111 protein-coding genes and 3 pseudogenes (1 of these 114 only partly in view) are annotated in these 112,401 nt (G+C 66.5%); 60 read left to right on the top strand and 54 right to left on the bottom strand.

Features of this window, described 5'->3' with window-relative positions:
• Positions 1–143 carry the 3' end of a nuclear transport factor 2 family protein gene (locus P8R42_00570; GenBank protein ID MDG2303139.1) on the top strand. Its footprint begins 295 nt before the window's first position, so the window shows 143 of its 438 coding nt (coding positions 296–438); its start codon lies beyond the left edge, outside the window; the stop codon is at positions 141–143.
• Between the two features lie 3 nt (positions 144–146).
• On the top strand, positions 147–1,325 hold the full coding sequence (locus P8R42_00565; protein MDG2303138.1) for an FIST N-terminal domain-containing protein: 1,179 nt from the start codon (positions 147–149) through the stop codon (positions 1,323–1,325).
• A gap of 78 nt (positions 1,326–1,403) precedes the next feature.
• On the opposite strand, the gene P8R42_00560 is transcribed toward P8R42_00565, so the two are convergent.
• Positions 1,404–3,530 (bottom strand): sulfatase, encoded by a 2,127-nt coding sequence (locus P8R42_00560; protein ID MDG2303137.1) that lies wholly within the window; start codon positions 3,528–3,530, stop codon positions 1,404–1,406.
• A gap of 139 nt (positions 3,531–3,669) precedes the next feature.
• Here P8R42_00560 and P8R42_00555 point away from each other — a divergent pair, with 139 nt between their 5' ends.
• Together P8R42_00555 and ltaE are read left to right on the top strand one after the other, a co-directional pair.
• Complete coding sequence (locus tag P8R42_00555; GenBank protein MDG2303136.1) at positions 3,670–5,175, top strand: hypothetical protein; 1,506 nt, start codon at positions 3,670–3,672, stop codon at positions 5,173–5,175.
• A gap of 9 nt (positions 5,176–5,184) precedes the next feature.
• Complete coding sequence (ltaE, locus tag P8R42_00550; protein MDG2303135.1) at positions 5,185–6,189, top strand: low-specificity L-threonine aldolase; 1,005 nt, start codon at positions 5,185–5,187, stop codon at positions 6,187–6,189.
• Here ltaE and P8R42_00545 read toward each other — a convergent pair whose 3' ends face one another.
• Positions 6,190–7,020 (bottom strand): hypothetical protein, encoded by an 831-nt coding sequence (locus tag P8R42_00545; protein ID MDG2303134.1) that lies wholly within the window; start codon positions 7,018–7,020, stop codon positions 6,190–6,192.
• Positions 7,021–7,160: 140 nt separating this feature from the next.
• Between P8R42_00545 and P8R42_00540 the strand changes: the two genes are divergently transcribed.
• Positions 7,161–9,182 carry a S8 family serine peptidase gene (locus P8R42_00540; protein ID MDG2303133.1) on the top strand — a complete coding sequence of 674 codons (2,022 nt, stop codon included), beginning with the start codon at positions 7,161–7,163 and terminating at the stop codon, positions 9,180–9,182.
• Between the two features lie 6 nt (positions 9,183–9,188).
• On the opposite strand, the gene P8R42_00535 is transcribed toward P8R42_00540, so the two are convergent.
• From P8R42_00535 to P8R42_00510, 6 genes are read right to left on the bottom strand one after another with little or no spacing between them, the layout of a single operon-like run.
• A complete protein-coding gene (locus P8R42_00535; GenBank protein MDG2303132.1) occupies positions 9,189–10,013 on the bottom strand; it encodes an outer membrane lipoprotein-sorting protein in 825 nt (274 codons plus the stop codon).
• 20 nt (positions 10,014–10,033) lie between these two features.
• A complete protein-coding gene (rfbD, locus tag P8R42_00530) occupies positions 10,034–10,867 on the bottom strand; it encodes a dTDP-4-dehydrorhamnose reductase (GenBank protein ID MDG2303131.1) in 834 nt (277 codons plus the stop codon).
• On the bottom strand, positions 10,864–11,427 hold the full coding sequence (rfbC, locus tag P8R42_00525; protein MDG2303130.1) for a dTDP-4-dehydrorhamnose 3,5-epimerase: 564 nt from the start codon (positions 11,425–11,427) through the stop codon (positions 10,864–10,866). Before rfbC ends, rfbD begins: the two co-directional genes overlap by 4 nt.
• A gap of 3 nt (positions 11,428–11,430) precedes the next feature.
• On the bottom strand, positions 11,431–12,303 hold the full coding sequence (gene rfbA / locus P8R42_00520) for a glucose-1-phosphate thymidylyltransferase RfbA (GenBank protein MDG2303129.1): 873 nt from the start codon (positions 12,301–12,303) through the stop codon (positions 11,431–11,433).
• A 5-nt stretch (positions 12,304–12,308) separates the two neighbouring features.
• Positions 12,309–13,406, bottom strand: coding sequence for a dTDP-glucose 4,6-dehydratase (gene rfbB, locus P8R42_00515; protein ID MDG2303128.1), 1,098 nt, complete (start codon positions 13,404–13,406; stop codon positions 12,309–12,311).
• 42 nt (positions 13,407–13,448) lie between these two features.
• Complete coding sequence (locus tag P8R42_00510; protein ID MDG2303127.1) at positions 13,449–15,029, bottom strand: DUF4301 family protein; 1,581 nt, start codon at positions 15,027–15,029, stop codon at positions 13,449–13,451.
• A gap of 92 nt (positions 15,030–15,121) precedes the next feature.
• Between P8R42_00510 and P8R42_00505 the strand changes: the two genes are divergently transcribed.
• On the top strand, positions 15,122–15,769 hold the full coding sequence (locus P8R42_00505; protein ID MDG2303126.1) for a helix-turn-helix domain containing protein: 648 nt from the start codon (positions 15,122–15,124) through the stop codon (positions 15,767–15,769).
• Here the strand turns inward: P8R42_00505 and P8R42_00500 are convergent.
• Positions 15,752–16,738, bottom strand: coding sequence for a prolyl oligopeptidase family serine peptidase (locus tag P8R42_00500; GenBank protein MDG2303125.1), 987 nt, complete (start codon positions 16,736–16,738; stop codon positions 15,752–15,754). The genes P8R42_00505 and P8R42_00500 overlap by 18 nt on opposite strands.
• A 6-nt stretch (positions 16,739–16,744) precedes the next feature.
• Between P8R42_00500 and P8R42_00495 the strand changes: the two genes are divergently transcribed.
• Complete coding sequence (locus P8R42_00495) at positions 16,745–17,464, top strand: hypothetical protein (protein MDG2303124.1); 720 nt, start codon at positions 16,745–16,747, stop codon at positions 17,462–17,464.
• Here the strand turns inward: P8R42_00495 and P8R42_00490 are convergent.
• A complete protein-coding gene (locus tag P8R42_00490; GenBank protein MDG2303123.1) occupies positions 17,458–18,783 on the bottom strand; it encodes a citrate synthase in 1,326 nt (441 codons plus the stop codon). The genes P8R42_00495 and P8R42_00490 overlap by 7 nt on opposite strands.
• Positions 18,784–18,790: 7 nt before the next feature.
• Positions 18,791–19,351, bottom strand: coding sequence for a putative Fe-S cluster assembly protein SufT (gene sufT / locus P8R42_00485; GenBank protein MDG2303122.1), 561 nt, complete (start codon positions 19,349–19,351; stop codon positions 18,791–18,793).
• Positions 19,352–19,533: 182 nt separating this feature from the next.
• On the opposite strand from sufT, the gene P8R42_00480 reads away from it, so the two are divergent.
• Positions 19,534–20,661 (top strand): MaoC family dehydratase N-terminal domain-containing protein, encoded by a 1,128-nt coding sequence (locus P8R42_00480; GenBank protein MDG2303121.1) that lies wholly within the window; start codon positions 19,534–19,536, stop codon positions 20,659–20,661.
• A gap of 202 nt (positions 20,662–20,863) precedes the next feature.
• Positions 20,864–23,920, top strand: a complete 3,057-nt coding sequence (locus P8R42_00475; GenBank protein ID MDG2303120.1) for a sulfatase-like hydrolase/transferase — start codon at positions 20,864–20,866, stop codon at positions 23,918–23,920.
• Positions 23,921–23,926: 6 nt separating this feature from the next.
• Here the strand turns inward: P8R42_00475 and P8R42_00470 are convergent, their stop codons facing one another.
• Positions 23,927–24,562: a DNA-3-methyladenine glycosylase I gene (locus P8R42_00470; GenBank protein ID MDG2303119.1), complete on the bottom strand. Its 636-nt coding sequence runs from the start codon at positions 24,560–24,562 to the stop codon at positions 23,927–23,929.
• A gap of 52 nt (positions 24,563–24,614) precedes the next feature.
• On the opposite strand from P8R42_00470, the gene P8R42_00465 reads away from it, so the two are divergent.
• On the top strand, positions 24,615–25,535 hold the full coding sequence (locus P8R42_00465) for an LLM class flavin-dependent oxidoreductase (protein MDG2303118.1): 921 nt from the start codon (positions 24,615–24,617) through the stop codon (positions 25,533–25,535).
• On the opposite strand, the gene P8R42_00460 is transcribed toward P8R42_00465, so the two are convergent.
• Genes P8R42_00460 through P8R42_00445 form a run of 4 tightly spaced genes read right to left on the bottom strand, consistent with a single transcriptional unit; the run spans position 25,536 to position 29,458 of the window.
• Positions 25,536–25,799 (bottom strand): MoaD/ThiS family protein, encoded by a 264-nt coding sequence (locus P8R42_00460; protein MDG2303117.1) that lies wholly within the window; start codon positions 25,797–25,799, stop codon positions 25,536–25,538. It lies immediately after the preceding gene.
• Positions 25,796–28,099 carry a xanthine dehydrogenase family protein molybdopterin-binding subunit gene (locus tag P8R42_00455; protein ID MDG2303116.1) on the bottom strand — a complete coding sequence of 768 codons (2,304 nt, stop codon included), beginning with the start codon at positions 28,097–28,099 and terminating at the stop codon, positions 25,796–25,798. Before P8R42_00455 ends, P8R42_00460 begins: the two co-directional genes overlap by 4 nt.
• Before the next feature lie 7 nt (positions 28,100–28,106).
• Complete coding sequence (locus P8R42_00450; protein ID MDG2303115.1) at positions 28,107–28,583, bottom strand: (2Fe-2S)-binding protein; 477 nt, start codon at positions 28,581–28,583, stop codon at positions 28,107–28,109.
• Positions 28,583–29,458, bottom strand: coding sequence for a xanthine dehydrogenase family protein subunit M (locus tag P8R42_00445; GenBank protein MDG2303114.1), 876 nt, complete (start codon positions 29,456–29,458; stop codon positions 28,583–28,585). The genes P8R42_00450 and P8R42_00445 overlap by 1 nt, the downstream gene beginning before the upstream one ends.
• Positions 29,459–29,514: 56 nt before the next feature.
• On the opposite strand from P8R42_00445, the gene P8R42_00440 reads away from it, so the two are divergent.
• A complete protein-coding gene (locus P8R42_00440) occupies positions 29,515–30,582 on the top strand; it encodes an XdhC family protein (GenBank protein MDG2303113.1) in 1,068 nt (355 codons plus the stop codon).
• On the opposite strand, the gene P8R42_00435 is transcribed toward P8R42_00440, so the two are convergent.
• The 8 genes from P8R42_00435 to ggt all read right to left on the bottom strand — a co-directional run bounded on the left by P8R42_00435 (position 30,579) and on the right by ggt (position 39,929).
• Positions 30,579–31,193: a nucleotidyltransferase family protein gene (locus P8R42_00435; GenBank protein MDG2303112.1), complete on the bottom strand. Its 615-nt coding sequence runs from the start codon at positions 31,191–31,193 to the stop codon at positions 30,579–30,581. The genes P8R42_00440 and P8R42_00435 overlap by 4 nt on opposite strands.
• Positions 31,194–31,216: 23 nt before the next feature.
• A complete protein-coding gene (locus P8R42_00430; GenBank protein MDG2303111.1) occupies positions 31,217–32,893 on the bottom strand; it encodes a hypothetical protein in 1,677 nt (558 codons plus the stop codon).
• 156 nt (positions 32,894–33,049) lie between these two features.
• The gene (locus P8R42_00425; GenBank protein ID MDG2303110.1) at positions 33,050–33,652 is read right to left on the bottom strand and encodes a ferritin-like domain-containing protein; all 603 of its coding nucleotides are present in this window, start codon (positions 33,650–33,652) and stop codon (positions 33,050–33,052) included.
• Positions 33,653–33,868: 216 nt separating this feature from the next.
• Positions 33,869–34,504, bottom strand: coding sequence for a hypothetical protein (locus tag P8R42_00420; GenBank protein MDG2303109.1), 636 nt, complete (start codon positions 34,502–34,504; stop codon positions 33,869–33,871).
• A 31-nt stretch (positions 34,505–34,535) separates the two neighbouring features.
• Entirely contained in the window at positions 34,536–35,348 is an 813-nt protein-coding gene (locus P8R42_00415; GenBank protein MDG2303108.1) for an SDR family NAD(P)-dependent oxidoreductase, read from the bottom strand.
• Between the two features lie 11 nt (positions 35,349–35,359).
• The gene (locus P8R42_00410) at positions 35,360–37,090 is read right to left on the bottom strand and encodes an FAD-dependent oxidoreductase (GenBank protein MDG2303107.1); all 1,731 of its coding nucleotides are present in this window, start codon (positions 37,088–37,090) and stop codon (positions 35,360–35,362) included.
• A 183-nt stretch (positions 37,091–37,273) separates the two neighbouring features.
• Positions 37,274–38,179, bottom strand: coding sequence for a glycosyltransferase (locus P8R42_00405; protein ID MDG2303106.1), 906 nt, complete (start codon positions 38,177–38,179; stop codon positions 37,274–37,276).
• Between the two features lie 7 nt (positions 38,180–38,186).
• Entirely contained in the window at positions 38,187–39,929 is a 1,743-nt protein-coding gene (gene ggt / locus P8R42_00400) for a gamma-glutamyltransferase (GenBank protein ID MDG2303105.1), read from the bottom strand.
• A 55-nt stretch (positions 39,930–39,984) separates the two neighbouring features.
• Between ggt and P8R42_00395 the strand changes: the two genes are divergently transcribed.
• Positions 39,985–41,211 (top strand): hypothetical protein, encoded by a 1,227-nt coding sequence (locus P8R42_00395; GenBank protein ID MDG2303104.1) that lies wholly within the window; start codon positions 39,985–39,987, stop codon positions 41,209–41,211.
• On the opposite strand, the gene P8R42_00390 is transcribed toward P8R42_00395, so the two are convergent.
• Positions 41,212–41,541 (bottom strand): SCP2 sterol-binding domain-containing protein, encoded by a 330-nt coding sequence (locus P8R42_00390; GenBank protein MDG2303103.1) that lies wholly within the window; start codon positions 41,539–41,541, stop codon positions 41,212–41,214.
• A gap of 117 nt (positions 41,542–41,658) precedes the next feature.
• Here P8R42_00390 and dprA point away from each other — a divergent pair, with 117 nt between their 5' ends.
• The 12 genes from dprA to P8R42_00330 all read left to right on the top strand — a co-directional run bounded on the left by dprA (position 41,659) and on the right by P8R42_00330 (position 52,501).
• A complete protein-coding gene (gene dprA, locus P8R42_00385) occupies positions 41,659–42,549 on the top strand; it encodes a DNA-processing protein DprA (protein MDG2303102.1) in 891 nt (296 codons plus the stop codon).
• A gap of 274 nt (positions 42,550–42,823) precedes the next feature.
• Complete coding sequence (gene trmFO, locus P8R42_00380; protein MDG2303101.1) at positions 42,824–44,152, top strand: methylenetetrahydrofolate--tRNA-(uracil(54)-C(5))-methyltransferase (FADH(2)-oxidizing) TrmFO; 1,329 nt, start codon at positions 42,824–42,826, stop codon at positions 44,150–44,152.
• 42 nt (positions 44,153–44,194) lie between these two features.
• The gene (locus tag P8R42_00375; GenBank protein ID MDG2303100.1) at positions 44,195–45,106 is read left to right on the top strand and encodes a branched-chain amino acid transaminase; all 912 of its coding nucleotides are present in this window, start codon (positions 44,195–44,197) and stop codon (positions 45,104–45,106) included.
• 13 nt (positions 45,107–45,119) lie between these two features.
• Complete coding sequence (locus tag P8R42_00370) at positions 45,120–45,842, top strand: glutathione S-transferase N-terminal domain-containing protein (protein ID MDG2303099.1); 723 nt, start codon at positions 45,120–45,122, stop codon at positions 45,840–45,842.
• A complete protein-coding gene (locus tag P8R42_00365; GenBank protein ID MDG2303098.1) occupies positions 45,839–46,666 on the top strand; it encodes an aldolase in 828 nt (275 codons plus the stop codon). Before P8R42_00370 ends, P8R42_00365 begins: the two co-directional genes overlap by 4 nt.
• A gap of 34 nt (positions 46,667–46,700) precedes the next feature.
• Complete coding sequence (locus P8R42_00360) at positions 46,701–47,684, top strand: glycine cleavage T C-terminal barrel domain-containing protein (GenBank protein ID MDG2303097.1); 984 nt, start codon at positions 46,701–46,703, stop codon at positions 47,682–47,684.
• A gap of 12 nt (positions 47,685–47,696) precedes the next feature.
• The gene (locus P8R42_00355; protein ID MDG2303096.1) at positions 47,697–47,840 is read left to right on the top strand and encodes a hypothetical protein; all 144 of its coding nucleotides are present in this window, start codon (positions 47,697–47,699) and stop codon (positions 47,838–47,840) included.
• 5 nt (positions 47,841–47,845) lie between these two features.
• Positions 47,846–49,324 (top strand): amidohydrolase family protein, encoded by a 1,479-nt coding sequence (locus tag P8R42_00350; protein ID MDG2303095.1) that lies wholly within the window; start codon positions 47,846–47,848, stop codon positions 49,322–49,324.
• Complete coding sequence (locus P8R42_00345) at positions 49,321–50,061, top strand: enoyl-CoA hydratase/isomerase family protein (GenBank protein MDG2303094.1); 741 nt, start codon at positions 49,321–49,323, stop codon at positions 50,059–50,061. The genes P8R42_00350 and P8R42_00345 overlap by 4 nt, the downstream gene beginning before the upstream one ends.
• The gene (locus tag P8R42_00340; GenBank protein MDG2303093.1) at positions 50,058–51,614 is read left to right on the top strand and encodes an AMP-binding protein; all 1,557 of its coding nucleotides are present in this window, start codon (positions 50,058–50,060) and stop codon (positions 51,612–51,614) included. The genes P8R42_00345 and P8R42_00340 overlap by 4 nt, the downstream gene beginning before the upstream one ends.
• Before the next feature lie 9 nt (positions 51,615–51,623).
• On the top strand, positions 51,624–52,361 hold the full coding sequence (locus P8R42_00335) for an enoyl-CoA hydratase-related protein (GenBank protein ID MDG2303092.1): 738 nt from the start codon (positions 51,624–51,626) through the stop codon (positions 52,359–52,361).
• Positions 52,362–52,381: 20 nt separating this feature from the next.
• A complete protein-coding gene (locus tag P8R42_00330; protein ID MDG2303091.1) occupies positions 52,382–52,501 on the top strand; it encodes a desulfoferrodoxin in 120 nt (39 codons plus the stop codon).
• Between the two features lie 7 nt (positions 52,502–52,508).
• On the opposite strand, the gene cofC is transcribed toward P8R42_00330, so the two are convergent.
• Positions 52,509–53,168, bottom strand: a complete 660-nt coding sequence (gene cofC / locus P8R42_00325; GenBank protein MDG2303090.1) for a 2-phospho-L-lactate guanylyltransferase — start codon at positions 53,166–53,168, stop codon at positions 52,509–52,511.
• A gap of 73 nt (positions 53,169–53,241) precedes the next feature.
• Here cofC and rsmD point away from each other — a divergent pair, with 73 nt between their 5' ends.
• Both rsmD and coaD read left to right on the top strand, forming a co-directional pair.
• Positions 53,242–53,808, top strand: a complete 567-nt coding sequence (gene rsmD, locus P8R42_00320; GenBank protein MDG2303089.1) for a 16S rRNA (guanine(966)-N(2))-methyltransferase RsmD — start codon at positions 53,242–53,244, stop codon at positions 53,806–53,808.
• Positions 53,809–53,935: 127 nt separating this feature from the next.
• Positions 53,936–54,424, top strand: coding sequence for a pantetheine-phosphate adenylyltransferase (coaD, locus tag P8R42_00315; GenBank protein ID MDG2303088.1), 489 nt, complete (start codon positions 53,936–53,938; stop codon positions 54,422–54,424).
• Between the two features lie 127 nt (positions 54,425–54,551).
• Here coaD and P8R42_00310 read toward each other — a convergent pair whose 3' ends face one another.
• Positions 54,552–54,785, bottom strand: a complete 234-nt coding sequence (locus tag P8R42_00310) for an alanine-zipper protein (protein ID MDG2303087.1) — start codon at positions 54,783–54,785, stop codon at positions 54,552–54,554.
• A 276-nt stretch (positions 54,786–55,061) separates the two neighbouring features.
• Here P8R42_00310 and P8R42_00305 point away from each other — a divergent pair.
• From P8R42_00305 to P8R42_00285, 5 genes and pseudogenes are all read left to right on the top strand, one after another.
• Positions 55,062–55,334, top strand: a pseudogene (locus P8R42_00305) (YfhL family 4Fe-4S dicluster ferredoxin).
• A gap of 1,126 nt (positions 55,335–56,460) precedes the next feature.
• Positions 56,461–57,480, top strand: a complete 1,020-nt coding sequence (locus tag P8R42_00300; protein ID MDG2303086.1) for a 3-oxoacyl-[acyl-carrier-protein] synthase III C-terminal domain-containing protein — start codon at positions 56,461–56,463, stop codon at positions 57,478–57,480.
• 8 nt (positions 57,481–57,488) lie between these two features.
• Positions 57,489–58,493: a ketoacyl-ACP synthase III gene (locus P8R42_00295; GenBank protein ID MDG2303085.1), complete on the top strand. Its 1,005-nt coding sequence runs from the start codon at positions 57,489–57,491 to the stop codon at positions 58,491–58,493.
• Entirely contained in the window at positions 58,490–58,975 is a 486-nt protein-coding gene (rimI, locus tag P8R42_00290; GenBank protein MDG2303084.1) for a ribosomal protein S18-alanine N-acetyltransferase, read from the top strand. The genes P8R42_00295 and rimI overlap by 4 nt, the downstream gene beginning before the upstream one ends.
• A gap of 108 nt (positions 58,976–59,083) precedes the next feature.
• Positions 59,084–59,566, top strand: a complete 483-nt coding sequence (locus P8R42_00285) for a CarD family transcriptional regulator (GenBank protein ID MDG2303083.1) — start codon at positions 59,084–59,086, stop codon at positions 59,564–59,566.
• Positions 59,567–59,614: 48 nt separating this feature from the next.
• Here the strand turns inward: P8R42_00285 and larE are convergent, their stop codons facing one another.
• Entirely contained in the window at positions 59,615–60,460 is an 846-nt protein-coding gene (gene larE / locus P8R42_00280; protein ID MDG2303082.1) for an ATP-dependent sacrificial sulfur transferase LarE, read from the bottom strand.
• Positions 60,457–61,401 carry a cysteine synthase A gene (gene cysK / locus P8R42_00275; protein ID MDG2303081.1) on the bottom strand — a complete coding sequence of 315 codons (945 nt, stop codon included), beginning with the start codon at positions 61,399–61,401 and terminating at the stop codon, positions 60,457–60,459. The genes larE and cysK overlap by 4 nt, the downstream gene beginning before the upstream one ends.
• 25 nt (positions 61,402–61,426) lie before the next feature.
• Here cysK and P8R42_00270 point away from each other — a divergent pair, with 25 nt between their 5' ends.
• The 13 genes from P8R42_00270 to hemC all read left to right on the top strand — a co-directional run bounded on the left by P8R42_00270 (position 61,427) and on the right by hemC (position 75,818).
• A complete protein-coding gene (locus P8R42_00270) occupies positions 61,427–62,308 on the top strand; it encodes a glycosyltransferase family 9 protein (protein ID MDG2303080.1) in 882 nt (293 codons plus the stop codon).
• Between the two features lie 265 nt (positions 62,309–62,573).
• Entirely contained in the window at positions 62,574–63,101 is a 528-nt protein-coding gene (locus tag P8R42_00265; protein ID MDG2303079.1) for a DUF1844 domain-containing protein, read from the top strand.
• Positions 63,102–63,128: 27 nt separating this feature from the next.
• Positions 63,129–64,736 (top strand): DegQ family serine endoprotease, encoded by a 1,608-nt coding sequence (locus P8R42_00260; protein ID MDG2303078.1) that lies wholly within the window; start codon positions 63,129–63,131, stop codon positions 64,734–64,736.
• Positions 64,737–64,761: 25 nt separating this feature from the next.
• The gene (locus P8R42_00255; protein ID MDG2303077.1) at positions 64,762–67,137 is read left to right on the top strand and encodes a PBP1A family penicillin-binding protein; all 2,376 of its coding nucleotides are present in this window, start codon (positions 64,762–64,764) and stop codon (positions 67,135–67,137) included.
• A gap of 60 nt (positions 67,138–67,197) precedes the next feature.
• Entirely contained in the window at positions 67,198–67,800 is a 603-nt protein-coding gene (locus P8R42_00250; protein MDG2303076.1) for a hypothetical protein, read from the top strand.
• Complete coding sequence (gene tsaD / locus P8R42_00245) at positions 67,797–68,804, top strand: tRNA (adenosine(37)-N6)-threonylcarbamoyltransferase complex transferase subunit TsaD (GenBank protein ID MDG2303075.1); 1,008 nt, start codon at positions 67,797–67,799, stop codon at positions 68,802–68,804. The genes P8R42_00250 and tsaD overlap by 4 nt, the downstream gene beginning before the upstream one ends.
• Before the next feature lie 6 nt (positions 68,805–68,810).
• Entirely contained in the window at positions 68,811–69,614 is an 804-nt protein-coding gene (gene rsmA, locus P8R42_00240; protein MDG2303074.1) for a 16S rRNA (adenine(1518)-N(6)/adenine(1519)-N(6))-dimethyltransferase RsmA, read from the top strand.
• Positions 69,607–70,413, top strand: coding sequence for a bifunctional DNA-formamidopyrimidine glycosylase/DNA-(apurinic or apyrimidinic site) lyase (mutM, locus tag P8R42_00235; GenBank protein ID MDG2303073.1), 807 nt, complete (start codon positions 69,607–69,609; stop codon positions 70,411–70,413). Before rsmA ends, mutM begins: the two co-directional genes overlap by 8 nt.
• Positions 70,414–70,549: 136 nt before the next feature.
• Positions 70,550–71,914, top strand: coding sequence for a transglycosylase SLT domain-containing protein (locus tag P8R42_00230; protein MDG2303072.1), 1,365 nt, complete (start codon positions 70,550–70,552; stop codon positions 71,912–71,914).
• A gap of 71 nt (positions 71,915–71,985) precedes the next feature.
• A complete protein-coding gene (locus tag P8R42_00225; GenBank protein ID MDG2303071.1) occupies positions 71,986–72,645 on the top strand; it encodes a bifunctional precorrin-2 dehydrogenase/sirohydrochlorin ferrochelatase in 660 nt (219 codons plus the stop codon).
• Positions 72,645–73,466, top strand: coding sequence for a cytochrome c biogenesis protein (locus P8R42_00220; GenBank protein MDG2303070.1), 822 nt, complete (start codon positions 72,645–72,647; stop codon positions 73,464–73,466). The genes P8R42_00225 and P8R42_00220 overlap by 1 nt, the downstream gene beginning before the upstream one ends.
• Positions 73,463–74,827: a glutamyl-tRNA reductase gene (gene hemA / locus P8R42_00215; GenBank protein ID MDG2303069.1), complete on the top strand. Its 1,365-nt coding sequence runs from the start codon at positions 73,463–73,465 to the stop codon at positions 74,825–74,827. Before P8R42_00220 ends, hemA begins: the two co-directional genes overlap by 4 nt.
• The gene (hemC, locus tag P8R42_00210) at positions 74,814–75,818 is read left to right on the top strand and encodes a hydroxymethylbilane synthase (GenBank protein MDG2303068.1); all 1,005 of its coding nucleotides are present in this window, start codon (positions 74,814–74,816) and stop codon (positions 75,816–75,818) included. Before hemA ends, hemC begins: the two co-directional genes overlap by 14 nt.
• A gap of 6 nt (positions 75,819–75,824) precedes the next feature.
• On the opposite strand, the gene P8R42_00205 is transcribed toward hemC, so the two are convergent.
• A complete protein-coding gene (locus tag P8R42_00205) occupies positions 75,825–76,223 on the bottom strand; it encodes a hypothetical protein (GenBank protein ID MDG2303067.1) in 399 nt (132 codons plus the stop codon).
• Between the two features lie 99 nt (positions 76,224–76,322).
• On the opposite strand from P8R42_00205, the gene cobA reads away from it, so the two are divergent.
• Positions 76,323–77,864, top strand: a complete 1,542-nt coding sequence (gene cobA / locus P8R42_00200) for a uroporphyrinogen-III C-methyltransferase (protein ID MDG2303066.1) — start codon at positions 76,323–76,325, stop codon at positions 77,862–77,864.
• Complete coding sequence (hemB, locus tag P8R42_00195; GenBank protein ID MDG2303065.1) at positions 77,864–78,847, top strand: porphobilinogen synthase; 984 nt, start codon at positions 77,864–77,866, stop codon at positions 78,845–78,847. The genes cobA and hemB overlap by 1 nt, the downstream gene beginning before the upstream one ends.
• Positions 78,848–78,868: 21 nt before the next feature.
• Here hemB and P8R42_00190 read toward each other — a convergent pair whose 3' ends face one another.
• The 4 genes from P8R42_00190 to P8R42_00175 all read right to left on the bottom strand — a co-directional run bounded on the left by P8R42_00190 (position 78,869) and on the right by P8R42_00175 (position 81,670).
• Positions 78,869–79,420 (bottom strand): hypothetical protein, encoded by a 552-nt coding sequence (locus P8R42_00190; protein MDG2303064.1) that lies wholly within the window; start codon positions 79,418–79,420, stop codon positions 78,869–78,871.
• Complete coding sequence (locus tag P8R42_00185) at positions 79,417–80,508, bottom strand: hypothetical protein (GenBank protein MDG2303063.1); 1,092 nt, start codon at positions 80,506–80,508, stop codon at positions 79,417–79,419. The genes P8R42_00190 and P8R42_00185 overlap by 4 nt, the downstream gene beginning before the upstream one ends.
• Positions 80,509–80,803: 295 nt before the next feature.
• A complete protein-coding gene (locus tag P8R42_00180) occupies positions 80,804–81,100 on the bottom strand; it encodes a hypothetical protein (GenBank protein MDG2303062.1) in 297 nt (98 codons plus the stop codon).
• Between the two features lie 30 nt (positions 81,101–81,130).
• Complete coding sequence (locus P8R42_00175; protein ID MDG2303061.1) at positions 81,131–81,670, bottom strand: hypothetical protein; 540 nt, start codon at positions 81,668–81,670, stop codon at positions 81,131–81,133.
• 343 nt (positions 81,671–82,013) lie between these two features.
• Here P8R42_00175 and P8R42_00170 point away from each other — a divergent pair, with 343 nt between their 5' ends.
• Complete coding sequence (locus P8R42_00170; GenBank protein ID MDG2303060.1) at positions 82,014–82,667, top strand: lytic transglycosylase domain-containing protein; 654 nt, start codon at positions 82,014–82,016, stop codon at positions 82,665–82,667.
• A gap of 25 nt (positions 82,668–82,692) precedes the next feature.
• On the opposite strand, the gene P8R42_00165 is transcribed toward P8R42_00170, so the two are convergent.
• Entirely contained in the window at positions 82,693–82,971 is a 279-nt protein-coding gene (locus P8R42_00165) for a type II toxin-antitoxin system RelE/ParE family toxin (GenBank protein ID MDG2303059.1), read from the bottom strand.
• A 62-nt stretch (positions 82,972–83,033) separates the two neighbouring features.
• On the opposite strand from P8R42_00165, the gene hisC reads away from it, so the two are divergent.
• A complete protein-coding gene (gene hisC, locus P8R42_00160; GenBank protein ID MDG2303058.1) occupies positions 83,034–84,119 on the top strand; it encodes a histidinol-phosphate transaminase in 1,086 nt (361 codons plus the stop codon).
• A gap of 5 nt (positions 84,120–84,124) precedes the next feature.
• Here the strand turns inward: hisC and P8R42_00155 are convergent, their stop codons facing one another.
• The 4 genes from P8R42_00155 to P8R42_00140 are packed head-to-tail and all read right to left on the bottom strand — an operon-like array spanning position 84,125 to position 88,605.
• Positions 84,125–85,507 (bottom strand): DUF4340 domain-containing protein, encoded by a 1,383-nt coding sequence (locus tag P8R42_00155; protein ID MDG2303057.1) that lies wholly within the window; start codon positions 85,505–85,507, stop codon positions 84,125–84,127.
• A 3-nt stretch (positions 85,508–85,510) separates the two neighbouring features.
• Positions 85,511–87,046, bottom strand: coding sequence for a Gldg family protein (locus P8R42_00150; protein ID MDG2303056.1), 1,536 nt, complete (start codon positions 87,044–87,046; stop codon positions 85,511–85,513).
• Between the two features lie 11 nt (positions 87,047–87,057).
• Positions 87,058–87,834: an ABC transporter permease subunit gene (locus P8R42_00145; protein MDG2303055.1), complete on the bottom strand. Its 777-nt coding sequence runs from the start codon at positions 87,832–87,834 to the stop codon at positions 87,058–87,060.
• A gap of 9 nt (positions 87,835–87,843) precedes the next feature.
• Positions 87,844–88,605, bottom strand: a complete 762-nt coding sequence (locus P8R42_00140) for an ABC transporter ATP-binding protein (GenBank protein MDG2303054.1) — start codon at positions 88,603–88,605, stop codon at positions 87,844–87,846.
• 115 nt (positions 88,606–88,720) lie between these two features.
• Here P8R42_00140 and polA point away from each other — a divergent pair, with 115 nt between their 5' ends.
• The 4 genes from polA to P8R42_00120 are packed head-to-tail and all read left to right on the top strand — an operon-like array spanning position 88,721 to position 93,033.
• On the top strand, positions 88,721–91,351 hold the full coding sequence (gene polA / locus P8R42_00135) for a DNA polymerase I (protein ID MDG2303053.1): 2,631 nt from the start codon (positions 88,721–88,723) through the stop codon (positions 91,349–91,351).
• A 25-nt stretch (positions 91,352–91,376) separates the two neighbouring features.
• Positions 91,377–91,970 carry a sigma-70 family RNA polymerase sigma factor gene (locus P8R42_00130; protein MDG2303052.1) on the top strand — a complete coding sequence of 198 codons (594 nt, stop codon included), beginning with the start codon at positions 91,377–91,379 and terminating at the stop codon, positions 91,968–91,970.
• On the top strand, positions 91,967–92,680 hold the full coding sequence (locus tag P8R42_00125; protein MDG2303051.1) for a zf-HC2 domain-containing protein: 714 nt from the start codon (positions 91,967–91,969) through the stop codon (positions 92,678–92,680). Before P8R42_00130 ends, P8R42_00125 begins: the two co-directional genes overlap by 4 nt.
• Positions 92,681–92,703: 23 nt before the next feature.
• On the top strand, positions 92,704–93,033 hold the full coding sequence (locus P8R42_00120) for a hypothetical protein (GenBank protein MDG2303050.1): 330 nt from the start codon (positions 92,704–92,706) through the stop codon (positions 93,031–93,033).
• A 3-nt stretch (positions 93,034–93,036) separates the two neighbouring features.
• Here P8R42_00120 and P8R42_00115 read toward each other — a convergent pair whose 3' ends face one another.
• The 6 genes from P8R42_00115 to bamD form a co-directional block, all read right to left on the bottom strand.
• Positions 93,037–94,293, bottom strand: a complete 1,257-nt coding sequence (locus tag P8R42_00115; GenBank protein ID MDG2303049.1) for a sulfate adenylyltransferase — start codon at positions 94,291–94,293, stop codon at positions 93,037–93,039.
• A 69-nt stretch (positions 94,294–94,362) separates the two neighbouring features.
• Positions 94,363–94,989: a hypothetical protein gene (locus tag P8R42_00110; protein ID MDG2303048.1), complete on the bottom strand. Its 627-nt coding sequence runs from the start codon at positions 94,987–94,989 to the stop codon at positions 94,363–94,365.
• A gap of 22 nt (positions 94,990–95,011) precedes the next feature.
• On the bottom strand, positions 95,012–95,938 hold the full coding sequence (locus P8R42_00105) for a cysteine synthase family protein (protein MDG2303047.1): 927 nt from the start codon (positions 95,936–95,938) through the stop codon (positions 95,012–95,014).
• Positions 95,939–95,997: 59 nt separating this feature from the next.
• A complete protein-coding gene (locus tag P8R42_00100; GenBank protein MDG2303046.1) occupies positions 95,998–96,279 on the bottom strand; it encodes a MoaD/ThiS family protein in 282 nt (93 codons plus the stop codon).
• A gap of 67 nt (positions 96,280–96,346) precedes the next feature.
• Positions 96,347–97,006 carry a HesA/MoeB/ThiF family protein gene (locus P8R42_00095; protein MDG2303045.1) on the bottom strand — a complete coding sequence of 220 codons (660 nt, stop codon included), beginning with the start codon at positions 97,004–97,006 and terminating at the stop codon, positions 96,347–96,349.
• Positions 97,003–97,836 (bottom strand): outer membrane protein assembly factor BamD, encoded by an 834-nt coding sequence (gene bamD, locus P8R42_00090; GenBank protein ID MDG2303044.1) that lies wholly within the window; start codon positions 97,834–97,836, stop codon positions 97,003–97,005. Before bamD ends, P8R42_00095 begins: the two co-directional genes overlap by 4 nt.
• 161 nt (positions 97,837–97,997) lie before the next feature.
• Between bamD and fabF the strand changes: the two genes are divergently transcribed.
• From fabF to P8R42_00075, 3 genes are read left to right on the top strand one after another with little or no spacing between them, the layout of a single operon-like run.
• Positions 97,998–99,278: a beta-ketoacyl-ACP synthase II gene (gene fabF / locus P8R42_00085; GenBank protein MDG2303043.1), complete on the top strand. Its 1,281-nt coding sequence runs from the start codon at positions 97,998–98,000 to the stop codon at positions 99,276–99,278.
• A complete protein-coding gene (locus tag P8R42_00080; protein ID MDG2303042.1) occupies positions 99,275–100,234 on the top strand; it encodes an ArsA family ATPase in 960 nt (319 codons plus the stop codon). The genes fabF and P8R42_00080 overlap by 4 nt, the downstream gene beginning before the upstream one ends.
• Entirely contained in the window at positions 100,231–101,421 is a 1,191-nt protein-coding gene (locus P8R42_00075) for an ArsA-related P-loop ATPase (GenBank protein ID MDG2303041.1), read from the top strand. The genes P8R42_00080 and P8R42_00075 overlap by 4 nt, the downstream gene beginning before the upstream one ends.
• Here P8R42_00075 and P8R42_00070 read toward each other — a convergent pair.
• Genes P8R42_00070 through rplU form a run of 7 tightly spaced genes read right to left on the bottom strand, consistent with a single transcriptional unit; the run spans position 101,371 to position 106,775 of the window.
• Positions 101,371–102,720: a tetratricopeptide repeat protein gene (locus P8R42_00070; protein MDG2303040.1), complete on the bottom strand. Its 1,350-nt coding sequence runs from the start codon at positions 102,718–102,720 to the stop codon at positions 101,371–101,373. The genes P8R42_00075 and P8R42_00070 overlap by 51 nt on opposite strands.
• 3 nt (positions 102,721–102,723) lie before the next feature.
• Complete coding sequence (gene rsfS / locus P8R42_00065; protein ID MDG2303039.1) at positions 102,724–103,155, bottom strand: ribosome silencing factor; 432 nt, start codon at positions 103,153–103,155, stop codon at positions 102,724–102,726.
• A 16-nt stretch (positions 103,156–103,171) separates the two neighbouring features.
• On the bottom strand, positions 103,172–103,840 hold the full coding sequence (gene nadD / locus P8R42_00060) for a nicotinate (nicotinamide) nucleotide adenylyltransferase (GenBank protein MDG2303038.1): 669 nt from the start codon (positions 103,838–103,840) through the stop codon (positions 103,172–103,174).
• Positions 103,840–105,012 carry a glutamate 5-kinase gene (gene proB, locus P8R42_00055; protein MDG2303037.1) on the bottom strand — a complete coding sequence of 391 codons (1,173 nt, stop codon included), beginning with the start codon at positions 105,010–105,012 and terminating at the stop codon, positions 103,840–103,842. The genes nadD and proB overlap by 1 nt, the downstream gene beginning before the upstream one ends.
• Positions 105,005–106,144 (bottom strand): GTPase ObgE, encoded by a 1,140-nt coding sequence (gene obgE, locus P8R42_00050; GenBank protein MDG2303036.1) that lies wholly within the window; start codon positions 106,142–106,144, stop codon positions 105,005–105,007. The genes proB and obgE overlap by 8 nt, the downstream gene beginning before the upstream one ends.
• A 25-nt stretch (positions 106,145–106,169) precedes the next feature.
• Positions 106,170–106,454: a 50S ribosomal protein L27 gene (rpmA, locus tag P8R42_00045; protein ID MDG2303035.1), complete on the bottom strand. Its 285-nt coding sequence runs from the start codon at positions 106,452–106,454 to the stop codon at positions 106,170–106,172.
• Between the two features lie 9 nt (positions 106,455–106,463).
• Positions 106,464–106,775: a 50S ribosomal protein L21 gene (gene rplU / locus P8R42_00040; protein ID MDG2303034.1), complete on the bottom strand. Its 312-nt coding sequence runs from the start codon at positions 106,773–106,775 to the stop codon at positions 106,464–106,466.
• Between the two features lie 76 nt (positions 106,776–106,851).
• Here rplU and P8R42_00035 point away from each other — a divergent pair, with 76 nt between their 5' ends.
• From P8R42_00035 to P8R42_00020, 4 genes are all read left to right on the top strand, one after another.
• The gene (locus P8R42_00035) at positions 106,852–107,109 is read left to right on the top strand and encodes a glutaredoxin family protein (GenBank protein MDG2303033.1); all 258 of its coding nucleotides are present in this window, start codon (positions 106,852–106,854) and stop codon (positions 107,107–107,109) included.
• A gap of 45 nt (positions 107,110–107,154) precedes the next feature.
• A complete protein-coding gene (gene plsX, locus P8R42_00030) occupies positions 107,155–108,171 on the top strand; it encodes a phosphate acyltransferase PlsX (GenBank protein ID MDG2303032.1) in 1,017 nt (338 codons plus the stop codon).
• Entirely contained in the window at positions 108,168–109,202 is a 1,035-nt protein-coding gene (locus P8R42_00025; protein MDG2303031.1) for a hypothetical protein, read from the top strand. The genes plsX and P8R42_00025 overlap by 4 nt, the downstream gene beginning before the upstream one ends.
• A gap of 508 nt (positions 109,203–109,710) precedes the next feature.
• Complete coding sequence (locus P8R42_00020; protein MDG2303030.1) at positions 109,711–109,995, top strand: alkyl sulfatase dimerization domain-containing protein; 285 nt, start codon at positions 109,711–109,713, stop codon at positions 109,993–109,995.
• On the opposite strand, the gene P8R42_00015 is transcribed toward P8R42_00020, so the two are convergent.
• Positions 109,978–110,940 (bottom strand): alpha/beta hydrolase, encoded by a 963-nt coding sequence (locus tag P8R42_00015; protein MDG2303029.1) that lies wholly within the window; start codon positions 110,938–110,940, stop codon positions 109,978–109,980. The genes P8R42_00020 and P8R42_00015 overlap by 18 nt on opposite strands.
• Before the next feature lie 255 nt (positions 110,941–111,195).
• Here P8R42_00015 and P8R42_00010 point away from each other — a divergent pair.
• A pseudogene (locus P8R42_00010) lies at positions 111,196–111,402 on the top strand (transposase).
• Positions 111,403–111,438: 36 nt separating this feature from the next.
• Here P8R42_00010 and P8R42_00005 read toward each other — a convergent pair.
• Positions 111,439–112,401: pseudogene (locus tag P8R42_00005) on the bottom strand (IS3 family transposase).

Raw genomic sequence — 112,401 nt, 5'->3', positions numbered from 1 at the left:
CCAACGTGTTGGTTCGTGAGCTGGGAGGTTGGAAGCTCGTTCATCACCAGGCCGGTCCGATCGCCGCCGCGTTCGGGTTCGACGACGATGATGACGATGATGACGATGATGACGACGAGCCGCCGGCCGGATTGCTGAACTGATCCATGAAGTGGTGTTCGGCATTGTCGCAGTTGCCCGACCTCGTGGCGGCCATTCGCGAGGCAGCGTCCTGCCTGCGGGCAGACCTCGGCGACGCAGAGCCGAATCTGATTCTGCTCTTCCTGTCGGAGCATCACGGGGAGAACTTCCGCGAGGCGTCGGCGCTGGTCGGGAGCGAGTTCGGGTCGGGGCTCGTGGTGGGTTGCACCGCGCGCAGCGTGATCGGGGGGGGGCAGGAAGTCGAGCATGGGCCGGCCGTGTCGTTGGCGGCGGCGATCCTCCCCGGCGTGACCCTGCGTCCGTTCCACTACGAGATGGGTGATCTGCCGGATCCCGAGTCGGCGGCGGACGTGTGGCGGAAGCGATTCGGCGGAGAAGACGCGACGCCGCACTTTCTGATCCTCTCCGACCCGTTCTCCTTCGATGTCGAGCCGCTGATCTGCGGCCTCGACCGAGCGTTCCCCGGGGGGCGGAAGGTCGGTGGTGTGGCGAGCAGCGGAAGCGCGCCCGGTGACAACGCTCTGTATGTCGGCAGCGACGTGCATCGCGAAGGGGTCGTCGGCGTCGCCCTTTCCGGGGCGATCGAGGTGGATACCGTCGTCGCCCAAGGCTGCCGTCCGGTCGGCGCGCCGATGTTCGTCACACGGGCCCGTGAGAACCTGCTCTACGAGATCGATGGTCGGTCGGCTCTGCAGGTGCTGCAGGAGCTGTATCGGAGCCTGTCGCCGGAGGATCAGAACCTGGCCCGCGGCTCGCTCTTCCTCGGCATCGAGATGAAGGAGGCGCAGGCGGAGTATCAGCAGGGGGACTTCCTGATTCGAAACCTCCTGGGTTCTGAGGAAGAGAGCGGCGCTCTGGTCGTCGGCGCGCTCCTGCAGGAGCCGATGGTCGTGCAGTTCCATCTCCGCGACTCCCGGACCTCCGCCGACGACCTCAACCTGCGATTGCAGCGCCACGTGGCCCATGCGCCTACCGGCGCGGAAGGAGCGATCCTGTTCTCGTGCCTGGGTCGCGGCGCCGGGCTCTACGGCGAACCCAATCACGACAGCGATCGACTGCGCGAGCATCTGGGCGCGGTGCCGATCGCCGGCTTCTTCTGCAACGGCGAGATCGGCCCGGTGCAGGGCAAGACTTTCCTCCACGGGTATACGAGCGCTTTCGCGCTGTTCCGCCCGCGGCGGTAGGACGCTGGCCGCAGTTCGACGAGGAGCCCCGGCGCAGACCGCCGTCGGCTCGCGCCGGAACTCATTGTAGTATCGGGGCTAGAGGTAGCCGAGCGCTTCGAGGGACTTCTCGAGGCGTTCGTCGATCGCGGGCGCACTGCGTGGACCGTCGTCATTCTGGGCCGGGCCAAGCGCTTTGCGGAGGCGGGCGTTTTCCTCTTCGTGTGCCGCGAGGAGCTTCTCGCCGGTCGTGCGAGCGTCTTCGCTGCGGTCGGGCTTCCACTCGAACGGATCGGCGGCTAGGTCGAACTGCTCGTGTCCCTGCTTCGTACGGTGGTACTTCCGGTTCTTCGTGCGCACGCCGTAGGCGTTCGGTCGTAGCCATGAGAAGAACAGTGGCCGCCCTGCATCGAGCGACTCGCCGTCGAGCGCGGGGACGAGGCTCAGCCCCTGTGCCTGGTTGGTCTGCGGCGCGGAGAGCAGGTCGAGAAGAGTCGGCGTGAGGTCCGCGATACTGACGGGTGTGTCGATGCGCTTCCCGGCGGGGATGCCGGGGCCGCGGAGAATGAGGGGGACGTCGAGCGCCTCCTGGTGGGGCGTGAATCCGTGGCCGGCGATGCCGTGCTCTCCGAAGGCCTCTCCGTGGTCCGACGTGACGATTACGAAGGTGCGCTCTTGGAGCCCGAAGCGTTCGAGCGCGTCGAGGACGCGTCCGACGAGGTCATCCGCCTCGCGAATCGTCCGATCGTAGCGGTCGAGGATCTCGCGGTGCTTCTCTGGAACCCAAGGGGCCGGCCCCCCGTCGCTCCACGCGGCGTCGTCGCTCCAGAGCGCCTCGTAGTCGGGGCCGGGTACGTACGGATCGTGGGTCTTGTAGGTGTGCAAAAAGAGGAAGAAGCGGGAACCGCGGTTTTCTTCGAGGTAGCGGATTCCGTCTTCGATGGTCCGGCGGCCGCGGTCCGCGTGCGCGAAGGAGCGTTCGGTGAACTGGTCGAACCCGAACCAGAAGCCGAAGGCGCCCGACACGAGAGCATCCTCGGTATACGCAGCGGTCTCGAGTCCGGCCTTCTGTAGTAGCTCAGCGAGGAGAACCACTCGGTCCGACGGAGATACGCGGCCTCGTTTGGGCTGGGCGCTGGGATACAGCCCGGTGAAGATGCTGAGATGTGAGATGTCGGTCTGTGGGAACGTCGAGCTCGTGTCGGTGAACGTCGTGCCCTTGGCGATGAGTTCGGCGTCGATGATCGGCGAGGTGTCGCGTCCGTAGCCGAGCCCGGAGAGGTGATCGGAGCGCAGCGTGTCCAGCGAAATGAGGATCAGGTTCGTGTCCTCGGCGGGCGCGACCTTCGTTGAGATCAGGATTTGAGGGACGGCCCACACGGCACCGCGCGGCGGCTCTCCGTCCGCACGATTCTCGAGACGAAGCCGACACGCCCTGCCGGGCGCTTCGAGTGCCACGTCCGCGTCCTGCCACGTGGCCGCCGAGTCGACGCTGAGCGAGACGCTTCTGCGGACGAGTTCCTTTGCCTGCATGCCGTCACAGAGAAGAGTGGCGACGAACTCGACCGCCTTGCCACCCCGTATTTTCGCCGATCCCGTGAGGCCGAACCCGAAGCGCATCCGCGCGCCTGGCGGTACGTCGAACGAGTCGCTTTCGAGGAGTTCGGGGACTGGTAGCAGTGCGGTCAGATGGAGATTGAGCTGCACGGACGTTTCTTCGTTGGTGTCGTGGTCGAGATCGAGCGTCGCGGCCGTGCGGTCCTCGCTGCGGCGCAGGCGCCAGCCGCGATCGCGGCGAAGCGAGAAGTTCTCTCGGGCAATCTTCGCCATCACCTCTTCGGCGAGCGCCTGGGTGAACGGCAGTTCCTGTGCGGTCAGGATGAAGTCGGTGTCGGAGAGTTCGGCGACTTCGGGCCGGAGCTCGATCTCGACCTCGGCTCGCCCGTCCTTCGGAACCACGCCGAAGGCCTCGGCGACGAGGATCTCTTCGGGAGCGAGGACGACAGGCCGTGCCTCGTCGCCGATCTGGGCGACCGGTCCGTGGAGCGGCGTTGGGGTTCCCGGGAAAGCGGCGGCCTCGAGTCGCCGGACGACGCGATCGATCTCAGTGGACGGAGCGGCCGCGGGCGACGGCGCCTCCGTGCAGGCGCCCAATCCTAGGAGGACGAAGACGGTGGCAGCGAGGGCGAGCCCTCGTGGGGCCTTGGGGTGGGTGGCGGTGGACACAGCCCATCAACGTATCCACGCCGCCGGCACTCGGCAAACCAGTCATTTTCCCCGAGCCCTCCCGCACCATATAGACCAGAGAGTGAAGTCGTCGCCACCGCCTTGGTTTGAAAGCGTCGCCGGGCCGAGCAATGTGCTTGTGATCGCCCCTCACGGCGGACTGTCGGAGACGGATCTCCTCTCCGCCGCCGCCGCCGGGCGTCGCGGGAACGATCTGCACACGGCTGTCCTTGCGCGTGAGTTGGCGGTTCGGCTCGAGGCGTCCCGGTTGGTCAACCCCTCGTGCGATCGCAACAGGATCGACTTGAACCGGGTCCGCGATGTCGTCGACCGCGCACCCTGGTTTCTCGAATTGATCGAGGAACACGTCGCTCGAATCCTCTCCGCGCACCCGACTGCGTTGATCCTTCTGGTTCACGGTTGGCACGTGGGGCAGGCCCGGTGCGATCTCGGCATCGGTGCCTCTCTCGCGCGAGCCGAGGAGGCCGACGCGCACGCGGACCGACTCACCGGATCAACGGCGTTCGTGACGGGACCGCTGGAGACGTTCCGGCAGAGGCTCGCCTCGGCCGGCGTTTTGGCGACGTACGGAGAACGGTGGCCGGCCGCGCATCGGAATAACGTGATGCGTCTGTTTCGCCACCGGCCAGCCGTGCCGTCGCCGGCGCCGGGCTTGGCAAAGTTCGTCGAAGCCGGACGAGTGAACGCCGTTCAGTTGGAGTTGGGCGCTCCTCTACGGTGGCCGGGGCGGTTGCGGCAGGACTTCGTCGAAAGTGCAGCGCAGGTCTTTCGCGGGGAGTCGGTCGGGCCGCAAGAGACGCGCCGATCCGAAGCGAAGGCGGTCGCGCCGGATGGCCCGTCCCCGCGGTCGCTCGGCTTGCAGGCGTTCGACCCCGGCGCTGGGCGTGAGGGGCTCGGGGTGATCGTCGGTGCGATGCACTTGCCGGGGAAAGACGTCGGAGCGCGCTTGCAGCTCTTCCCCGGCGGTCAGCGTATGGGCATCTTCACCGGCCACGGGCAGGTGGGGCCGGTGCTGGGTGTGCCGGATCTGCATTTCGAGCCGACGGCATCGGGGTTCGACGCATTCTTCGAGGGGAACCTTCTCGAAACCGACGATGCAGCGGCCTACTTTCAACGCGAAGAGGAGCAGGCCGGAGCCAGGCTCCGGCCGGCGTCGGTCCGCCTGTCCTTCGAGCGACGAGACAACGGCTTCGGACACGTCCGAGGCCGCGTCGACCTCGGCGGAGAGGTGTTCGAGGTATCCTGTGCGGCGTTCGCGGACCTTCGGCTGGCGCGTCCGGGCGGGGCGAGGCAGGGCACCCGGATCCTGGGAGCGTTCGACGATGGATCGGCGGTTCGTCTCGAGGGAGAGGAAGAAGGCGGGACTTGGCTCGTTTCCACGCTGGGGGCACAGAGCCGGGAGGACACTGAGCGGCTCGGCCGAGTTTGTGAGACTGGCCCGGGTGCTTGGCGGCTGGAGTTCGAGGGAGGTGACAGCTTCTCGGTGCGTGTCCGGACGCAGGCGGCTCTGCTTCGGCCGGTCGGGCCGCAGGAGTATGTTCACACGACCTTCGGTGTCGTTCATGTTCAGTCTGGGGACGACCGGACGGGCTCGGGCTTCTACGAGCGGCGTCGCCCGGTGTAAGAACGCGTCATGCGACCGATCGATCTCCGCAGCGACACCGTCACCCGTCCGACCCCTGAAATGCGCCGCGCCATGGCCGACGCGGAAGTCGGCGATGACGTCTACGGGGAGGATCCGACGGTCAACCGACTTCAGGACATCGCCGCCGAACGCCTGGGAAAGGAGGCCGCTCTCTTCGTATCCTCTGGAACGATGGCGAACCAGGTGGCGATTCGAAGCCTGACCCGGCATGGCGACGTGGTGCTCGCGACGGAGGGCGCGCACGTGCTGCGCTACGAGTCGGGTGCGGCGGCCGCGCTTTCGGGCGTGCAGGTGAAGACGCTCGGCGATGAAGCCGGCCCGTCCGAAGGAGAGGTCGAGGCCGCGATCCCGCCGGTTGATGCGCACAACGCCCCGGCGACCCTTCTGTCTCTCGAGGTCACCCATAACGCGGGCGGCGGGACGATTCTCCCATTCAAGAAGATGTCGTCCCTGGTCTCGGTGGCCCGTCGGCGCGGTCTCTCTGCGCACCTCGACGGAGCTCGGCTCTTCAACGCGGAAGCCGCGAGTCGGCCTTCGGTGGCAGAGTGGGCTCAACCCTTCGACACGGTCTCGTTCTGTTTGTCGAAGGGCCTCGGGGCTCCGGTCGGCTCGCTCGTCTGCGGAACGCGAGACCACATCGTGCAGGTTCATCGGATCCGGAAGATGTTTGGGGGCGGGATGCGCCAGGCGGGGATCCTGGCCGCTGCCGGACTGTACGCGCTCGAGAACCACGTCGAGCGTCTCTCCGACGACCATGACAACGCTCGTCGCCTGGGGGAGGGCCTTGAACGAATCGGCCTCTCGCTCGTGCGGCCGCCCGAGACGAACATCGTGCTCGTCGAGGTCGCGGACGCCGGATCCTTCGTTCGAGCGGCTCTCAAAATGGGAGTGCTGGTGAACGCGATGGGGCCGACCCGTGTGCGGGCCCTGACCCATCTCGACGTGTCGGCTGCGGACGTCGACGATGTGATCGTCCGCCTCGCCTCGCTCTGATCAGTCCGGAGTCGTCGAGAGGAGGACGGTCGCGGTCGAGACACGTGCACCGTCTGCGAACGCTTCCATCTTCACCGCACGAACGGAGTCGGTCGGTGGCGGCGCGGTTTCTGCCACGACGACCTCGACGCGGCCGCCGGGTGGCGTGAACGCGCGCACCTTCACCGCGTTCACGGCTCGAATCGGCGGCAGGTGGGAGGAGGGTGGGAGGTCTCGCGCCACGAGGTTCTGGGCCACGGCGATCTTCGCATCGAGCAAGAGAGTGGCTGGGTAGACCGGGCGAAGGGGAAAGTGATCTTGGTAAAACGAGGCGTCTTCGGGGGCTTGGAGTGTGGCGGCGGCCCGTCCCGTCTCCCAGGTCGCCTCCGAGACCCGAGGCGCGAACTCCCTTCGGGTCGGAAACGCGCGGGGCGCCAGGCCAGGGCCGCGGAGCAGGGCGAGATGCTCCCGGACCGTCTGCGGGTCGTCGAACGCCTCCATGGGCAACATCGCGCCGGTGCAGCGCTTGAGTTCGACTGCGACCTCACCGTTCACTCGCGCGCTGCCGGCGTACCGCATCGCGCTCGTACGAAGAGCGCTCACGTCGACCGAGAGATCCAGTCGGTCCCCGCCCCGGATCGTCCGGGTGGCCACGACTTCGCCGGCGATCGCGGCGACCGGGCGCATCGCGAAGTCTACGTGGTCCATCGCGATGTACGCCGCGAGCTGTCCGATGGCCTCCACGACCAGGGACAGCGGAAAGTCCTCGGAGCCGTCGGGGAGGGCTAGGATTCCCGAGGCGCTCTTTGCGGTGGAGAATTCGTGGATACGGTCGACCAGCTGAAACGACATCTGAGGCTCCGAATGGTGCGGCATACCACAAGGATTCGGCTGTAGCCGCTTCGGGGGTTGCATGATTCGGCCGATGCTCCCCTTAATCGAGGTGGGTCGAGCGGCCGCGGGAAGGGCTCGGGCTCCACAAGGAGATGTAGATGCGTTTGATTGGGGTACTTCCGGCGGGTGTAGTTGCGACCCTGTTGTTCGTGACGAGCGCCCTGGGGGCTGGGGCCGCCGGGTTGATGGATCGCGCCCAGCGCGATGGCACGGTACGCGTTCTGGCCCGCCTTCCGGTGGCTGCCGCTCCGGTCGCGATGCGCGGTACGGCTGCGGGAGATCAAGCCCGGCGGGTCGCGATCCGGTCTGCCCGAGCCCGCCTCGAGGGGGATCTGGGTGACGATACGGCCTGGGAGGTCACCCGCTCCTTCGACAACATCCCGTACGTGGCGCTGGAGATCGGCGCGGAGGCTCTCGCGCGGCTCCAGTTGACCGACAAGGCCTCGGGAATCGTCGAGGACCGCCTCGAGACGATCCTCCTCGAGGAGAGCCGCCCGATCGTTCAGGCTGACCAGGCCGATTCGGCCGGCTTCGACGGGAGTGGGTGGGCCGTGGCGGTCGTGGATACGGGCGTCGATACCACCCACACCTTTCTCAAGAACAAGGTCGTGAGCGAGGCGTGTTTTTCCATGGAGGCGTCTTGTGCCAACGGTCAGATTGAGCAGTTCGGCGCCGGTTCGGCGCGCCCCTGCGACTTCGCCGACAGCGCGTGTTCCCACGGGACCCACGTGGCAGGCGTCGTCGCGGGTGCCGGGGAGACCATCGATGGGGTCGCACGCGGCGCGAACGTGATCGCGATCCAGGTGTTCTCCCGGTTCACGGGCACCACATGTGACGACGACAACGAGGACCCGTGCGCCAAGACGTTCACGTCGGATACGATCAAGGCCCTCGATCACGTCTACGGCCTTCGCAACGACTTCAAGATCGCGGCGGTCAACATGAGCCTTGGTGGTGGGCAGCACTCGTCGGTCGCTGCCTGCGATCTCGAGGACTCGGCCCGCAAGGAGATCATCGACCAGCTCCGCTCGGTCGGAATCGCGACCGTCGTCGCGGCCGGGAACGAGTCGCGGACCGATGCCCTGACGTCGCCTGCGTGTGTGAGCTCCGCGATCAGCGTCGGCGCGACGAATGACAACGACGGTGTCGCCGCGTTTTCGAACTCGGCACCGTTCCTCGACCTTCTCGCGCCGGGCGTCCAGATCTTCTCTTCCGTCCCGGGAGGGGGCGCTACGATTTCCGGCACCTCCCAGGCAACACCGCACGTGGCCGCCGCGTTCGCCGTCCTGAACCAGCGGATCGGCACGGGAGACGTCGATCGGGTTCTCGGCGCGCTGAAGTCTACGGGCGTTCCGGTGTTCGACGGTCGCAACAGCATCACGACGCCGCGAATCCGGATCCTCGACGCTGCGAATTCGCTTCCCGGCGGGGTGGCGACCTCGTCCGGACTGCAGATCACCCCGGATGGCAAGCACACGCTGGTCAGCAAGGATGTGGGATCCGAGAGGTGGGCGATCACGCTCAACGCCGACGACGGCTCGGTGACGGGCAATGTCTTTAAATCCGATGGCAGTGAGCCGAGTTTCGTGTGGTGCGAGTACCTCTTCGACGATGGCAACGCGGACCAATATGAGCGCGAGGTGACGTTCGAGTGCTCGGGCGCCGATGCCTGCTCGGGGCGGTCGTGCCCGGCCGATGAGTGGAGGAGGCTCGCGACGGTATCGCTACCTCAGGCGTTCTTCCTGCCGCCTCTCACGGCCGCAGGCGTGACGTCGACTCTCACGGGCCCGACTCCGTTCTCGACGGAGACGCCGTCCGGTCTCCAGATCACGCCCGACCAGAAGCGTACGCTCGTCAGCAAGGACGTCGGGGACGATCGTTGGGCGATCACCCTGAACGATGACGATTCGAGCGTGACCGGAAATGTGTTCACCCCGGGCAAGGAGCCGACGTTCCTTTGGTGCGAGTTCAAGTCGGACAACGGCGTGGCGGACCCGGCGAACGTGCTTCTCACTTACGCGTGTAGCGTTGCGGACCGCTGTGACGTCGCTCCGTGCGACTCCTCGCAGTGGAACTTCCTGCAGGACGTCATCGTACCGGGCTGGTTCTTCCAGCCCTGAGGTTCGCTACTTCGAAAGCGCCGCCTTCTGGGCGGGGTTTTCGGCGTCGGAGAGGGTGTGCAACATCTTCGGCGTAAAAAACTCGTCGGGGATGCCGTTGTTATACGACACGCTACTCACGACCATCTCGGACGAGGACTTGGCCGGCAGATTGTTCATCGTCACCTTCGTCGGTGTCGGGACGCCATCGATCTGCGTGACGTCCTCGAAGACCTCGAGCTTGAAGAGCTCGCCGGCCGGGCTGTAGTACTCGCGCTTCACGGGGAGCTTCGACGCCGCATCGATCCAGGTGACGTAACGCGAGTAGTACCACTGCTGGGCGGCGCTGCTCGGCGTCGATTGGATCTTGTAAAACACTCGGTCATTGCCTTCCTTCTCCGTGCCGAGGAACTCGTTCGAGTCTTCGACCGGCAGGAACCCGAGATCGCCGTACGAGAAGTCCGTGTGAAGGAACGACGTGTAGCTCTCCGCCGGCGTGAGTTCGCGGACACGGCGAATGACGGGGGCGTAGGTGTACTCCTTGCTGTTGCCCTTCACGTCGTGCTGCTCGAGGTAGGCGAGGCCGCGCGCGTCCTCGGGTTCGATGACGAAGGTCAGCGAGGCTCGCGTTCCGTCGGGCAGCTTCTTGCGGGCCTGGATGAGCTTGAGGCTCTCTGATCGGCCCCCATGCTTTGCCGTGAGGGTCAGGACCCGGGTGCTCGGTTTGCTCGGCTCGACGGCCTCGCGCATATCGCGAATGATCTGGGCCGCGTCGGGCTCGGCGGCAGCTGTGGGGGCCGCGAGGATGGCGTAAGTACAGACGGCCAAGAGACTCAGGAGAACACGTTTCATGGGGACGCTCCTTTGCGGATTCAAGCGGCTCGGTGGAGCCGGGTGCAGAAAGCGGCGAGTCCGTCCTGCCAGGCAGGGAGGACGATTCGCGGTTCCTGGACAGTTTCGAGAACTGAGAACTGAGGTCGTTCGGCCGGGCGCGGAAACTCTTCGGTCGTTACGGGGACCACGGACGTCGTGATGCCTTCGCGACGATAGAGTTCACAGGTGAGATCGAACCAACTGGCCTGGCCTGCGCCGGCGAGGTGGTATGTGCCGAACGCCTCCGTCTCGATGAGTGTAGTGAGTGCGTCGGCGAGGTGGGGCGCATACGTCGGCGAGCCGACCTGATCATTCACCACGCGGACTTCGTCTCGGTCGCGCAGCGAGAGCATCGTGCGCGGGAAGTTGCCGCGTTCTTCGTGGTACACCCAGGCCGTTCGGGCGATGTAGTGCCGCGGATTGGCCTCGCGCACGGCGACCTCACCGGCGAGTTTGCTTGCCCCATACGCCGATCTCGGGGCGGGTACGTCGTACTCGTGGTACGGGCGATTGCCCCGGCCGTCGAAGACGTAGTCAGTGGAGACGTGCACGACCGCTGCGCCGACCTCGTTGCTCGCAAGGGCTAGGTTGCGCGGTCCGACCGCGTTCCCCCGGTAGGCGGGGCCGGGGTCGCTCTCCGCGTCGTCGACGCGATTGTGGGCGGCGGCGTTGAGGATGAGGTCGGGTTTCTCGGCGGCAACCGCCTCGCGTACGGCCGCAAGGTCGGCGATGTCGAGCCGCCCGTGTTCGCAGGCGACGACGTCGTGCCCGTGCAGGGTTCGACGCAGGGAGCGGCCGAGTTGTCCCGCCGCGCCGGTGAGAAGGATCTTCACGCTGCCTTCTTCGCGTACGCCGGTAGCTGGTCCATCCACGCCGAGAGCGGCAGGCCGCGCAGGTCCTTCTCGGAGAGGAGGGGTTGCGTCGTGGGCCACTCGACGCCGATCTCCGGGTCGTTCCACAGGAGGCGTAGCTCGGCCGACGGGTCGTAGAGGTTGGAGCACTTGTACTCGACTTCTGCCGTCTCGGAGGTCACGCAGAACCCGTGCGCGAACCCGGCCGGGACGTAGATCTGCCGGAAGTTTTCGGAAGTGAGCTCCGCGCTCACCCATTTGCGGAAGGTCGGGGAGCCCGCTCGAATGTCGACTGCTACGTCGACGATCGAGCCCTGCAGGACCCGCACGAGCTTCGCCTGCGGACGGTTCAGCTGGGCGTGGAGGCCCCGCAGCGTCCACTGCGCAGACCGCGAGTGGTTGTCCTGAACGAAGTTGACGTCGACCCCCGCCTCCGCGTAGCGCTCGGCGTGGTAGGTCTCAGTAAAGAAGCCCCGGTCGTCCTTGAAGACCTTGGGCTCGATGACCACTACGCCCTCGAGGGCGGTCGGAATGACTCGCACGTGTCACGACTCCTGTCGGACGAGGTCCAGAAGGTACTGGCCGTACCCCGTCTTGCTCATGGGTTCTGCCAGACGCTGTACGTCTTGGGCGCTGATGTACCCCATCCGATACGCGATTTCTTCGAGGCATGCGACCTTCAGCCCCTGCCGTTCCTCGATCGCGTGGATGAAGTTCGCTGCCTGGAGGAGGGATTCGTGGGTGCCGGTGTCGAGCCAGGCGATGCCGCGGCCGAGTCTCTCGACGTGTAGATCCCCACGCTCGAGATAGGCGAGATTCACGTCGGTGATCTCCAATTCGCCGCGCTCGGAAGGTGCGAGATTCGCGGCGATGTCCACGACGTCTTCGTCGTAGAAGTAGAGGCCGGTGACGGCGTGCGAGGATCGGGGCTGCGTTGGCTTTTCTTCGAGGCCGATGGCCCGTCCGGACTCGTCGAACTCGACGACCCCGTATCGTTCGGGATCGCGGACCTGGTACCCGAACACGGTCGCGCCGTGGGTGCGCTGGACCGCGTTCTGGAGGAGCTCGGAGAAGCCGTGGCCGTAGAACATGTTGTCGCCCAGGGCGAGGGCGGCGCGGGATCCGGCCAGGAAGTCACGGCCGATCAGGAACGCCTGCGCGATCCCGTCGGGCTTCTCCTGCGCCTGGTATTCGATGTTCAAGCCGAGGTCGTTGCCGTTTCCGAGCAGGCGGCGGAAGCCCTCCTGGTCGTGCGGCGTGGTGATGACGAGAACATTGCGGATGCCGGCCAGCATGAGGCTGGACAGCGGGTAGTACACGAGCGGTTTGTCGTAGATCGGCAATAGCTGCTTGCTGGTTGCCCGGGTGATCGGATGGAGCCTGGTACCGGAGCCGCCTGCGAGGAGGATCCCTTTGATGTCGTTCATGGACTCGGCGGGCTCTCTGAAAGACCCAGACGCTCTCGTTGGTACGTGCCGCTCTGCACCGCCTCACACCATTCTCGGTTGTCGAGATACCAATGGACCGTGCGCTTGAAGCCCTCCTCGAAGGTGTGGCGGGGCTTCCAGCCGAGCTCGTCGTCGATCTTCGACGGGTCGATCGCGTAGCGACGATCGTGTCCGGGTCGATCCGTGACGAAGGTCTTGAGATCGGCATAGCTCGTAAGGCCGCGTGCCTTCATCCCCGGGTTCTCACCGGCGGGCCGCGCCTCTTCGAGCAGGGTGATGATGTAGTCGATCAGCTGGAGGTTCGTGCGCTCCGCGTGGCCGCCGATGTTGTACTTCTCTCCCTGCCGGCCAGCCTCGAGTGCGCAGAGGATACCGTCGCAGTGATCTTCGACAAATAACCAATCACGAATGTTGCCACCGTCGCCGTAGATCGGCAAGTCTCGCCCTTCGAGCGCGTTGAGCAAGGTGAGCGGAACGAGCTTCTCGGGGAACTGGAAGGGCCCGTAGTTATTCGAGCAGTTCGTGACCAACGTCGGCAATCCGTACGTATGGTAGTAGGCGCGAACGAGATGGTCGGCGGCCGCCTTCGACGCAGAGTAGGGCGAGTTCGGCGCGTACGCTGTGGTTTCCTTGAACTCGCCGGTGGCGCCGAGTGAGCCGTAGACCTCGTCGGTCGACACGTGAAGGAACCGGAAGCCGGCGCGCTCCTCGTTGGTGGCTTCGGCATATTGCGCGCGCGCGGCCTCGAGTAGCTCGAATGTCCCGTTCGTATTCGTTCGAAGGAAGGAACCCGGGTCTTCGATCGAGCGGTCGACGTGCGACTCGGCGGCGAAGTTCAGAACCCATCGCGGTCGATGCTCTGCGAATAGCGCTCGGACCGCGTCGCAATCGGCGATGTCTCCGCGAACGAAACAGAATCGCGGGTCGTCGCTTACGTCGCGCAACGACAACAGGTTTCCAGCGTAGGTAAGCTTGTCGAACACCACCACACGTGCGGACGTCTTTGCCAATGCGAGCCGTACGAAGTTCGCTCCGATGAAGCCCGCACCCCCCGTTACAATCATGGTTTCCACAACTCACCGAATTATCTGATGTGCCGGCCTAGGGCGAGTGCGTTACTCAGATTCCCTGGACGGCTGGTGGGCGGGGTCGAGCAGGTCGGTGAGAGCTTTGACAGGATGGAAGGTCGCCGGGGGCACCTCTACGAAGAGAGTGTTCCATTGCGCCATGCCGCCGTTCCACAGGCCCGGGTGCTCGAGCGCCCGAAGGGCCCTGCCGGCACTCGATTTTTCGGCGATGAAGACGGCGCCGGGGTCGACGTGGAACGGTAGGTCGAAAGGCTCACCACGGTGATCTCGTACCCCGAGGACCATGTCCGCGGGGCTGAAGTGCGTGGCTCGAGATTGCACGTCGCGCTGCATCCCCGAGGCCTGATCGATCTGGGCGGTTTCGACGATCTGCGGGGAGAGACTGCCGTCGGACGCCCGGACCCAGAACGGCCCCCCTCCCGGATCCCCTTTCGCGCGCAGTACCGCGCACACCCGAACGGGTCGATCGAGGAGTCGACGTACCGCCTCGGGGGTTGGCACGGCGTCGCCCGGAACGGGAACGTGCACGCCGAGCTCGTCGCGCAGTACGGCGGCTCCGGCCGCGACCGCATCCGCGTCGTGCGCGTTCTCGTCGAGCGCGCGAAGGGCCGCGAAGAGCCGCTCCTGAAGGAGGACCAACCGCCCCGCAAGGAGGCGGCGCCATTGCACGACGGGTGCGCGCCAGTCCTCGTGCACGACGTTGTCGATGTTTTTCACGTACACGAGATCGGCGCCGGCGGTTGCGAGGTCGGCAAGGTTGGCGATCAACGAGCCGTGTCCGCCGGGCCGGAAGAGCAGAACGCCGGCTTTGTCGCGAAACGGCTTGCCGTCGAGATCGAGGGCGATGGTGTCCGTGGAGCTCTTCTGTGTCGAGAACGAAACCGCGAACCGGGCTCCGAGCCGCGCTTCGAGAGCAGTTCGGGCCGCGGCGAGCCGTTTCGCAAACGCTTCCTCGTGTGCCGCCGAGACGGTGAAGTGCAGGCGCGTCGTGCCCTCTGCGTCGGCGGCGAGAGCGAAGGACTCGACTAGGTGGTCTTCGAACGCGGTGCGGCTGGTATCCGGGTAGCGGTGGAATAGGAGGAGGCCCTTGGGGGTGTCCGCGTAGGCAAGGCCGGTAGGGTCGAGGAGGGCATCGAGGACCGGGGCGACCGCGCCTCGTTCGATACAGTCGTCGAGGCTCGCTCCGCGCGCATCGAGAGCCGCGCCGAGCTCGCCTGAAAATGCGAACCTCCGGAGGCCGTCGAAGAAGCGTACTGCGGTCGTGGCGTCGCCGTCGCCCGTGGCCGCCAGCGTCGCACGATTTTCCGAACCCCGGGCGCGCGTCGCGAGGAGGCTCTTGAACATCCGCGTTGCAGCACCGGAGGCCGGCACGAAGTAGGTCGCCCGGCCGCCCGCCGCGGCCCCTGCCTGCGCTTCGAGCAAGCCGGGGATCTGATCGTCCGCGATTCGGGCGATGCCATCGTCGATCGTGCAGGGGCGGTCCAACTCGATGGACGGAGGTGGGTTCGTAAGGATCCCCAGCTGCCGTGTGACCTCGTCTCCGGAGAGGCCGTGGGCAGCGGCCTTTTCGAGATCTGCCGCTCCCAGCCCCGTTTCGCTCTTCGCCATGCCCCTGGAATAGCAACCGGCGCGGAGGACGGGAAAGCTGGGCTCGTTGGAGGCCTTCCAGTCGTCTGGTAAGCGACACGGAGTAGGACGCGATGGCGACAGCACCCCCGATAACCGGTTCGGCGGACACGGAATCCTCGACGGCTACGAGAATCCTGGATGTCGCCGAGCAATTGTTCGCCGAGCGCGGGTTCGCGGCCGTCTCCGTGCGCGAGATCGCCGGGCGCGTCAGCCTGAATCAGGCCAGCATCTACAACCACTTTTCGAGCAAGCAGGCGCTCTATGAGGCCGTGCTCGAACGGGGATTCGCTCCGATTCGCCTTCTCCTGGAGAGGGGGGCCGCGGAACTCGACGGGGCCGAGGCGGGGGATGACTTCCTCGAATCCCTGGTCGACCAGCTGTGGCAGACACCGAATCTTCCAAAGCTGTTGCAGCGCGAGATCCTCGACGACGGCCCCTACCTGGAACGGCTGGCCGAGCAGTGGCTCCGCCCGATTGTCGTGGCGGGCCGCGATGCGATGGGGGCTGCGGTTCCGGAGCTGCCCGAGAATTGGGCCGAGCGCGACATCCCGTTCGTCATCCTCGGCATGTACGGTTTTCTCTTCGGGCACTTCGTTTCGGCTGCTCTCATGCGCCGCGTGCTGGGCGTCGACCCGTTCTCCGATGAGATGCGCAAAGCGCATGCCCACTTCCTGAAGAAGGCGACGCGTCGTTTGATGGGCTCAGCGGACGTCGAGTAGTCGCGGGTCGAGCACGAGCCAGCGCTCGAGGAATTCGAGGATGAGGGCCTGGCCCGGAGGGCCGATGTCGTGGCCGAGATCCTCGAACTCGACCCACTCGAAGCGGTCGGGAACCCCGGCGGCCTCGAAGGCTGCGGCGAAGCGGTCGGCGCTCCTGTGCACGCACGCAGGCGGGATGGCCCGGTCCTGAGCCCCGGAGAGGAGAAGCAGCGGCCGCGGCGGCAAGAGCTCGGCTCGCGCGGCCGGCTCGATCGCATCGATCTTCTCGCCGTACTTCTCGTCGAGAACCATCTCCCCGTCGACGAGCCACCGCTCCTGGTCGTCGAGTCCGAGGGAGGACGACTGCAGGAACATCCGGTATTCGCCGCACGCGACCTGGACCACGCCGAGCGCCAGTCGAGGCTCTTCCGCCAGTGCCTGCAGCGCCGTGAAGCCTCCCGTGGAACTGCCGGCGATCGCGATCTGCTCGGGATCGATGTCGGGCAACGTGAGGAGGTAGTCGACGACGGCCGGGATGGTCTCGTGTGCCTCGGTCGTGATCAGCTGGAAGTAGGCCCGGCCGATGATCCCGGGTCGAGGCGCACGGAGGAGCCAGGCACCCACGGTCTCTGGCTTCTTGGCGCCCGGACCCGGGGTGGCTTTCGGCTTGCTGAGGCCGGAGAGGATCTCCCAGTTCGTCTTCCAGCGGACGACGCCGATTCCTCGCTCGAGAAGCTCATGATCGGGCACGATGGGATTGAGCAGGACCGGGTAGGGCGGCCGGCCGTGATGGGGAAGGCCGATGTTGACGGTGATCCAATGGTTGTGGATGCCGACCTCGCTCCAGAGGCCCGGCGGGGTGGGCTTAGGAGCCAAGCGAGGCCAGCCGGGGACGGCGGGCTTGCAGCCGGCTCCGACCAGGAGGAAAAAGAGAGCCACGACGATGTGGACCCTGACGTTCGATTCTCGGTAGGGCACGGACGTCGGCACGAATAGATGATCTCCTTTCTCTGCGAAAGTCGAAAGCCCTGCCGCGCATTCGCGTGTGCGCTGCTCGTGGTTTTCCAGGCATCGTGCTCGCAGACTCTGGTCGACCGGGCCATCGACGCGCGGGGGGGGGCGCTCGAGTCGTACGACAAGGAGGTCGATGCGACGGTCGTGGCCGGCGTGCCGGGAGAATGGACCTGGTCACTCGCGTATCGCGTCCCGGAGTCCTTTCGCTGGACCCTGCCGACGCTCGGTGAGGAGCAGCGTCTTCTGTTCGACGGCACGATGGCCCGCCATCAACTGGGCGGGGCGACCCTACCGGCGGTCAAGGGTGACGGCGACGTGCGCAGTCAGGCGCAGTGGTTCGCGGTGACGTCGCTCGACGTCCTGCGAGATCCTCGGGTCTCGTGGCGCGAACTCGACCGTGACGAACTCCCGCCCGGGGCGTCCGCGGGCCTCCGCGCGTCGTTCGCGGATATACCGGGCTCTTTCGAGCTGTTCTTCGATGATCGGGGCCTCCTGTCGCGGGCACGTGGCACCGTCGCCCTAGCTTTGATCGGCAAAGGAGTTCTGGACGCCCGATTCTCGGACTACCGCGCGGTGGACGGGTATCAGTTCCCGTTTGCGGGGGAGTACTACCTCGACGGCGCGCCGCTGATGCGTGAGCGCGTCCGTAGGTGGGTGCCCAACGCCCCCGCCCTCACGGCGGGGGCCTTCTCGGTTCAGTAGGGGCCGCGGATCTCGGGTTCGCCCTCGCCGCCGTCGTTGCGGCGATCGAGGGGGACGTAGGCCCGCTCGCCCTCGCCTAGGTACATCTGGCGCGGCCGGGCGATTCGCTCGTCGTTCTCGAGCATCTCCGCCCACTGAGCGACCCAGCCGGCGGTGCGGCCGATCGCGAACAGGACCGGGAACATCTCCATCTGGAAGCCCATCGCCTCGTAGATCGTCCCCGAGTAGAAGTCGACGTTGGGGTACAGGCGTCGCTCGATGAAGTACTCGTCCTCGAGGGCAATGCGCTCGAGTTCGAGAGCGACGTCGATCGCCGGGTTCTTTCCGGTGACCTCGAAGACGTCGTACGCGATCTGTTTGATGATTCGCGCGCGGGGGTCGTAGTTCTTGTACACGCGATGGCCGAAGCCCATGAGCCGACGGTCGCCAGCTTTGACGGCTTTGATCAACTCGGGGACTTTGTCGACGCTGCCGACCTCGTGGAGCATCCGGACCACGTCTTCGCTCGCCCCGCCGTGTCGCGGGCCCGAGAGTGCGGCGGCGGCGGCCGACACGACCGAGTAGGGGTCGGCATGTGAGCTTCCGACGACCCGGGCCGTCGTGGTGGAGCAGTTCTGCTCGTGGTCGGCGTGCAGAATGAAGAGCACGTCGAGTGCCTTCTCGAGCACCGGGTTCGGCCGGTATTTCAGCTCAGTCATCTTGAACAGCATCGACAGGAAGTTGCCGGTGTACGAGAGATCGTTGTCGGGCGAAACGTACTTCAGGCCGCGGCTGTGGCGGAACGCGAGGGCCGCGATCGTCGGGAGCTTCGCGATGAGCCGGCGCGTCTGCACGCGGCGCGACTCGACGTCGTGAATGGCCTTCGCGTCGGGGTAGAAGGTCGACAGCGCGGCGACCGTGCCAATGAGAATGCCCATCGGATGCGCGTCGTAGCGGAACCCGTCGATGAACTGCTTCAGGTTCTCGTGCACGATCGTGTGCATCTTGATGTTGTGCTGCCACATCTGGAAGTGCGTGGTGGAGGGCAGCTCGCCCTTCACGAGCAGGTAGGCGACTTCGAGATAGCTACTGCGCTCGGCGAGCTCCTCGATGGGATAGCCGCGGTAGCGAAGGACGCCGCCCTCGCCATCCAGATAGGTGATGTTGCTCTTGCACGTCGCGGTATTGGCGATTGCGACGTCGAAGCTCCACAGGCCAGGTCCGTCGGGGCTCGCTTTGATCTTGGCGAGCTCCGACGCCGGAATTGTGTCGTGCTCGATCGGGATTTCGTAGGTCTTACCCGTGCGGTTGTCGACGACGGTCAGTGAATCGTTCGGCATTCGTTCCTCAGTCCATCCCTAGCTTGGTACGCCCTTCGGGCGAGATCATGTTCGGGTTCCAGATCGGCGTCCAGACGATCTCGACGTTCGCGTTTTCGATGTCGGGGAGCGTCTCGATTTTGTACTGGGCATCGGCGGCGATGTTCGGGCCCATGCCACAGCCTTGCGCGGTGAGCGTCATCTTCACTTCCACGCGGTGTTTCCCCTCGTCGGACGGGAGGAGCTGCATGTCGTACACGAGGCCGAGATCGACGATGTTGACCGGGATCTCGGGGTCGTAGCAGGTCTTCAGCTGACCCCAGACGAGCGTCTCGAGATCGCTTTCGCCGGCTTCTGCCTCGGCCGTCGGCACCGCCTCGGGCTCCTGGCCGACCGCGTCGGCATCCTTGCTCGAGACGCGCATCAGGCCCCCGTACTCGGGGACGTGCAGGGTGAAGGAGCCGCCGAGGGACTGGGTGATCACGGCTTTGGTGCCCTTGGGCAATAAGACGGTGTGACCGGCGGGTACCATGGCGGCCTCACAGTCTCGTGACAGCTCTATCCACTCGTTCGATTCGCTCATCGTCATATCTCGGCACCGCCCTGCGGTGTCGACCTTTCCTGCGGGTTTCAGCGGTCGTTTGGAGGGTTCCGGGCAGTGGGCCCGGTCCCGGCCCTTAGGATAACGTGCGATGAGGCGGAGGGATAGGGCGCCCCGGTGGCGGCGGCCTGTAGCGGTCAGATAATGTCCGTTGAGGAAGCGGGGAAGCGATGGCGTACGAGCACGGCAAGATCACGGATGAGGGCATCGCGAAGCTGCGTGCGCGGATCGGGCAGGGCTTCGGTGGCCGAAAGCCCTGGCGAACCGAGGTCAACCGCGACACGATCTGGCACCTGGCCCATGCGATCGGTGACCTGAGCCCCGTCTACGTTGACCCGGAGTACGCGGCGGGCACCCGCTGGGGCCGTCAGCAGTGCCCAGGCGTCGTGCTCCGCTGCTACGACACGCTCAGTGCGCCGGGTTCGGCGGGTCTGCCCGAGGGGCTGCCCGGCGTTCACGCGATCTGGTCGGGCTCGCACTACGAATGGGCGCGGCCGATCCTGCTTGGCGATCGCATCACGGCCAAGTGCTACCTGAAGGACGTCGTCGAGAAAGAGAGCAAGTTCGTCGGGAGCCGGACGGTCTACCAGACCTATGAGGCCGTCTATCACACCGTTGAGGGCGAGTACCTCGGCAAGCGCAGCGACACGTACATGCGCGCGGACCGGAACAAGGCGCGCGAGAAGTCGGTCTACAAAGAGCAGGAGCAGCTCGCGACCTGGACCCCGGAAGACATCGAGGGGTTCATGGCCGAGTACAAGTCCTACGAGCGGACCACGACCCGCTACTGGGAGGACGTCGAAGTAGGAGAGGAACTGTCCCGGGTGATCAAGGGGCCACTGACTCCGACGGCCGAAATCGCCTTTGAGGCGTTCTTCGGCATCTACCTCATCGGGAACTCGGTCGCGGCGGATGCGCTCGAGCGACATCCGAAGCTGATGGTTCCCAACGAGCAGGGGGTGCCCGAGCCGCCGCAGCGCGTCCACTGGGACAACAAGTTCACGCAGGACACGCTCGGTCTCCCCGGCGCCTACGATCTGGGGCTCGAGCGCCTGTCGTGGATGTGTCAGGCCGTGACCGACTGGGTGGGCGACGACGGCTTCCTGTCCTTCATCGACTCCCGCTACCGGCGATTCAACTACCTCGGGGACGTCACCTGGGCGACCGGGAAGGTCGCCGAGAAGTTCGAGCGAGACGGACAGAAGCTGGCCCGACTGGACCTCTGGACGATCAACCACCGAGACCAGGTGACCGCCACCGCGCAAGCCGAGGTGTCCCTCATCTCCCGGCACGACTGAAGCGGTCGCCTCATCCGGACCCATGGCAAGGGCCATGATTCCTGCGTCGTCGACCAGAAGCCTCCGTTTTCGCAGGCTTTCCGCCTTGCCCACCGTTGGCGACGTCGGTACCCTCGCGGTTTGATCTTCCAACCGCTCGGCGGCCTCTTTCCCGGGGCACTCCGGTGCCGAGCCCACCCCGACTGGGACCCAATCTAAGCCTATGAATCTGCTCTTTGAAGGTGCCGTATTCGGCCTCGCCTTCCTGTTGGTCCGGTTTGTCTTCTCCGGTTCGCTCCGGGCGAGCGCCGCCAACTTCCTCAAGGTCGCGTTCACCGGCCGGATCCTTTGGCTCCTGCTGACGGCTCCGGTAGCGGACGGCGCGGGCGAGGTCGTGCCCGCCTACAAGCTGATCGTCGACCTGGTCGGAAGCATCGATCCGGTCACGTTCTGGACGTTCATCCTGATCGGCTCGGCGGTCCGCTTCGGCGGCGTGATGGCATCGATGTATCGCTGGCAGCTCGTGCTGCGCGGGCAGGGGATCGAGCTCCCGTTCTGGCACATCTTCGGTGCGTTCCTGATCGGGCGGGTGATCGGCTTCTTCCTGCCGAGTACGGCGGGTCTCGATGCGTACAAGCTCTACGACGCGTCACGCTTCAGCGGTCGGACGGTCGAGGTAACGGCAGCTACGGCGCTCGAGAAGGTTCTCGGCGTCACCGGGATCTTCATGACTTTCCTCGTCGCGCTGCCGATGGGCATGTCGATCTTCGGCGACAACGCGATGAGCGTGGCATTGATTACGGTGCCGGTCGCGCTGGGCATCATCAGCGCCTTGCTCGCGATTCTGTGGTTCCCGGGGCTCGTCCAGTGGGTGATCGAAAACACGCCGATCCCCGCGAAGGATCGTATCCAGGGCCTCGTCATGCGGTTGTCGAATTCTGCGGCGGCCTACCGTGACAAGAAGGGACTCGTTCTTCTTCTCCTGCTGCTGAGCTTCCTCCTGCATTTCTCGACGGCTGTGATGTATTACTTCATGGCTCTCGCGGTCGGCGCGGCAGGTGAGGCGCTGTTCTGGCCGATCGTCTTCGGCTCCGCGATTCAGATCTTCGCGACGGTCATCGGACCCACGATCGGCGGCATGGGTGTCCGCGAAGCAGCGCAGGTGCTGACCATCGGCGCGCTCGTCGGGCCCATCGTCGCCGGTGTTTCGGCGACGCTCGGCTTCTGGGTCGGTGAAGTTCCGACGCTGTTCGGTGTCTTCTTCTGGCTCGCGCGCGGGAAGGGCTATACTCCCGCGTACTGCCGGGTGGACGGAAAGCAGGTCGACTACGAGGAGGCGGCGAAGCAGGCGGTTTCTCTTGGGATGGAAGACCTCGAGGCGGAGACGGACGACGCCGCGGCCGCGGTGGGAGCGCCTATTCCGCAGCCGCAGCGCCTCCTGGCGTCCGCCGGTGCCGGTCTCGGCGCGGGCGTTCTCGCGGGCATCGTCATCGGTCTCACCGAGGCGTTCGTCATCGGCGCCGGAGGCTTCGGCGAAGATTCACAGGTTCTTTGGTTCGGTCCGCTCGTCTACGCGTTGCTCCTCGGTGGGCTCGGCGCCGTCGGCGGTGCCGTGCTGAGCGTCTTGCCGATGCGGATAGACGAGGTGCGGTCGTGGGTTCCGGCATTGGGTCTCACGGCGACTCTGATTCCCTTCGGCCTCATGATCGCGATCTTTCGGCTGCGACGAGACGTCTATCTCGAGCAGATGCCCCCGGTACCGGTGCTCCTCGGAGTTCTCGGTGGGGCGGCCGTTCTCGTGATCCTTTTGCTGACCGTTGGACGCCGGTTCTTCGGGTCGCCCGCGGGCGCGATCGCGCGTCCGCTTCCGGCGGTCGGCCTTCTCGTCGTCGTGATGGGCCTCGGCGCGCTTCTCGGGCCGGCGGAATCGCCGGTGCAACCGCCGGTGCGTGCAGAGATACCGGCGCACCTCCAAGACAAGCCGAACGTCGTTCTCGTCATCGTGGATACGTTGCGCGCGGATCATCTCGGTTCCTACGGTGATCCCCGCGGCCTCAGCCCCAACATCGATGCCGTCGCGGCGGATGGCGCGACCTGGGAGGCGTTCGGCCAGTCCTCGTGGACGAAGCCGTCGGTTGCCACGATTCTGACCTCTCTGTACGCGTCGTCGCACGGCGCGATGAGCAAGCCGTCGGTGCTGCCGGACGTGACGACCCTAGCCGATGCGATGCAGGAGCAGGGCTACACGACGTCGGGCTTCGTCTCGAACATCAACCTCGCGCCGTCGTTCAACTTCCAGCAGGGCTTCGATGAGTACACGTACTTTGCACCGGACTACCTGTTCGGCGCGGAGGAGTCGTCCTCGAAGCTCGTCATCTACAGCATCCTGCGTGTCGTGAACTTCAAGCTGTTCAAGGATCGCTGGGTCGAGCAGTACTACCAGGATTCCCGCACAGTGAACGAGGACGCGCTGCCGTGGATCGAGCGGCACAAGGACGACCGGTTCTTCACGCTGCTTCACTACATGGATCCGCACGATCCGTACTTCACGCATCCGTACGACGGCAAGGGCATCGCGCGCGTGGAGAACCAGAATCCCCCGGCGGAAGACGCTGCTGAGATGAAGGAGTTGTACGCGGGCGAGATCTCCTACATGGACGAGTCCTTCGGGCACCTCGTCGAGCAGCTGAAGAGCCTCGATCTCTACGGCAACACGCTGATCATTCTGACGGCGGATCACGGCGAGGAGTTTCAGGAGCACGGCGGCTGGTGGCACGGAACCACGCTCTACAATGAGCAGATCGCCGTGCCGCTCATCACGAAGTTCCCGGCGGGCACGTACCTGTCGGGGCGGCCGAGCGGCGTCGCTCGACTCCTCGATGTCTCGCCGACGATTCTCTCGGCGGCCGGAGCGCCGCTGCCCGATGAATGGCAGGGCGCGGATCTCTCCGAGGGCATCCCGAGCGCGCGCGTCGCGTTTGCCGAAGAAGATCACGAGGGGAACATCATCACGGCCGTCCGCAAGGGCCCGACCAAGCTAATCCGTTCGCAGGCCGGGAACCCGCGGGGTCTGCCCGAGGTCGAGTTGTTCGACGTCGAGGGCGACCCGGCGGAGCAGCGCAACCTGGCGGCCGATCATGAGGTCGAGATCGCGGATCTCGACAAGGAGATCATCGCCATCAGCACCGGTGCGACCGACGATGCGGTCGAGACGGGGGGCGACGTCGAGATGGACGACGCCACACGAGACCGCCTACGCGCCCTCGGCTACATCGAGTAGGCTCTCTTACGTGGGACGGCGGAGTCGGGCGCGCGCCCGCTCCGCCGGCTCGTGTGCGGCGCACCCCGGCAGGTGATCGTTCACCAGCCCCATCGCCTGCATGAAGGCATAGAGCGTCGTGGGGCCGACGAAGGTCCAACCTCGCTTGCGCAGATCCTTGCTGAGCGCAGCGGACGCGGGTGAGTGGGGGTTCTCGGAGAGGTAGCGGCGAGTCAGCCGCTTTGGTCGATCTTTTGCCGGCGGCTCGAAGCTCCAGAAGTAGGCCGCGAGTGATCCGAATTCGCGGGTCAGTTCGCGGGCCCGCTTGGCGTTATTGATCGTCGATTCGATCTTGCCGCGGTGCCGGATGATCCCGGGGTCCTTCACGAGCCGGTCGACACGCCGCTTGTCGAAGCGCACGACCTTGTCGTAGTCGAAGTCGGCGAACGCGGTTCGGAAGTACTCGCGGCGGCGAAGGATGAGGATCCAGCTGAGTCCCGCCTGAAATCCCTCGAGGCAGATCTTCTCGAAGAGCCGGACGTCGTCGGTCACCGGGAAGCCCCACTCGGCGTCGTGATACGCGACGTAATCGGGCGAGGAGGCGCCCCACCAGCAGCGGCTCGTGCCGTCCTCGTCACGAACCAGTCCTGGGAGCCGGGTCATGGCCGAATCGCATCCAACTTTTCCGGCCGTCGCACAAGCGCTATGAGAAGCCATGACCCGGATCGGCGTCTACCTTCCGCAGGTGGGATTCACGTTCGAGGAGATCCTCGAGAGGGCGCAGCTCTGTGAAGAGGTGGGCATCGATTCGCTCTGGCTGATGGATCATCTCTATCCGCCGGAGATGCCCACGGTGCCTTCCTTTGAGGGGTGGACCCTGGCGACGGCGCTTCTCGCGCGGACGGAGAGACTCCGGGTTGGGCACCTCGTTCTGTCCGCGACGTTTCGCGAGCCCGCTCTGCTCGGAAAGATGGTCACGTCGCTCGATGTGATTTCCGGTGGGCGCCTCGAGCTCGGCCTCGGGAGTGGCTCGTACGAGCCTGAGCATGAAGCGTCGGGCATCCCGTGGGGGTCGGTCAGCGATCGTGCGCGGAAGCTCGAGCGCTCTCTCGAAGTCGTGTCGGCGATGTTGGGCCGGAAGCCGCGGGGTTCTGCGACCGAGTATCCGGTGCCGCCCAACCTGCCGTCGCCGGTGTTCCCGGGTGGGCCGACGATTCACGTCGGTGGTGTCGGGGAGCAGCTGGTGCTGCCGCTCGTGGCCCGGTTTGCGGACGTGTGGAATTGCCCCACGTACGGGGTCGCGCAGTTCGAGGGGAAACGGGCGGCGCTCGATCGTCGTTGTGCCGAGATCGGGCGCGCTCCCGAGTCGCTCGTGAGTTCGCTCGAAGCGGTCCTCGTCCTCGTGGAGAACGAGAGCGATGTTCCGGCGGCGCGGGAACTCGCAGCGCGGCGCTTCGGCGGGCCGGGGTGGGGGCTCGAGGCAGGCGGTTTCCTGGGAACACCGGAGCGGATTGTCGATCGGATTCAGTACTATCGAGGGCGGGGCGTTGAGTCGTTTATCTTCTTCCTGCACGACCGCGGCGAGGAGGACACCCTACGCCTCCTCGCAGAGGAGGTGCTTCCAAACGTCGACTGATCAACCGCCGCCGAGCGGCGGGACGAAGTGAACTTCGCTTTCGGGTGCGACGGGTTCGTCGAGTCCGGCGGAGGCGACGACGTCGTCGACCGAGACTGCGAGGTGAGGAACCAGGTTACCGTTCTCGACGAATGCGGCTCGGAGGCCGGGGAACCTGGCTTCGAGGTCGTCGATCAGTTCCCCCACGGTTTGCCCGGAGGCCTCGGCGCGATCGATGCCGCCGGTCAGGCGCCGCAGCGGTGCGGGGATGTAGACGGTGCTCATTCCCCGGCGGCGTGCGCCTTGAGCGCCGCGAGCACGCGGGGGGGAGACATGGGCAGGGTCGTCATACGGACTCCCGTCGCATCGGCGATGGCGTTGGCGACCGCGCCGGGAGGTGGGACGATCGAAACCTCGCCCACGCCGCGCACCCCGTACGGGTGCGCCGGGTTGGCGACCTCGACGATCACGGGATCGATCATCGGAAGATCCAGCGCGACCGGCATGCGGTAGTCGAGGAAGCCGTCGTTCAGGAGGTGTCCTTCGTCGTCGTAGACGTACTCTTCGTTCAGGGCCCAGCCGATGCCCTGCACGCTGCCGCCCTGCATTTGTCCTTCGACGTAGGCGGGGTGGATCGCGCGTCCGACATCCTGGAAGACCGTGCAGCGCGTGATGTCGACCCGGCCGGTCTCCGTGTCGACCTCGACGTCGACCATGAGGCCGGCGTACGCGGCCCCCGTGTTGCGTTGTGCGTTTACGGTCGCGCGGCCGACGATGGGGCCGCCCGTGCGAATGGCATTCTTTGCGATCTCGGCCAGCGAGAAGCGCTGGGATTCGTCGTTGACCGAGACGACGCCATCCTCCTCGAAGCGGACCTGGTCGACTTCGACCTTCCACGTCTTCGCGGCGCGCTCACAGAGTTGGCGCTTGATGTCGTGCGCGGCGTCGTGGACGGCTAGGCCGGTGGCCATCGTCACGCGACTGCCGCCGGTGACGTCGGTGTGCCCGATCGAGTCGGTGTCGCCGACGACGGGGCGAACGAGTTCGATGGGGAGCCCGAGTTCCTCGGCGGCCATCATCGCGCACGAGGTGCGCGTGCCGCCGATGTCCGGAGAGCCGGTCACGAGGCTGGCCGTTCCGTCTGAGTTCAACGAGATCGTCGCGCTCGATTGGAGGCCGGCGTTGAACCAGAAGCCGGTCGCGAATCCACGCCCCCGTTTTCGGGGGCCATCGGCGTCGCCGAGCGGGGCGGTGGCGTGCGGGCAACTGCGCGCGGCTTCGAGCAGCTCCACGCAGCCGATGCGGCGATGGCGCGGGCCGGCCGCGGTCGGTGTCCCTTCCTTGGCGGCGTTCGCGAGTCGGAACTCGAACGGGTCGATCTCGAGGCGATGGGCGAGCTCGTCGACGATGGTCTCACTGGCGTAGGCGGCGTTGCTCGCGCCGGGCGCCCGGTACGCGGCGGTCTTCGGGCGATTGACGACGACGTCGTAGCCGTAGATCCGCACGTTCTCGATGTCGAAGGGGCCGATGATGCACGCGGCGCCCATCTGCACCGGCGACCCAGGATAACCGCCCGCCTCGTAGGCGAGCCACGCATCCACTGCGGTGATGCGACCGTCGCGGTTGGCGCCCATCTTCACGCGGATGTGCGAGCCCGACGTCGGGCCGGTGGCCTGGAGGACGTCGGCCCGACTCATCACGAGCTTCACGGGGGCACCGGATTTCCGGGAAAGCAAAATTGCGAGAGGCTCGAGATAGATCGTGGTCTTGCCGCCGAAGCCTCCCCCGATTTCCGCGGCGACGACCTTCAGACGCGATAGCGGCATCTCGAGAACGTCCGCGCAGAGGCGGCGTACATCAAAGTGGCCCTGGGTACTGCACCAGAGAGTCGCCTGGCCATCGGCGTTCACCTGCGCGACGGCGTTGTGCGGCTCGATGTAGCCCTGGTGGACCATCGCCGTGTCGAAGCTCCGCTCGATGATCTCATCGGCTTGTGCAAAGCCCGCTTCGATGTCGCCGCGCTCGAAGTGCGTTACCGCGGCGACGTTGGTCTCTCGGTCCGCGCGTTCGGGGTCGCCCCCGTGCGTGCGCAGGTCGGGATGGAGAATCGGAGCGTCGTCCTGCATCGCCTTGCGAACGTCGAGCACCGGCGGCAGGACCTCGTACTTCACGTCGATCAACGCGGCGGCTTCTTCGGCGATGTGTGCGCTGGTGGCCGCGACCGCCGCGATCGCGTGTCCGTGATAGAGGACCTTGTCGTGGGCGAGGATGTTCTCGGAGAGGTGGCGCACGTTCGTCACCGACTCGCCGAGCTTCTCTTCGCGGGCACGGACGTTGGGGAGATCTTCACTCGTCACGATGGCCTTCACGCCGGGGAGGGCCGCGGCTCGCGTGGTGTCGATCGAGAGGATGCGCGCGTGTGCGTGGGGGCTGCGCAGCACGCTGCCCTGCAGGAGGCCGGGCAGCGTGACATCGGCGCCGTAGACGGCGCGCCCGGTGACCTTGTCGATTCCGTCGTGACGGATAGGGCGCGTGCCGATGACGCGAAACTCGCGGGGTGCTTCGCCTAGCTTCGTGGTGCTCATGGCAACCTCACGCGCCCCGCATCTCAGCGGCGGCATCGAGGACGGCGCGGACGATCTTGTCGTATCCGGTACAGCGACAGAGATTGCCGGCAAGGTGGTAGCGCACTTCGGCTTCGCTTGGGTCCGGGTTGCGGTCGAGCAGGGCACGAGCGGCGACGAGGAATCCGGGGGTGCAGATGCCGCACTGGAGGGCTGCGTGCTCGAGGAACTTGCGCTGCAGCGGGTGGAGGTGTTCGCCGTTGGCAAGCCCCTCGACGGTTTCGATATCTCGGCCCGCGACTTCCGGTGCGAGAACGAGGCAGGAACACACCACGCGGCCGTCCAGGATGACGCTGCACGCGCCACAGTCGCCCGTGGTGCATCCTTCCTTCGTGCCTGTCTGATCGAGAACGTCGCGCAGGACCTCGAGCAAGCTCTGGCGCGGCTCGCAGAGGAACTCGACGTCTTCGCCATTCAGTCGGGTCGAGAGATGCAGTTTCGCCACTAGACATTCCCCTTGGCGCGCCGGGCGGCGTCTGCGACGACGCGGCGGGTGAGAACTGCGGTGATCTCGCGACGGTACTCGGTGGTGCCGCGCTTGTCGGAGATGGGCTGCGCGACGTCGGCGGCCAGAGTGCCGGCCTTCTCGAGGGCGGCCTCGTCGATCGGTCCTCCGACCAGACTGAAGGCTGCTTGCGTCGCGAGGAACGCGCGGGGGCCGACGGCGCCCAGTGCGATCCGCGCCGCGGAGCAGGTGCCGTCGTCTTCGAGCACCAGGCTTGCGCCGACTCCGACAACGGCGATGTCCATTTCGGAGCGGGGAATGAGCCGCTGGTACGCATCCGACGCGCCGCGAGGCGGCGGGGGCACGCGGATCTCGACGAGGAGCTCGTTGTCCGCGAGCAGGGTGCGCCCCGGCGCCGTGACCACTTCTGCGGCCGACAGTTCGCGGCGTCCGGCCGGGCCCGCGATGATGCAGGTGGTATCGAGAGCGAGGAGGGCGGGTGTCGTGTCGGCGGCGGGTGAGCCGTTGCACAGGTTTCCCGCGAGCGTCGCCCGGTTCTGGATCTGGGTCGAGCCGATCAGGGCGGCGGCCTCGATCAGGCCCGGGAAGAGATCCCCGGCCGCCGGATGTTCGACGAGTTCAGCACAGGAGACGGCTCCACCCACACGCAGCCCGGTGCGCGCGTTAGCGTGCAGCACGTTCATCTCCGGGATGCGCTTGATGTCGACGAGGTGACGCGCGTGCCGGGCGCCGGCGCGAAGCTGGATCAGCAGATCCGTTCCACCGGCGAGAATTCGAGGGTCCTGGCTACCGTCCGCCAGGCACTCGAGTGCTTCATCCACCGATGCCGGAGCGGAATATCGAAGCTCTCTCACGGATGGGACACTAGGTACGCGGGCTCGACGATGCAAACGGTGGTAGGTTCACGCTCATGGACGACTTCTCCGCGTTCCTCGACGACGTCCGTCGGCGACTCGCCTTGCGCGCGGAGTCCTCCGGCGTGGTCGTGGCATCGGTCGTCCGGACGCGTGGCTCCACGCCGCGGAAGGTGGGCGCGCGCATGTTGGTGGACCCGGCGACGGGGTCGGTGGGAACGATCGGAGGTGGTTGTGGGGAAGCCGAGGTCCTCGGGCGCGCGCAGCGCACCCTGGCGACGGGAGAGCCGCAGCTGGTGGAGGTGAGCCTCCTTGAGGAAGACGGCTTCGAGAGCCCCTCGATCTGCGGTGGCGTGCTCGACGTGTTCCTGGAACGGCTCGACGATGCCGTGGGCGGCGTCCCGACGATGGACTTCTTCGGTGCCGTCGACGAGCTTCGCGGCCGCGGCCCGCTTGCCGTCGTGACCGCCATTGCGGCGCCCGACGAGTGGATCGGGCGCAAGACGCTCGTGGACCAGGCGGGCGTACAGACGTTCCCGTTCGGCTCGGCGCAAGTGGATCGAGCCGCGGCCGAGGCGGCGGAGGAGGCCCTGCGCACGAACGTGCCGGTCGGCGTCTCACTCGACACGGGTGAGCGCGTCTTCGCGGAGCCGGTGGCCGAGGCGCCGGAGATCGTGGTGGTCGGCGCGGGGCATGTCGGTGCCGCCGTATGCGCGATCGCCGCGCCTGCCGGGTTCTCGGTGACGGTTCTCGATGATCGGGCCTCGTTCGCGAATCCGGTCCGGCTGCCGGCTGCCGCGCGGATTCTCGTAGGCGATCCGCCGGCGCGCCTCCGTGACCTCGGCGACCGATCCGATCGTCACGTCGTCCTGGTCACGCGTGGGCACCGCCTCGACGCGGAGTGCCTCCAAGTCGCCCTCTCGATGCAGGCCGCCTACGTCGGGATGATCGGGAGCAAGCGCCGCGTTCGTCGGATCCGCGAGTGGCTCGTGGAACAGGGTATCGCGCAGGCGGAACTCGAACGGCTGCACGCGCCGATCGGTCTCGAGATCGGCGCGGAGACGCCGGCGGAGATCGCGGTCTCGATCGTTGGCGAGATCATCGCCGGTCGGCGGCAGCGCTAGCGCCGCGGTTCGCGTTGCCGCGCACGGGCGAGATCCTCGGGCGTGTCGATGTCGACGAGCACGCCGGCATCGTCGGTCTCCACTTCGACGACCCGGTTCGGATCCGCGCGAACGACCGGCCGCGCGCCGGACTCGTCCGGGGTCGCGAGCAGCTCGTCGAAGATCTCGCGGCCGAAGACGACCGGGTGTCCCCGCCGCCCTTCGAATCGAGGCACGACGATTCGATCGGGAAGCGCGGCGTCGCACAGCGCTTCGAGTGTCGCCAGCTTCACGGCCGGATGATCGACGAGTGTGACCAGCGCGGCGGTCCGCGTGTCGTGAGGGGCGAGGGCGCGCAGGGCGATCTTCAACGAGGAGAGCTGACCCCGGTCGGGGTCGGGGTTCTCGTGGACCTCGACCTCGAGCCCCGTCGGTAGAGCGGAGCGCGTTTCGTCTGCGTGGATCCCGCAGACGACGACGAGCGGCGCGAGTCCGGCACTCTGCAGGGCCCGCAACTCGCTCTCGATGAACGTGACTCCGTCCCAGCGCAGGGTCGCCTTTGGGTGCCCCATGCGCGTGGAGCCTCCTCCTGCGAGGATGATTCCTGCGATGTCCTCCCTGCGTGCCGCCATGGCCGAGGGAGTCTACACCGTTCTCAGAAGTCGCAGTAGTTGCAGCGCGGCTCGTCCACGTATCCGCCGTCGACGCCGTTGCAGACCGCGTCGAGTTGCGCGTCGTACTCGCCGGGGTCGAACGGGTTCACGATACAGAAGCCGTGGACGTCGTTCTCATCGTCACTTCCGAGGCAGGCGCCTTCGACGTCGCCGAGATCGCCGATCTCACAAAGGCAGTCCGGCACGTCCAGGGGATCGCACGCCCCGCCTTCCGAAGTGGAGACGCAGTAGGTCGGCGTGCAGTCGAGCAAGTAGCCCTCGGGGAGGTAGCAATCCGAGTCGTCCAGGCAGAGGCACGAGCACAGCGTGCCGTCGTACTGGCAGTCGGCGCCGCAGGTCAGCGTGCTGCCGAGAAGGCAATCGTCGGGCCCGTTGGAGTTCCAGCCGCCGTAGACCTCTTCGCAGGTCTCGTTGTCGCCGAGGTCGGCGCCGTCGCAGTTCTCGCCTTCTTCGACGATTCCGTTGCCGCAGACCGGCCCGCCACCGCCGGGAGTCGGCGTTGGGGTCGAGCCTCCGTCGGGAGTCGGCGTGGCGCCGCCACCGTCAGGCGTCGCCGTCGGAATCGGGCTCGGCGTCGGCGTGATGCCGGGCGTCGGAATCGAGCCGGGTACCGGCGTCGGCGTCGGGCCTCCGGTCGGAGACACGACTTCCTTGATGGAGAAGTTCTGGTCGGCCTTCTGCCAGATCACGATCGTGTCGCTGGTCGAATTTGGAAACCCGGGGAGGGTGTACTCGCCCGCGAGGTCCTGGTTGAAGTTCTTGTCCGACGGCTTCGTGACCCAGAAGGAGTTGGTCACGGCGAGGACGTCGTCGATGTAGAGTTCCGCAGTGGCGGGCCCGGCGCCGAGGCGGTTTGCATTCGAGAGCGCACCGAAGCCGTTGTTGCTGTCTCCGCAGATCGAACTGGTATCGCCGCGGCTGGTGCCGTAGGCGGGGATAAGAGTCTCGGTCGCAGCCGAGCCCGTCAGGACGAGTCGAACGCTGCCCACGACGTCACAGATCCAACCGGAGAACACGACGATCCCGCTGACGAACTGTGAGACGCCCGGGTTCTCGAGATTACACTTGGTGACGAAACCGCCCGCGCACTCCGAAGAGGCGACGGTCGTTGCCGGTGAGGACCCGGCGGGCGCGATTCCAAAGTTCTGGATGCTCGTGGTGAACACCGTGTCGAGGGCTTCACCGGCACTCGGAAACGACGGCAGCGTGTAGGAACCGCTGATGTCGCGGTTGAAGTTCTCGTCCGTGGGCTTCGTGATCGTGAAGTCGTTGGTCGCGACGGCGACGCCGTCGAGCTTCAACACCGCGGTCGCGGGACCCGTGCCGAGACGGTTCAGGTTCGTGAGAACTCCGAAGCCGTTGTCTTCGTCACCCGTGCCGCAGTGAGCGGGGACCGCGGTGTCGGCGCGTGGGGTGCCGTAGTTCGCTTCCACGGTTTCCGAGCCGGCCGTCCCGGTGAGCTCGATCGTCACCGTGGTCGCGTTGCAGGCCCAGCCCGAAATCACCGAGACGCCGGAGCGGTACGAGCCGCCCCCCGGGTTCTCGAGAACCTGCTGCCCAGCATCGGCGCGTGGCGCCAGCAGCAGCGGAATGAGGAAGGTTGCGGCGACGAGAGAATTTCGCTGGGCGCCGCGGCCCAGCAGGGAATTGTTTGTCATATCCGTGAGCTCCGGAGTTAGCTTGGCTCTCCGCATCTGAGAGTGTCAACGGACTTTCGGGCCCGTAACTCAAGCTGGCGGTGTTGCCTATGCAGGCGCGCATTGCAGAGGGTCTGCGGGGTGCGGGGTGCGGGGTGCGGGGTGCGCGAGGCGCGGTCAGCCGTCCGCGTAGGCCTCGCCGAGCATCTCGCGTTCCTTGGCCTCGAGTACCTTGGTGACTTCTTCGTCGATGGCGCGGTACTTCTTGATCGACTCCTCGAAGCGCTCGGGGGCACCGCGCTCTTTGGCGAGTTCGCGGCCGTGCTTCCGAATCCAGTCGATGTGCCACGCCTCGTCTTTCGTGACGGTGCGCAGGACCTGCTCGGTGTCTTCGTCCAGGTTCGGGCGCCGCAGATGGCGTTGGTAGCGGCGCAGCGCGCGCTGCTCGACGACTACGGTGAGGGCGAGCAGGTCGACGATGTCGCGGGGCACGCCCGCGGCGCGGCCGATCCGCGTCTGATAGCCGTCGGCGACGATCATCGGCTTGTGACCCGCGCGCAGGATCCGGTCGGTCCAGAGCCATGCGTGCTGCGTCTCCTCGGCCAGGTGCTGCGAGAGCATCGCCTGCGCGTCGGGGTCGGTCAGGTGCTTCAGCAAACGGAAGAGCAGGTTCGCGCCGTGCTGCTCGGCGTTGCGATAGAACGAGAACATCGCGACGTCGGGCGGGATGGACGGATCCAGGCGTCCCTCTTCGATATCGATCTTGAGTGGTGTGGCCATCGCAGCGCTCCTCCGCTTCCCCCGGGGAGGCGTCGCCGCCCCGTCCCCCAACACCCGCCAGCGGTGCCGACGCAACGTACACGAACTGAAACGACGTTTCCACTAGAGTAGGGGTCGCCGTCGAGACTTTCAACTCGACCCCGAGCTGTGACGCGCTGCTATAGGCGCGGGGCCGCGGCGGGGCAAGCCCCCGCCAGCGAGGGGCCCGCGGGCGGGTCAGTCGTCGCTGTGGCACTGGGGGTTTGCGAGGACCGGTCCGGCGCTCATTACCAGGCCCTGGGCGGCACGGTCCCAGCGGTAGCAGACGTTCTGGCAGATCTGGGCGCCGCCCGGGCCGACCGTCTTCACGCCTTCGCAGCAGATCAGGCTCGGGTCGTCGAGGTCGCTCTCACAGTACCCCGCGCCGTCGTTGTCGAGATCGAGGTCGGAGAGGCGAGGGTCCGCCCCGATGCGCCGGCTGGTGCAGGTCGTCTCCAGGGTGAGCTTTTCACCCGCTCGGCTCTGGATCGACATGGAGACCTTGTGGCTGCCCGGTGACAGCAGTCCGAAGTTCAGGACGCCGGAGAAGCCGCTACGCGCAGGGGCGCCGGCCTGTTTGCTCGAAACGTCCCCGCGGCTTCCGCAGCAAGGCACTTCGATCGACTTCTGCCCGTCTATCGATACCTGGAAGGGCTGAACGAGCTCGGAGCCAGTGCTGCTGTAAACCCAGCCGCGAATGTTACCGATCCCGGCGCATTGCCCGCCGTTGACCGGTTCTTCGAGTGTTCCGATCAGTCGCGCCGTCGCGGGGCCGGCTAGGAGGAGAGGAAGGACAAGGGCCAGCGTCGCGACCGACGATCGGGGATTGCTCATGTGGGTTTCTCGGTTCGGCGGGCGGAATGGATTAGCGCTTCAAATCCGGCAGGATGGGGAGGCGGATCGCGGCGGTTTGCTTCCGCATCATCCCGGGGAAGAGCAGCCGGAGCAGGTAGATGAGTCCGAACCGTCGCGGGACGGTGACCTCGTAGGCCCCTCGGGCGAGCGCAGCGAGCACCGTGTCGCAGAACTCGTCCACTTCGATGAAGCTGTTCCGGGTTCGCTCGGGCATGCGGGCGAGCGTCGCATCGTCGAACATCTCGGTTCGCACGAGCACCGGGTACACGCACATCACGTGGATCCCGAGCGGCTCGAGTTCCATCGCGAGGCTTTCGGAGAGCCCGGTCACCGCGAACTTCGTCGCGGCGTAGCTCGCCTCGTCGGGTTGGCCGAGCCTGCCGGCGAAGGAGGAGAGGTTCACGATCCAACCGCACCCGGCAGTGCGCATCGACGGGAGGACTGCGCGGATCCAGTTCGCGATGCCGAAGTAGTTCACGTCCATCATGCGCTCGGCGTCGGCCGGATCCTGATCCTTGAAGAGCAGATGTCGCGCGTAGCCCGCGGCGTTCACGAGAACGTCGATCCGCCCATGCCATGCGAGAACCTTCCCGGACGCCTGCTCGATGGACGCGGGCGAGCCCACGTCACAGGTCACGACGACCGCGTCGCCGCCGTCGGCGTGGATCTCGGCGGCGACCTCTTCGAGTCGGTCGGTCCGTCGCGCGACAAGGGCCACGCGGGCTCCGCGTGCGGCCATCGTCCGTGCGAGACCACGGCCGAGTCCGCTGGAGGCGCCGGTGACCACCACGACGCGGTCGTTCAGATCTTTCAGGCCGGACATGCGCGGGCAGCCTAAGCGTGCCCGGCGACTTCGGAGTCTGGGCGAAGCCGCGTGCTCTTCGACCGTGGCTGGGTCTTTCGCGGTCGCGCCGGCTTCTCTCCCTCGTTCTCCATCTTTTCGATGAGCGCGAGGGCTTCTGTACGTGTCGGTCCGGGGAACGCCTGTTCGTGAGGCGGCCAGACCAGCGAGCGCACCAGATAGGGCACCGCTCTCGACAGCACGTTTGCCGAGAGGAGTCCGTCCTGGGGCATGTCGAGCATGTTCATGACCCGCATCGCAGCCCGGTAGACCTGGCCGTCTTCGCGAAGCGCGGGGCCGAAGCCCTGCTCGAGGAAGGTCTTTGCTGCGCGGCTGCTGAGTTCGGTCACGCGTGCCGTCGGGTCAGAAACCCACGACCAGGCCCAGGACCAGAGGTCGGACGGGTCGTCCTCCCGGTTCCGGTTCTCCCGCATCGCTTGAGACATCCGGTCGCTGGCGGCGGCGTGACGCCAGAACGGCTCGACCTCGACGCGGGCGCGCGCGTGGTACGTCGCGATCGCGGCGTCGATCTCGCCGGGGTGCGCATTGAGTGCCTGGTCCAGCAGTGTGACCGCAAGCATGCCGGACGTGACGCCTCGGCCATAGATGGGATTCGAGTGGTACAGGGAGTCACCGACCGCGACGAAGCCGCGGACCAGCGGGACGCCGTCCTTGTCGAAGCGTCGCTTCAAGTTCTCGAGTCCGCCCATCACCAGTACGGGCGTGTCCGCGCCGTCGATCGGTTGTGAGACGCCGTGCGCCCGCCACACGGCGATCTGCGGGAACGAGGTGATGAGCGCCTCAAACACTTTAGGGTCGGACAGAGCGCGAAAAGGGCGGTCGTCGATGTTGGCCCCGACGGTAATCGAGAAGGTGTCCCCGTCGCCGGGGAACGTCGCCAGTTTCAGCCATCCGACGTCGCCCGCGACCAGGCCGGTGCTGCCGCCCGGAGGGCGACTTCCCGTCAGTCGATAGAACCGGGTGAAGTAGTAGATCCCGGTCGGGATGCGTTCTTCCTCCGGAGCGTCCACGCCGATCGCCGAGAGCCACCTGTCCGCGTTGGACCGGCGCCCGGTCGCGTCGATCACGAGATCGGCACGAATCTGGCGCGCGCGGCCCTGTGCGCGCGGGGTCCCGCCGGACTTCCACGGGATCTGGCCGTCGTCTCCTGCGGTCGACAGGGCCGGCAGAGAGCGGATCCGTGCGCCGACGATCTGCGGTGGCTGGCCTCGGGGCCCGGGTTCGTGGAGGAGATCCTCGCAGTAGACCCCTTCGGTGATCTCGATTTCGGGGCGGCTGCGAGCGACCTCGAGCAGGGCCCACTCGAAGGCGGCGCGTCGGGCACCCAGCAGCACGAGCTCGCCGTCGCCCTTCTCGCGGGGGCCGAGATCCAGGGAGGGGGGCGTTCCGATCGTCAGAGGGATCTCGATGGTGCCTGCGGCGCGCAGGGCGGTCAGGACCTCGGGGAAGTGTTCGCGCAGGACGGCGGTCAGACGCGCGAGGAAGGTGTGCGAGTGCCGAAACTGGGGCAGGCCCGGACGCCTCCAGAATCGGAAGGCATCTTCGGGGGTAGCCACCGGCGGCCGGTGGTCGCGCTCGAGGACCCGGACGCTCCAGCCGCGCCTGGCCAGTAGGATTGCCACCCCGAGGCCTGAGATCCCGCCGCCGAGAACGAGGGCGCGACGTTTCTTGCGCGCCGGGCTTTGCTTGCGGGGTTTCTGCATCGACGCGAGTTTACCGCGAACAGGCGAGCGGCGCATCATCGACGGCGGCGATGAGGGGGACGCTGCGCGATGGGCCGGCTGACGATGCCGGGCGGCTGGGCTACTCGCCCGGGCCGCTCGATTGGCCGGAGTAACGATGCCGGGAGACGATTCCCCGCGAGGATACTGCGGCGATGCGGGCGACTACGCCGCGCGAGAAGGCGGGCCGCCGTCGCGGCGGACGCCGATCATCGCGCTGTAGTGATACAGGCGGCCCTTCGCCCGGTACTTGCGCACGTCGTTGCGCAGGACCGAGTACAGGCCGTACTGGAACGCGGACTTCGCGAGGTTCGGCAGGATGCTCGAGAGCAGCCCGTTGTGCTTGTACTCAAAGCGGCTTCGACCCAGCCGCCTATGATGCTCGGCGAAGTGGCTCTCGGTGAGTCGCGTCGGGTCCACCTCGTGGACGACCCGCGCGTGCTCCACGTATCCGATCCATCCGCCGACGGCGAGAATGCGTTGCCCGAGCTCGGTGTCTTCGCTCGCCCCGGCGGCGCCGGGGCCGAGCTTCTCGTTGAAGCCACCGACGACGTTGAACGCGTGACGGCGCAGGACCATGTTCGCGCCTGTCAGGCGCTGGCTCGGTGCTTCGGGCGACTGGTGGACGCGGACGATCGTGCCGTACTTCTCCAAGTCGCAGCGCAGCGCGGGGTCGGCGCTCGCTTCGTCGGGCCAATCGACCAGACCTTGTGCGGCCGCACAGTCGTTCTCGCTGAAGTAGTTCCAGATCTCGACGAGCCAGCGCTTGTCGGTGACGACGTCGTCATCGACGAAAGCGAGGAGCTCTCCCTCGGAAGCGGCGATGGCCGAGTTGGCCGCTCGCGATTTGCCCGGTTCGGCCACGCGCACGACCGTGCGTGCTTCTTCGTGGCGTCGCCACTCGGCGAGAAGCGAGGGCGTGCCGTCGGTCGAGCCGTTGTCCGCGACGATGATCTCGTACGGAACGGGAGGCGCGTCGAGATCCTCGAGGCTGCCCAGGAGCCGCTCGAGGCTTTGGGCACGGTCTCTCGTGGCAACGATGACTGAGATGATCGCGGGTTCGGAGGCCATGGCGTGTTCAGGGCGAAAGCTTGCCCGCCACCGCGGGACAAGGCTCGTCCTTGCCCACATCCTCGCATCCGTCCAGATCCCGGTCACCCCTGTTTCCCGTCCGTGCGGCTCCCCCTTTTCGCGGATCCCCGGCCCCGGCGGGGCCGTTTGCGGGAAAAGCCGTCGCTAAAGAGACGGCGGCGACGCCCGGAATCTCACGAATCTCGTGTCCAAGGGTCTCCAGGGTCTTGCGGTCGGCGGGGCCGATGCCCGGCTCGATCAGGAGCATCTGGGGCTGCCACTGGTGGTGAATTCGAGGCGCAGCGACTGCGGCTTCCGGCGGAAGGCCGAAATCCAGCACGTTCGTCAGGACTTCCAGGGTGGCGCTGATGATGAGGGGCCCCCCGGAGGCTCCGACCGCGACGACGGCTTTGCCGTCCTGCACGGCGATGGTCGGGGTCATGCTGCTGGTCGGCCGTTTGCGGGGTGCGATGTGGTTGGTCTTGCCGGGGGCCACGCCCCAGTAGTTCGGAGCGGGGAAGCTGAAGTCGTCGAGCTCGTTGTTGAGAGTCACGCCGCTGCCGCGGGCGCCGAGCAGGGCGCCGAAGGCCGTGTTGATCGTCGTCGTGGCGGCGGCGGCGCTGCCGTCGGGGGCGATCACGGAGATGTGACCGGTCCCGGCGTCGTCCGGCGGGGCGCCCGCGCGGCCCGCGGTTCTGGTCGTGCCGTAGTACTCGGCGGGATGCGTCTTCGCGGTGTCGATCCGGGTGCGAAGAGCGGCGCCGTCGGCGGCGGGGGGCGGCGGGTCGAACGCGGGGTCTCCGGATGAGACCGCGCGATCGGCGAACGCGTGCTGCAGGATCTCCGCGAAGAGGTGGTAGCGCTCGGGCGACGTCGCTCCGAGGCTCTTCACGTCCATTCCCGACAACGTATCGAGCGCGAGGACTACGGCGGTGCCGCCGGCGCTGGGCGGGGGCATCGTGTAGATCGTGCTTCCTCGGTACGTCGTCTCGAGCGGCTCTCTCCAAACCGGCTCGTAGTCGGCAAGGTCCTTCTCGGTCATCACGCCGCCGGCATCTCGCACGCTCTTCGCGATCGAGTGTGCGACCTTGCCCGAGTAGAAGGCCTCGGGGCCGTCCTTCGCGACCGCATCGAGCGTGTCTGCGAGTGCCGTGAGTCGGAGGGTTTCGCCTTCCTTTGGGGCGGAGCCGTCCGGGTTCAGGAAGAGGGCGGCGAGTTCGGGGTCCTTGGCGAGGCCGTCCCGGCTCGATGCGAGCTTCCTCCCCATGTGGGCGGTGACCGGGAAGCCCTCTCGGGCGAGGCGGGCTGCGGGAGCGACTAGGCGGCTCCACGGCAGACGGCCGAAGCGGGCATGCGCAGCGGCGAGCCCGGCAATCTCCCCGGGGACGCCGATCGCGTGGGGGCCGAGCCGACTTCGCTCGCGAACGTACTTGCCGTTCTCGAGATAGAGCGACTCGCTCACCGCGGCGGGCGCAACTTCGCGGTAATCGAGAGCGACGCTCTTCTTGGTGGTCGCATCGTAGACGACCATGAATCCGCCGCCCCCGATGCCGCAGGATGTGGAGTGGACGACGCAGGCCGCCAGCGACGCCGCGATGGCCGCGTCGACGGCGGAGCCACCTTCGTCGAGGACGGCAATACCGACCTCGGCCGCGATCGCGTTCTCTGCGGCCACCACACCACCAGGAGTGGCCCAAGCCGTCTGTTCGAACAGTGTCGTCGCGATCAAGACGGCAACCAGGAAATGCACGCCTGTTCTCAAGAGACGCTGGTTCTACGTCCGTGTTGTCGGGAACACAACGCGGGTGCGCATTTCCGCGGCCCATGTGATAATCGCCTCGGCCGTGGCCGCGTTCGCCGAGAAGGATTTTTATCTCGAGGAGTTCCGGGGCCGCACCCTGGTGCTCGCCGCCGATCGGGAGGTGTTGCAGGCGGTCGGCTCTCGCCGGCGCCTGGCCACGGTCGTCCGAGATCTTCTGGGGTGCGGAGCCGGGGTCGTCCTGGTTGTGGGGAACGCCCCGGCATCGGCGGCGCCGAAAAGCAGTCCCCGGACCCAGAGCGATCCGGCCGCTCTGTGGCGTCGGTGGCTCGGCTTGCCGCGGGCCCCGTCTCGTCGATCCCGGCGTGGTCCGCCCGCCGGCGGTCGGTCCGACGTCGTCGCCTGGGATCAGGCCGAGGCCGATCGCCTCGTCGATGTTTGGAGGATCCTGCGGGTCCGTCCGCTGTGTCTCGTCGTGGGGGAGGCGCCTGCTCTGGAGATGGCGTGCCGCGTCGCGTCGGGTTTTCGCGTCTCGAAGCTCGTGCTCATCGACCGGGTCGGTGGGCTCGTTCAGAAACGCGGGAAGCGCTCCCTGTCCTACCTCGACGGTTCCAGCCTGGATGCCCTGCTGGCCGTCGGTGAGGCGGAGTTCCAGGGCTTCGGGCATCGGCGGGGTCTTCTGACCGAGATCGATCAGGTGCTCGATAGTGGCGTGTCGTCGGTCAACCTGTGCAAGATCGATGGCCTCGCCCGCGAGCTGTTCACCTACGAGGGGTCGGGCACCTTCATCTCACGAGACGATCACTGCCACGTCGAACCGCTGGCGGTCGACGACTTCCACGAGGTCGAGCGGTTGATCGCGCGCGGCCAGAAAGAAGGGCTCCTGAAGCCGCGCACCGCCGACCAGATGGCCGAGGTTCTTCTCGACGGGTTCGGCGTCTGGGTCGGGGCCGGGCATCTCGCGGGTGTCGGCGCGCTCCGTAAGTGGAAAGACGGTCGTGCGTCGGTCGGCGAGATCAGCGCGCTCTATGCCTTCACGCGCTTCAAAGGGGAGGGCATCGGCGGGCGTCTGGTGAAGCGCCTCCTGCTCGAAGCTGGGCGACGAAAAATGGCGTACGTCTTTGCGGTCACGACGTCGGAGAGGGCGGCGCGATTCTTCGGGCGCAACGGCTTCACCCAGCACACGGCCGACGACGTACCGGCGGAGAAGTGGGTCGAGTACGATCCGGCTAGGCGCGCGCGCGCGCGGGTGTTCCGGCTCGACGTCGGCTGATCATCGGCGACCGATCCCGAGGATGGCGAGCAGCTTCGAGGCCATGCCGAGATCCCCGGCGATCTGCACCTTGCGGTTCATGAAGGCGAGCTGAAGCCGAAGCTCGCCGGTTGCGAGCGCGACGAAGTCGGAGCCTTCGAGGGTGAGGCTCATCGTCGGTTTCTGGTGAGCACCTCGTGCGACCTCGATGGTGCCGTCGTGGATGACCACATGATGCGTTCCCCCGTCGGGACCGCCGAGGTGAAACTGGACGACGACGTTCAGGCCGCGCGCGGCCTCGGCGTCGAACTGCTCGGGCATGTTCGACAGAATGTCTCCCGGGGTGGGCATGGCCTCGGTCTACCGGCCGGCTGGATTCTTGTCACCTGCCACATGGCCGCGCACGTGCCGTGCGCCTACCGTCTCCGGTGGATCCGAGTCCCGCCCGACCGGGCGTGTGGAGGTGAAATGGCACAGGACCGAGCGCGTGGCGTCGCCGTATCGATCGAAGACGAGCAGTACCCCGGGCCCCTGCGCCACATCTTCGACCCGCCGGACGTCCTCTTCGTCGAAGGGTGCGGGGCATGGGGCGCTGGGCTCGGTGGGCTCGCGGTCGCGATCGTCGGTGCGCGCGATGCGACTGCGCAGGGCCTGGCGACGGCACGGAGCCTCGGTCGGGATCTGGCAGCAGCGGGTGTCGCGGTCGTGAGTGGCCTCGCCCTGGGCATCGACGGGGCCGCGCACGCGGGAGCGCTCGAGGCGGGGGGCGTGACCGTGGCCGTCGTCGGGGGTGGGACCGACGTCGTGTATCCACGGAGGAACCGCCGCATCCGAGAGGAGATTCTCGAGCGGGGCCTGATCGTGAGCGAATGGCCGCCGGGGATGGAGCCGCGTGCGTACCACTTCCCGCGGCGGAACCGGTTGATCAGCGGCCTCTCGCTAGGCGTCGTCGTGGTCGAGGCGACCGAACGAAGCGGCTCCCTCATCACCGCGCGGCAGGCTGCGGAGCAGGGACGCGAGGTCTTCGCCGTGCCCGGGCCGGCGGGGGCGCCCCGCTCAAAGGGTCCGCACTCCCTCCTAAAGGACGGGGCGCGGCTGGTCGAGGACGTCCACGACATCCTGGAGGAGCTGAGGCTCGATGCCTTCGAATCTTGTGCGGAGCCGGAAGAGGAAGCGGCTGGAGCCGCGGCTCTTCTGGCCGCGATCGGCGAAGGAGCGCTGACCGTGGACGAGATGGTCGTACGAGCGCACCGAAGCGTCGAGGAGATCTGGGCGGACCTACTGGATCTCGAGGTCCGGGGTCGCATCGTCCGCGGACCCGGTGGCCGGTTCGCGCAGGCAAGTGGGCCCAGGGCATGAGCGATGGGACGCCGCAGGATCTCCGCACCGAGTTCACCTGCGAGCGATGATCGTCCCTCATGATCCTGAAGTGGGGACGCAACGGCGCGGTGTGAGAAGCCCATGCACTTTGCGCTGGGGGAAGTTTGGAAAGTTCGTGGGCTGCACGGGGTATCCTACCTGCAAGGAGGTCCCGCCGGTGGATCCGCCGGAGCCGGTTGCCTGGCGGCCGTGCATTGGCGGCCCGGATCCGGGCCGAGTTTCCCCGCGCTGTCCGGCTGGCTAAGGTCCGGGCATGACGGAACGCGTCCAGATCGTTGGAGGGGGCCTCGCTGGTTGTGAAGCCGCGTGGCAGCTCGCCCGCCGTGGCATCGAGGTCGATCTCTTCGAGATGCGGCCGGTGCGGGGCACCGAGGCGCACACGAGCGATCGGCTCGCGGAGCTCGTCTGTTCGAACAGCTTTCGGAGCGCCGAGCAGACGACTGCAGTCGGGCTTCTGAAGGAGGAGATGCGTCGACTCGGCTCTCTGGTCATGGACGTGGCCGAGCGTAACCGGGTACCAGCCGGGGGATCGCTCGCCGTCGACCGCGACGGCTTTGCCGCGGACATGAGCGCCGCGATCGAGTCGTTGCCCGGCGTCCGGATCTGTCGGGAAGAGGTGGTCGATGTCCCGAGCGGTCTGACCATCATCGCGTCGGGTCCGCTGACCTCGAGCGCGCTCGCGGAAAAGCTGCGCGTCGCCTTCGGTCAGGACTACCTCTACTTCTACGATGCTATCGCGCCCATCGTTGCGGCGGACTCGATCGACATGGAGAAGTCGTTCCGTGCCTCGCGCTACGGCAAAGGGTCGGATGACTACATCAACTGCCCCCTGGACAAAGAGCAGTACGAGACCCTGGTGGCCGACGTCCTCGCGGCCGAGAAGGTGGAAACCCGCGACTTCGAGCGTTGCGTTCACTTCGAAGGTTGTCTCCCCATCGAGGAGATGGCTCGCCGCGGCGTGCAGACGCTGGCCTTCGGACCCTTGAAGCCAGTCGGTCTCACCGATCCGCGGACGGGTCGCCGTTCTCACGCGGTCGTGCAGCTCCGACAAGACGACCACCGCGCGAGCCTATTCAACATGGTGGGCTTTCAGACGAAGATGACCTACGGAGAGCAGCGACGGATCTTCCGGAAGATCCCTGGACTCGAGCAGGCGGAGTTCGTCAGGCTGGGAAGCCTGCACCGAAACACGTTCATCGACTCGCCGCGGCTGTTGCTCCCGACGTTGCAGGCGCGGTCGCGCCCGGACTTGCTGCTGGCGGGGCAGCTCGTCGGAGTCGAAGGCTATCTCGAGTCGGCGAGCGCCGGTTACCTTGCGGGGCTGAACGCCGCGCGACTCGCCGTCGGTGCGGCGCCGATGGTGCCGCCCGCCACGACGACGCTCGGTTCGCTCGTTCGGTACGTCAGCGAGGAAGGCCGCAAAGAGTTCCAGCCCATGAACGCGAACTACGGTCTCTTCCCGGAGCTCGGCGGGCGCCGCATGAAGGGGCGCGACAAGAAGCTGGCGATGGCCGCCCGAGCCCTCGAGGATCTCGCGGCTTTCGAGCGCGAAGCGAACAGCGACGTTCAGCGAGCGGCCTGAGCCGGGCGCGACGGATCTCTCAGTAGGAAATCGGAGGACAACGTGGAGAAGGGTTCCTGGATTTGGATGGACGGCAGCTTCGTGCCTTGGGACGAGGCGAAGGTGCACGTCCTCACGCACACCCTGCATTACGGCCTCGGCGTCTTCGAGGGCATCCGTTGTTACGAGACTGAGGGGGGCGGGTCCGCCATTTTTCGGCTGGATGCGCACAACCGCCGCTTGTTTGATTCGGCGCGCATCCTCGGCATGAAGATCCCGTTCGAACCCGCGGACGTCGCCAACGCCTGCGTCGAGGCCGTGCGTCGCAACGGATTCCCGGAGTGTTATCTGCGGCCGCTGGTCTTCCTTGGCGACGGGGAGATGGGACTAGCTGCGCCGAATCCGGTTCGCGTGTCGGTCGCGGTATGGCCCTGGGGCGCGTACCTCGGCGAGGAGGGAGCGGAGCGCGGGATCACCGTGAAGACGGCCTCCTTCAGTCGCTTCCACAGCAATACGTTGATGTCGAAGGCGAAGTCCGTCGGCAACTACGTGAACTCGATCCTGGCGTCGCACGAGGCTCGCAACGCCGGATACGAAGAGGCGCTGCTTCTGGACACCGAAGGCTTCGTGGCCGAGGGCGGCGGCGAGAACATCTTCGTCATCCGTGAAGGCGTCGTGAAGACACCCGCCACCCATTCGATCCTGCCGGGGATTACGCGGTCGACCGTCCTGACGCTCCTCGAGGAGCTGGGCGTCAAGGCGAGCGAAGAGCGCCTGACGCGCGATGACATTTATGTCGCCGACGAAGCGTTCTTCACGGGGACGGCGGCTGAGATTGCACCGATCCGCGAACTCGACAATCGGGCGATCGGCGACGGGAAGCCGGGTGCGCTCACGCGGAAGATCCAGGCCCGCTACGCGGATGTGGTTCACGGTCGCGACGACGGCCACGGCAATTGGCTGACTTCGGTCTGACCGAGGAGACACGATGAACGTTCTGAATATCCTGAGCTCGACTGCTGTGACGGTTCTGCGCGGAGGCGCCGGCATGGCCGTCGGCCCCATCGGGAAGCGTCCGGAGAAGCGTCTACAGATCTACGAGTTCGAGGGCTGCCCCTTCTGCCGGAAGGCGCGGGAGGCGCTCTCTATTCTGGATCTCGAAGCGGACGTTCATCCGTGCCCGAAAGGTGGCGAGCGCTATCGCCCCGAGGTAGTCCGGCGCGGTGGGAAGGCCCAGTTTCCGTGGCTCGTCGATCCGAACACGGGCGTCGAAATGTACGAGTCCGACGACATCGTGAGGTACCTCTTCGACACGTACGGCGACGGCAACGTGCATTGGACGCTCGCCGTGCCGCCCCTCGCCACGCTGACCGCGATGCTCTCGTCGATCCCGCGTCCGGGGATCGGTGGGTTCGCCCGAGAGGCGCGTGCCCCCGAGCAGCCGCTGGAGCTCTGGAGTTTCGAGGCGTCTCCGTTCTGTCGCATCGTGCGTGAAGCGCTTTGCACGATGGAGATCCCCTACGTCTTGCACAACGTGGCGAAGGGGAGTCCGTCGCGCGACGCCTTCGTCGCGCGCTCGGGCAAGATGCAGGTGCCGTATCTTGTGGACCCGAACACGGACTCGGAGATGTTCGAGTCGGACGACATCCTCGTGTACCTCGAACGCACGTACGGTGCCGGGGCGGCCGCGAGGGCGGCCGTGGGCGCGTGAAGGCACGACTCGGTCGGCTCCTCGGGCGGGACGGGCGTTGCCTCGACGTCGCGATCGATCACGGCATCTTCAACACGCCGGGCTTTCTCGGTGGGATCGAAGACATGGGCGCGGCGGTCGACACGATCGTTGCGGCCGCTCCCGATGCGGTGCAACTCGCACCCGGGCAGGCGCATTTCCTGCAGAACCGTCCGGGGCGAGACAAGCCGGCGCTGGTCTACCGTGTGGACGTCGCCAACGTGTACGGCCCGACCCCCCCTCCCGAGCTGTTCTGTGAGTTGATCGCGGATCCCGTGGAGCAGGCGGTGGCCGCCGATGCGGCGTGTGTCGTCGTGTTCGTCCTCCTGGTCCCGGGGCATTCGGGCCTGCATCGGCAATGTGTGCGCAACCTGTGCGCGATCCGCCCTGCTTGCGAGCGCTACGGCATGCCGCTCATGGTCGAGCCGATCGCGATGAAGCCCGACGGGAAGGGCGGCTACGCGGTCGATGGTGATCCCGACACGATCAAGACCCTCGTTCGGCAGTCGGTCGAGTTGGGTGCGGACGTCCTGAAGGCCGACCCCTGTGACGACCTCTCAGAGTACGGCGGAGTGATCGAGGTCGCCGGCGGGAAGCCGCTGCTCGTTCGCGGTGGCGGGAAGGCCTCGGAGGAGGAGATCTTCCGACGCACCGTCGAAGTCATGCGCGTCGGTGCGTCGGGCATCGTGTACGGCCGGAACATCATTCAACATTCGGATCCGTCGGCGATCACGCGGGCGTTCATGGCCATCGTCCACGACGGTGCCGACGTGGAAGCCGCTCTCTCGATCCTTCGGGGCGAGTAGCGGCGCTCTCCCGACCTCTGCTAGAGCCGCACCCATGTCGTCGGGGCAAGACGTTCAGGTCGGGTTCGAGGCGGTCCGCTCTCGCGCAGCACTTTCGTTGCTCGACGACCGCGCGCTCCTGGTCGCGACGGGTGAAGACCGCTCGACGTTCCTTCAGGGAATGCTGAGCAACGAAATCGCCTCCCTTTCGGCCGGGGAGGGGACGCACGCACTCCTCCTGACCGAGCAAGGGCGCGTCGTGGCGGATCTCCGCGTGTATGCGCTCGAGAACGAGGCCTGGCTGGAGTGTCCGGCGTCCGCCCGGGGGGATGTGCGAGCGGGTCTCGAGCGCTTTATCGTTGCGGACGACGTCGAGTTGGACACCTCGGACGCAGTTGGAATCGCCGTGCGCGGCCCGGGGGCGGTAGACACTTTGGCCGCTGCGAGTGGTGAGGACCTGACGGCGTTTGCCGAAGGGCAGCATCGGACTCTTCAGGCGGCCGGCGCCGGTGCGCGGGTCGTACGTCTCTCTGACTTGGGGGTTGACGCGTTTCATTTGTGGCTTCCGGCCGGTGACCGGGACGCGGTGCTGGCGGCGTTGCGCGAACACGGCGCCGAAGACGTCTCTGACGAGGCGCTGGAAGTGCAGCGGGTGGTCGCCGGGATGGGTCGGTTGGGTACGGAGTACGGCCTCGACACGCTGGCCCCCGAGGTTCCGTCGCTCGACCGCGCGATTTCGTACAAGAAGGGCTGCTATCTGGGGCAGGAAGTCGTCGAGCGCATCGCTTCGCGCGGCAAGGTGAACTGGAAGATCGCGACGTTGCGTGCTGCCGAGCCGGTCGAGCCCGGCGACGCCATCAAGACCTCCGAGGGTGAGGTCGGGCGCGTGACGAGTGTCGTGCGGCGACCCGATGACGGGGTGGTCTGGGCACTCGCCCGAATTCGCACCAGGGCTTCGGAGCCGGGGACCGCGGTTACGATCGAGACCGGTGGCAAAGAGCAGGTGGCGGAAGTCGTGCCGCCGGCACCGCAAGCATGAAGGAGTAGATCCATGAGCAATACTTTGGGAAAGCGATACATCTGCGGGAAGTGCGGTACCGAAGCTCTGTGCAACAAGCCGGGCGACGGGAGCATCACCTGCTGCGACACCGAGATGGGTCTCAAGGAGGCGAAGCCGCTTCCCTCTTCGGACTGAGGGAAGTGGGGGACGTCCCCGTGCGGCTGGTCGTTGCCGGTCGTCCGCTTCTGCGGAGCTGCGGTGGTGCGCTCACCCTCGGAGAGCCGGTGCGTGTGTGCACCGAGGCCGGCAGGATCGCTTCGGTTGCCGACTGGGCGCGCGACGGGCACGAGGACCTCGGCCACCCCGATGCGGTCCTCGCCCCGGCGCTGAGCGACTCCCACGCGCACCTCGTCGCGGCAGCATCGGCGCGGACGGCGTTGGACCTCGCACAAGACGCGCCCCGGGACGTCGCGACTCTGCTTTCGCGGCTCCGGGAGTACACGGTGACGCGCCCGCCGGGGGAGTGGGTCCGGGTCCGAGGCTACGACGAGCACGCACTTCGGGAACATCGACACCCGACCGCGGGGGAACTCGATGAAGCCGTTCCGCAAAATCCGGTCCGGCTTCGGCACGCCACACTGCACGGTTCCTTGCTCAACGGGCTGGGAAGGCGTCGCGCGGGCTTGCCGGCCGCCGCCGGTTCGGATGCCCCGGCGCTGGTCGTCGGTCACGAAGAGGCGCTCGGTCTGCTGCGTGGCGATCGGGACGCAGCGTCGCTGAGGCTGCCGCTGGCAGAGTTGGGCGCCGAGCTCGCCGCCGCGGGAATTGCCTCCATCGACGACATCACCGCGAGCAACGATGCGGATCGGGTGCGCCTTCTCGCGGATGCGGTCGAACAGCGGTGGCTTCCACAGCGAGTTCGGGTGTGGCTCCGCGATGCGGGCGAGGAGATCGCCGCGCGCGATGTCGCCGCGGGCCGGGTCGAGATCGCCGGGGTGAAGTTGCTCCCGACCACCGAAGACGCGACGCGCACTGGTGCGTTCCACGCGGCGATCTGTCGCGCACGAGCGGCGGGATTGGCTATCGCCATCCACGCCGTGGAGCCCGACGTGATCGGGGGAGCCCTCGACGCTCTGGCTGCGGCACCCCCCAGGCGGCTCGGCGGGAGTCGCGCACCGGACCGCCTCGAGCACTGTTCGCTCTGTCCGCCGCATCTGGTCGAGCGGTTGGCGACGGCCGGCGTGGCGGTCGTGACGCAGCCGGGTTTTCTCGTTGCTCGTGGTCGGAAGTACGAGCGCGAGGTCGAGGAGCCGCTCTGGCCCTGGCTGTATCCCCTCCGCTCGCTGCGAGACGCCGGAGTCCTCGTCGCGGGGAGCAGTGATGCTCCCGTCATCTCCCCCGATCCTCGATTGGGGTTCGTTGGTGCGACCACACGTCGGTCCGCGGAGGGCGTATCGTTCGGTGAAGACGAGGTCGTCTCGGAAGCCGTTGCTTTGGAGATGTGCACGAGCGCGGCCGCGCGTGTCCGGGGTGATGCCGACGCGGATCTGCCCTGGCTTCGCGCGGGTAGCGCGGCGGACCTGGTCGTGCTCGAAACAGATCCAGTGAAAGACGGGCTCGCGAGTTGGCGTGCCGCCGAGACGGTCATCGGTGGTCGCAGGGCGGGGCTCGCGTCGTGAGGGCCAAACGGAATCCGGCGGTGCTCGTGTCGCGTGATCCGGTGGATCCTCGCGTTCTGAATTTGACGCTGAACCGTCCCCGCGTCTTGAACGCCTACGATCGCGACCTGCGGGATGCGCTCTTCGAAGGACTGGCTCTCGCCGCGGATGACGAGTCCGTCGCGGTCGTGGTCCTGCGCGGCGCCGGTCGGGCGTTCTCGAGCGGCGGTGACCTCGGCGAGTTCGGCACAGCCCCGTCCGCGGTCCGTGCGCGAGAGATTCGACAGGTGCGCGACGTCTGGCGCAGCTTGTCTACGGTTCCCGCGGTGACGCTGGCTTCGGTGCATGGGGTGGCGGCCGGCGGCGGTCTCGAGATGGCCCTGCTGTGTGATCTGATTCTGTGTGCGCAGGATGCGCGCCTGGGCCTCACCGAGACCGCGCTCGGGGCGATCCCCGGCGTCGGCGGCACCCAGACGCTCCCGCGGGCGGTGGGCGAGGGCCGCGCGGCCGAGATGCTGCTCGCGGGCCGGTGGATCGACGGTAGGGAGGCGGCGCGCACGGGCCTGGCCTCGAATGCCGTGCCCCACGAGCGCCTCGACGTGACCGCGAAGCGCTGGGCGCGTCGGATCGCGCGACTGGATCCTGTCGTGGCGCGTGCCTCGCTCGACGCGCTTCGGCGTGGTCGCGATTTACAGCTGGCGAACGGGCTCTCCCTTGAGAAACGGCTGGCGCGAAGGCTACCAGACCAGAGGTCATGAATACCTCGAATTTCCTCTCTTTGCCGGCTGCGATGTTCGAGGATCAGGAGATCCTGGTCTTCGGCGAGCATCGCGCCACCTACGCCGAGCTTCTCTCTCGTGTGCGTCGCCTTGCGAGTGCACTTTCCGCGCGCGGCGTGGCGAAGGGAGACCGGGTCGGTGTCCTCGCGACGAACTCGCATCAGTATGTGGAGTGCTACTACGCCGCGGCGATGGTCGGCGCGACGTTCGTGCCGCTGAATTATCGCGCCAAGATTCACGAGCTCGACCACATGATCAGCAGGGCCGAGCTGAAGATCCTGGTCTTCGAGGAACGGTACCGAGGGACGCTCGCCAAGCTCGAGGGAATTCCTGCCGGGATGCGTCGCGTAACGCTCGGGGGAGCCTCGGACGCCGACACCGAGTCGTTCGAAGCGTTGCTCGCATCGGGCACGGACGACTTCGAGGATATCGAGGTCGAAGAGACCGACACCTCAATCCTCATGTACACGAGCGGAACGACCTCGCTGCCGAAGGGCGTTCTCCTCACGTTCGGCGACTTTACCGCGTACGTCGTGGGCACCGTCGACATGGCTGATGGCGAGCCGCGTGGGGCAGCGCTGAGCTGCGTGCCGCTCTATCACATCGCTGGTGCGACCAACATCATGACGTCGTTGTGGACCGGGCGGAAGCTCGTGCTCTTGCCGCAGTTCGATCCGGCGGAGTGGATGGAGACGGTGCAGCGGGAGAAGATCACCCACGCGTTCGTCGTTCCGACCATGATGAAGAAGATTCTCGATCACCCGGAGTTCGCCTCGTTCGACCTGTCGAGTCTCACGAACCTCTCGTACGGCGGAGCTCCGATGCCGCTGCCGGTGATCCGGCGGGCGCTGGAGTCGTTTCCCTCGGGTTGCGGCTTCGTGAACGCGTTCGGCCAGACCGAGACCACCTCGACTCTGACCGTTCTCGGTCCGGACGACCACCGTCTCACGGGCGACGCCGAGAAGGACGAGCTGGTCCTGCGCCGCTTGAGTTCGATTGGCCGACCCTTGCCGGACGTCGAAGTGAAGGTGGTCGACGATGCGGGCAGGGAACTCGGACGCAACGAGACCGGCGAGATCCTCGTGCGCACGCCGCGCGTCATGAAGGGCTACGCCGGAAACGTCGAGGGGGGCGCGCGAACCGACGACGACGGGTACCTGCACACGCGCGACATGGGCTTCATCGACGAGGAGGGATATGTCTTCCTGATCGGTCGCGCCGATGACATGATCATCCGCGGCGGCGAGAATATCGCGCCGGCGGAGGTGGAGGGTGTGCTTCAGACGCATCCGGCGGTCGATGAAGTGGCGGTCCTCGGACTCGCGAATGAAGAGTGGGGCCAGATCGTCGCCGCCGCGGTCGTTCTGCGGCCCGGCCAGTCGGCTTCGCACGAAGAGCTCGGAGAGCATTGTCGCGCGCGGCTCGCGAGCTTCAAGAAGCCCGAGGTCGTGCAGATCATCGACGAGCTCCCACGGAATCCGCTCGGCAAGATCCTGCGCAACGACCTTCGCAAGCAGTTGGAAGGGGAGTAGGCGAGGGCGATGACTCGAGGTCGGTCTTCGGTCGACGTCGCGCGCAAGGCTGACGTCATCACGCTCACGCTTCGGCTTGGCTCGGGGCGGCTCGATCCAGACGTCCACGTCGCGCTCGCAGAAGCGTGCGGGATGATTGATCTCGACGATGACGTCCGCGCGGTGGTGGTGAAGAGCGCCGGTAAGGACTTCTGCGTTGGAGACGACGAAACGGTGACGGCCGACGCGCGCGATGGCATCGAGGCCATTGGTCGGCTTCGGGTTCCGTGTGTCGCGGTGTTGGCCGGGGACGCCCTTGGCGCCGGGCTGGAACTCGCTCTCGCCTGTGATCTCCGGATCGCCGCATCGGGCGCCAAGCTGGGCCTGCCGCAGACCGGTGCCATCCCGTTTCACGGAGGCACGCAGCGGCTGCCGCGGATCGTCGGCGCTGCACGGGCGGCTCGTATGCTCCTTCTGGGTGAAACCTGGAGCGCTCGACAGGCGAAGGAAGCCGGCCTCCTACAGATCGTATCGAAGCGCACCGATCTCGCGGCCGATCTCCGCAAGCTGGTCGCGACGCTGTCGGCGCGCGCTCCGATCGCCCAGCGCCTGGCCAAGGAAGCTCTGCGCTCGGCGGCTGACCTGCCTTTGGCTGAAGGCCTTCGACTCGAAGGCGATCTCTACGTACTACTCCACACGACCCGTGATCGGGACGAGGGCATTGCGAGCTTTCACCAGAAGCGGCAGCCGCGTTTCCAGGGTCGCTGAATCGAAAGGAATTGGATCCAATGGCGACGCAACTCGGAAAGATCTACCTGTGCGCGAAGTGCTCTTCGCAGTTCATCGTGACGAAGGCCGGCACCGGCGGGCTCACCTGCTGCGGGCAGCCGCTGGAGCAGAAGAAGTAGTCGGTTTCTAAGCGCCGGCCGTGCGCCGCGCTTCGGCGCGCCCGAGACGCGCGATCTCCACGGTGTCGGCGCTGGCATTCGGTGCGCCGCGGAGTCGATCGAGGTCGGCGGGCGTGTCGACGTCGAGCGCGGCACCAGCGCACTCGTGTATGACGGCCACGATCGCCTTGCGGCGCACTTGCTCGAGATGCCGCGCGAGGCTGCCCGGTCCGAACTCTGGCTCGAGGAGATCCGGCGGGCGCGCGACCACGAGATTTGTCCCGGTGCCATCGCTCGACGGTAGGAGGACGAGTCCGCGTTCCGGGAGACGCTCTACGGCTGCGCTGACGTCGTCCGGCCGAAGCAGGGGGAGGTCGCCCATGGCAATCACGACTCCGGTCGCGCCGCGGGCCGTGCAATGGGCGATCGCCTCGGCGACCGAGGCGTTCAGCCCGCCTCGTGCCTGCTCTGGGAGACCTTCGGCGGCGCTCGCCGCCGCGAGCTCGAGCGCCGCGGCGTCCCGGCTGATCACGACCGTGGCTTCTACGGCGGGGCACCCGCCGAGGGCGCGAAGTACGTCCGAAAGCATGGCCTTCGCGAGTCGTTCGCGCACGTCCTGCGCCAGGACCGGAGCGAGCCGCTCCTTGGCGGATTTGCCGAACTTGGCTGGTACGACGGCCCAGATCATCTCATCACGAGTTCCTTGCGCACCCGAGGTCCATCTGCAAAACGCTTCGCGTGCAGACCCGGAGCCCGGATCCATGCGCCTGATCGCCGGTGAGGCCAGGGGGCGACGTCTGAACGTCCCTCGCGGTCTACAGGTCCGGCCGAGCGGTGCTCGATTGCGTGAGTCGGCCTTTGGCATACTCGACCACCGAGATGCAATTTCGGGCGCCCGGGTGCTCGATCTGTTCGCCGGGATCGGGGCCCTGGGCCTTGAAGCACTCTCGCGGGGCGCGGCGCATCTGACCGCCGTGGAGAAGGAGCGTGACGTGGCACGGGTCCTGATGGAGAACGTTGCTCATTGTCGTTTCCAGGACCGGGTGCAGGTCCACGTGGAGCCGGCGCGTGCCGCGCTGGCGCGGATGGCCGGCAACCAGGCTCCGTTTGGTCTGGTCCTGGTCGATCCTCCGTACCGGCAGGGGTTGATCCCGGAGGCCCTCGACGATCTTTTGCGGTTCCATATGCTTGCCGACGGGGGGCGGGTTCTGATCGAACACGCACGGGACGAAACGGTCGAGACCCCGGCCGGTTATGACGTGGAACTCACGCGCCGCTGTGGAGACAGTCTGCTGAGCTTGTTGCGCCGCACACCCGCAGCAGAGTAGACGACGAGAGGATTTTCGAATGGCAGTCGCCAAGAAGAAAAAGCCGGTCCGCAAGAAGAAGCGTGTAGCTTCGGGAACCGGCCGGTCCTCGGTCCGGATGGCGAGTCCGCCAGAGGGCGACGACCGGATGGCGATCTATCCGGGCTCGTTCGATCCGATCACGAACGGGCACGTCGACATCATCCGTCGTGCCTGTCAGGTCTTCTCGAAAGTTACGGTTGCCGTGGCGTATAATCCGAACAAGGACGCCGCGATGTTCTCGCCGCAGGAGCGGATCAAGATGATTCACGACTCGCTTCCGGAGTTGAAGGGGCGAGTCAGCGCGGACTGCTTCACCGGTCTCCTGGTGGATTATGCTCGCTCCGTCGGGGCGGGGGTGTTGGTGCGCGGCCTCCGGGCCGTGTCCGACTTCGAGTACGAGTTCCAGATGACGATGATGAATCGCCATCTGTGTCCTGAGGTCGAGACCGTCTTCCTCATGGCGGGAGAGCAGCACTTCTACATCAGCTCACGCTTGGTGAAGGAGGTCGCGACGTTTGGCGGGGACGTGACGAGCTTCGTTCCGCCCGAGGTCCTGAAGCGCTTCCGCAAGCGCCTGAAGCAGCCGCGGACCTAACTGATCGGGGGCCTCGCGCGGGGCCCGAACGCACGAAAGGCGACTCCGGCCAGGGCCGGAAGTCGCCTTTTTCGTTCGTTCGCTGCCGTTCGCTCGAGAGCGGGGCTGCGGTAGGTCCGGACGGGACCTACTTGCGCATGTGCTTCTGGAAGATCGCTTCCGCCTTCGATGCGGCGGCTTCCGCCCGGTCGGCGGCCTGCGACGCGCGGGTTGCTGCGGCTTCGGCGCGTGAGGCGGCCTGCTCGGCCCGGTCGGCGGCGAGTTCTTCGGGGCTCGGGCCCTTCTTGGCGCAGCCCATTCCCAGTGTCGCTACGAGCGCCAGACTGAGCGCGGCACCGGTCACCTGATTCACCTTCTTCATCCAAACACCTCCTCTTCCTCTGCGTTCGGGGCGCGCCTCGCGGCCACGCAACGCCGTGCGCTGACAGGTATTCCCGTAATTTCGAAGGTTGCCATAGCCCCTGTGGCGAAACAAGCAGACCCGGCCGGGCGGGGGCGCGGCCGTCGTGCGTCGGTCATCGGAACCCGAAACCTTGTCTCTGGGAGCCCAACCTGTACCCTTGTGGATTCGCGAGCCGTGGGTCGAACGGACCCTCTGGGACGCCTTAAACCCTGACTGGACGGAGGTTTTGTCGCAATGGCGACGATGATCACCGACGAATGTATCAACTGCGGAGCTTGCGAGCCCGAGTGTCCGAACACGGCCATCTACCAAGGTGGAATCGAGTATGATTCCCTGGGCGGTGCGAAGGTCACGGCCATAAGCGACGAGATTTTCTACATCGTCCCTGACAAGTGTACCGAGTGCGTCGGTTTCTACGATGCAGAGGCCTGCGCCGCCGTGTGTCCGGTCGACTGCTGCATTCCGGACCCCAATATCCCCGAGTCCGAAGAGCTTCTTCTGAAGCGCGCGGGCGAGATCCATCCTGACAAGACCTTTGGTCCCGACTCCCCCTCGCGATTCAAAGAGGGAGCTGGTGGCGGCGATGAGGCTCCGGCCGATGGCGCGGCACCGGCACCGGCGGGTGCTGCAGCGCCTGCGGCCCTCGTGGCCGCGGGGCCGGCGCAGGTCATTCACCTTGGTAAGGTCGAAAAGAAAGTCGAACTCGCGGCACCGCCGGCGCGGACGGCCCCTTTTACCGGGGAGCTGCCGTCAACCTTCGAGGCCGCCCTGTCGGTCGTCGGACACGAGAGCGCCAGCGGTTCCGGTGGCACGCTCATTCGGACGGTCGTATCGCTCGCGCAGCCGCTTCTGGGCGCTCTGCCCGATTCCACCAAGCAGCGCCTCGAGACGACCTTCAACGACAAGCGCGTGTTCAGCGCGGCCGGGTCGACGGGTCTCAACATCCTCGCACATTGCGTGATCGTGCCGCTGATCGTTCTGGGCTTTGCGGTCGAGGTCGAGAACCTCAATCCGTACACCATGGAGGTCTGGCCCTGGTGGTTCTGGGCCATCATGGCGGTGACCGCAGAAGGCATCTGGCGTCTTCGTGATGCGGTGATCTACGCCAAGCCGACCGAAGAGGTGAAGTGGCGCGGCGCGATCTATGGCCCCGTTTTCATCCCGCTCGTCGCGCCGATCCTGTCGAGGGCGTCCTCGAGCCGCAAGGTCGGGACGGTGGGCTTCGAAGGCTACTACGAGACCGACGGCGCGTACGACGAGAAGACGGAGCGCGAGAGGCGCTACGGTGAGATATACACCTTCGACAAGAGGCCGTCGGGCTATCTTCTGCGGCTCGAACTGCCGCGGCAGATCCCGCCCTCGGGTGTGAAGGAGGAGCTCGGTCTCGGAGACGAAATGCCAGACTATGATCTGGATCTGTCGCTCGCGAGCGGCTGGTTCCAGGTGCATGGCAAGGTCGTCGACGAGCGGCTTCGCACGGTTGCCGCTACGGCGCCGGCGTTCCCCCCGGACTTCACGACTCGCATTCCTCTCGAGGAACGGTGCGTTGGTTTCTCTCATCGCGTGCGCAACAAGGTCTTGGAAGTCGTCCTGGTGAAAGCGTCGGCTGCGAGCCGCCTTCCCCGGATGGCGGATGCCGCCTGAAGCGAGGCTTTTGTCGCTGGGGACGCACCTGCCGGGTGCGGCCCTGGACAATGCCGCGTTGGCCGAGCGCCTCGGTGTGTCCGCGGACGCACTGCTCGAGTCGACTTGCGTCCGCGCGCGTCACTACGCTGGAGAGGGCGAGGGCCCGTCGGCCCTTGCCCAACATGCTGCCGAGCAGGCCCTTGCCGGAGCCGGTGTCACCGTCGACGACCTGTCGCTGATCGTGTTCGCGACGGCGACGCCCGACGTCACGTTCCCGGGCTCCGCCTGCTTCCTGCAGGACAAGCTCAGCGCCGGAACTGTGGGCGCGATCGACATTCGGGCACAGAGCGCGGGGTTCATTGCGGGCCTCGACCTCGCGATCGCGTTTTCGAGTGTGCCCGGCTCGGTGGCCGGCACCGGTGGTGGCCCGTCCCACGTCATGGTCGCGAGCGGAGAGGTGTTTTCGTCGGGACTCGACGAGTCTCCGCGTGGGCGAGAACTCACGTCGCGTCTCGCAGACGGTGCCGCGGTCGGAATCGTCGGACGCAGCGACGAGGGAGCACGCGTCGCGGCCTTGCGCTGGCACACCGACGGGTCGCTCGCCGAGCAGTTCTGGTGTGAGTACCCCGCGAGCGGTCGGTACCCGCTGCGGATCATGGCAGAGGACCTCGAAGCGGGTCTGCACTATCCGACCGCCGATCTGTCCGCTTTGGCGCCGGTGGTCCAGACGCGGCTCGGAGAGGTCGCCCGGGAAGTGCTGGATGAGGCGGGGTGGTCGGCGGACTCCCTCGAGGTCGCGATCATCGACTACATCGAACCGCGTGTCGCACGCGCGGCTGCGGCGGGTCTCGGGCTCGACGACGCTCGCATCGACGTCCCGACGGAGTCGTTCGGTCACGTGATGTCGGCCGGTCTCCCGCTTCGTCTCGCGGACTGGGAGTCGCGGCTCGCGCCGGGGGCGCGGGTCCTTCTGGCTGCCGCCGGTCCAGGTCTTGCCTGGGGCGCGGTCGCACTGGAGCTGGGGTGACGAACACGATGGTCGAGCGTACGCACATCCTCGGCGTCGGGCGCGCAGTGCCCGACAACGTCGTTACGAACGACGATCTGTCGAAGTTGATGGACACGTCCGACGAGTGGGTGCATCAGCGCACGGGCATCCGGCAGCGCCACCACATCGCGGCCGACTGCAGCGGGACCGACCTCGGCAAGATCGCCGCCGAGGAAGCACTGGCGGACGCCGGGCTCGGTATCGCGGATATCGATCTGATCGTGTTCGCGACGCTGTCGCCGGACATCGATTGGCCGGCTTCGGCTGGTCTGCTTGCCGCGAAGCTCGGCGCTTCGTCGATCCCCACGTTCGACGTGAGGAACCAGTGCTCGGGCTTCATCTACTCGCTGGCCAGCGCGGACGCGCTGATTCGTGCGGGCCGGGCGCGCCACGCACTGGTGGTCGGTGGAGAGATTCACTCGACCGGCATCGACCTGACCACCCGAGGGCGCGACGTTGCCGTGATCTTCGGCGACGGTGCCGGCGCTGTCGTTCTCGGTCCGTCGCCGGACGGCGAGCGCGGTCTTCTCTCGACCCACTTGCACGCCGACGGGAAGTACGCGGAGAAGCTGTGGCTCGAAGGTGCGGCCAGCCGGAGTAGGCCGCGCATCTCTCTGGAAGATCTCGGCGGCGAGGATCCCGTGGCGTTCCCGCGCATGCAGGGGCGCTACGTGTTCAAGCACGCGGTGACGCGGTTTCCGGAGGTCATCAATGAGGCTCTCGGCGCGAACGGACTCGCCATCGCCGACCTCGACGTCTTGATCCCGCATCAAGCGAATCTCCGGATCAACGAGTTCGTTGCCGCCGCGCTGGAACTCGAGGCGGACCAGGTCGTGAACAACATCGATCGCTACGGCAACACTACCGCGGCATCGATCCCGATCGCGCTGCATGAGGCAGTGAAGGACGCGCGCGTGTCCGAAGGAAAGCTCGTCTGCATGGCCGCCTTCGGAGCGGGGTTTACGTGGGCGTCGGCGCTGCTTCGTTGGTGAGCGCTTCGGACGCTTCGCGTGGTGTGTTCACGCTGCGTCCGATGGTCGAGGGGGACCTCGATCAAGTCGCCGCTATCGAGGCGGATTGGGCTCCGACGCCTTGGAGCGTCGCCACGTTTCGAAACGAGCTTTCGATACCGTTCTCCCTAGCGCGTGTGGCGTGTCCTCGTGGGTCGGATGCCGTCGCTGGCTATGTGGTCCGCTGGCTGGTTGCCGGTGAAGTGCATCTTCTCGCGCTCGCGGTGGATCGCGCCGAGCGAGGGCGTGGTCTGGGTGGATTGCTCCTTGACCAGTTGCTGTCGGAGGCGCACGATGAACGGATCGAGCTCGTAACGCTCGAAGTCGAAGCGACGAGTTCGATTGCATTACACCTGTACGCCTCTCGTGGCTTCGAGCAGGTCCGATGTCGTCCGAACTATTACGGGTCAGGGCGAGACGCGGTCGTGATGAATCGCCGGTTTGGATGCCGCGACGTGCCCTGAGGGCGGTTGCCCAAGCATCTGCTGCTGTACCCTCGGCGGGGATTTGGTCAGTTGCTTCAAAGCCAAATTTGCGCTATTTTATAAGGCTCACCGGGAGGTCCCAACGACATGTTTAAGGTTGGCGAGAAGGTCGTGTACCCCGCTCACGGAGTAGGGGTCATCGAAAGCGTTCAGAGCAAGACGATTGCGGGAACGGAGAAGAAGTTCTACATGCTCCGGTTCCTCGAGAACGACATGACCATCATGGTTCCGACCGAAAACGTCGATTCCGTGGGGCTCCGTCGGATCATCGGGAAGGACACCGTTTCCAAGGTCTACAAGATCCTTCGCGACAAGAAAGTCGAGATCGACCAGCAGACCTGGAACCGCCGCTACCGCGAGTACACCGACAAGATCAAGACCGGTTCGGTCCTCGAGATTGCCAAGGTGCTTCGAGATCTTTTCGTGCTCAAGGGCGACAAGGAGCTCTCTTTTGGAGAGCGCAAGATGCTCGATACCGCACGGAATCTCCTCGTGAAGGAGCTGGCGATCGCCCGGTCGCACTCCGAAGAGAAGATCATGGAGGAGCTGCGGACGATCTTCGCTCCGTAGTCGCCCGTCCTGCCGCGTACGCGCGGTGTGATTCGAGTCCGGCCCTGCTCAGCGCTTTGTCGTGGCGACGCCTTCATTGAGGCTGCCGCTGCGAAAACCCGCGAGATCCAGAACGACGCGCGTAAAGCCCGTGGCGCGGATGCGACCGACGAGTTCGTTTCGCACCCGGTCGTCTGAGCAGCGGTGAATCTCCGCCGTCGCGATTTCCAGGCGCGCCGTATCTTCTTCGAACCGCACGCGGAACTCGCGAAAGCCGAGGTCGTGCAAAACTTCTTCCGCTTGCTCGACGCGGCCCAGTCGTTCGTGCGTGATTGCGGTTCCGTACGGGAAGCGTGATGCGAGGCACGGCGAGGCCGGCTTGTCCCAGGTGGGCAAGCCGAGTGCGGCGCTGATCGCACGGATCTCGTCTTTGTGGAGGCCGACTTCGACGAGAGGGTGGCGCACCCTCTGTTCTTCGGCCGCATCGAGGCCCGGGCGGAAGTCGCCGAGGTCGTCGGAGTTGACGCCGTCCAGGATGACCTCGGCCCCGCGTCGGTCGGCGTGTTCGTGGCAGATACGGTAGAGGTTGTCCTTGCAGAAGTAGCACCGGTTGATCGGGTTCTTCGCGTAGTCGCCGACGACCATCTCGTCCGTCGGTACGACCTCATGCTCGGCACCGATCTCGGTGGCCAGGCGTTTGGCCTCTTCGAGCTCCCGCGCCGGCATCGATGCCGACGTCGTCGTGAGGGCCAAGGTTTCTACGCCGATCTCCTCGCGGGCGATGCGCAGGACGAACGTCGAATCGACGCCGCCGGAGAACGCGACGATCGCTTTAGGGATGCTTCGGAGGGCGCGGCGAAGCTGGTCCAGCTTCGCCGCCACCTCGGGAGTCAGGGCCGGTGCGTCCACGCTCATGTGCCTTCTCCTTCGCCGCGGAAGAGGTCGGTCGTCAGATAGCGCTCGCCGCTGTCGCAGAACAGGGTCAAGACAATCTTCCCCTCTCCGAGTTCGCGCGCAATCTCGATGGCGGCTGCGCAATTGGCTCCCGACGAGATGCCGGCGAGGATGCCCTCGCGGCGCGCGAGTGCGCGCGAGGTCTTGGTCGCGGTCTCGTCGTCGATCGGAAGGATGCGTTCATATGCGCTCGCGTGGAGGTTGGCCGGGACGAAGCCGGCGCCGATGCCCTGGATCCGGTGAAGGCCGGGCTCGCCGCCGGACACGACTGGGGATCGTTTGGGTTCGACCGCGACGACGAGGCAGCCGGGGCGCTCGGCATGGAGGGTCTGGCCGACGCCCGTCACAGTACCTCCGGTACCGACGCCCGCGACGAAGGCGTCGAGGTTCGGGAACTGCTCCAGGATTTCCGGTGCCGTCGTTTGGCGATGTGCCTCGGGGTTCGCGGGATTGCTGAACTGCTGCGGCATGAAGGAGTTCGGCTCGGCGGCGGCGATCTCTTCGGCCCGCGCGATGGCAGCACTCATGCCTTTGTTGTCCGGTGTGAGCTCGACCTCGGCACCGTACGCCATGAGGAGACTGCGGCGTTCTTGGCTCATCGTGTCGGGCATCGTGAGGATCAGCCGGTAGCCCTTCGTCGCGCAGACGAGAGCGAGCCCGATGCCCGTGTTGCCGCTGGTAGGTTCGACGACCACGTCACCGGGGCGGAGGCGGCCGGTCCGCTCGGCGTCTTCGATCATGCTGAGGCAGATCCGGTCTTTGACGGAGCCGCCGAGATTGGACAGTTCGAGCTTCGCCCAGACCTCAGCGTCGCCGGGCTCGGTCATACGGTTCAGGCGAACGGCCGGGGTGTTACCGATCAGATCGAGAGGCGATCGAGCAACGAGATTTGGGGCGGGCATCGGCTTGGATGCTAACGGAACCCCTGTGGAGATTGAAGACGGCTCCTCGGGTTCCCTCGTCCTCTTCCCGGGCGCTCTGGGCGATGCAGTGTGCGTCGAGCCGGCGGTCGCGTGGCTGGCCTCTCGGGGGCCTGTGACCTTTCAGGCGCGGGGTGCGGCCGCCGGGGTGGCCAAGCTGTTCCCGTCGCAACCGGAGACCGCCTCCCTCGACGCCGTCGAGGTGGCGCGCCTGTTTTCGCCGCTGGTGGGTGCGGATGGGAACGGGGATTGGCTGCGGCGGTATGAGCGCGTCGTGAGCTTCACGGGCTCCGCCAGTGCGGAGTTTACGGGTCGCTTGCGCGCGGCCGGCAACGCCCGGGTTTTCCCGTTTCCGAGTCGGGAGGGGCCCGGGCACGCCGTGGATGAGATGCTGGCGCAGGTGTCCGGCGGCCGGGCCCCGGGCGGCAGCGCCCCACGCCTGGGCCTTCCTGGGGGAGGCGCAGACTGCCCGGGCCGGCACCTGGTGATCCACCCCGGGAGCGGAGGGGCCGCAAAGAGGGCGCCCCGCGACTTGTTTCGAGAGGTGGGCAGCCGCTTCCGACGGGCCGCCGCGGGGCAGGTCTCGGTGCTTTTAGGGCCTGCGGAGTCGGGCGAGGACGATTGGTGGGCGGCCGAGGTCGGGGAGGTGCACCGTCCCCGTACTGTGCAAGAGCTGGCTCGTTGTCTGGTCGTGGCGCAGGTCTACGTCGGAAACGACTCCGGCCCGAGCCACGTCGCCGCGGCGCTCGACATCCGGAGCGTCGTCCTGTTGCGGGCCTCGGCCCCGGAGAGGTTCGCACCGCGGGGAGCCGGGGTTCGGTCGGTTCGGCTCGACGGGCCAGAGGACGGCGAGGCCGTCTGGGAGGCCGTGGAAGGCCCAGTTCCTTGACTTCCCCTGAGGGCGGCATTACCGAAATCGCATGGGAAACAGGCTGCGAACGAGAATTTTTCGCAGCCGTCACCGCGCCAGTTGCCGTCTTGCTCGCAGGGACGAGCACTTGTGAACAAAAGCCTCGCTCGTGCGTCCAAGGATCCGTCGGTCCCGCTGGCCCGCGCGCTCGATGCCGGTGCACAGAGCACAGAGGTCATCGATCCTAGTGTCGGGGTTGGTATGTTCCGGCAAGAGGCGTGGTGAGGAGCGGACGGGAGAGAGCATGAGCGGGGATCGGGACGATCGGGAAGAGGAAGGCTCGGAGCCTTCCTTCAAGGTCATCGACCGGAGGCGCTTTGCGTCCGACGGCAGTGAGCGGTCAGAAGAGGAACAAGCTGGTGTCGTGGAAACGGTGCGGGAGAGTCCGCCGCCGGTTTCGGAGGCACCGCCGCCGCCACCACCACCACAACCTCCCGAACCACCTGCTGCGTTGACTCCCGAGCCGGAGCCGGAGCTCGCGGCCCCACAGGGCGAGCCGTACGAGGGAACTGCCGCGGACGCGCAGCCATCGTTCGCGACACTCGTCCTGAGCTTGAGTACGCAGGCCCTGATGTGCCTTGGGGAGATCCCGGAAGCACCCGGAGCCGAACCGCGTCAGGAACTTGGCGCGGCCCGCAACATCATCGATCTGCTCGGTGTTCTCGAGCAGAAGACGAAAGGCAACCTGACCGAGGACGAGCACGCTCTCCTCGAGCGCATCCTGTACGATCTACGGATGCGCTTCGTTCAGCTGAGTGGCTCTGCGGAATGACGAGCCCGCTCGAGGAAACTGAAACTCATGCGTAGTGTCACGAAAGTTCTCGTCCTGCTGTTGGTGGGTTTCGCGGTGGGTGCGCTTGCGGCGCGCAACCGTGGTGAATCGCCGACGGTAGCGATCGCGGAGTCGGCGCCGGAGACGGTGGCGCCCACGCGGCTTGCCGCGGTTGGCGACGGCATGCTGTCCCAGGTCGCCGCCGGTGACTCCGAGGCGTGCCTGCGCTGCGCCCTGCCGGACTTCGCGACTCTCGCGGCGCGTACGCGGGATTCGGTCGTGAACATCTCGAGTGAGAACAAAGAGACCAGCAGTGGATCCCGTGGCTTTCACGGCGCGCCGGGTGGTCCCGGCGGACCGGGTGGCCCGGGCGGACCCGGTGGACCCGGTGGACCCAGTGGACCGGGCGGCCCGGGGGGCGGCGGCAACCCGCGCGAATTCTGGGAGCCGTTTGAGCGCTTCTTCGGCCCGATGCCCCGCCGGCAGCAGCCGCGCAAGAGTCTGGGATCCGGCTTCATCTTCGACAAGCAGGGCTACATCCTCACGAACAACCACGTCGTCGAGAACTCCGAATCGATCAGTGTGAAGACGACCGACGGTGACGAGTACGAGGCGGAGTTGATCGGTCGCGATCCGAAGACCGACATCGCGGTACTCAAGATTACCGGAGCCCACGAGTTCCCGGCGATCGCATTCGGCGACTCCGACCAGGTGAAGGTCGGGGAGTGGGTGATGGCGATCGGTAACCCGTTCGGACTCGAGTTCAGCGTCACCGCTGGCATCGTGAGCGCGAAGGGTCGCTTCATCGGCCAAGGCAACTATGACGACTTCATCCAGACCGATGCGCCGATCAATCCGGGCAACTCGGGTGGTCCGCTGCTCGACCTCGAGGGGCGCGTGGTCGGGATCAACACTTCGATTTTCAGCCGCAGCGGCGGCAACATCGGCATCGGCTTCGCTGTTCCCATCAACCTCGCGAAGGAGTTGATTCCTCAGCTCCGCGAGAAGGGGAAAGTTACCCGCGGTTGGATGGGTGTGATGATCCAGAAGGTCACGCCGGACATCGCGGACTCGCTCGAGATGGAAGACGCCCACGGCGCTCTCGTCGCGGACGTCGTGAAGGGTGGCCCGGCCGCCGAGGCGGGGATCAAGGTCGGTGACGTCATCGTGGAGTTTGACGGAGACACCGTTTCCGAGTCGACGCAGTTGCCGCTGATGGTGGCGCGTGAGCCCATCGGCAAGAGCGTCCCCGTCATGGTCATCCGCGACGGCGAGAAGAAGACGATCGATCTCGAGATCGGTGAGATGAAGGACGAGGACGTGCAGGTCGCCCAGGGCGAATCTGAAGCCTATGGCCTCACCGTTCAGAACCTGACGCCTGAGATTGCTGAATCGCTGGGGCTCGAGGCGGATGTCGCCGGTGTCCTGGTATCGAGCGTGCAGGCCGGTAGTCCGGCGGCCGACGCAGGCCTCCGACGCGGTGACGTGATCCTTGAGATCAACCGTGCGGCCGTCTCGACGGTCGACCAGTACATGGGCCAGGTGAAGAAGGCGGTGAAGGGCAAGAGCGTGCTGCTGCTGGTTCGCCGCGGCGGTAACACTGTGTTCTTGGCCCTCAAGCCGACCGACGACTGAGGGCCGGACCCGGCCTCTATTGAGAATGCGACGCGTACGGTCGCTGGCGATCGTTCTGCTGCTGTCCCTGATTCCACTCGGGGCAGCAGCAGGGCTCGCCGTGCTGCTGGGGTATCAGCATTACGCTGAGATCGTAGACGAGAAGTTCGCCGGTCGCCGGTGGGACTTTCCGTCGCGGATCTACAGCGACGAGTTTCTCCTGCATCCGGGGCTCGACATCGAGGCTTCGGGTGTCCCCAGAAGGCTCGAGCGGTTGCGGTACCGCGAGGTGGCCGAGGCACCGCATGCGGGTGGCGAGTTTCGCCGCTCTGCGGCGGCCCTAGAGGTCGCGCTCCGTCCCGGGGCGCGTGGCCGGCACGCCACGGAGCGCGTTCGTCTCGTCCTGGCAGGCGGGCGGGTGTCCGAAGTCGTGGATCTCGATACCGGCGAGGACCGAGGTGCGGTTTCGCTCGAGCCCGAGGAACTCACGGGCATCTATCAGGGCGAATACCAGAAGCGTCGGGCCGTGCGGGTGGTCGACGTGGCCCCGACCCTTATCCGCGCGATCCTCGCGACGGAGGATACGCGCTACTTCGAGCACCACGGAGTGGACGTCATCGGCGTCGGGCGTGCTCTCGTCGCGAACGTACGCGCCGGCGAGGTGCGGCAGGGCGGGAGTACGCTCACGCAGCAGCTCATGAAGAATTTCTTCTTGACGTCCGATCGCACCGTCGCGCGCAAGCTCGAAGAGATGGCGATGGCCCTCGTCGCCGAGCGTCGGTATTCGAAGATGCAGATCCTCGAGAACTACTTGAACGAGATCTATCTCGGGCAACGCGGCGCCCGAGGGATCTTCGGCGTCGCCGAGGCGTCGGACTTCTACTTCGGCAAGGACCCACGCGACCTGCTCACAGCCGAGGCGGCGTTGCTTGCGGGCCTCATCCGGGCGCCGAATGCCTACTCTCCATTCCGTTCACCGGAGAGGGCGAAGGCGCGCCGGGACGTCGTTCTCCGCCTTCTTCTCGAAGCCGGGGACATTGACGAGGAGACGTTCGAGGAGGCCGTCGCGAGTTCGTTGGGGGTCGTGGCGCCGCGCAATGAGAGCAAGGATGCCGCGTTCTTCGTGGACTACGTGAAGCGCGAGCTCGCGGACCGGTTCAGTGAGGTCGTGCTCACGACCGAAGGCCTGCACATCTACACCACGCTGGATCCGCTTCTGCAGGAGTATGCGACGGAGGCGGTGCGGTCCGGACTCGATGGCTTGGAGGCCGACCATGCGGGGTTGCGAGAGCGCGCGACCGAGGATCGGTTGGAGGCCGCTCTCGTCGCGATCGCCCCTCGTACCGGCGCCGTTCGCGCTCTCGTCGGTGGTCGCGACTACGTGCAGAGCCAGTTCGACCGGGTGACGCAGGCGCACAGGCAGCCGGGCTCCGCCTTCAAGCCGGTGGTCTATCTCGCCGGTGTGGCTGCGACGGATCCGGAGCGGCATATCACCGCGGCTACGTTGGTTGACGACACGCCGTTCACCTGGAGCTACGAAGAACAAGAATGGACGCCGCGGAACTATGGCGACCGCTACCTCGGCGAGATCACGGTTCGCACGGCATTGGAGAAGTCCTCCAATGCGGCGGCGGCTCGTGTCGCGGAGGTCGTGGGCTTGGGGGCGATCATTGATCTCGCGCAACGCATGGGGGTCGAGTCGAAGTTGCCCGCCGTTCCTTCGATCGTGCTCGGGTCGGCGGAGGTGACTCCGCTCGAGATGGTCTCGGCCTACGGCGTACTCGCGAGTGGTGGGATCCGTGCCGAGCCGTTCACCATCCGGCGCGTCGAGAGTCGGGAAGGGCAAGAGATCCTGGGCGAGGTTCCAGTTTTCACCCGCGTCGTGTCGCCGGCGGAAGCCTTCGTGGTCACGCACATGATGGAGGGTGTCCTCGATGTGGGCACGGCCCGCGGGGCTCGCAAGCTCGGCTTCGGTCGCCCGGCCGCCGGCAAGACCGGGACGACCAACGAATACCGTGACGCGTGGTTCATCGGGTTCACCCCCGATCTGCTCGCCGGCACTTGGGTCGGGTTCGACGGGGATGCGCTGCTGAACCTCTCCGGGGGCCGCGCGGCCCTGCCGATCTGGACCTCGTTCATGCAGAGCGCGACGGCGGCCTCGCCGGAGCGCCCGTTCCAGGCGCCGGCCGGGGTGACTCTCGTCGAAGTGGACCGACGCACGGGGCGACCGGCCGTGGACGATTCCGACGCGATGCTCGTCATCGAGGCGTTTCTCGCGGGGGAGGAGCCGATCTGGACGGATCCGCTCGCCGTGCCGGGCATGGTGCCCCCGGAGCATCCGCTGTCGCTCGACCCGGAACCAGACGCGCTGTCTCCCGCTAGGATGCCCGTCGCTTTTGCGGTTCCGCCGGCGAGGCGGTAGGCCAGTCTGGGCGCAACGCGTTCCTTTGCCATGCCGACCCCCGAACTTTCCTTTCGCCCGATGCCTTTGCTCGCAATCGCCGTGGCGCTCACTCTCGTGGTCACCGCTTGTGGCCCGTCGACTCCCACGCGGGGCCCGATCCCCCGGCGTCCGGCGCCGCCGGGGATGGTTACCACGGAGCCTCCGCCCAGGCCGCAGTACACCGCTGTCGGCCCGCGCCGCGTTTCTGCGAAGCCCGGCGTCGACATCACACGCGAACCGCTCACGGATCTGATCACGGTCGATACGGACGAAGACGAGGCCATGGCCCTTCGGCTCAGTGAGAGAGCGCGGCTGGAGCTCGACAAGGGTACGACCACCCACGCGTTCGAACTGCTCGACGACGCGGTCGATCGCGCCCCCGAGAGCGTTCCCCCGTACGTCATCCGGGCGCAGGCGCTGTTGTTCGAAGGATCCGGAACGCAGGCCCTCGAGGATTTGAAGCGCGCGGTCGATCTGGAGCCGGACACGCCATGGCTCGCGGAGGTCGTCGCGGTGAATGGGTCCATCCTCGAGTTGGAAGGAAACCGGGACGGTGCGATTGCGGCGTACCGACGCGCGCTTCAGATCTCTGCCGCGAACGTGACGGCACGACAGGCGCTCCGCCGTCTTTCTGCACCATGATCGTTCTGGGCATCGAGTCGTCTTGTGACGACACGGCGGCCGGCATCGTGGAGGACGGCCGCGAGCGTGCGAGCGTCGTGGCGTCCCAAGACGACGTCCACGGGCCCTACGGTGGTGTGGTTCCCGAGCTCGCGGCGCGCAATCACGTCGTGAACGTGGTGCCGGTCGTTCGGCGGGCCCTCGAGACGGCGGGCCTCGAGTTGGACGACATCGATGGAATCGCTGCAACGATGGGGCCGGGACTCGTGGGCTGCTTACTCGTAGGGCTGTCGACGGCCAAGGCCATCGCGCGGGCCCGTGGGCTTCCGTTCGTTGGCGTCAATCACATCGAGGGGCACCTTTTGTCGATCGAGCTCGATGAGGCGCTCGATCGTCCGTTCCTCGGCCTCGTCGTGTCGGGCGGCCACTCCGCGTTGTACTGGGCCGGCGAAGACGGCGGCTACGGTCTGCTCGGAAGCACGCGCGACGACGCCGCCGGTGAGGCCTTCGACAAGGCTGCGAAGCTGCTGGGGCTCGGTTACCCCGGAGGTCGCGAGATCGAGAAGCTGGCGCGCTTGGGAGATCCCAAGGCGTTCGCGTTTCCGCGCCCCCGAGTTCGTGGCGCCGAGCTGGACTTGAGCTTCAGCGGGCTGAAGACCGCATTGCGCCTCGCCGTCGAGCGGAATCCGGACGCGCCTCCAGCGGATGTGGCGGCGTCGTTTCAATGCGCGGTCGTCGACACTCTGGTCGGCGCGACGCGGCGAGCGATCCGGGAAACCGGCGCACGAGCGGTGGTCGTAACGGGCGGTGTGTCTGCGAACCAGGCGCTGAGGAGCGCGGTGGAGGAGATGGCGGCGGAGGAAGGTGCATCGCTCCGGGTGCCCCCTCTGCGTCGCTGCACGGACAATGGTGTCATGATCGCGTACGCGGGTTGGCGCCGGTTGGCGCGAGGAGAGACGGACCCGCTTTCGCTGAACGCGCGAGCGCACCTGCCGCTCGGTCCCCGCATGTCCATGGGTGCCTGAGGCCTCATGTCGCTGGGCGGCGAGCGCTCGGGCGCAGGTCGCAGGCGCGCTCTCGGGCAGAACTTTCTGATCGATCCGGAGATCGCGTTCCGGACCGTGCACGCAGCCGAGGTGCAGGCGGGCGATTCCGTTCTCGAGATCGGCCCAGGGCAGGGGATGCTCACGCGGCCCTTGCTCGCAGCGGGGGCCGAGGTCTTCGCCGTCGAGATCGACGAGCGGCTCGCCGCGAAGCTCGAGTCCGAAGACCACGAGGGGCTCACCGTCGAGCGGGCGAACTTCCTGCGCTTGGACCTGGAGCGCCTTCCGCCCGGGCCGATGCTCGTCGTCGCGAACCTTCCGTACTCCACCGGAACGGCCATCGTGGAGCGGCTGCTGACGGAGCCGGCTCGGTTCCCCAGAATCGTGGTGATGCTCCAGAAGGAAGTGGCCGATCGACTGGCGGCGAAGCCGGGATCGCGTGCCTACGGGAGCCTGACCGTGCTCACGGCGCTCTGGGCCAAGGCTGAGATCGTTCTCGACGTTCCGGCGGCCTGCTTCCGACCGCGACCGAAGGTGGAGTCTGCCGTCGTGCGGCTCGATGTCTCCGTGGAGCCGCGGATCGAGATCGCGGACCGAGAGCAGTTCCGAAAGGTGGTGCGCGCAGCGTTCGCGCAGAAGCGCAAGATGCTTCGGAACACGCTTCGCGCTGCGTTCGGTGACGAGGCGGGGGCGGCTCTCGAGCGAGCTGGCATCGACGGACGGCGCCGGGCGGAGACGCTGGCGCTCGAGGAGTTCGCGGTCCTCACACGAGAAGTGGGCGGCCTTGCCTGAACTCCCCGAGGTCGAGACCGTTTGTCGGACGCTGCGTCCGCACCTGGTCGGCCGCCGGATCGAGAACGTGGAGGTGCGGGAGCGGCGGCTGCGGCGCCCGATCGCTGCGGATCTCGAGGCGCGGCTCGTCGGTCGCACGATCCGCGGTGTTCGCCGGCGAGCGAAGTATGTACTGATCGATGTCGGGGACGACGAGGATTGGGTCGTTCACCTCGGGATGAGCGGCCGTCTGTGCGCGGGCAGCCCGCCCGCCGGCCTGACTCATGTGCACGTCGTCGTGGCTCTCTCGGGCGACGGTCTCCTGTACTATCGCGATCCGCGCCGATTCGGGCTCATGCTGCTCTCGCGCGGCGGGAGTGGGCTCGGCGAGCTCGGGGCAGAGCCACTCGAGCCGGAGTTCTGCGCGGACCTCCTGTGGCGTCTGCGGAAGCAGCACCGCAGGGTGACTGTGAAATCGCTTCTGATGGACTCCCGCAAGATCGTGGGGGTTGGCAACATCTACGCGAACGAGGCCCTGTTCGAGGCCGGGGTCCGGCCCGGGCGGCGTTTCGGCCGGGTCACCCGGGCCGAGATCGAGCGATTGGCCGAAGCCGTCCCGGCGGTGCTGGCGCGCGCGATCGAGAGCGGAGGCTCCTCGCTTCTGGACTATCGGGACGGCGAGGGGCGCCAAGGCGCTTTCCAGCGCTCCTTTCACGTCTATGGCCGAGAGGGGGAGCCGTGCCACGCCTGCGGGGCGCTCGTTCGTTCTCGGGTCCTGGGCGGTCGAGGCAGCTTCTATTGCCCGGGCTGCCAGGCGTGACCTCGGGGGCCGGCTCCAAAATCGTCGCCGCGTCGCGCGCCCCTCTAGTAACAACCACAAGTTCGCGTCACACTGACGTCCCCGATGGTCCGGGGCGAGTTGGCGCGTTGGTGCGCCTGGAGGGGTGGGGGATGTGGTGAGAGGTCGGTTGCACGGCGCAGCCGGTGTGGCGTTCGTTTCGCTCGCGGTCGTCGTACTCGCGTGGGCTCCGTTTGCGCTCGCCGCTTCCAACCCGTTTCCGCGGCCGTCTCTTCTCGAGCCAAACGTTTCGTTCTGGCGCGACATCTTCGCGAGGTACTCGCGCAACGAGACCGTCATTCACGACGACACGGATCTGGGCCGTGTTTACACCGTGCTTGATTTTCGGTCGTGGGCGAGCGGCAACGGCCGGCTCGACGCGAAGCACGAACGGATGCGCAAGGACCGAGTCCGCGAAGTGCGTAAGCACTATGTGTCGATCCTGCGGAAGCTGCATTTGCGCGGCGGGAGTCCGAAGGGGCTGTCCTCCGAAGAAGCGCGCGTGCGCGCGCTCTTCGCGGGGGTGAAGGACCCGAACAAGTACCAGGTCGCGGCGGAGCGCGTACGCGGGCAGTCGGGATTGAAGGAGAGTTTTCGAAGCGGAATCGCCCGCATGAAGGGCTACGAGCCTGCGATGGTCGAGATCTTTCGTGCCAAGGGGGTGCCGCCGGAGCTCACACGCATGTCGCTCGTCGAGTCGACATTCGATCTCGATGCCTATTCGCGCGTCGGGGCGGCGGGGGTCTGGCAGTTCATGCCGCGCACGGGGCGTCAGTATCTTCGAATCAATGCGGCGGTCGACGAGCGCCGTGACCCGCTGCGCGCAAGTTGGGCCGCCGCGGAGCACCTGCGCCGCGATCGCAAAGCTCTCGGGGCCTGGCCGCTCGCGATCACGGCGTACAATCATGGGCGCGGTGGCATCGCGCGGGCCGTGAAAACGGTCGGCTCCGAGGACATGGGAGAGATCGCGCGGCGGTACAAAGGGAAGAACTTCGGGTTCGCGTCACGGAATTTCTATGCGGAATTCCTGGCTGCGATCGATGTGACTGCGAACGAGAAGAAGTACTTCGGCGGCCCGATCCCGCCGCTGCCGGCCCCGCGCTCCCGAGAGATCAAACTTCGCAAGAACATGACGGTGCATCAGGCCGCCCGGCACGTCGGAGTCTCCTCTGAGACGCTGATCGCGATGAATCCGGCGTTTCTGTCGCGTGTGCTCGGCGGTCGATCCTCGATCCCGCGTGGGTATCGCCTCCGGGTGCCTCATCTCCCCGAGGATGGGCAGTTGGCACTCGCCCAGGCGGACGCCCGGCGGGTCGCCAGCGGTAAGCCGCGATACGTCTACCACGAGGTCCGGCGGGGCCAGACCTTGGGGAATATCGCCCACAAGTACGGGACAACTGTGGCGACCCTGCAAAGAGTCAACGGGATTCGGCGGCCGCGCTCGTTGCGCGCCGGCCAGACGCTGAAGATCCCGTCGACCTGAGCCCGGCCTCGGCCGGGCCGAAACCGGCGCGCATCCCCAAGCGTGGGCCGCTATGCTAGCTCAAACCGACCATGCGGTATCTGCCGGTCATGCTGGACCTCGCCGGACGGCTCGTTCTCGTCGTGGGTGGAGGCACCGTAGCTACGCGAAAGGTGTCCCGTCTGCTGGAGGCCGGCGCCCGGGTGCGTGTCGTCGCCATCGACGTGGCCGGTGCGCTGCGCTCTCTCGTGCAGGAAGACGGCCCGGTCGAACTTCATCAGCGGCCGTTCGACGCGGCGGATCTCGAGGGCGTATCGCTGGTGTTCAGCGCCACCGGCGACCTGGCCGTCGAGCAGGCCGTGTTCGACGAGGCGGAGCGCCGGGGGCTGTGGGTGAACGCCGCAGATGAGGTCGAGCGCTGCTCGTTTCTCATGCCCGCCGCCCTCGAACGGGGCCCCCTTCAGGTGGCGGTGAGCACTGGGGGTGCGAGTCCGACGCTGGCCACTCGGGTGCGCGACGAGATCGACGCGACCTTGGGTGAGGAGTACGTCGTCGCAGTCGAGCTGCTCGGGAGGCTGCGTGAAACTCTGCCTCCGGGGGCCGGGCGCGCTCGTGCGTTCGCCGATCTGCTGGACGGCGGGCTGCTCGAGGCGATTCGTCAGGGAGACGACGCGCGCGTCGAGCGGATGGCCGAGGGGGCTCGTCGCGGTCTTGCGCGAGCCGCGTCGCAAGGTGGGGAGGGGGAAGGCTGATGGAATCGCTGCTGCTGAAGTTCAGCCTGGTTACCTATCTATTGGCAACGCTCGTGGGCGGTTGGGGGATCCTCCGCCCCAGCAACATGGCTCGCTGGACGAGTACGACGGCGATGGCGTTCGCGTTCGTGTCGCAAGCCGCCGCTCTGATCGTTCGTTCGGCGCAAGTCGGGACCATCGCGATTACGACGTTCCCCGATCAGGTTTCGGTGTTCGCTCTGTTTCTGACGGGTGTCTACTTACTCACGCAGGTCCGCTTTCGTCTCGCGGTCCTCGCGGCCGTCGTCGGGCCGATCGGTTTCATTGGCGTGCTGGCGGCTCTCGTCGCGCACGGCGGTGCACCGGATCCGCCGCCGGAACTTCGCAGCCCGTGGCTGTTCATCCACGTCACGCTCGCATACCTCGGCAACGCGGCCTTTGCGCTCGCCTGCTTGGTGAGCCTCGTCTATCTGTGGGAAGAGCGGCAGCTGAAGGCGCACAGCGTCGGTCGCTTTCTCTGGCGGCTGCCCAGCCTCGAGCGCCTCGACACGGTCAATTTCAAGTTTCTCACATGGGGTTTTGTCCTCCTGACGCTGAGCATCGTGATCGGCGTGCTCTGGGCGGAGCTGTACTTCGGTCGCTTTTGGTCGTGGGAGCCCCGGACCATCTGGACGATGATCATCTGGGTGATCTACGCCGTGCTCCTGCAGGGGCGGTTTACCGTCGGTTGGGGCGGACGGCAGGCAGCAACTCTCACGATCGTGGGCTTCGGTGTGCTCTTTGTGGCTTTCATCGGCGTTAACGTCCTCGCACCCGGCCAACACGCGGATAGCTTCGGATGAGCGAGCGCGAGTCTGCCAAGGTGCGCCCGCTTCGAGCGGAGGAGTCGGCCGACCGAGACGTCGATCTGTGGGTCGTCGGACTGAACCACAAGACGGCGCCCGTGGAGTTGCGCGAAAAGCTCGCGATCGGCGAGCTGGCCCTAGGCCCCATGGCCGAGCGTGCGCTGGAGCGTTTGCCGCTGCGGGAAGCGGTGATCCTGTCGACCTGCAACCGAGTCGAGGTCGTCGGCGTCTCCCCACGCGGGTCGGACGTCGTCGACGACGTGATGAACTTCATCGCGGAAGATCGCGATCTCTCCGCCGCCGCCATCGCCGAGCATCGGTACGTACACCGCGGACGGCAGGCCGTGCGGCACCTCTTTCGCGTCGCGGCGAGTCTCGATTCGATGGTCGTGGGCGAGCCGCAGATCCTCGGGCAGCTGAAAGAGCAGTACCGTCTCGCGACCGAGAGCGGAGCAACGGCTCGCGTGCTCCGCCGGTGCTTCGATGCATCGTTCCGCGTGGCGAAGCGAGTTCGGACGGAGACCGGTGTGGCCGCGAAGTCGGTTTCCGTGAGCTCGGCCGCGGTCGATCTCGCGAAGCGGATCTTCGACGACCTCGGCGACAAGACGGCGATGTTGATCGGCGCGGGCAAGATGAGCGAGCTCGCAGCCCGCCATCTGCTTCGCGCGGGAATCGCAAGCGTCGTGGTGACGAACCGCTCCTTCGATCGTGCGGTCGAGCTCGCGCGGGACTTTGACGGGACGCCGGTTCCGTTCGATCGCTTCCCGCAGTACCTGCACCTTGCTGATGTCGTTCTGGGCTCCGTTTCGGTGAGCGGCCATGTCGTCAGCCCGTCGCATCTGCACGACGTGATGAAAGCTCGCCGTCGCCGCCCGATGTTCTTCATCGATCTCGGCGTGCCGCGGAACTTCGATCCGGCGTTGAACGATCTGCAGAACGTCTATCTGTACAACATCGACGACCTCGCGCGGGTGGCCGACGACCACAAGGCGGAGCGAGAACGCGAGGCCGAGCGCGCCGAAGAGATCGTCCGCTCCGAGGCCGAGGAGCTGTGGCGCGGACTTTCCGCTCGCGACGTGACGCCGACCATCGTCGCGCTGCGGAGCAAGCTCGACGTGATCCGTCAGACCGAGCTGGATCGCGCGCTCGCGTCGCTGGGTTCCGTCGGTGCCGGAGACCGCAAGGTCATCGAATCGATGACGCAGGCCATCGTGAACAAGATCCTCCATCCCCCGACGACGCTTCTGAAGGAGATCGCTCGCGAGGATGACGGTCGTGCGGCCGAGGCGGCTGAAGTACTGCAGCGGCTCTTCGGGCTGGAGCGGACGGAAGAGGAGGGAGGCGATGGCGAACGGTGACGGGGGGGAGGAGGGAGCAGCGGCGTCTGGGAAGCGACCGCTCCGGATCGGGACCCGCGGCAGCCCTCTGGCGCTCGCGCAATCGGGGCAGACGGCAGCGCGCCTGAAAGCCGCGGGCCACCCGGCTGAGCTGGTCGTGGTGCGGACGTCGGGGGATCGACTCGCGGATGTTTCCCTCGCGAAGGTGGGTGGGAAGGGACTGTTCATCAAGGAGCTCGAAGAGTCCCTCGCGCGGGGAGAGATCGATCTCGCGATCCACTCGATGAAGGACGTTCCGGCGGAGTTGCCAGCGGGTTTCGTTCTGGCGGCAGTGACGGAGCGGGCGGACGAGCGTGATGTTCTGGTTCTCCCCGAAGATGCGCGTGTGGGTGAGGTCGGGTTTCTGGATGGCGACGCTGCTCTGAGCGCGCTCCGCGCCGGCGCTCGGATCGGAACCGGAAGCCTGCGGCGTCGGGCGCAGATCGCGGCTCGGCGACCGGACGTCGCGACGGCGGCGATCCGCGGGAACGTCGACACGAGGTTGGACAAGCTCCGGCGGGGAGAGGTCGACGCCGTGGTCTTGGCCGCGGCGGGCGTGGCGCGGCTTGGTCTGGAGATCCGCACGCGGCCGTTGGACAGCAACGGCTTTCTTCCCTCGCCGGGCCAGGGGGCATTGGCCATCGAGTGTCGCGAGGACGATGCATCGACTCAGGCGTGCGTGGCCGTCTTGAACGATCCGGCAAGCGCGAGTGCGTGCATCGCCGAGCGCTCCTTCGTACGCGAGCTCGAAGCGAGCTGCGTCGTTCCCGTCGCGGGGCTCGCCCGAGCAACGACCGCAAACGAGGTTCGTCTCGATGGGTTGGTCGCGAGCCTGGACGGAAAGACGATTCTGCGTGCGCAGGCGACCGGGGCGGCGGGCGCCGTCGGTGTCGAGTTGGCGCAGCGCCTGATTGCTCAGGGCGCACGCGACGTGCTCGACGAAGTCGAGCGCCAGATGGCCGCCGAGACCTGAGCCGCGTTACCTGTCGATCCGTTCGAGGTCGTCGACGACCAGCACGCGGCTTCCCGCGCGCTCGTACACCCGCCCGTGAACGGCGACGTGCTCCGCGATCTGCTCCCGGGCGGCGGCGCTGGGATCGGTCGCGGGCTCGGAGCCGGCCAGGGGATACAGGACGCCGGTGCCGTCCTCGACGATACCGAGCTGACCGCCGTTCTTCAGGCACCTGAGTGCACAGGCTTTGTGCCCCTCGCCACGACTTCCGTCCCGCAGGTAGCAGCCGACCTCGACGACCTCGCCGCGCAGCTCGATCGGGTTGCCCGGGCGAACGCCTCGGGGAGTGTTCTCCGCGATTGTGGAGGGGGTCGCAGCGAAAGAAATGCCGAGGAAGACGCCGATCGTGAGCAGGAGGGTACGCACGGAGAAAACGCTATCCGCTGCCTGCGAGAGGTGCCAGTGCGCCGCCGTCGCCGTGTGGCGCGCTTGCGAGGCCTCCGGGGCAGGGATACCTGTTGCGCGGTGGGAGTTGGATTCGTCTATCTCGTCGGGGCAGGCCCCGGCGACCCCGGGTGCCTGACGCTTCGCGGGCGTGAGTGTCTCCGCCGTGCGGACGTCGTGGTCTACGACTACCTCGCCAACGCGCAGTTGCTCGCACATGCCCCTGCGGCGGCCGAGCGAGTGTTCGCAGGAAAGCACGGAGCCGGCCCGCACCTCCTCGAGCAGTCGGACATCAACGCGCTGCTGTTGGAGCACGCGGCGGCGGGTCGGACGGTGGTGCGTCTCAAGGGCGGAGATCCGTTCGTGTTCGGCCGCGGCGGAGAAGAGGCCGAGGCGTTAGCGGCGGCGGGGGTGACCTTCGAGATCGTTCCGGGCGTGACGTCCGCGCTTGCCGGACCGGCGTACGCGGGAATTCCGGTGACGCATCGCGACTGGGTTTCCGGGGTGACCGTTCTCACGGGGCACGAGGCCAACGGGAAGATGTCGTCGCGCGTCGATTGGAAAAACGTCGCGACCGCGGGCAACACGATTGTTCTTCTCATGGGCCTCACGCAGCTCCGAGCGAACCTCGCACGGCTGCTCGACGCCGGACTCTCGCCGAACACCCCGGCGGCAGCGCTCCGGTGGGCCTCGCGGCCCCAGCAGGTCGTCGTGGAGGGAACCGTGGGCAGCTTGGCGGAGCTCGCCGCGGCGGAAGGAATTCGCCCGCCGGCTACGATCGTGATCGGCGAGGTTGTGCGCCTCCGGGATCGCATGGCCTGGTTCGAGCGGCGTCCTTTGTTCGGTCGGCGGGTGCTCGTGACCCGGACCCGCGCACAGGCCGGACGGTTTCGAGAGCTTCTCGCGGAGCAGGGAGCCGAGGTCCTCGAATGTCCCGTGATCGAGATCCGTACGAACACCGCCGCGACCTCCGAGCTGGAGCGGGCGTTCTCGGCACTCGACGAGTACGACTGGCTGCTCTTCACGAGTGCGAACGGTGTGGACGTGTTCTTCGAGCAGCTGTTCGCGTCCGGTCGCGACCTGCGCGCGCTGCATCGGCTGCGGCTCGGTGTCATCGGGAGCGAGACCGGGCGGTCGCTCCAACGTCTTCACCTCGAGCCGGATCTCGTTCCGGACGACTTCAAGGCCGAAGGGTTGTTGGCCGCGCTCGAGGGGCACGACCTCCAGGGCAAGCGCGTTCTGCTGCCGCGCGCGGTGGGCGCGCGAACGATCCTTCCCGAGACGTTGCGAGCGCGCGGCGCGGTCGTCGACGAGATCGGGACGTACGAGAGCGTTCCTCCCACGGGCGGCGCCGCGCGGCTGAAGAACGTGCTCGCGGGCAGTCCGCCGGATTGTCTGACGTTTACCAGCTCGAGCACGGTGACGAGTTTCCTGATGCTGGTGGATGCGCACGACGGGCCGGGACGTCTCGCGATTTCCGGAGCGCGGATCGCCTGCATCGGTCCGATTACCGCCCAGACCGCGCGTGACGCGGGGCTCCAAGTAGAGATCGTGTCGGATCCATACACGGTCCCGGCACTGACGAACGCGATTCTGACGGCGTTCGCAAAGGAGGAGGGCTGATGCCCGGACACTTTCCTGCGGTACGGCCGCGCCGATTGAGGGCGACCGAGCGTCTTCGGGCCCTCGTTCGCGAAACCCGACTTCATCCTGCCTCGCTGGTCCTTCCGCTCTTCATCGTACCCGGCAAGGGGAAGGCGGAGGAGGTTTCCTCGATGCCCGGGGTGCGACGGTGGTCCGTCGATCGCGTGAGCGAAGAGGCGGGACGGGCCTTCGACGCCGGAGTTCGGAGCGTCATTCTCTTCGGGATTCCCGAAGAGAAGGATGCGACCGGTACCGAGGCGTGGAGCGACGAGGGCGTCGTGCAGCAGGCGCTCGCCGCGCTGCGGAAGGATCTGCCCGAGTTGACGCTCATCACCGACGTCTGTCTGTGCGAGTACACCGATCACGGACATTGCGGTGTGTTGCGCGACGAAGAGGTCTTGAACGACCCGACGCTCGAACTCCTGGCCCGTGAAGCGGTGTCCCATGCGCGCGCGGGTGCTGACATCGTCGCACCTTCGGACATGATGGACGGGCGGGTCGGCGCGATTCGCGGCAGGCTCGACGCTGCCGGATTCGAGCACCTGCCGATCCTCTCGTACGCGGTCAAGTACGCATCGGGGTTCTACGGGCCGTTTCGCGACGCGGCAGAGTCGGCCCCGAGCTCCGGCGATCGGCGGAGCTATCAGATGGACCCGGCCAACGGTCGCGAGGCGATGCGTGAGCTCGAACAGGATCTCGCGGAAGGCGCCGACATGGTCATGGTCAAGCCGGCTCTTCCCAACCTGGATGTCTTGGCTGCCGTTCGTGCCGCCTGCAACGTGCCCGTCGCGGCTTATCAGGTGAGCGGTGAGTACGCGATGATCAAGGCGGCCGGCGAGCGTGGGATGATCGACGAAGAACGCGTAGTCGACGAAACGCTTGGGTCGATCCACCGGGCGGGTGCGGACTTCATCCTGACGTACTTCGCGGAGTCCGCGGCCCGCCGCGCGGCGTGGAAGTGAGTCGCCGCGGCGATCGCCTCCTCAGTTGAAGCCGAAGCGCTCGATCCAACTCGCGCGCGCACCGGTCAGCGCGAGATCCGCGGGGAGGCCCTTCGGTCGCTCTTGGCGTTCGCCGATGCGCAGTGCCTCGGCGCGCGCTTCGCCGTCGAGTCGCACGCTCACCCGGAGGATCTCGACGTCTCCGGCGAGGACGACCGACAGCTCCTCCGGCTCGCCATTGGTGCGCAGGTCGAACTGCAGTAGCGAGGGGGTCGGCTGACGGATGCGCAAGCCGGCTTCCTCGAGTGAAACGTCCTTCAGGACGCCGGCCGGGGTGACGTGGAGTTCTCCTTGCACCTCGTGGGGGGTTCCATCCGACGTGATGCGTACGTGCAGGCGGCCGCCTTCGCTCCAGACGTAGCAGGCCGTCTCGTTCGACTGGATCTGGCCCGGGTTGCCGTACAGAAGTCGGAACGGAAGAACGTCCCCCGCCGGCGGCAGCTTGTCCGATGCTGCGGTCTGCGCCTGCGACCCCAGAGCGAGAAGGAGCAGGGCGAACGCGAGGACGAGTGGGATGCCGCTGTGGGTCTTCACGCGGCCCCCGTCCCGGGGAGTTCGCAAACCTCGCCGTCGTCGCCCAGAGCGGGGCGGTTCTCGAACGAGCGACTGACGGTCCATGTGAGGCCGAAGGTGCAGAAGTACAGGGCGTGATGCCCGGACTCGCCGCCGGCAACCGCAATCAGGAACTGATCGGGCCGGGCGGCAAGTGGTACGGTGCCGTCGCTTTCGATGTAGCCGCGCTCCTCGAGGGTCGGCCAATAGGCTTTGGGCCAACGCTCCACGGGAGTCCGCGTCTTGTCGAACAGGATCTGCTGGACGTCCGGGATGGAGAGCCCGTCTCGTGCGATCTTGTGCGCGAAGTCCGGGCAGAGGAGCAGCAACATGTCGCCGCGATCCTGCGGCACCAACACCTTGTTGTTGCCTATCCAGTCGATTCCGTGCGCGAGAACCTCGACGAGGTCCGCGCCGCTGTTGGCCCAGACGTCGGCCACGTCCTGCGTGCCCGTTGCGCAGGTGACGGTGATGACGCTCTGTTTCGCGTCGAACCCGCGACGCACGTGGAACGGTTCCCACGGACTGCGTTCCTCCCATTCTCCGAAGCACAGGGAGATCCGGCCCGGCTGCCCGAAACAAGACTTGCTGACCGCACCCGGAATGGAACCGCCGACGTTGCGCATGACGAGACGCAACGCGCGCCCGATGGTCGCGTTGGCCCTGCCGTTGTGGCCGAGGCAGGAGTAGCCGCACTCGATACCGAGCTCGCGCCGGGCGGGGCCGTTGATCATCACCGCCGGAGTCGCGGAGCAGGTCGTCGTGTTGAGCGCGTAGAGGTTGAACTCGGACTGGGCCACGGCCTCGACCGCTGCGAGGACCGCGGGGAAGGTCTCCGGTGCGCAGCCGGCCAGAACGGCGTTGACCGCGATCTTCTCGACCGTTGCGTCCCCTCGCCTGGGTTCGATCCGGGCGACTGACTCCGAGGGGGCGCGCGGGGTGGCGTCGAGCATCGCCTGGACGCGGGCCTCGGTCGGCGGCAGGACGGGCAGGCCATCGCCCCACCCCTGGCTCTCGACGAACCGGAAAAGAGCGTCGGGATCCTCGGGGAGCGTCCATCGCTCCGACACCAGAGTTCCGCGGGCCACGCCGGGAGGATCCAGAAGGGCAGCGTCGCCGTCAAGCCGGGGCGACGAGAAGTCCGACGATCTCGTCGAAGCGAGCGCGAGCGAGCTCGACGATCTCCCCTCTGGGCCGGGTCTCCATCGGGTGGGGGAGGACCAGTTGGCGGATCTCGGTGAAGCCGCGAGCCCGGGCGGCGGTGGCTCCGAGGTTCTCGAAGACCTCGGTCAGAACGACGACGGCCGGTACGCCCGCCTTCTCACAGATCAGGGTGTCGTGGACACTCCACGACGTGCACGATCCTCAAGTGCCAAGGCCGACGATCGCGGCATCCACCTCCCGCGCAAAGGCCTCGACCCGCGCGCTCTCGTGTTCCGGCGTTCCTATTCTCGCCTCCGGATCGAACGTGACGACTTCGGCGACACCGAGTCGGGCTCGCGCCAGACGGCCGAGTTCGTCGGCAAAGATCTCGAACGACTGCCACGTACTGTCGCGGCGGATCCCGAGACGCTTGCCCGCAAGCGAGGTCACGCCGGGGGCCAGTTCGACCGCTTCGGACGGTCCGAGCGCCACTGGGGACAGGATCTCGATGTCAGCCACGTCGCCTTCCTTCCGTGTCTCGCACGGGCCTCACCCGGCCGGATCCGGTGGCGCTCCGGCGGCGATCCACTGGCGCACCATTCCGACCAGGGCGTCGGGGTTGGTTGGCGTGGTGGGACCGGTCGAATCGGGGGGAGGGTCGGTCTCGGACGCCCCCGCAGCGATCCATTCCTCGATCATCGCGATCTGGTCTGGGGGGAGGGCGGAGCTAAGGAGTGGCATCTGCGGGCCCTCGTCACTGGTGAGCTCGCCTGTGAGCTTCGACACGAGGTAGCTGGTCGCCACGGAGTTCGGCAGGACCCGAAGCAGCCCGGCGTCGCGGGCGGCGCTGTTCTCGGGCTCGATGTCGATCAGCTGGTCGTACGATTCGCCGGCCGCGAGGGAGAGGTTCCCGGCGCGGGTGACGGAGTTGTGGCAGGCCCCGGAGAGGCAACTCTGGTCGAAGACCTCGGTCTGGATCTGGCCCAACCAGGTCTCCTCTTCGACCCCGGGGGGGCCCTCTCCGGCACAGCCGATGGCTAAAAGGGCGGCAAGAGCTCCGGCGGCTCGTATCGACGGGCGATTCTGCATCCGTCTTGGCTATTCGAGTCAGGGGAAACGAGCAATCAGAAGCAGCTGAACGGCCCCTGAGGGCGCTTGGGCCGACCTTGACATCCTTTCATCAATTAGAGAGGAAGGGCCGGAGAAAGTCACCCAGGGCCGCTCGAGGGCCCTTCTTCATCTGGGTGGCCGCAGGATCGATCGAGGAGGCGTCGCAGGGCGACGTGGTCGGTCCCGCCTGAGGGGGGGAATGATGGGACACCTGCATACACGCGACAGCCTCGTCGTAACCTGCGCCCTTGTTGCGGTCGGGTGCGGCCTGGCTCCGCTTCAGAGACCGGCGGTTCCCCCCGCGGCGACGGAGATCGGTCCTGTGGCGGCAGCGGCCGTGGTGGATCTCTCGACGCCTCGCGTCGGAGCCGAGGGCCTCCGCACGCTTCAGGGGCACCCCACCGTCTCTCAAAGGGTGGAACACATGCTTGGACGCGGGCGGATTACCCTGCGGACCTCCCTCAAGCGAAGCGTGGCCTACGTCCCGATGATCGAGGAACAGTTGGGTGAGCACGGCGTTCCCGCGGAGTTGGCTTATCTCCCGATGGTCGAGAGCCGGTTCCGCCCTAATGCGGTCGGACGCAGAGCCGTTGGGATGTGGCAGTTCACGCGTTCGACGGCGCGTCTGTACGGACTCACGGTCAATCGCAAGGTGGATGAGCGCCGAGATCCCGAGAAGTCCTCCCGGGCCGCGGCGCGCTATCTGCGCGATCTCTACGATCAGTTCGAGAGCTGGGACCTGGCTCTCGCGGCGTACAACGCGGGACCGGGAAGGGTACGTCGCGCGTTGAAGAAGCGGCCCGAGGCGAACTTCTTCGAGCTTGCCGACCGCCGGTTGCTGCCGCGCATCACGCGGGGCTACGTCCCCAAGGTTCTGGCGATCTCATTGATCGGACCGCAGCCGGGAACGTACGGCCTGGAAGTTCCGGTGGCTAGGGCGGCCGCGCGGCGCACCGATGTGGGCGCGAACTCCTAGCGGACGCAACGTTCGTCCCCGTGAATCAGTGCAGTGTTTGAACGGGACCCTCGACCACACCGAGGACTGTGAGCGCGCTGTCGCCCTCGTCGATGTGATAGAGGATGTAGTACTCGGCGATCTGGAGGTAGAGACAGCCTCCCTGTCCTTCGAGTACGGCAGACCCGGCAGGAAGCGGGTCTTCGGCGAGCGACAAGATGGCCTCTCCGATTTCCTGCAGTGGGGGTCCGGGGATCTGCTCCATCTCGCGGTATGCGCTATACGTTAGGCTGAGCTTCATTAGATCGGCGCTCCAAGTGGTCATTAATTCGGCCTACGCTGCGCGCGACTTTAGAGGAATCGAGGGGTCCACCGGGGACGATGTCCGTGAGAAACACCGCAGATCCAGGCACAATCCCGAACGACGCGGCAAGTCTCGTACTGCCTCACGTCGCCGCAATGGGGGGCTACGTCCCGGGAGAACAGCCGGGGGACGGCAGGTTCGTGAAGCTCAACACGAACGAGAATCCGTACCCGCCCTCGGCGCGCGTGCGCGAAGCGATCGCAGCCGCCTGCGAGAACCTCGCGCTTTATCCGGACCCGTCGGCACGAGAGGTGCGCGAGTGCGCCTCCGAGATCTACGGCGTCGATGCGGACGGCGTACTGATCGGGAACGGTTCGGACGAACTGCTTTCGATCCTGGTGCGTGCGACCACCGCACCCGGCCAGAGCATCGCGTACCCCGTGCCTACGTACTCTCTGTACGACACGTTGGTGGAGTTGCAGGGTGCACGCAGCATTCACGTCCCGTTCGAGGACGACCGCGCGCTTCCGGCGGGCCTCGCGACGGCCGATGCCCGGCTGATCTTCGTCTGCAATCCGAATGCGCCGTCCGGAACGCTCATTCCGGTTTCCGCACTGGACGAGTTGGCCCGACGTCGCAGTGACGCAGTGGTGGTGATCGACGAGGCCTATGTCGACTTCGCCGATGAGACGGCTCTACCATTGGTGGGGCGGGTGCCGAACGTGGTGGTCCTCCGCACGTTGTCGAAGTCGTATTCGCTTGCCGGCTTGCGGATTGGGATCGCGCTGACCTCCGTCCCGCTCGCGAGGCAGCTGCACAAGGTCCGCGACTCGTACAACGTGAGCCGGATTGCGCAGGCCGGGGCGCTCGCGGCTCTGCAGGATCAAGCCGGGATGCGGGCGCATGTAGAGCGGGTACGCGCCACGCGGACTCGGCTGACGGACGCGCTCCGCCGCCTGGGGTTCACCGTCGCGCCTTCGCACACGAACTTCGTGTTCGCGGTGCGGCCGGGCGAAGACCTCGCTCCGCTGGCAGCGGCGCTGCGTGACCGGCGCGTCCTCGTCCGCCACTTCACCGACCTGCCCGACGGGCTCCGCATCACGGTCGGTACGGAAGATCAGATCGACGCGCTTCTCGCCGCCCTAGCCGATATTGGCGCTACGGGCTGACAGCGCTACGGGCCGATGGCGGGAGGGCTGGCCGCGGGAGGGGATCCGGCGGTGAGGTCGGCGGATCGCTTGGCGATTCTGGTGAAGACGTAGTCGCGCAACGTGTAGACGGAGTCGCCGTCTCGAGTGGCGGCATGGTACATCGGGCCATTCTCGCCTGGAGTCCGGCCGGCGACCAGGGTGCCAATCTCTGTACCCGCGGCATCGACGATCGTGACTTCCACGTCCGGCGTGTCGAGGCCCACGGTCTCGAGGGTGGTATCACTCGCCAGGATCTCATCGCCTTCGAGCGCGAGGACGTCGTCGACGAACCGCTGGGCGATGAGCGGCTGGACCGCATCGGCGGCGTCACCCGCAAAGGCCCACGCGTCCCCGTCGCGCACGAGTGCGAAGGACTCGCCATCGGCGTGCCGAACGCGGAGTTCGGTCACGTCGTCCCCCGCGCCCGCGAGCAGCGTCTTGTCCTGCAGGTCCGCGGCGGTCTTGCCGAGACTGCCGGGGACGTGCGTTGCCACGTAGTAGATCTGGTCGTCTCCCTGGATCATGGCCGCGACGAGGGCCTTGTCGCCGAGATCGACCTCGTCGCCGATTCGTAGAACGACCGGCGCACTGGTGCTCGTTTCGATCGTCACCTCGAGGGCGGGAGGGGTGAGGCCGCGCCGGTTCTCGGCGGCGTCTCCCCGGTCCGTTGCGAACTCGACCGCGCGCAGTGCCTGAAGGGCCGCCAAAAGGTTCGTCACCGCTGCCTGTGCGGCGGGAGCTTCGATCGGGGCGGTAAGTCGCCAGCCGTCCTGCATCCGTTCGAGCCGGACGGCAGCGCCGGCGCGCGGGGTCAGGAGGAGAGCGGCGACGTCGCCCTCGGACACGTGTAGGATCGTCTTGTCGCGAAGATCGGCGAGCTGCTTCATCAGCGCGGCGCGGACGGTCCCGGCCGTGAGAACGACGTCGCCATCGTCTCCGCTCCGAGCGTAGGCGTTGAAGCCGATCGGTGTGCCCTTGCCGATGTGGAGCGCGGGGAGGGCTCGGTCGCCGGCGAACAGCCGCAGGGTCGCGTCGGGCTCCTCGAGGCCGAACGAGGCGAGGTTCGAGCCATCGCCGACGGTGCGCTTCTGCTCGGCTGCGGCTGTGGTGCGCAGGATCGTATCCACGGCCCTTGTGTCGGCAGGACCTTCGATGGGCGCCGTGAGCATCCAGGTCTGGCCCGTCTTCTCGGCGCGAATCGTCTCGGTCGGTGTTTGCAGTTCGAGGCGGGTGACGTCTTCCGGCGACACGTCGAGGAGTCGCGCGGTTCGTCCTTCCTTCTCGATCGCCGGTCGTTCGACCCAGTAGACGTAGGCGCCGAGGAGCGCGACGAGGAGCGCGAGGATTCCCGTGTTGCGGAAGCTCATGGCTCAGAGCGCCGAGCGTCGCCACCAAACGGCGAGTCCCAGCACCATCAGGAGCTCGGGGACGATCAGGACGGAGAGGTAGAAGATGGTGCTCGCCTCTTCGCGGCTGAACTGGACACGCGAGCTGCGCACCGTGCGTGGGCGGATCGCGACGAGTTCCTCTTGGCCCCCCAGCCAACCGAAGGAGTTCAGCACGAGGTCGCGATTGAAGAGCATGTTGATGTGTTGGTTGTCGGCGACGGCGGCGGTGCCGTACACGACGAGTCGTGTTTGGCCCTCGCCGCTGCCGAGGGCCTTCCGGTCGGCGGTCGCGGCGACGCCGATGGAGATCGGTCCGGCGATGTCGGCCTCGTCGAGACTGGCCTGACTCTGCTCGAAGAGGGTATCGAGATCGGATTCGGCCCAGCTCGAAGGACTGGTCTTCGCGATCGAGGTGACCGTCAGGCCTTCGGGCGTTTCGGTCGGCGTCACGCTGCGGGTCAGGGGGAAGATCGTCCGTTCGCGGATGTCCTGGGTGATGGGGTGGGGGCCGTAGGTTTCCACCATCGGGTTCAACCCGAGAGTGGGCCCCTGGAAGACTCGTACGACCTGATCCACGACGACGTCGTCGCCGAGTTCGATGCCGTAGTCGGTGAGCAGCGGGCCCAGGGCCGATCCCGTCTGCGGCGGGAGTAGGAAGACCGCGTGGCCGCCGCCGTCGAGGTACGCGCGAATCGCTTCCACCTCGTGGTCGAGGAGGGGGCGAAGGGGCGCGGCGATCGCGAGTACGTCGCAGTCGTCCGGGACGGCGGATTCCTGGAGAAGGACCAGCGGTTCGACCTGGTACTGCTCGTTTTGCAAATCGGCCTTGAGCTGTCCGTAGCCGTCCGCATTTTCTACGTCGTCGATGTTGGGCTCGCCTTCGCCCTGGACGAAGTAGACGACCTGGGTTTTGGCCCGGGTCACCTTGATGAGGGCGTTGGTCAGCGCCTCTTCGGTCGGTTGCTCGACGGTGGTTGCTTGTTCTCCGTACTGAACCCGTACGGAACCGTAGGTTCGTACCCCATACTTCTGGGTTAGCTCGGGTTGCTGATCCGGGTCGATCAACTTGACGACGACCAGCGGTGACACGGTGGAGAAGCTGCGCATCGTGTTCTCGACGGCTGGGTTCCTTCCGCCCTCGAGGAACGCCTGGAATTCGAGCTCGCGATCGATGCTCTCGAGTACCGTGCGCGCCTGGGGCGAGAGAGTGAAGACGCCTTCCTCCGTCAGGTCGATTCGCTGGTTGTATCGTACGCCGAGCCAATTGATGCCCGCGAGCAGCGCGATGAAGAGGACCGAATACACCACCATGTTGGCGCCGTATCGGGTCGACCTCGCGCTGAGGAGCGCACCCAGGTCTCGAAAGCTGGACACCAGGTAGATCAGGAGAAGGACGGCGCCGATCGCGAGGTGTGCGATCGAGTAGGCCTCGAGTTCGCCGACGAGGAAGTACGACGTCACCCCGAAGAAGAGCGCGAGGGCGCCGACGAGACCGAGAAGAGAGCTGGAAGGGCGCATCGAAGACTTCCTCAGCGCCAGCGGATCGATTCGACGGATCGCTGGGTGAGGAAGATCCACCCGATGACCATCGAGGCAAAGTAGATGAGGCTCTTCGTGTCGATGACCCCCTGGACCATCTCCCCGAAGTGCTCCGTCACGGCGATGTAGCGCAGGATCGAGCCGAGCGGCTCGCCCGCGGACTCTGCCGGCCAGGCGATGACGAAGAGCAGCAAGAGCATCACGAGTCCCGTGACGGCTGCGATGATCTGGTTCTCGGTCACCGACGACGCGAAGAGCCCGACCGCGACGAACGAGAGAGCGAGAAGGAGCAGGCCTAGATAGCCCGACAGCATCACGCCGATCTCAGGGTTTCCGTACGCGGCGAGTATGAACCCGTAGATGCTCGTGAGGCCGACCATGATCGTGATGAAGCCGGCGACGCCGAGGAACTTCCCGACCACGATCTGTCCGGTCCCGACCGGCGATGTGAGGAGAAGCTCGTAGGTGCCGGTGCGCTTCTCCTCCGCGAAGCTTCGCATCGTGATCATCGGCACGAGGATGACCAGGATCACCGCAAGATTCTGGAGGAGCGGTGCGACGACGAACTCGTTCAGGTTCATATCGGCCGCGGAGTCGCCCATCTGCTGGAAGCTCGAGTACAGCGAGATTAGCAGATTGAAGCGCGCGACGAGGTTGAAGAAGAACCATCCCCCTAGGAGGAGGAACCCGGTCAGGACCACGTACGCGATCGGTGAGGTGAAAATGGATCGGAATTCGCGTCCGGCGATGGTGAGCACGTTTCGCATGACGTCGACTCAGGCCTCGACTGGCGCGGGCGCGGGCGCGCCGTCATCGGATTCGCGTCGCGCGGTGTCCGCGGTGATGAGCCGCAGGAAGACCTCTTCGAGCGTCGCGTCGCGCGTGAGATTCTCGCGCGAGTCCTCGCAGATGATCCGCCCTTCGTTGATCACGACCACTTTGTCACAGATCTGGGAGACCTCAGGCAGGATGTGCGTCGAGAGGATGACCGTCCGGTTGCCGGAGAGCCCGCGAATCAGACTCCGGATCTCGATGATCTGCCGTGGGTCGAGCCCGATCGTCGGTTCATCGAGTACCAGGACCTCCGGATCGTGGACGAGAGCCTGGGCCAGCCCGACTCGTTGCTTGAACCCCTTGGAGAGGTGGGCCAGGAGCCGACCGGACACCTCAGCGAGGCCCATCCTTTCGATGGCTTCGTCGCAGGCCCCGCGGACCCGGCCCCGCGCGACACCCTTCAGTCGAGCGACGAACGTGAGGTACGAACGGACAGTCATCTCGGGATACAGCGGTGGGTTCTCGGGGAGGTATCCGATCCGGCGACGGACGTCGTCGGACTGCTCGACGACATCGAAGCCGGCGACCACCGCGCTGCCGGCGGACGGCGGGAGGAAGCCCGTCAGCATCCGCATCGTCGTCGACTTTCCGGCGCCGTTCGGTCCGAGGAAGCCGAGGATTTCACCGCTCTTTGCGGTGAAGCTGATGCCGCTTACCGCGACGCGGTCGCCGTAGCGTTTCGTGAGCTCGTGGACTTCGATCATCTTGGAGAATCACACTGCGCCGGTTGCATGAGCGGCCGGGAAATTAGTGACGGCGCCTTTCGATGTCAAGCCGATTGCATGGACTTCGGTCGCGCGCGTTGATACCCCCTCCCGAATGTCAGCTGCGAGGGACCCGCTGTGCCTCGTCGATGGGAGCGGGATCTTGTTTCGAGCGTTTCACGCACTCCCGCCGCTCACGACGCGGCAGGGACTGCCGACGGGCGCCGTCTTCGGCGTGACGAGCATGCTCACGAAGCTCCGGCGCGAGCAACCGGACTCCCAGGTGATCGTCGTCTTCGACCTGCCGGGGAAGACGTTTCGGGACGAGGTCTTCGCCGAGTACAAGGCCGGCCGCTCCGAGACCCCGTCCGACCTGAAGCGGCAGATTCCCTACGTGAAGAAGATCGTCAGGGCGTTGGGCTTCCCCGTGCTCGAGGTCGAGGGGGTCGAGGCCGACGACGTGATCGGGACACTCACCACCACGGCCGTCGCTGACGGCCGCTCGGTCGACATCGTCACGAGCGACAAGGACATGATGCAGCTCGTCGGTCCGACGGTCCGGTTGATCGACACCATGAAGAACCGGGTGACCGAGGCTGAGGGTGTGCGGGAGAAATTCGGCGTCGGGCCCGAGAACGTCATCGAGGTCATGGGCCTCATGGGCGACGCGATCGACAACGTCCCCGGGGTGAAGGGGGTCGGCGAGAAGACCGCAAAGCGTCTGATGGAGCACTTCGGGACGATCGCGGCGATGTACGATCGGCTGGGTGAGATCGACGATCTGGGCCTTCGGGGCGCGGCCGGCATCAAGAAGAAGCTCGAGGCGGGGCGCAACGACGCCGAAACCAGCCGCTTCCTCGTTACGATCAAGTGCGACGTCGACCTCGGTGTTCCCGAGGACTCTCTGCGCTTGCGCGCACCCGATCTCGAGACCCTGAGCGATCTCTCTCGCGAGCTCGAGCTCCATTCGCTGCTGAAGGGGTATTTGGCGGACGAGCCGCCGGAGCCCGCAACTCCGGTGCGAGAGACGCGGCACGCGGAACCGGAAGAAGTCACGAGGCTCCTCGCTGCCGGCGGCGTGGCCCTGGGGGTCGCGAGCGGGGACACGGCACGGGTCGGTGCGCGTCGTCAGGTCGTCGCCACGGCGGTTGGTGCGCCCGGCAGCGAGGAAATTCTCGTGTGCGACGGGATGCCCGAAGGCCTCGCAGACGCGCTCGCGGGTCGCGCCGCCCACGAAGTCTGCGTAGGCGACCTGAAGGCGGCCCTGCATGCGTGCGGACTCGACGGCGAGGGCGCAGACGCCGGTGACGGCGCGATTGCCGACACCTTGCTGCTGTCCTACGTCCTCGACCCGTCGCGGCGTGGGCACGGGATCGACGCGTTGGCCAAGGAACGGCTCGGCCAGGAGTTGCCGGCCGACGGAGCCGGGGAGGGCGAGCCCGCGGCACGCGCCGCAGCCGTCGCGAACGCGGTTCTCGAGCTGGCACCGGGGCTGGAGGACGAGGTTCAGGCTCTCGGGCTGCACGGTCTATATGCCGACATGGAGCTGCCGGTCGCCCGGGTTCTCGCGACGATGGAGCAGCGGGGAATCCGCGTTGATGCGGCGGTTCTGGAGCGCGCCGCCGACGAATTCTCGGCGACCGCCGCGCGGCTCGAGAAGGAGATTCACGACCTCGCCGGGGGGCCCTTCAAGATCAACTCGACGCTGCAGCTGCGCAAGGTGCTGTTCGAGAGGCTGGAGCTTCCGACCAAGGGCGTGAAGAAGGGCAAGACCGGGCTGTCGGTCAATGCCGACGTGTTGGCGATGCTGGCGGACAAGCATCCGTTGCCGGCGAAGGTGGTCGAACACCGTGGCCTAACGAAGCTCCTCTCGACCTACGTCACCGGGCTCTTGCCGTTGATCGATCCCGAGACGGGCCGGGTCCATACGTCGTTCAACCAGGCCGTCGCGGCCACGGGCCGCTTGTCGTCGAGCGATCCGAACCTTCAGAACATTCCCGTTCGAACCGCTGAGGGGCGCCGCATCCGGGAGGCCTTCGTGCCGGCGGACGGGCATCTCTTCCTGGCCGCGGATTACTCCCAGATCGAACTCCGCGTGCTCGCTCACCTGACGGAGGATCCGGTCCTCCTCGCGGCTTTCCGCGGGGGAGAGGACATCCACCGACGGACGGCGTCCGAGGTCTTCGACGTCGGTGGGGCGGATGTGACTCCCGAGATGCGCAGCCGTGCGAAAGTCATCAACTTCGGCATCCTCTATGGCATGGGCGCACACCGGCTCTCGGGAGAGCTGGGGATCCCCATGGGTGAGGCCGCCGCGTACATCGAGCGGTACTTCGAGCGGTACGCGAAGGTGAAGGATTTCGTGGACCGGGTGGTGGCGAAGGGGCGCGAGGATGGGTACGTGGAGACCCTCGCCGGCCGGCGGCGGAACCTGCCGGACCTGACGTCACGGGAGCAGGGCAAGCGGCAGGCAGCCGAGAGGATGGCTTGGAACAGCCCGATTCAGGGCACCGCGGCCGATATCATCAAGCTGGCCATGCTGGCTGTCGATCAAAAGCTGACCGAGATCGAGTCGTCCGCGAAGATGCTGTTGCAGGTCCACGATGAGCTGTTGTTCGAGGTTCCCGAGGCGGAGATGAAGGCGATAGGCAAAATCGTGCAGGAATGCATGGAGTCGGTCGTAGAGTTTGCCGTGCCCTTGGTGGTGGATCTGAAATCCGGGTCGAACTGGGCCCTGCTCAAATGAATTTTCGTTCGTGGAGCACCGTCTAGTGCCTTCAGAGAATCGAGATTGGGAGCTCGTCCAGAAGGCGGCTGATGGAGATCAGGAGGCTTTCCGGGAGCTGGTTGAGAAATACCAGCGGAGGGTGCTCGGCGTGGTCACGGGGATGCTCCACGACCGCGAAGCCGCGCTCGAGGTAACCCAGGAGACGTTCATCAAGGCCTACCGTTCGATCGGAGGTTTCAAGGGCGATGCCAGCTTCTATACATGGATCTACCGAATCGCGGTCAACCTCGCGATCGACTATCAACGGCGCGAATGGCGCCGACCGATGGGCGACAGCGTCCGGCCCGGCTCCGGTGAAGATGGCGGCCCACCCGAAAGTATCCTCGATCGCCTCCGCGACGACCATCCAAGCGCGGACCCCTTCCAGGCGACGAAGGACGCGGAGCTCCGAGACCGTGTCCGGGAGGTCATCGGCGAGTTGACCCCGGATCACAGAGCCGTGATACTATTGAGGGAGGTGGAAAGTCTCTCCTATGAGGAGATCAGCCAGGTCATGCAGTGCTCCAAGGGAACGGTAATGAGCCGCCTGCACTACGCACGTAAGAAGCTGCAGGCGCAGCTCAAGGAGTTCGTGTGAACTGTCGCGAGACGGAGCGATTGCTCGACACGTTTTTCGACGGTGAGCTCGACGGTCGCCTCATGCGCGACGCGGCGCTCCACATCACTCGATGTCCGAGTTGCGAGCAGGGCCTCCAGGCGAAGGAGGCCGTGCGCAGTGCTCTCGCCGCAACGATTCAGCACGAGGTCGAGTCTGCCGATTTGAGCCCTATCTGGGCCGGAGTCGAAGGCGCGATTCAGGGCGAGCAGTCCGAAGTCTCAGCGGACGAGCCGGCGGCACCGGAAGAGTCGGCGTCCAGGCGCCTTTTCGGGGGCCGTGCCGGCGGGCGTCATGCGAATTCTTCGTCACGGTCGGCTCGCACGGGTAGCCGGCTTCGGGCGTCAGCAGCGGCCGGCATGGGCGCCGTCGCGGTGGGCCTCGTGGCCTTCCTGCTGTTCCCGGCCGAGAAGGCGCAGCTGTCCGACGAGAAGTACTCGGACGCGGCTTCACAGGAAGGCACCACCGACGGGGCCGAGACGCGCGTTGCGTCTCCCGCGAAGCGCGGGCCCACGGCGCAGCAGGTAGCGGCCGCGAAGGTGTCGAACCGCTCCGGCGTCGAGACGATCGCACTCGCGCCCGAGGCGAACGAAGAGCAACTGAGTTCGGAATGGACCCAGCAACTCCAGGTGGGCCCGGCCGAGTTTAACGATCACGCCATGTCACTCTGGCGCGACACAGCCGCTCGCTAACGGGCGGCTAGGAGGGGGGGCCGATGGAAGAGTTCTCTTTCGAAGCGCTGGTCGAGCAGGTGAACGAGTTCTGGTCTAGGCTGAGAGCTCAGTTTCCCAAAGACCTGATGTCTCGTGAGGCGGCGACCGAACTCGTCCGGATCACCCGCCCGGTCGACCCGTTCAACTACTCGGATCTGCTCGCGCCCGTCATCGGCCTGGCAGGTATGCTGCTCGGCCTGATTCTCTCGGGAGTCGCGCTCGCGTCCCTCGGGACGCTGCTGGTCAGCATGTTGGCCTTGGGCTTCCTGCTGACCGAAGTCTACGGCGTTACGCTGGAGGTGGACGGGGTCCGTCCACCTCCGTACGCGTAAAGCTCAGCTCGACATCGCTGCGCCGAGGATCTTCGAGGTCGACTCGCGCATGATGCGCGGATCGACCGGCTTTCCCTCGCGAAGCGCGGCGCGGACGTCCTTGCCCGAAATCGAAACGGGCTTCTCGTCCTTGTGGTGCTCGGTGAGATCGACCCGGCCCATCGACTCGTAGAAGGCTGCGAAGCCGACGTTGACGGTCGAGATCTTGAGATCTCCGCCGAGCGACTTGAAGATCTCCTGCGCGTCGAAATCTCCCCAGATGGCGCTGCCATCGGCGAACGGCGCATCGGCGTGCTTGCGGCCGATGATGATGTCGGTGAAGCCGAAGTTCTGGCGGTAGATGCCGTGCATCACCGCTTCCTTCGGGCCGCCGTAGAACATCTTGATGTCGAGGCCGAGGAGCATGACGCGCTGGGAGGCAGCCTCGCTGCGCGGGCCCCAGAGGTCCGGGTCGGAGTCGCCCTCGCCGATGCTCTTGTCTTCGATGAGCTTCTCGTACGTGCGCATGCGGGTGTCGGCGGGGACGTCATCGCCCTTGGTCTCGCCGATGAGCGGGTTCAGGCAGGCACCTGCGTTGTGCCCCGCGCGGATCAGGGTCTCGAGGCCGTACACCAGCGCGTATTCGTGGGCGCGGTGGAGCGGGTTGCGGGTCTGGAACGCCACGACGCGCTCCCAGCCCTTCGTAGCGAGCAGGGCACGGACCTCGTGAGGCGTGAGGACGGAGTTGCCGAACGCGGGATTCTTCGGCTGCGGGAGGACCTCGATGGTGCCACCGATGAGGTGGCTCTTGTCGGCATCGCCCTTCATGACCATGTCGGCACCCGGGTGATCCGTGCGGTCGGTGCCGTAAACGGACTTCAGGTAGCGGGCCTTGTCCCAGACGAAGACGTCGGTCAGGTCGAGGACGGCAACGACCTCGTCCTTGGAGTTCGTGAGCGCGACGCGGTCGCCCTTCGAGAGCGTTCCCGCCAACTCGCCCGTGACGGGTAGCGACAGCGGGATGGTCCACGCGTACTTCTTGCCGTTGTTCTCGATGTAGGCTTCGTCGAGGACGCGGTTGAAGGTGGCCTCGTCCATCGGGCCGGTGAGGGGGCTCAGGGCGCCATCACCGAAGCGGTAGACCGTCGAGAGGTCCGCGTCGGATACCGGGACCTTGGGAAGGCTGGCGGCGTCGGAGCGGAACGCGTCGACGCGGTCGGCGGCGACGGTGTGGGAAGCGGGTTCGGTGAGTCCACCGTGGGGCGCGATCAGATCAGCCATGTGCGAAAATCCTCGAGTTTTATTGGGGACCTGCGGGCGCAGGGGAATCCCCAACCTTAGCCTTGGGCCTCAGGGGCGGCAAGGACGCGAACACGCTGAGGTCGGCCCGAGCGCGTTCTCGGTCCAGGTTGGCGCGTTCCGGGCCAGTGTCATTCGTCTTGGGCCGGTCTCGGGCCCGATCTCGGCGAGCCAGAGAAGCGCCGCCAGGGCGGCGAGGGACCCGGCTTGTAGGGCGTCGAGGGCGGGCATGGGCTCCTGAGCGCGCTCGGGTGCACAGCAAGCGATGCATCCCGACCGCGACGGGACCAAATCGATGAAGCTTTGCGCCGGGCCCCCGTACACCGCGATCTCTCCGCGGCGCGCGTGGCCGGGGCCGGTGTCTACGGACAGGGCGCCCGGTGCGTCGAGCAGGACGTCGTAGCTCGCGAGGGCCGGCGTTGCGGCCCCGCCTGGTCGGACGTGCGGGTTTCGCGTCTCAATCGGCGCGAACGCGACGGGGGCGTCCGTCACGCTTCGCAGGAGGTCGACGACACCCACGCCGGCACCGACCAGGTATGTGGCGGCGGCCTCGAATGCCGGGCCGCTCCCGCGCAGAAGGCACCGTCCGTCAAGAAGCTTCTTCTGCCCGACGCCGCCGAGCTCCTGCAGGATGATCTGCCGGCTGTACAGGTCGATCTGGTCGTCGGTCAGCGCCACCGGTTGCCTCGGCGCGAGTGTCTCAGCCGTTCGCGCGAACGGGCGGACCGATGTCCGCCCAGCCGGCCCAGAGCGTTGTGCTCAGGTACTTCTCCCCGAAGTCGGGGAATACGGTGACGACTTCGCCCTGGTCGAGCTTGCTCGCGACCTCGAGTGCGGCCCAGCAGGCACCGCCGGCGGATTGGCCGACCAGGAGTCCGTCTTCCCGACCCAGTCGGTAGACCATGTCGTACGCTTCTTCGGTGCCGACGGGCACCTTTCCGTCAAGCTCGGCTTCTTTGTAGATGCCGGGCACGATCGAGCTCTCCATGTGCTTCAGGCCCTCGATCCCGTGGAAGGAATCGTCCGGCTCGACCGCGAGGATCTGGACCGCCTGGTTCTTCTCCTTCAGGAACCGTCCGGTGCCCATCACCGTTCCGCTGGTCCCGATTCCCGCCAGGAAATGCGTGATCTTTCCCTCGGTCTGCTCCCAGAGTTCAGGGCCGGTTGTTTCGTAGTGGGCCAGCGGGTTGGCGGGATTGAAGTACTGGTCGGGCTTGAAGTACCGGTCGGGGTCGCGGGCGATCACTTCGCGGCAATGCCGGATCGCGCCGTCGGAGCCCTCGAGCGGGTCGCTCTCGATCGCGACCGCGCCGTACGCCTCGATGATCTGCCTTCGCTCGACGCTCACGTTGCCCGGAATTACGAGGTGAACCGGGTAGCCCAGTGCGGCACCCATCATCGCGAGCGCGATGCCGGTGTTGCCCGAGGTGGAATCAATGACGACCTTGCCCGGGCGCAACGCTCCCGTGCGAAGTCCTTCTTGAAGCATCCGCAGCGCGGGGCGGTCTTTGACGGACCCACCCGGATTGAAGCCCTCCAGCTTTGCCCAGACGCGGACGTCCTTCGGAAGGTCGCGAGTCACGCCGGTAAGCTGGATCAGCGGCGTGCGGCCCACGAGCTCGGCCACGCTGTTCGCACGCAGACCGTCGGGCCTCGTCAGACCACCACTGGGTGGGTGAGGCCGGCTCAGAGGGCGCCCCCGGCGATCGCGGGAACGATCGAGATCTCGTCGCCATCCTTCACCGGGGTGTCGAGTTGCTGCAGGAAGCGGATGTCCTCGCCGTTGACGTACAGATTGACGAAGCGGCGAACCTTGCCTTGATCGTCGCATATCCGCTCGCGGATCCCGGGGTGGCGCTGCTCGAGGTCTTCGACGAGGGCGCCCATCGTGCCACCGTTGCCCTCGATGGACTCGGAGCCAGCGGTGAATTTTCGGAGCGGGGTGGGAACCTTGACGGTCACAGGCATGGTACGGAAACCTCCTCTTTCTGAATGGATATTGGCTACGGGGAAACGGGTTCGCAAGGGCGGTCCACTAGGTGCACCGCGGGCAGCTTGGATTGCGGCGAAGGGCGATCTGGCGCCATTTCAGAGCGGCGCCGTTCAGGATCGCGAGGCGATTCTCCAGCGGGGGCGAGCGATCTTCGAGCACCGCGTGGGCCTCCCGGGCGGCCGCCAGCCCGATGGCGCCGACCACCGGGCCGAGGATACCGGCCTGTTGGCAGCTCGGGATCTCGTCTTCGGGCGGGAGCTCGACGAACAGGCAACGGAGGCAGGCAGAGCGGCGTGGGACGATGGTCATGAGCTGACCATCGAGGCCCAGGACGCCGGCGTGAACCAGGGGCACACCCAGCTCGAGGGCCAGGTCGTTCAGCAGGACCTTTGCGGTCATGCCGTCGGTCGCGTCGACGATCACGTGGTGACCGCCAAGCAAGCCCGCGCCGTTGTCGCGACCGATCGTCGCCACGTGGGCTCGGACGTCGAGGCCGGTGTGCTCAGCTCGGAGTCGCCTGGCGCAGCATTCCGCCTTCTCTTCACCGAGATCCGCCTCGCCGAACGCAGGCTGGCGGGGGAGATTCGAGAGTTCGACCCGGTCGGGATCGAAGAGCGACAGCGCCGCGCCGACGTGAGCAAGGGCGACCGCGGCTGGTGCGCCAAGGCCCCCGACGCCGACGATCGCGGCTCGGAGGTTCACGCTCCTTCGTCTTCGCTGTCGGGTGGGGGAAGGGTTTGCAGGTGGGCGCGAAGAGCGAGAAGGGCCGGCCCCGGGGAGCGTCGCGCGCCGGGTGCGCCGTCCTCTTCGCGGTCGGCTTCTTCGAGTTCCGCTGCGGCAGCCGTGGCGAGTTTTGCGGTTTCCTCATCGCCGACGTCGGACGCGGCGGAGGCGAGACGCTCGGCGGCAAGGGCGGCCGTCGTCGTTTCCGGGAAAAGGGCCAGGACCGTGGCCGTGCGAACCCATCCGGCGGGATAGTGGTCGCGGTCGAAGTAGTACTCGGCGATGTAGAGTTCTCGACCCGCGAGGTGCTCGCGCACGTAGTGGAGCTGGTCGATCGCATCCTTGTTGAACTCGGAGTTGGGATACCGGGCGAGGATGCTCTGGAGCCGCGCGTGCGCATTCCGGGCCGCCCCGAGGTCGCGATCAATCGAGTCGATCTGCTCCACGTAGGCCTGGCCGATCCGGTACTCGACCTCGGGTACATGTGGGCTCGTCGGGTGCATGCGCTGGAAGTCGCTGAAGGCGGCGATCGCTTCCGGGTGGGATTCGTTTGCCAGGTGGGCATGCGCGATCCGGAGTTCGATCTCCTGGGCTCGAGGGTCGAGCGGGTAGTGGTCGAGCAGCTGCCGGTACTTCTGGACGGCGATATCGTAGTCCTCGTCGGCGTGTTCGGACACGGCCTCCTGGTAGAGCGCGTCGGGGGACTCCACCTGCATGGCGCTCTTGCCGCAGGCCGAGGACGTCACGACGACGAGGCCTGCGAGCAAAAAACGGAGAGCGACTCTCCCGGACGAACACGGAAACGACATATAATGGCAACGGTAAACGACCGGGTTTGCGGGGGCAAACAATCGGCCGGATTCGCGCTGTCGCCCCGGGGCCTCCTCTCTTGACACTCCTCGGAGAGGTTCCGTACCTACGGGGCAGTGCTTTTCCCGGTCATGGTGCAGGCTCGAGTGGGGGGTGCGGTATGACCCGCGCGTTGCGACCGGCCCGCAGAGTGGCCATCACGGGCCTGGGCGTCGTGAGTCCTTTGGGGCTCGGCGTCGACGCGAACTGGGCCGGGCTTTGTGCGGGAAAGTCGGGCATCCGCCGGATCACCAAGTTCGAGTGTGAGGACTATCCGGCGAGGATCGCCGGTGAGGTCGACTTCGAGCCGCTCGACTACCTCGAGAAGAAAGATTTGCGTCGGATGGATGCCTTCATCCAGTACGCGATGGCAGCAGCGACGATGGCGATGGAGGACTCCAAGCTCACCATCGACGATTCCAATGCCGCGCGCGTAGGCTGCATTGTCGGCGTCGGGATCGGCGGTCTTCAGACCATCGAGGACACGCACAACGCGTACATCGAGTCCCGCCTCAAAAGGCTCTCGCCGTTCTTCATTCCCAAGCTGATCGGGAACCTTGCGCCGGGGCACATCTCGATGCGTTTCGGTGCGCGCGGGATCAACTACGCGCCGACGAGCGCGTGCGCCTCGGGCGCACACGGCGTCGGTGACGGATTCCGCCAGATCCGCGACGGGTATCTCGATGCGGCGATCTGCGGCGGCGCGGAAGCCGCGATCACCGCTCTGGGCGTTGCGGGCTTCGGCATCATGCGTGCGCTCTCCACGCGCAACGACGAGCCCGAGCGCGCGAGCCGCCCCTTTGATCTCGGGAGAGACGGCTTCGTGATGGGCGAGGGCGCGGGAATCCTGATCCTCGAAGAATGGGAAGCGGCCAAGGCGCGTGGTGCTCACATCCAGGGGGAAGTGATCGGCTACGGCGCTAGCGGCGACGCGTATCACATCACGAAGCCAGCGCCGGAGGGCCGGGGCGCGGCCGAGTGTATGCGTCTCGCGCTCGACGACGCCGACATCGCGCCGTCCGACGTCGACTACATCAACGCGCACGGCACCTCGACGCAGTTCAACGATTCGAACGAGACCTTGGCCATCAAGGACGTCTTCGGTGAGCACGCGAAGAAGCTGGCCGTGAGTTCCACGAAGTCGATGACGGGCCATCTGCTCGGGGCGGCGGGAGGCGTGGAGTCCGTTTTCACGACGCTGGCTCTTCGCGAGCAGACCTTGCCGCCGACGATCAATCAGGAAGAGTCCGACCCCGCATGCGATCTCGACTACGTGCCCAACGAGGCGCGCGCCGTCGATGTGAAGATCGCGATCTCGAATTCGTTCGGGTTCGGTGGAACGAACGCGTGCCTGGTGTTCCAGCGGGCGGACCGGAACGGGGCCGAAGCGGGAGCTCTGTGAGCCTCTCGGCGCTTCTCGCCCGTCGCTTGCTCTTCACCGTCGGGAAGGGAGGCGTCGGTCGCACGACCGTGACGCTCGCGTTGGCGTTGGAGGCGGCACGACGCGGGAAGCGCGTCCTGGTGGTGGAGTTGGAAGGGGCGCGGGGATTGGAGCATGCGCTGGGCGGGCTGCGCCGCGCCGCGGATCCGGCTTCGGGCCTCGAGCGGATTTCGTACCTCGCGGTCGACGGCCGAGCGGCGCTCGAAGAGTACCTCGCGATGGTCATCCCCGTGCGGAGATTGCTGAGCACGATCTTCGAAAGCGCGATCTACCAATACTTCGTCGCGGCCGCTCCCGGACTCAAGGAGCTCATGACCGTCGGCAAGATCTGGTTCGAGGCCAATCGATCCGAATCGGGTGCCGAGGATGCACCCGAGATCGTCCTCGTCGACGCGCCGGCCACGGGGCATAGCCTCCAGTACTTGCGCATGCCGGCCGCGGCGCTCGAGGCGTTTCCGGTCGGGCTCGTGCACCGTGAGGCCGAGCGTGTACTCGGGCTGCTGCGTGACCCGCTCGCGACTGCGGTGGTGGTGGTCTCGACCGCGGAGGAGATGCCCGCGAACGAGACGCTGGAGATCTTCTCCGGACTCGGAGAGATCGGTCTCTCCATCGCCGCTCTCGTCTTGAACCAGGTGCACAGCGCCCCGTGCGACCCGTCGGTACTCGAGCGGCTCGGTCGTGCCGTGTCGGACGAGGAGCGGCGCAGCGATGATCTTCTGTTCGCGGAGGCAGTGAGACGCGCAGAAGAAGAGGCGGGCTGGGCGCGCCTCAATGCACGGCAGGTGGAAAGGCTGCGCGAGGCCACCGGGACGACGACGACCGTGTTTCCCTATCTCTTCCGAGAAGAGTTTGGCGCGACCGAGGTGCTCGCCCTGGCCGGGATCCTGCGTTCCGAAGGCGGAGGGGACCCGTCATGACCGCCGTCGGTTCGTCTCAGCTGGCCGAGATCGTCGACGGCCACCGCATCGTGGTGTGCGTCGGTTCCGGTGGCGTCGGCAAGACGACGACCGCTGCAACCCTTGCGCTTTGGGGTGCGCTCCACGGTCGCCGCGCGATCGTGCTGACGATCGACCCTGCCCGGCGGCTCGCCGATTCCCTCGGCGTGGGTCCGATCGGGAACACGCCGTGTGACGTGGCACCCGAGTCCCTGGAATCGCTCGGGCCCGACCGCGTGGGCTCTCTCACGGCGATGATGCTCGACCAGAAAGGCAGCTGGGACGAGCTCGTTTCGCGCCACGCGCCTTCGGACGAGGTGCGCGACAAGATCCTCGAGAACACGTTCTACCGCCAGCTCTCGGAGAGCTTTGCGGGCTCGCAGGAGTACATGGCGGTCGAGCAGCTCGGCGAGCTCGATGCCTGCGGACGATACGATTTGATCATCGTCGACACGCCACCGACGCAACACGCTCTCGACTTTCTGGAAGCGCCGGAGCGACTGCTCGCTTTCCTGGACAAGAAGATCGTCCGTTGGTTCATGCCCGGCTTCTCGGCCGGGTGGTCGACGCTGCAGACGATGAACAAGACCGTCAGCTTCTTGCTGAAGAAGGTCGAGGACGCGACCGGCGTTGCCGCGCTCGGCCAGGTGACCGACTTCTTCGGCTCGATGGGAGAGCTCTTCGACGGCTTTGAAGTGCGCGTTGCACGGGTCACCGCGCTGTTGCGCGCGCGGGAAACCGCGTTCGTGCTCGTGGCGGGGCCGGACGAGCAGGTGCTCGGGCAGGTCGAGTATCTCGCAAGTCAGATGGCGGAACGAGGGATGCCTCTCAAGGGCGTCGTGATGAACCGGATGCACGCTCTGTTGCCGGCCATTGAGGCGGATGAGCGATCCGCCGATGCCGTTGCGACAGCGATCGCGCCGCGGGTGCGCGACGCGCTCGGCGCGGCCGAAGGAGGCGCCTCTGCCGACGAGGTGTCGTCGCGGCTCGCTGAAAACCTCGTCGCGTGGCAGGCGCGCGCGCGCGGCGACGTGTTGCGAACCGAACTCTTCCGCCGTGGGTTGCCCGAAGGAGTGCCGCTGGTTCAGGTCCCCGACCTGCCGAGCGACATCCACGACCTAGCTGGGCTCGCGTCCCTTCACGGCTTCCTGTTCAGCGCCGTTGACTGACCAGTCGTACGTACCGTAGGCTCCGCATTCGCAGGAGGGTATCCACTCTCGGTTGGTTCGTCCGCAGCTCTGGCACGCGTAGGAGAAGGGGGTGCGTCGCGCCGTCGCCGCCCGCAGGAGCAATTTGGCCGCCTCTCGGTCGTTGCCGCGGGACAGCGCCAGTTCGCCGGAGACGAGATCGCGCTCGGCGGCGATATCCGCGCCGGCGCGGCCCTTGGCCGTGCTCTCGCGCGACAGGTCGGCCAGGGCCTCTTCGGCCGCCTCGAGCTTGCCCGCTGCGACCAGGGTCCGCGCGAGTAGAAGCCGGGGGCCGGGTAGGGCGGTCTTCCCGGACGCATCCCGCAGGGGGCCGAGCGCGCGCGCGGGTTCGCCGGCACCGGTGTGCAGAGACTGGAACCGGTCGAGCACGGCACCGCTGGGCTGGCGGCGGAGCGAGTCACGGTAGAGCCGGTCGGCGCCGCGGACGTCGCCGTCCGCGCGAGCACGTGCGGCCAACTCCATGAGTGGCGGGAGGAACGTCGGTTCTTCCGAGGCGAGGCGCTTGAGCTCTTCGTTCGCCTTCTTCGGATCGTTCTGCGCGACGGCGGCGCGGTAGCGGACACCAAGCCAGTCGCGCTTGGCCTGCTCGCGACGAATGGAATGGCGCTCGAGCGTGAGTCGTCGGCGCGCGGCATCGACGGCATCTTCGTAGTGGCCCTCGGCGGCGAGCGCGGCCATCAGCTCGGCGAGAAGGCGCGGGCTCTCCGGTTGCGTGGCCGCGGCTTCGCGAAACGCATCGATCGCGGCGCCGCTATTGCCGCGGGCCATCGCGAGGTTGCCGAGTCTGGATAGGAGTCGGGGGTGGGGACCGTGCTGTGCGCGTGCGGCCTCGAGGATCTTCTGTGCCGCTTCGAGTTCGCCGAGCTCCTGCTGCGAGCGCGCCAAGGCGAGATGGGTTTCGAGATCTTGAGGTTCTTTCTCCGCCGCGCGTGCGAGCTTCTTACCGGCGCTGTGGAAGTCGCCGGCCCAGAGTCGGTGACGACCTTCCTGTCGAATCTTGTCGACGGCGGCCGCCTTCTTCTGCCGGCGGCGCTCGCGCCAGCGACCGAAGCTTCCCGAGATCGAGCGGAGCAGTCCCGCAAAGACGACGAGTCCCGCTCCGAGGCTGAGAGCGATCAACAGGTGAGCAGCCGTCGGCAGCTCGATCGAACTTTTCTCCCCGACGTGGACCGTCGTCGGGTGTCCGTTGAAGTGGAAGAGAACGGCGACACCGCCTCCGACGAGCAGGACGAGAAGGATGATCGCGATTCGACGCAGCACGTCCTACCTCGTTGGGGGCAGGGCCGGCGCATCGCCGGACGTGGGGGGATGCAGGAGGGCGGTCGGAATCTCGCAGCGAGGAGCCCGCGCCCACAGTCGTTCCAGATCGTAGAACTTTCGCACCGGCTCGTAGAAGACGTGAACGACGAAGTCTCCGAAGTCGAGCAGGGCCCACTGCCCGTTCTGGCTCCCCTCGAGGGACAGAACGCGAGCACCCGCGAGCTTACACCGCTGTTCGATCTCGTTGGCGATCGCGCGGACCTGGGTGTCGGATCGTGCGGAGAGCAGGACGAAGTAGTCGCCGATCTGACTGGCCTCGCGCAGATCGAGGACGACCGGGTCCGAGGCCTTCTTGTCCACGGCGGCTTCGAGGCTCTCCACCACTCGCGACCAGATCGCGTCGTCTTTCTGTTCTGCGGAAGTTTCGTGTGTCACAGGGAATGATCCGGCTTCAGAGCGCGGCGCGATAGAGGCCGCGTTCGAGGATGTAGGATTGGACGGAATCGGGCACCAGGAAGCTGATCGAGGCGCCGCGGGCGACGTCGGCCCGAACGGTCGAGGCCGAGATATCGAGCGACGTCACCGAGAGAAACTCCAAGCGGTGGCCGCTCTCATGAGCGTAACACCCAATATTTTTGTCGTACCAAAACCCCTGCGTGACGGCAATTGGCAATTTTCCGAACTGGGCGGGGTTTGCCCCGTGCGAGACGGGGTAGGGCGGGCGGGTGGTGACGATGAGATCGGTCTCGGCAACCATAGTCTCGTACTGGTGCCAGGTATGGAGCTCCCGGAAGGCGTCGAAGCCGAGGATCAGTGCGAACTCCACGCCCGCGTGGCGCTCTCGGAGGAGCCGAAGAGTGTCGATCGAGTACGACGGACCGGTCCGCTCGAGCTCGATCGGTTCGACTCGGAGCTCCGGGACGCCTTCGAGAGCCGCTTGCAGCATGGCGAGTCGGTCGGCGGCTGGGGCCATGCCTTCGGGGCCCTTGTGCGGCGGCTCGTGAGCCGGAATCATCCACACGGCCTCGAGCCGGGCGGCGGCTCGCACTTCGATCGCGGTTCGGAGATGTCCGAGATGGATGGGGTTGAAGCTGCCCCCGTACAGGCCGATGCGGCGCATCACCGCTTCTTCTTCTTTGGGTCGACGGGGGCGTCGCCGTCGAGAAGAACGAGGTCATTGCGGTGGACCAGCTCTGCGCCGAGCTCGTAGCCGAGGATGCCGCCGACCTGCTGACTCCGCTTGCCGGCGATGAGTGAGGCCTCTTCTGCACCGTACACGGCGAGCCCGCGCGCGAACTCGTCGCCGGCGGCGTCGACGAGCGAGATGCAGTCGCCGCGACGGAATTTTCCCTCTACGGCAGTGACCCCGGACGGGAGCAGGCTGCGACCGCGACGACGGACGGCAGTCGTCGCGCCTTCGTCGCACTGCAGGGAGCCCCGCGGTTTCATCGAGAAAGCGATCCAGTGCTTTCGTCGCGCGACGGGATCCGCGCTCGGAAGGATGAGTGTGCCTTCGTTCTGGCCCGGGTCGAGGACGCGGGCCAGCGTGCCCGCCTCGCGCCCGTCGGCGATCACGCTCGCGATCCCTGCGTGCGCCGCTTTCTTCGCGGCGAGAAGCTTCGAGCGCATGCCGCCGGTGCCCAGCGGGTTCGAGCCGTCGCCGGCGTGTGCGAGGACCTTGTTGTCGATCCGATGCAGGGCCGAGATGAGCGCGGCTTCGGGGTCGATTCTGGGATCGGACTCGAACAGACCGGGGACGTCGCTCAAGAGGACGAGCAGGTCCGCTCCGACCAGGGTCGCAACGAGTGCGGAGAGGTTGTCGTTGTCGCCGAACTTCAGCTCGTCGACGGCGACCGTGTCGTTCTCGTTCACGATCGGGAGAACGCCACCGCGGTGGAGCGCGGAGATCGCGTGCTCCGCGTTCAGGTAGCGGTGTCGGCTCGCGAGGTCCTCGGCATCGAGAAGAATCTGCGCGACGGTGATGCCCTGCGCGGAGAAGGCGCGATCCCATTCGGCCATGAGGCGGATCTGGCCCACGCTCGCCGCAGCCTGACGCTGCGGGATCGTCCGGGGGCGCCCGCCGCCGAGCACGGTGCGTCCCGCGGCGATGGCTCCCGAGGAGACGACCGTGACCGACAAGCCGCTCTCTTTCAGCGCGCCGATCTCGCCGGCGAGCCGGGAGAGTTCAGAGGCGGCGAGGCCCGACTCGTTTGCAAGTACCGACGAGCCGATTTTCACTACGACCCGACGGATGCGACCCAGCGCGGCGATTTCGGCACGACGCTCAGCCATCGTGGTCCTCCGGTTCGCCTGGGCCGGCGTCTTCGTCCGAGCCGCCCTCAGCGGCGGCGTTGATTGCCGCTGCGCGCTCGGCGAGATCGACTGCGCGCTCCCGTTCCGCCGCAGCGAGATCCTCCTGGCGCTCTTGGTCTGCGAGGAGTCGGGCAATCCGACCGGCGAGTTCCTGGAGTCCGTCGCCCGTGGCGGCGGAGATCCCGAAGATGTCGATCCCGCGAGAGGCGAGTTCATCCCGGAGGAGTTCCAGCGTGTCGTCCGAACCAGTCAGGTCGAGTTTGTTGCCGACGACGATCTGCGGCTTCGCCGCGAGCGCGGGGTCGGCCTCGGCGAGCTCGTGCTGGAGCTTGTCGAAATCGACGAGCGGATCTCTTCCGTCGGGCGCAGAGAGATCGATCACGTGGACCAGAACCGCCGTGCGCGAGAGGTGCTTTAGAAATCGGATCCCGAGCCCGGCGCCAGTGTGCGCACCTTCGATGATGCCGGGAACGTCGGCGAGGACGAACGAGGTCCCCTCGTCGATCCGCACGACGCCCAGGTTCGGGACGAGCGTCGTAAATGGATAGTCGGCCACCCGCGGACGTGCCGCAGAGAGTCGCGTGATGATCGAGGACTTCCCGACATTGGGGAACCCGAGGAGCCCAGCGTCGGCCAGCAGGCGCAGTTCGAGGCGGAGCGTTCGTTCCTCTCCGTCTTCGCCCGGCGTAGCGATTCGGGGCGCCTGCCGCGTCGAGCTCGTGAAGTGGATGTTCCCGAGCCCGCCGGCGCCGCCCTGAGCGACGATCACGCTCATGCCTTCTTTGTCGAGGTCGGCGAGGACGTCGCCGGTCTCCTCGTCCTTGATGATCGTTCCGACCGGGACCGAGACGATCATGTCGTCGCCGCGCCGGCCGTACTGATCCTTACCGCGACCGTGCTGGCCGCGCTTCGCTTTGAGGCGGGGCTTGTAGCGCAGGTCGAGCAGGGTGCCGAGGCGCCGATCGGTCTGGAGCAGGACGTGACCGCCGCGGCCACCGTCTCCGCCGGAGGGCCCCCCGCGTGGGACGTACTTCTCGCGTCGGAACGCGACGCAGCCGTTGCCGCCAGCACCGCCGATGGCCACGATCTTGACCTCGTCGATGAATCTCATCGGGAGGCCGTTCTTACCGCCGGCCTCAGGCCGACGCGGCCGGAGAACTCTCGAGCGAGGACGGAAGGACGCTCACTCGCTTGCGGTCCTTGCCCATGCGCTCGTAGGTGACGACGCCGTCGATCTTCGCAAACAGGGTGTAGTCGCGACCCATCCCGACGTTCCGTCCGGGATGAACGCGCGTGCCAAGCTGGCGGATGATGATGCTGCCCGCTCGAGCTTCCTGCCCGTCGTAAATCTTCACTCCACGGCGTTGTCCGCGACTGTCGCGGCCGTTCCGAGTGCTGCCCTGACCTTTTTTGTGAGCCATGGTTCGCCCCTAATCGACCGCGACGACGCGTACGGCCGTCACGTTTTGCCGGTGTCCCTGCAGACGTCGGTAGTTCTTCCGGCGCCGCTTCTTGTAGACGAGGATCTTCGCTTCTTTTTCGTGGCTCACGATGACGCCCGAGACCTTCGCGTCCGACACGAGTGGCTCGCCGACCGTGAGACCAGCATCGGTCTGACGTAGGAGCACTTCAGGGAAGGCGATGTCGGCACCGACATCTCCGGGAAGCGACTCGACACGAATGACGTCGCCTGGCTCGACGCGGTATTGCTTACCGCCGGTTCGAATTATCGCGTATGACATTTAAAGATCCCTTGGAAAAGGTAACCCTCTCGGCTACCGAACGAGTGTGCGCGAGTCAACTGAGCCGGCCCGTCGGGTGGTCGTCTTCAGCCGGCACGACTGCTGCCTCTGCGACGAGGCTCTGGCTGAAATCCGTAGCGCCCAGGCGGCTTTTCCGTTTGATCTGGAGGTTGTGGACGTCGATACCATGCCGGAGCTCGCGGCGCGCTACGGCGAGGAGGTCCCGGTGATCGAGATCGACGGGAGGAAGGCCTTCAAGTACAGAGTGACCCGCACGGAGTTGCTCCGGAAGCTGGGTAGACCGCGCTGGCGTTTGCCGCGTTTGGGCAGGTGAGCGGCAGGACCGCTCGCCGGGGTTGAGGGAGAGGCGGAGGCCGGAATGCCGCGAATCGTCGTGGACGCCATGGGGGGCGATTTCGCCCCGGAAAAGACCGTTCGGGCCGTCGCTCGGGTTTCGCTCGAGTCTGACATCCAGATGGTGCTCGTGGGCGACCAGGCCCGGATCCAGGAACTGCTCGATGCAGGGGAGTACGATCCCGAGCTGATCTCCGTTCGCCACTGCTCGGCGGTCATCGGAATGTCGGAGGACCCGCGCGCGGGACTGCGGGGGAAGAAGGATGCCTCGATCAGTGTCGCCGCGCGGATGGTCGCCGCGGGCGAGGCCGATGCGATGGTCTCGGCTGGCAATACCGGCGCGTGCGTTTTGGCGGCGGCGAAGCACTGGAAACTCCTTCCCGGGATCAAGAAGGCGGCTCTCGCGAGCGTGTTTCCGCGCCAGCCCGAGTATGAGGGGCAGGATCACCTCGGGCTTCTGCTCGACGTCGGCGCCACGATCCGCTGCGAAGCCGTGGAACTCGCACAGTTCGGCGTGATGGGCAGTGCCTACGCCCGATGTGTCTCGAAGGTGACCGAGCCCCGCGTCGGCCTCCTCAACATGGGCGCCGAAGAGAACAAAGGGGGTGAAGTCCTCGTGGCAGCGCACCGGCTGTTGTCCGACCTGCCCGGCGTAGGGTTCATCGGGAACATCGAAGGCCATGACATCACGACCGGCCGCGCCGACGTGGTGGTGGCGGAGGGCCTGCTCGGCAACGTAGTCCTGAAGCTTCTGGAGGGCGTCGCCGGAGTCGCGTCGAGCCTCGCGACGAATGCGGCGCACGAGAAGTGGAGGTGGAGAGTCGGGATGGCGATGTTGTCGTCGGGCATAGAGCGCATTCGGACGCTCGGAGATTTCCAAACTTACGGCGGCGCGCCGATCCTGGGTTTCGAGCACGTGTGCATCAAGGCGCACGGCAGGTCCGGGTCCGGTGCGATCGGAAATGCGATCAAGGTGGCGGCAAAGGCAGTGCGAGACGGAATCATTCCGGACATCGCCGAGAAGATTGTGGAGATTCGGTGAGCGGGGTGTCGGTTGCCGCCCGGGTCGACGCGGGCGCCGTCACGTTCCGCTGGGACCTGGACAAGACTTACCTTCGCACCGAGTTCGAGAGCCTGCGGAAGATGGTCCGCATCCCGTTCGAGGGCGGCGCGGACAAGGTCCATCTCCCCGCGGTGCCGGAGCTGATCCAGGCGCTGCGCCGCTGCGCGGAGAGGCAGGCGCGCACGCCTTACGTGTTCTTCCTCTCGGCGAGTCCTCCGCAGATCGGCGGTGCGATTCGGGAGAAGCTCGAGCTCGACGGCGTCGAGTACGACGGCATCACCTTCAAGGACCAATTGAAGCATCTCGTCCGCGGACGCTGGGGCAGCCTCCGGGAGCAGGTGGGTTACAAGCTCGGCGAGTTGCTCCGGGCGCGAATCGCCGGACCCGCCGCCGCGTGCGAGTACCTTTTCGGGGACGATTGGGAAAGCGATCCCGTCATCTACTCGCTCTACGCGGATATCCTCGCCGGCGGCATCGACATGGACACGCTCAAGCGCGTCCTCCTCGCGGTGGAGGTCGGCCGGGCGCCGGTTCAGCGCATCCTGGACGCGGCCGAGGTTCTTGCCGGCAGCGCCCCGGATGCTGTGGGGCACATCTACATCAACCTCGAGCGCCGAACACCGCCGTCTCGCTTCCGGCCGTACGGTCCTCGAGTGGTGCCCACCTTCAACACTCTGCAGGCGGGAGCCTCGCTGTTTCAGGCGGGGAGGCTCGATCTCGACGCGGTCATGGACATCGCGCGCGCTCTGGCGGAGGGAGGTGGCTACGGCGGTCATCGCCTTCGCAACTCGATCGACGACCTCACGCGGCGCGGGCATCTGCGGCTCGAGACCCGCGATCGGCTGGTTCGGCGGCTCGCGCGGGCCGAGTTGGCGCCGCTGGCAAAGAGCGAGGATGCGCTCCGGGCGCGGCTTCGCGAGGCGCTCGCGCGGTTCCGGCGTCGAAAGCGGCTGCCGAAACTCGCAGGTGCCGACTACCCTGCGCTTCTGGCGGACTGGGAGGCCGATTAGGGGTCGGAGTTGTCCGTCTCGGCAGGTGAGTGGATTGCAGTGATTCTCTGTGGCGCGGTGCCTGGGATATCCTCGGGTCGAATGGAACGCGTACGAGTTCCGGTAGTTCACACCCTTGGCCGGGAGCGCTCCGTCGTCCAATGGGTTGAGAGCCTGTGCCTGCTGTGCGCCTTCCGCGGGGATCGAGAACCTGCCGGGGTCGAAGCTGAAGCACGTGAACGAGTCTCGTCGATTTCCTTGATACAGGATCCCGAACCGCAGGCGTCGAGGTCTTTGTGTGCGCAGCTCACCCCGGGGGCTTCTCCACCAAGGCACGTTCATTCGCCGAACTCCGGGAACGGCAAGCGCGTCCAACGCCACCCCGAAGAGTGGGCCCGAGCGCTGCGCGCGATCGCGGCCAAGAACCCTGAGATGCTGCTGCCGGGCCACGGCGAGGCGATCACCGACCCCGCCTTGATTCAGAAAGGGGCTCCTTCAGCTCGCCGATGCCCTCTACTACATCACGGGGGTGACGATCGACGGCCTGAACACGGGCCTCCGCCAGGACGAGATTCCCGACACCATCGAACTGCCACCCGAGCTGGCAGACCAACACAGCCTGCGGGAGCAGTACGTCTCCAAGATGATCATCAGGCAATACATCGGCTGGTGGGACGACATTCCTTCGCATTGGACCCCGGCACCGATGGACGCGCAGGCGCGCGAGATCGTCGCACTCGCAGGTGGAGCGCCGAAGCTGGTCGCGCGTGCCCGAGACGCGATGAGGGAACCTGGACTAACGCCCAGGCCGTAGGCCTGCGAAGTAGAGAATCGCGAGATCGTTCAGCACATCCGCCCGCTCCCATTGCAGGAAATGACCACACTCGGGGACGACGAGCGGGCCGGTCCGATTCGGGAATGCGAGTTCACAGAGTTTCGGGAAGTCCTTCGGCACGATCTGATCGTCGGGCCCGTGTAGGATCATCGTCGGTGTCTGGGTCTTCTGCATCATCATTGGGATCTCGCTCATCGGCCGCCCGTACTCGAGTTGGTACGGTGCCCAGGCGGCCGCGAGGCGATTGATGTCCCCGAAGGGCTCGACCATGAAGTCGAAGTCGGTTTCTTCGAAAGAGCCTTGCGACGCCAGCAGGCGGTGCTCATAAAAATCGCGGACGTACTGGCGGCAACGTGCAGGCGTGTCGAGGTCTGCACGTAGCTTTTCCGGATCGCGCCCCTGCCGGATTCGGTAGTCTCCGGTGGGGCCATGCTCGAGAGGGTTCATCGAGAGGCTTCGCTCTGCGTACCACTCGGGTTCCTCGTAGATGACCGGCGCGACCGTATTGAAGAAGATCATCCGATCGGCATGCTCGGGGTGACGATTCGCCATGTCGACGATCACTGCGCCGCCCACGTCGCCGGCGATCAGGCCGAACTTCTCGTGACCGAGAACGTCGTGGACCAAAGCGAAGAGGTCCTTCGAGTAGAGCACGATGTCGTACTCGTCTTTCTCGGATAGATCCGAGTCGCCGTAGCCGCGAAGGTCCGGCACGATGACCTCGAATCCGGCCTCTGCGAGCGGAAGAATGTTCCGCCACCACACCCGCTTCGTCTCAGGATAGCCGTGAACGAGGAGCAGGGGATAGCCCCCGACGCCCTCACGGACATACGCGAGGTTCATCCCTTCGGCGACGCGCGCGCGATGGATCTCGAAGGCGTCGGCGGGAGGAGTGGAGGGCTGTGTGGGCCGAGGGGCGGGCATGGGGTTTCCTCTTTGGAATGGCGTGGGCTCGAGCCCGACGTGGGTTTCGCAAAATCGCAGTAGCCGCGGCCATCGAAAGCCATGTGGCCCCTTCCAATATACACATCGCGGAAGCAGGGCTGAAGTTGGTGCGGTGTGAGCGCTCGACCTTGGCGCCCGGCTGCGGGGGGCGCGGCTCGATATAGGCGTGCTCGATTCCGCGGTCGGTGCGCACTGTTCGGATTCAGAGACGGTTGGACCAAATAAGTCGATGAAATGAGAGACACTCCCGGCCCAAAGGGAAGGAGAAACCAATGGGTGGAGGGAGAGAGTGCACAGAAGGTCGTCCGCGACATTCAGCGCAAGACACGCCGCCGTTTTTCTGCGGAAGAGAAGATCCGCATCGTCCTCGAAGGACTGCGTGGGGGAGAGAGCATTGCCGCCCTGTGGCGCCGCGAAGGGCTCGCCCCGGATTTGTACTACCGGTCGTAACCTGCCCGGGTTCTTCGGCCCAGTCGATTATTGAGAGATCGCCTCTGCGGGTGGGTTGATGTTGTTCTTGAACTCGATCGGGGTCTGGTAGTCCAGGCTCGAGTGCGGCCGGACTTCGTTGTAGTGACGTCGCCAGGTTTCGATCACCGCGACGGCTTCGTTGCGGCTTCGAAACCACTCCATGCTCAAGCACTCGTCTCGGAGCTTCCCGTTGAAGCTCTCGTCGGTGCCGTTCTGCCATGGTTTGCCCGGGTCGCTAAGGGCGCAGTCGATTCCAGCGTCGCTGAGCCACTGCAGTACTGCCCGCGAGACGAACTCCGGCCCGTTGTCGCTCTTTAGAAACCCCGGTGCGCCGCGGATGCTCACGAGCTTCGCTAGGACTTCGATGACCCGTGTCGATCGAAGGCTCCCGGCCACGTCGATGGCGAGTGCTTCGCGGGTGAATTCATCGATCACAGTCAAGCACTTCAGCTGCTGCCCATTGGCGCACGCGTCGAAGACGAAGTCGTATGCCCAGACCTGATTGGCTTCCGTCGCTGCCGGTGTCTTCGGCCGCGAGGTGGACGGACGGCGACGGGGCCGCTTTCGCGGCACCTGGAGGCCCGCCGCTCTCCAGAGCCGGTGCGCTCGCTGGTAGCTCATCTTGAAGCCCTCCCGAGCCAGAAAGATCCGAATGCGGCGATAGCCGTAGCGAGGATACAAGCCGGCGAGCTCTCGCATCCGCACCACCACCGCAGCGTCTCGTGCGGCCTTCTTCGATTCGTATCTCAATGACGATCGTGCCGTTTGGATCAGCGCACACGCTCTTCGCACCGACAGGCCACGCGACGATGCGTAGGCAACTTGTCGGCGACGAACGCGTGCGCTCACCACTTTTTTGCCGAGATCTCCTTCATGACTTCGATCTCGAGATCGCGCTCTGCGACCAGCTTCTTGAGCCGTGCATTCTCCTGCTCAAGCGAGCGCAGTCGCTTCGTGTCGTTGGCTGTC

The organism is Candidatus Binatia bacterium (assembly GCA_029243485.1).
In the GTDB taxonomy this organism is placed as follows: domain Bacteria; phylum Desulfobacterota; class Binatia; order UBA12015; family UBA12015; genus VGTG01.
The sequence above is the reverse complement of the archived record's forward strand: the minus strand, read 5'-3'. Positions and strand labels throughout refer to the sequence as shown.

Coding starts and splice junctions, on each gene's coding strand:
- P8R42_00565 (MDG2303138.1), top strand. CDS start 147: ATGAAGTGGTGTTCGGCATTGTCGCAGTTGCCCGACCTCGTGGCGGCC.
- ltaE (MDG2303135.1), top strand. CDS start 5,185: ATGCGACCGATCGATCTCCGCAGCGACACCGTCACCCGTCCGACCCCT.
- P8R42_00545 (MDG2303134.1), bottom strand. CDS start 7,020: ATGTCGTTTCAGCTGGTCGACCGTATCCACGAATTCTCCACCGCAAAG.
- P8R42_00540 (MDG2303133.1), top strand. CDS start 7,161: ATGCGTTTGATTGGGGTACTTCCGGCGGGTGTAGTTGCGACCCTGTTG.
- P8R42_00535 (MDG2303132.1), bottom strand. CDS start 10,013: ATGAAACGTGTTCTCCTGAGTCTCTTGGCCGTCTGTACTTACGCCATC.
- P8R42_00510 (MDG2303127.1), bottom strand. CDS start 15,029: ATGGCGAAGAGCGAAACGGGGCTGGGAGCGGCAGATCTCGAAAAGGCC.
- P8R42_00505 (MDG2303126.1), top strand. CDS start 15,122: ATGGCGACAGCACCCCCGATAACCGGTTCGGCGGACACGGAATCCTCG.
- P8R42_00495 (MDG2303124.1), top strand. CDS start 16,745: ATGATCTCCTTTCTCTGCGAAAGTCGAAAGCCCTGCCGCGCATTCGCG.
- P8R42_00490 (MDG2303123.1), bottom strand. CDS start 18,783: ATGCCGAACGATTCACTGACCGTCGTCGACAACCGCACGGGTAAGACC.
- sufT (MDG2303122.1), bottom strand. CDS start 19,351: ATGACGATGAGCGAATCGAACGAGTGGATAGAGCTGTCACGAGACTGT.
- P8R42_00480 (MDG2303121.1), top strand. CDS start 19,534: ATGGCGTACGAGCACGGCAAGATCACGGATGAGGGCATCGCGAAGCTG.
- P8R42_00475 (MDG2303120.1), top strand. CDS start 20,864: ATGAATCTGCTCTTTGAAGGTGCCGTATTCGGCCTCGCCTTCCTGTTG.
- P8R42_00470 (MDG2303119.1), bottom strand. CDS start 24,562: ATGACCCGGCTCCCAGGACTGGTTCGTGACGAGGACGGCACGAGCCGC.
- P8R42_00465 (MDG2303118.1), top strand. CDS start 24,615: ATGACCCGGATCGGCGTCTACCTTCCGCAGGTGGGATTCACGTTCGAG.
- P8R42_00460 (MDG2303117.1), bottom strand. CDS start 25,799: ATGAGCACCGTCTACATCCCCGCACCGCTGCGGCGCCTGACCGGCGGC.
- P8R42_00455 (MDG2303116.1), bottom strand. CDS start 28,099: ATGAGCACCACGAAGCTAGGCGAAGCACCCCGCGAGTTTCGCGTCATC.
- P8R42_00440 (MDG2303113.1), top strand. CDS start 29,515: ATGGACGACTTCTCCGCGTTCCTCGACGACGTCCGTCGGCGACTCGCC.
- P8R42_00435 (MDG2303112.1), bottom strand. CDS start 31,193: ATGGCGGCACGCAGGGAGGACATCGCAGGAATCATCCTCGCAGGAGGA.
- P8R42_00430 (MDG2303111.1), bottom strand. CDS start 32,893: ATGACAAACAATTCCCTGCTGGGCCGCGGCGCCCAGCGAAATTCTCTC.
- P8R42_00425 (MDG2303110.1), bottom strand. CDS start 33,652: ATGGCCACACCACTCAAGATCGATATCGAAGAGGGACGCCTGGATCCG.
- P8R42_00420 (MDG2303109.1), bottom strand. CDS start 34,504: ATGAGCAATCCCCGATCGTCGGTCGCGACGCTGGCCCTTGTCCTTCCT.
- P8R42_00415 (MDG2303108.1), bottom strand. CDS start 35,348: ATGTCCGGCCTGAAAGATCTGAACGACCGCGTCGTGGTGGTCACCGGC.
- P8R42_00410 (MDG2303107.1), bottom strand. CDS start 37,090: ATGCAGAAACCCCGCAAGCAAAGCCCGGCGCGCAAGAAACGTCGCGCC.
- P8R42_00405 (MDG2303106.1), bottom strand. CDS start 38,179: ATGGCCTCCGAACCCGCGATCATCTCAGTCATCGTTGCCACGAGAGAC.
- P8R42_00390 (MDG2303103.1), bottom strand. CDS start 41,541: ATGCCCACCCCGGGAGACATTCTGTCGAACATGCCCGAGCAGTTCGAC.
- dprA (MDG2303102.1), top strand. CDS start 41,659: ATGGCACAGGACCGAGCGCGTGGCGTCGCCGTATCGATCGAAGACGAG.
- trmFO (MDG2303101.1), top strand. CDS start 42,824: ATGACGGAACGCGTCCAGATCGTTGGAGGGGGCCTCGCTGGTTGTGAA.
- P8R42_00370 (MDG2303099.1), top strand. CDS start 45,120: ATGAACGTTCTGAATATCCTGAGCTCGACTGCTGTGACGGTTCTGCGC.
- P8R42_00360 (MDG2303097.1), top strand. CDS start 46,701: ATGTCGTCGGGGCAAGACGTTCAGGTCGGGTTCGAGGCGGTCCGCTCT.
- P8R42_00355 (MDG2303096.1), top strand. CDS start 47,697: ATGAGCAATACTTTGGGAAAGCGATACATCTGCGGGAAGTGCGGTACC.
- P8R42_00340 (MDG2303093.1), top strand. CDS start 50,058: ATGAATACCTCGAATTTCCTCTCTTTGCCGGCTGCGATGTTCGAGGAT.
- P8R42_00335 (MDG2303092.1), top strand. CDS start 51,624: ATGACTCGAGGTCGGTCTTCGGTCGACGTCGCGCGCAAGGCTGACGTC.
- P8R42_00330 (MDG2303091.1), top strand. CDS start 52,382: ATGGCGACGCAACTCGGAAAGATCTACCTGTGCGCGAAGTGCTCTTCG.
- cofC (MDG2303090.1), bottom strand. CDS start 53,168: ATGATCTGGGCCGTCGTACCAGCCAAGTTCGGCAAATCCGCCAAGGAG.
- rsmD (MDG2303089.1), top strand. CDS start 53,242: ATGCGCCTGATCGCCGGTGAGGCCAGGGGGCGACGTCTGAACGTCCCT.
- coaD (MDG2303088.1), top strand. CDS start 53,936: ATGGCGATCTATCCGGGCTCGTTCGATCCGATCACGAACGGGCACGTC.
- P8R42_00310 (MDG2303087.1), bottom strand. CDS start 54,785: ATGAAGAAGGTGAATCAGGTGACCGGTGCCGCGCTCAGTCTGGCGCTC.
- P8R42_00300 (MDG2303086.1), top strand. CDS start 56,461: ATGCCGCCTGAAGCGAGGCTTTTGTCGCTGGGGACGCACCTGCCGGGT.
- P8R42_00295 (MDG2303085.1), top strand. CDS start 57,489: ATGGTCGAGCGTACGCACATCCTCGGCGTCGGGCGCGCAGTGCCCGAC.
- P8R42_00285 (MDG2303083.1), top strand. CDS start 59,084: ATGTTTAAGGTTGGCGAGAAGGTCGTGTACCCCGCTCACGGAGTAGGG.
- larE (MDG2303082.1), bottom strand. CDS start 60,460: ATGAGCGTGGACGCACCGGCCCTGACTCCCGAGGTGGCGGCGAAGCTG.
- cysK (MDG2303081.1), bottom strand. CDS start 61,401: ATGCCCGCCCCAAATCTCGTTGCTCGATCGCCTCTCGATCTGATCGGT.
- P8R42_00265 (MDG2303079.1), top strand. CDS start 62,574: ATGAGCGGGGATCGGGACGATCGGGAAGAGGAAGGCTCGGAGCCTTCC.
- P8R42_00260 (MDG2303078.1), top strand. CDS start 63,129: ATGCGTAGTGTCACGAAAGTTCTCGTCCTGCTGTTGGTGGGTTTCGCG.
- P8R42_00255 (MDG2303077.1), top strand. CDS start 64,762: ATGCGACGCGTACGGTCGCTGGCGATCGTTCTGCTGCTGTCCCTGATT.
- P8R42_00250 (MDG2303076.1), top strand. CDS start 67,198: ATGCCTTTGCTCGCAATCGCCGTGGCGCTCACTCTCGTGGTCACCGCT.
- tsaD (MDG2303075.1), top strand. CDS start 67,797: ATGATCGTTCTGGGCATCGAGTCGTCTTGTGACGACACGGCGGCCGGC.
- rsmA (MDG2303074.1), top strand. CDS start 68,811: ATGTCGCTGGGCGGCGAGCGCTCGGGCGCAGGTCGCAGGCGCGCTCTC.
- P8R42_00225 (MDG2303071.1), top strand. CDS start 71,986: ATGCGGTATCTGCCGGTCATGCTGGACCTCGCCGGACGGCTCGTTCTC.
- P8R42_00220 (MDG2303070.1), top strand. CDS start 72,645: ATGGAATCGCTGCTGCTGAAGTTCAGCCTGGTTACCTATCTATTGGCA.
- hemA (MDG2303069.1), top strand. CDS start 73,463: ATGAGCGAGCGCGAGTCTGCCAAGGTGCGCCCGCTTCGAGCGGAGGAG.
- hemC (MDG2303068.1), top strand. CDS start 74,814: ATGGCGAACGGTGACGGGGGGGAGGAGGGAGCAGCGGCGTCTGGGAAG.
- hemB (MDG2303065.1), top strand. CDS start 77,864: ATGCCCGGACACTTTCCTGCGGTACGGCCGCGCCGATTGAGGGCGACC.
- P8R42_00175 (MDG2303061.1), bottom strand. CDS start 81,670: ATGCAGAATCGCCCGTCGATACGAGCCGCCGGAGCTCTTGCCGCCCTT.
- P8R42_00165 (MDG2303059.1), bottom strand. CDS start 82,971: ATGACCACTTGGAGCGCCGATCTAATGAAGCTCAGCCTAACGTATAGC.
- P8R42_00155 (MDG2303057.1), bottom strand. CDS start 85,507: ATGAGCTTCCGCAACACGGGAATCCTCGCGCTCCTCGTCGCGCTCCTC.
- P8R42_00150 (MDG2303056.1), bottom strand. CDS start 87,046: ATGCGCCCTTCCAGCTCTCTTCTCGGTCTCGTCGGCGCCCTCGCGCTC.
- P8R42_00145 (MDG2303055.1), bottom strand. CDS start 87,834: ATGCGAAACGTGCTCACCATCGCCGGACGCGAATTCCGATCCATTTTC.
- P8R42_00140 (MDG2303054.1), bottom strand. CDS start 88,605: ATGATCGAAGTCCACGAGCTCACGAAACGCTACGGCGACCGCGTCGCG.
- polA (MDG2303053.1), top strand. CDS start 88,721: ATGTCAGCTGCGAGGGACCCGCTGTGCCTCGTCGATGGGAGCGGGATC.
- P8R42_00120 (MDG2303050.1), top strand. CDS start 92,704: ATGGAAGAGTTCTCTTTCGAAGCGCTGGTCGAGCAGGTGAACGAGTTC.
- P8R42_00115 (MDG2303049.1), bottom strand. CDS start 94,293: ATGGCTGATCTGATCGCGCCCCACGGTGGACTCACCGAACCCGCTTCC.
- P8R42_00100 (MDG2303046.1), bottom strand. CDS start 96,279: ATGCCTGTGACCGTCAAGGTTCCCACCCCGCTCCGAAAATTCACCGCT.
- bamD (MDG2303044.1), bottom strand. CDS start 97,836: ATGTCGTTTCCGTGTTCGTCCGGGAGAGTCGCTCTCCGTTTTTTGCTC.
- fabF (MDG2303043.1), top strand. CDS start 97,998: ATGACCCGCGCGTTGCGACCGGCCCGCAGAGTGGCCATCACGGGCCTG.
- P8R42_00075 (MDG2303041.1), top strand. CDS start 100,231: ATGACCGCCGTCGGTTCGTCTCAGCTGGCCGAGATCGTCGACGGCCAC.
- nadD (MDG2303038.1), bottom strand. CDS start 103,840: ATGCGCCGCATCGGCCTGTACGGGGGCAGCTTCAACCCCATCCATCTC.
- proB (MDG2303037.1), bottom strand. CDS start 105,012: ATGGCTGAGCGTCGTGCCGAAATCGCCGCGCTGGGTCGCATCCGTCGG.
- obgE (MDG2303036.1), bottom strand. CDS start 106,144: ATGAGATTCATCGACGAGGTCAAGATCGTGGCCATCGGCGGTGCTGGC.
- rpmA (MDG2303035.1), bottom strand. CDS start 106,454: ATGGCTCACAAAAAAGGTCAGGGCAGCACTCGGAACGGCCGCGACAGT.
- rplU (MDG2303034.1), bottom strand. CDS start 106,775: ATGTCATACGCGATAATTCGAACCGGCGGTAAGCAATACCGCGTCGAG.
- plsX (MDG2303032.1), top strand. CDS start 107,155: ATGCCGCGAATCGTCGTGGACGCCATGGGGGGCGATTTCGCCCCGGAA.
- P8R42_00015 (MDG2303029.1), bottom strand. CDS start 110,940: ATGCCCGCCCCTCGGCCCACACAGCCCTCCACTCCTCCCGCCGACGCC.